Annotated in this window: 85 protein-coding genes and 3 pseudogenes (2 of these 88 cut by a window edge); 69 read left to right on the forward strand and 19 right to left on the reverse strand. The window is 47.2% G+C overall.

The genetic code is table 11. The features are described 5' to 3' along the window. The 6 genes from GJB61_RS03470 to GJB61_RS03495 form a co-directional block, all read left to right on the forward strand. Positions 1-337, forward strand: partial view of an ABC transporter substrate-binding protein gene (locus GJB61_RS03470; RefSeq protein ID WP_154117049.1) — the end only. Its footprint begins 992 nt before the window's first position; the window shows 337 of its 1329 coding nt (coding positions 993-1329); its start codon lies beyond the left edge, outside the window; it ends in the stop codon at positions 335-337. A gap of 99 nt (positions 338-436) precedes the next feature. After that, complete coding sequence (locus tag GJB61_RS03475; RefSeq protein WP_154117050.1) at positions 437-2509, forward strand: alpha-glucuronidase family glycosyl hydrolase; 2073 nt, start codon at positions 437-439, stop codon at positions 2507-2509. A 146-nt stretch (positions 2510-2655) separates the two neighbouring features. Continuing rightward, complete coding sequence (locus tag GJB61_RS03480; protein ID WP_154117051.1) at positions 2656-3618, forward strand: carbohydrate ABC transporter permease; 963 nt, start codon at positions 2656-2658, stop codon at positions 3616-3618. Continuing rightward, entirely contained in the window at positions 3615-4463 is an 849-nt protein-coding gene (locus GJB61_RS03485) for a carbohydrate ABC transporter permease (protein ID WP_154117052.1), read from the forward strand. The genes GJB61_RS03480 and GJB61_RS03485 overlap by 4 nt, the downstream gene beginning before the upstream one ends. Positions 4464-4562: 99 nt before the next feature. Next, the gene (locus tag GJB61_RS03490; RefSeq protein WP_154117053.1) at positions 4563-6299 is read left to right on the forward strand and encodes a cache domain-containing sensor histidine kinase; all 1737 of its coding nucleotides are present in this window, start codon (positions 4563-4565) and stop codon (positions 6297-6299) included. A gap of 121 nt (positions 6300-6420) precedes the next feature. Then, positions 6421-8040, forward strand: coding sequence for a response regulator transcription factor (locus tag GJB61_RS03495; protein WP_154117054.1), 1620 nt, complete (start codon positions 6421-6423; stop codon positions 8038-8040). Positions 8041-8136: 96 nt separating this feature from the next. Here the strand turns inward: GJB61_RS03495 and GJB61_RS03500 are convergent, their stop codons facing one another. Further along, entirely contained in the window at positions 8137-8994 is an 858-nt protein-coding gene (locus GJB61_RS03500) for a helix-turn-helix domain-containing protein (RefSeq protein ID WP_154117055.1), read from the reverse strand. A 148-nt stretch (positions 8995-9142) separates the two neighbouring features. Here GJB61_RS03500 and GJB61_RS03505 point away from each other — a divergent pair, with 148 nt between their 5' ends. The 6 genes from GJB61_RS03505 (at position 9143) to GJB61_RS03530 (ending at position 15607) form a co-directional block, all read left to right on the forward strand. Then, positions 9143-11119 (forward strand): hypothetical protein, encoded by a 1977-nt coding sequence (locus GJB61_RS03505; protein WP_154117056.1) that lies wholly within the window; start codon positions 9143-9145, stop codon positions 11117-11119. 207 nt (positions 11120-11326) lie between these two features. After that, positions 11327-12310: an ABC transporter permease gene (locus GJB61_RS03510; protein ID WP_154117057.1), complete on the forward strand. Its 984-nt coding sequence runs from the start codon at positions 11327-11329 to the stop codon at positions 12308-12310. 15 nt (positions 12311-12325) lie between these two features. After that, positions 12326-13207 carry a carbohydrate ABC transporter permease gene (locus GJB61_RS03515; RefSeq protein WP_154117058.1) on the forward strand — a complete coding sequence of 294 codons (882 nt, stop codon included), beginning with the start codon at positions 12326-12328 and terminating at the stop codon, positions 13205-13207. 64 nt (positions 13208-13271) lie between these two features. After that, positions 13272-14837: an extracellular solute-binding protein gene (locus GJB61_RS03520; RefSeq protein ID WP_154117059.1), complete on the forward strand. Its 1566-nt coding sequence runs from the start codon at positions 13272-13274 to the stop codon at positions 14835-14837. Positions 14838-15099: 262 nt separating this feature from the next. Next, positions 15100-15330, forward strand: coding sequence for a glycoside hydrolase N-terminal domain-containing protein (locus tag GJB61_RS32490; protein ID WP_476703950.1), 231 nt, complete (start codon positions 15100-15102; stop codon positions 15328-15330). Continuing rightward, positions 15305-15607 carry a glycosyl hydrolase family 95 catalytic domain-containing protein gene (locus GJB61_RS03530; protein ID WP_420819728.1) on the forward strand — a complete coding sequence of 101 codons (303 nt, stop codon included), beginning with the start codon at positions 15305-15307 and terminating at the stop codon, positions 15605-15607. The genes GJB61_RS32490 and GJB61_RS03530 overlap by 26 nt, the downstream gene beginning before the upstream one ends. Positions 15608-15652: 45 nt before the next feature. Here GJB61_RS03530 and GJB61_RS03535 read toward each other — a convergent pair whose 3' ends face one another. After that, positions 15653-16492 carry a helix-turn-helix domain-containing protein gene (locus tag GJB61_RS03535; protein WP_154117062.1) on the reverse strand — a complete coding sequence of 280 codons (840 nt, stop codon included), beginning with the start codon at positions 16490-16492 and terminating at the stop codon, positions 15653-15655. A 141-nt stretch (positions 16493-16633) separates the two neighbouring features. Between GJB61_RS03535 and GJB61_RS03540 the strand changes: the two genes are divergently transcribed. From GJB61_RS03540 to GJB61_RS03560, 5 genes are all read left to right on the forward strand, one after another. Continuing rightward, on the forward strand, positions 16634-19735 hold the full coding sequence (locus GJB61_RS03540; RefSeq protein WP_154117063.1) for a glycoside hydrolase family 2 TIM barrel-domain containing protein: 3102 nt from the start codon (positions 16634-16636) through the stop codon (positions 19733-19735). A gap of 233 nt (positions 19736-19968) precedes the next feature. Further along, on the forward strand, positions 19969-20229 hold the full coding sequence (locus GJB61_RS03545; RefSeq protein WP_229521427.1) for a hypothetical protein: 261 nt from the start codon (positions 19969-19971) through the stop codon (positions 20227-20229). Positions 20230-20328: 99 nt separating this feature from the next. Continuing rightward, positions 20329-22077, forward strand: coding sequence for a sensor histidine kinase (locus GJB61_RS03550; protein ID WP_338115653.1), 1749 nt, complete (start codon positions 20329-20331; stop codon positions 22075-22077). Then, positions 22074-22847, forward strand: coding sequence for a response regulator transcription factor (locus tag GJB61_RS03555; RefSeq protein WP_154117064.1), 774 nt, complete (start codon positions 22074-22076; stop codon positions 22845-22847). The genes GJB61_RS03550 and GJB61_RS03555 overlap by 4 nt, the downstream gene beginning before the upstream one ends. 70 nt (positions 22848-22917) lie before the next feature. Further along, positions 22918-23193, forward strand: a complete 276-nt coding sequence (locus GJB61_RS03560) for a hypothetical protein (RefSeq protein ID WP_154117065.1) — start codon at positions 22918-22920, stop codon at positions 23191-23193. A gap of 3 nt (positions 23194-23196) precedes the next feature. Here the strand turns inward: GJB61_RS03560 and GJB61_RS03565 are convergent, their stop codons facing one another. Next, a complete protein-coding gene (locus GJB61_RS03565) occupies positions 23197-24303 on the reverse strand; it encodes a family 8 glycosyl hydrolase (protein WP_154117066.1) in 1107 nt (368 codons plus the stop codon). A gap of 252 nt (positions 24304-24555) precedes the next feature. On the opposite strand from GJB61_RS03565, the gene GJB61_RS03570 reads away from it, so the two are divergent. Next, a complete protein-coding gene (locus tag GJB61_RS03570; protein WP_154117067.1) occupies positions 24556-26376 on the forward strand; it encodes a family 43 glycosylhydrolase in 1821 nt (606 codons plus the stop codon). 38 nt (positions 26377-26414) lie between these two features. Further along, complete coding sequence (locus GJB61_RS03575; RefSeq protein WP_154117068.1) at positions 26415-27842, forward strand: family 43 glycosylhydrolase; 1428 nt, start codon at positions 26415-26417, stop codon at positions 27840-27842. Positions 27843-27930: 88 nt separating this feature from the next. Here the strand turns inward: GJB61_RS03575 and GJB61_RS03580 are convergent, their stop codons facing one another. After that, complete coding sequence (locus tag GJB61_RS03580; RefSeq protein ID WP_154117069.1) at positions 27931-28824, reverse strand: AraC family transcriptional regulator; 894 nt, start codon at positions 28822-28824, stop codon at positions 27931-27933. 121 nt (positions 28825-28945) lie between these two features. Between GJB61_RS03580 and GJB61_RS03585 the strand changes: the two genes are divergently transcribed. The 11 genes from GJB61_RS03585 (at position 28946) to GJB61_RS03635 (ending at position 46783) form a co-directional block, all read left to right on the forward strand. Next, positions 28946-31363 (forward strand): glycoside hydrolase family 31 protein, encoded by a 2418-nt coding sequence (locus tag GJB61_RS03585; RefSeq protein WP_338115654.1) that lies wholly within the window; start codon positions 28946-28948, stop codon positions 31361-31363. A gap of 53 nt (positions 31364-31416) precedes the next feature. Next, entirely contained in the window at positions 31417-33663 is a 2247-nt protein-coding gene (locus GJB61_RS03590; protein ID WP_154117070.1) for a glycoside hydrolase family 95 protein, read from the forward strand. 313 nt (positions 33664-33976) lie between these two features. After that, on the forward strand, positions 33977-35644 hold the full coding sequence (locus GJB61_RS03595) for a type 2 periplasmic-binding domain-containing protein (RefSeq protein ID WP_154117071.1): 1668 nt from the start codon (positions 33977-33979) through the stop codon (positions 35642-35644). A 97-nt stretch (positions 35645-35741) separates the two neighbouring features. Next, complete coding sequence (locus GJB61_RS03600) at positions 35742-36728, forward strand: ABC transporter permease (protein ID WP_154117072.1); 987 nt, start codon at positions 35742-35744, stop codon at positions 36726-36728. A gap of 14 nt (positions 36729-36742) precedes the next feature. Continuing rightward, complete coding sequence (locus GJB61_RS03605) at positions 36743-37654, forward strand: carbohydrate ABC transporter permease (RefSeq protein WP_154117073.1); 912 nt, start codon at positions 36743-36745, stop codon at positions 37652-37654. Between the two features lie 28 nt (positions 37655-37682). Next, positions 37683-39311, forward strand: a complete 1629-nt coding sequence (locus GJB61_RS03610; RefSeq protein WP_195724220.1) for a response regulator transcription factor — start codon at positions 37683-37685, stop codon at positions 39309-39311. Positions 39312-39332: 21 nt separating this feature from the next. After that, positions 39333-41141: a sensor histidine kinase gene (locus GJB61_RS03615; protein WP_154117075.1), complete on the forward strand. Its 1809-nt coding sequence runs from the start codon at positions 39333-39335 to the stop codon at positions 41139-41141. Further along, the gene (locus tag GJB61_RS03620) at positions 41134-42651 is read left to right on the forward strand and encodes a response regulator transcription factor (protein WP_154117076.1); all 1518 of its coding nucleotides are present in this window, start codon (positions 41134-41136) and stop codon (positions 42649-42651) included. Before GJB61_RS03615 ends, GJB61_RS03620 begins: the two co-directional genes overlap by 8 nt. 98 nt (positions 42652-42749) lie before the next feature. Further along, complete coding sequence (locus GJB61_RS03625; protein ID WP_154117302.1) at positions 42750-43766, forward strand: endo-1,4-beta-xylanase; 1017 nt, start codon at positions 42750-42752, stop codon at positions 43764-43766. A gap of 47 nt (positions 43767-43813) precedes the next feature. After that, positions 43814-45241, forward strand: a complete 1428-nt coding sequence (locus GJB61_RS03630) for a glycoside hydrolase family 43 protein (RefSeq protein ID WP_154117077.1) — start codon at positions 43814-43816, stop codon at positions 45239-45241. Positions 45242-45268: 27 nt separating this feature from the next. Continuing rightward, positions 45269-46783, forward strand: a complete 1515-nt coding sequence (locus GJB61_RS03635; RefSeq protein ID WP_338115655.1) for a glycoside hydrolase family 43 protein — start codon at positions 45269-45271, stop codon at positions 46781-46783. Positions 46784-46943: 160 nt separating this feature from the next. Here GJB61_RS03635 and GJB61_RS03640 read toward each other — a convergent pair whose 3' ends face one another. Then, complete coding sequence (locus GJB61_RS03640; RefSeq protein ID WP_154117078.1) at positions 46944-47735, reverse strand: helix-turn-helix transcriptional regulator; 792 nt, start codon at positions 47733-47735, stop codon at positions 46944-46946. Between the two features lie 273 nt (positions 47736-48008). On the opposite strand from GJB61_RS03640, the gene GJB61_RS03645 reads away from it, so the two are divergent. The 3 genes from GJB61_RS03645 (at position 48009) to GJB61_RS03655 (ending at position 52138) form a co-directional block, all read left to right on the forward strand. After that, positions 48009-49727 (forward strand): family 43 glycosylhydrolase, encoded by a 1719-nt coding sequence (locus tag GJB61_RS03645; RefSeq protein ID WP_229521428.1) that lies wholly within the window; start codon positions 48009-48011, stop codon positions 49725-49727. Between the two features lie 72 nt (positions 49728-49799). Then, positions 49800-51332 (forward strand): carboxylesterase/lipase family protein, encoded by a 1533-nt coding sequence (locus GJB61_RS03650; RefSeq protein ID WP_154117080.1) that lies wholly within the window; start codon positions 49800-49802, stop codon positions 51330-51332. Between the two features lie 17 nt (positions 51333-51349). Then, entirely contained in the window at positions 51350-52138 is a 789-nt protein-coding gene (locus GJB61_RS03655; protein ID WP_154117081.1) for an alpha/beta hydrolase, read from the forward strand. 141 nt (positions 52139-52279) lie between these two features. Here the strand turns inward: GJB61_RS03655 and GJB61_RS03660 are convergent, their stop codons facing one another. From GJB61_RS03660 to GJB61_RS03670, 3 genes are read right to left on the reverse strand one after another with little or no spacing between them, the layout of a single operon-like run. Continuing rightward, on the reverse strand, positions 52280-54070 hold the full coding sequence (locus tag GJB61_RS03660) for a type 2 periplasmic-binding domain-containing protein (protein ID WP_154117082.1): 1791 nt from the start codon (positions 54068-54070) through the stop codon (positions 52280-52282). Positions 54071-54111: 41 nt separating this feature from the next. Further along, complete coding sequence (locus GJB61_RS03665) at positions 54112-55080, reverse strand: carbohydrate ABC transporter permease (RefSeq protein ID WP_229521429.1); 969 nt, start codon at positions 55078-55080, stop codon at positions 54112-54114. Then, a complete protein-coding gene (locus GJB61_RS03670; RefSeq protein WP_154117083.1) occupies positions 55077-55991 on the reverse strand; it encodes an ABC transporter permease subunit in 915 nt (304 codons plus the stop codon). The genes GJB61_RS03665 and GJB61_RS03670 overlap by 4 nt, the downstream gene beginning before the upstream one ends. A 588-nt stretch (positions 55992-56579) precedes the next feature. Here GJB61_RS03670 and GJB61_RS03675 point away from each other — a divergent pair. Further along, entirely contained in the window at positions 56580-57740 is a 1161-nt protein-coding gene (locus GJB61_RS03675; protein WP_154117084.1) for a glycoside hydrolase family 27 protein, read from the forward strand. A gap of 296 nt (positions 57741-58036) precedes the next feature. Here the strand turns inward: GJB61_RS03675 and GJB61_RS03680 are convergent, their stop codons facing one another. After that, the gene (locus GJB61_RS03680) at positions 58037-58891 is read right to left on the reverse strand and encodes an AraC family transcriptional regulator (RefSeq protein WP_338115656.1); all 855 of its coding nucleotides are present in this window, start codon (positions 58889-58891) and stop codon (positions 58037-58039) included. A 128-nt stretch (positions 58892-59019) separates the two neighbouring features. On the opposite strand from GJB61_RS03680, the gene GJB61_RS03685 reads away from it, so the two are divergent. Continuing rightward, on the forward strand, positions 59020-59835 hold the full coding sequence (locus GJB61_RS03685; protein WP_195724222.1) for an AraC family transcriptional regulator: 816 nt from the start codon (positions 59020-59022) through the stop codon (positions 59833-59835). Here the strand turns inward: GJB61_RS03685 and GJB61_RS03690 are convergent. From GJB61_RS03690 to GJB61_RS03710, 5 genes are all read right to left on the reverse strand, one after another. Then, positions 59832-61424, reverse strand: coding sequence for a response regulator transcription factor (locus GJB61_RS03690; protein WP_154117087.1), 1593 nt, complete (start codon positions 61422-61424; stop codon positions 59832-59834). The two genes, GJB61_RS03685 and GJB61_RS03690, sit on opposite strands and share 4 nt — an antisense overlap. Beyond that, the gene (locus tag GJB61_RS03695) at positions 61399-63159 is read right to left on the reverse strand and encodes a sensor histidine kinase (RefSeq protein WP_154117088.1); all 1761 of its coding nucleotides are present in this window, start codon (positions 63157-63159) and stop codon (positions 61399-61401) included. Before GJB61_RS03695 ends, GJB61_RS03690 begins: the two co-directional genes overlap by 26 nt. A 30-nt stretch (positions 63160-63189) precedes the next feature. Next, positions 63190-64059, reverse strand: coding sequence for a carbohydrate ABC transporter permease (locus GJB61_RS03700; protein WP_154117089.1), 870 nt, complete (start codon positions 64057-64059; stop codon positions 63190-63192). Between the two features lie 19 nt (positions 64060-64078). Then, positions 64079-64990 (reverse strand): ABC transporter permease, encoded by a 912-nt coding sequence (locus GJB61_RS03705; RefSeq protein WP_154117090.1) that lies wholly within the window; start codon positions 64988-64990, stop codon positions 64079-64081. A gap of 88 nt (positions 64991-65078) precedes the next feature. Beyond that, positions 65079-66725, reverse strand: coding sequence for an extracellular solute-binding protein (locus GJB61_RS03710; protein WP_154117091.1), 1647 nt, complete (start codon positions 66723-66725; stop codon positions 65079-65081). Between the two features lie 204 nt (positions 66726-66929). Here GJB61_RS03710 and GJB61_RS03715 point away from each other — a divergent pair, with 204 nt between their 5' ends. The 8 genes from GJB61_RS03715 to sigK (GJB61_RS03750) all read left to right on the forward strand — a co-directional run bounded on the left by GJB61_RS03715 (position 66930) and on the right by sigK (GJB61_RS03750) (position 78259). Continuing rightward, complete coding sequence (locus GJB61_RS03715) at positions 66930-68954, forward strand: beta-galactosidase (RefSeq protein ID WP_338115657.1); 2025 nt, start codon at positions 66930-66932, stop codon at positions 68952-68954. A 25-nt stretch (positions 68955-68979) separates the two neighbouring features. Continuing rightward, positions 68980-70416: an alpha-L-fucosidase gene (locus GJB61_RS03720; RefSeq protein ID WP_154117093.1), complete on the forward strand. Its 1437-nt coding sequence runs from the start codon at positions 68980-68982 to the stop codon at positions 70414-70416. A gap of 235 nt (positions 70417-70651) precedes the next feature. Then, positions 70652-72196, forward strand: a complete 1545-nt coding sequence (locus GJB61_RS03725; protein WP_154117094.1) for a response regulator transcription factor — start codon at positions 70652-70654, stop codon at positions 72194-72196. Between the two features lie 2 nt (positions 72197-72198). Then, positions 72199-73932 (forward strand): cache domain-containing sensor histidine kinase, encoded by a 1734-nt coding sequence (locus GJB61_RS03730; RefSeq protein ID WP_154117095.1) that lies wholly within the window; start codon positions 72199-72201, stop codon positions 73930-73932. Between the two features lie 144 nt (positions 73933-74076). Beyond that, positions 74077-75423, forward strand: coding sequence for an ABC transporter substrate-binding protein (locus GJB61_RS03735; protein WP_154117096.1), 1347 nt, complete (start codon positions 74077-74079; stop codon positions 75421-75423). A 75-nt stretch (positions 75424-75498) separates the two neighbouring features. Beyond that, on the forward strand, positions 75499-76428 hold the full coding sequence (locus GJB61_RS03740; protein WP_154117097.1) for a carbohydrate ABC transporter permease: 930 nt from the start codon (positions 75499-75501) through the stop codon (positions 76426-76428). Then, positions 76425-77237, forward strand: coding sequence for a carbohydrate ABC transporter permease (locus GJB61_RS03745; RefSeq protein WP_154117098.1), 813 nt, complete (start codon positions 76425-76427; stop codon positions 77235-77237). The genes GJB61_RS03740 and GJB61_RS03745 overlap by 4 nt, the downstream gene beginning before the upstream one ends. Positions 77238-77557: 320 nt before the next feature. After that, the gene (gene sigK / locus GJB61_RS03750) at positions 77558-78259 is read left to right on the forward strand and encodes an RNA polymerase sporulation sigma factor SigK (RefSeq protein ID WP_154117099.1); all 702 of its coding nucleotides are present in this window, start codon (positions 77558-77560) and stop codon (positions 78257-78259) included. A gap of 460 nt (positions 78260-78719) precedes the next feature. On the opposite strand, the gene GJB61_RS03755 is transcribed toward sigK (GJB61_RS03750), so the two are convergent. Further along, entirely contained in the window at positions 78720-80705 is a 1986-nt protein-coding gene (locus GJB61_RS03755) for a beta-galactosidase (protein ID WP_154117100.1), read from the reverse strand. A gap of 113 nt (positions 80706-80818) precedes the next feature. On the opposite strand from GJB61_RS03755, the gene GJB61_RS03760 reads away from it, so the two are divergent. Together GJB61_RS03760 and GJB61_RS03765 are read left to right on the forward strand one after the other, a co-directional pair. Next, entirely contained in the window at positions 80819-81661 is an 843-nt protein-coding gene (locus tag GJB61_RS03760; protein WP_195724223.1) for an AraC family transcriptional regulator, read from the forward strand. A gap of 143 nt (positions 81662-81804) precedes the next feature. Continuing rightward, positions 81805-82029: pseudogene (locus GJB61_RS03765) on the forward strand (RNA polymerase subunit sigma-70); the annotation flags it as partial. An 83-nt stretch (positions 82030-82112) separates the two neighbouring features. Here GJB61_RS03765 and GJB61_RS03770 read toward each other — a convergent pair. Next, positions 82113-82703: a TetR/AcrR family transcriptional regulator gene (locus GJB61_RS03770; protein WP_229521431.1), complete on the reverse strand. Its 591-nt coding sequence runs from the start codon at positions 82701-82703 to the stop codon at positions 82113-82115. A gap of 145 nt (positions 82704-82848) precedes the next feature. Between GJB61_RS03770 and GJB61_RS03775 the strand changes: the two genes are divergently transcribed. The 9 genes and pseudogenes from GJB61_RS03775 to sigK (GJB61_RS03815) all read left to right on the forward strand — a co-directional run. Next, positions 82849-83850 carry an NADP-dependent oxidoreductase gene (locus tag GJB61_RS03775; RefSeq protein WP_154117102.1) on the forward strand — a complete coding sequence of 334 codons (1002 nt, stop codon included), beginning with the start codon at positions 82849-82851 and terminating at the stop codon, positions 83848-83850. Positions 83851-83869: 19 nt separating this feature from the next. Continuing rightward, a complete protein-coding gene (locus GJB61_RS03780) occupies positions 83870-84649 on the forward strand; it encodes an SDR family oxidoreductase (RefSeq protein ID WP_154117103.1) in 780 nt (259 codons plus the stop codon). A 142-nt stretch (positions 84650-84791) separates the two neighbouring features. Next, positions 84792-85544 carry an SDR family NAD(P)-dependent oxidoreductase gene (locus GJB61_RS03785; protein WP_154117104.1) on the forward strand — a complete coding sequence of 251 codons (753 nt, stop codon included), beginning with the start codon at positions 84792-84794 and terminating at the stop codon, positions 85542-85544. A gap of 49 nt (positions 85545-85593) precedes the next feature. Continuing rightward, complete coding sequence (locus GJB61_RS03790) at positions 85594-86673, forward strand: alkene reductase (RefSeq protein ID WP_154117105.1); 1080 nt, start codon at positions 85594-85596, stop codon at positions 86671-86673. Positions 86674-86697: 24 nt separating this feature from the next. Next, positions 86698-87531, forward strand: coding sequence for an SDR family NAD(P)-dependent oxidoreductase (locus GJB61_RS03795; RefSeq protein WP_229521432.1), 834 nt, complete (start codon positions 86698-86700; stop codon positions 87529-87531). An 87-nt stretch (positions 87532-87618) separates the two neighbouring features. After that, positions 87619-88149, forward strand: a complete 531-nt coding sequence (gene sigK, locus GJB61_RS03800; RefSeq protein ID WP_338115658.1) for an RNA polymerase sporulation sigma factor SigK — start codon at positions 87619-87621, stop codon at positions 88147-88149. A gap of 222 nt (positions 88150-88371) precedes the next feature. Then, positions 88372-88551 carry a hypothetical protein gene (locus GJB61_RS03805; RefSeq protein WP_154117106.1) on the forward strand — a complete coding sequence of 60 codons (180 nt, stop codon included), beginning with the start codon at positions 88372-88374 and terminating at the stop codon, positions 88549-88551. Beyond that, entirely contained in the window at positions 88544-89149 is a 606-nt protein-coding gene (locus GJB61_RS03810) for an ATPase (protein ID WP_154117107.1), read from the forward strand. The genes GJB61_RS03805 and GJB61_RS03810 overlap by 8 nt, the downstream gene beginning before the upstream one ends. A 60-nt stretch (positions 89150-89209) precedes the next feature. Next, positions 89210-89721: pseudogene (gene sigK / locus GJB61_RS03815) on the forward strand (RNA polymerase sporulation sigma factor SigK); the annotation flags it as partial. Positions 89722-89983: 262 nt separating this feature from the next. Here the strand turns inward: sigK (GJB61_RS03815) and GJB61_RS03820 are convergent. Next, positions 89984-91456 carry a DHA2 family efflux MFS transporter permease subunit gene (locus tag GJB61_RS03820; RefSeq protein ID WP_154117108.1) on the reverse strand — a complete coding sequence of 491 codons (1473 nt, stop codon included), beginning with the start codon at positions 91454-91456 and terminating at the stop codon, positions 89984-89986. 161 nt (positions 91457-91617) lie between these two features. Here GJB61_RS03820 and GJB61_RS03825 point away from each other — a divergent pair, with 161 nt between their 5' ends. Beyond that, entirely contained in the window at positions 91618-92325 is a 708-nt protein-coding gene (locus GJB61_RS03825; RefSeq protein WP_154117109.1) for a TetR/AcrR family transcriptional regulator, read from the forward strand. A gap of 418 nt (positions 92326-92743) precedes the next feature. On the opposite strand, the gene GJB61_RS03830 is transcribed toward GJB61_RS03825, so the two are convergent. Continuing rightward, entirely contained in the window at positions 92744-93172 is a 429-nt protein-coding gene (locus GJB61_RS03830; protein ID WP_154117110.1) for a MerR family transcriptional regulator, read from the reverse strand. Between the two features lie 119 nt (positions 93173-93291). Here GJB61_RS03830 and GJB61_RS03835 point away from each other — a divergent pair, with 119 nt between their 5' ends. From GJB61_RS03835 to GJB61_RS32495, 4 genes and pseudogenes are all read left to right on the forward strand, one after another. Then, positions 93292-94341, forward strand: a complete 1050-nt coding sequence (locus GJB61_RS03835) for an NAD(P)-dependent alcohol dehydrogenase (RefSeq protein WP_154117111.1) — start codon at positions 93292-93294, stop codon at positions 94339-94341. Between the two features lie 260 nt (positions 94342-94601). Then, positions 94602-95147, forward strand: a complete 546-nt coding sequence (locus GJB61_RS03840) for a PadR family transcriptional regulator (protein ID WP_154117112.1) — start codon at positions 94602-94604, stop codon at positions 95145-95147. Then, positions 95125-95643: a hypothetical protein gene (locus GJB61_RS03845; RefSeq protein WP_154117113.1), complete on the forward strand. Its 519-nt coding sequence runs from the start codon at positions 95125-95127 to the stop codon at positions 95641-95643. The genes GJB61_RS03840 and GJB61_RS03845 overlap by 23 nt, the downstream gene beginning before the upstream one ends. Positions 95644-95752: 109 nt before the next feature. Next, positions 95753-95905: pseudogene (locus GJB61_RS32495) on the forward strand (RNA polymerase subunit sigma-70); the annotation flags it as partial. A 162-nt stretch (positions 95906-96067) separates the two neighbouring features. On the opposite strand, the gene GJB61_RS03855 reads toward GJB61_RS32495, so the two are convergent. Further along, complete coding sequence (locus GJB61_RS03855; protein ID WP_195724224.1) at positions 96068-96343, reverse strand: hypothetical protein; 276 nt, start codon at positions 96341-96343, stop codon at positions 96068-96070. Between the two features lie 250 nt (positions 96344-96593). Here GJB61_RS03855 and GJB61_RS03860 point away from each other — a divergent pair, with 250 nt between their 5' ends. From GJB61_RS03860 to GJB61_RS03905, 10 genes are all read left to right on the forward strand, one after another. Beyond that, a complete protein-coding gene (locus GJB61_RS03860) occupies positions 96594-98303 on the forward strand; it encodes a glycoside hydrolase family protein (protein WP_154117115.1) in 1710 nt (569 codons plus the stop codon). 279 nt (positions 98304-98582) lie between these two features. Continuing rightward, a complete protein-coding gene (locus GJB61_RS03865; protein WP_154117116.1) occupies positions 98583-99440 on the forward strand; it encodes a helix-turn-helix domain-containing protein in 858 nt (285 codons plus the stop codon). 118 nt (positions 99441-99558) lie between these two features. Continuing rightward, entirely contained in the window at positions 99559-100509 is a 951-nt protein-coding gene (locus GJB61_RS03870) for an ABC transporter permease (RefSeq protein WP_154117117.1), read from the forward strand. 14 nt (positions 100510-100523) lie between these two features. Next, positions 100524-101399: a carbohydrate ABC transporter permease gene (locus tag GJB61_RS03875; protein ID WP_229521433.1), complete on the forward strand. Its 876-nt coding sequence runs from the start codon at positions 100524-100526 to the stop codon at positions 101397-101399. 111 nt (positions 101400-101510) lie between these two features. After that, positions 101511-103118: an extracellular solute-binding protein gene (locus tag GJB61_RS03880; RefSeq protein ID WP_229521434.1), complete on the forward strand. Its 1608-nt coding sequence runs from the start codon at positions 101511-101513 to the stop codon at positions 103116-103118. A gap of 115 nt (positions 103119-103233) precedes the next feature. Continuing rightward, entirely contained in the window at positions 103234-104676 is a 1443-nt protein-coding gene (locus GJB61_RS03885; protein WP_154117119.1) for a response regulator transcription factor, read from the forward strand. 19 nt (positions 104677-104695) lie between these two features. Continuing rightward, positions 104696-106525: a cache domain-containing sensor histidine kinase gene (locus tag GJB61_RS03890; RefSeq protein WP_154117120.1), complete on the forward strand. Its 1830-nt coding sequence runs from the start codon at positions 104696-104698 to the stop codon at positions 106523-106525. A gap of 59 nt (positions 106526-106584) precedes the next feature. After that, on the forward strand, positions 106585-108348 hold the full coding sequence (locus tag GJB61_RS03895; protein ID WP_154117121.1) for a glycoside hydrolase family 2 protein: 1764 nt from the start codon (positions 106585-106587) through the stop codon (positions 108346-108348). A 200-nt stretch (positions 108349-108548) separates the two neighbouring features. After that, positions 108549-111674, forward strand: coding sequence for a family 43 glycosylhydrolase (locus GJB61_RS03900; protein WP_229521435.1), 3126 nt, complete (start codon positions 108549-108551; stop codon positions 111672-111674). Between the two features lie 36 nt (positions 111675-111710). After that, on the forward strand, positions 111711-115343 hold the 5' portion of the coding sequence (locus tag GJB61_RS03905; RefSeq protein WP_154117122.1) for a glycosyl hydrolase 115 family protein. 2892 nt of this gene lie beyond the right edge of the window; 3633 of the gene's 6525 nt are visible here — the first part of the coding sequence; the start codon lies at positions 111711-111713; the stop codon falls past the right edge of the window.

The following is a 115343-nucleotide window of genomic DNA, read 5'->3' on the forward strand; positions in this document are numbered from 1 at the left end:
AAACTCCAAGCATGCTGAAGAAGCTAAAAAATTCATCAATTGGTTTGTGAATGATCAAGAGGCAGGTAACATTCTGCAAACATTCCGCGGCCTGCCGGCTAACAAGGAAATTTCTGCTTCCCTGGAAGCAAGCATGAGCGATCTGGATAAGGTTGGATTAGGACTCCTTCGTGCTACTGAAAAGGATGGTCAGACTTGGTCGGCTGGAGCAGGAGGTTGGACGAATTTCGTTGATAAAGACTGGGTGCTTGTTCGGGACCAGCTCAGTTTCGGGAAAATTACGCCAGAGAAAGCCTTTGAGCAGTTGAAAGAAGTGGCGCAATCTTACGAAAAATAATTCAAGCACGATAGCCCGGAACAACCATGTTCCGGGCCTTGAATTTATTATTGGAACATAGAAAGATGAAGTGGAAATTGAGGGGTAGGAGGATTATAAATGAGTAATTCTGTTTTATATCACCCGGGAGACGGATATCTGGCCTGGCTGCAGTACCGCCGGATCACAGCGGGGGCAAATGTTGATCAATATGCGGAATATAATCAAATTATTGTGACTGAGCAGGATGATGTTGTTATTCGTTCTGCAGTGAACGAGTTGACTCAAGGCATGGAAGGAATCACAGGAAGAAAAATTTGCATTTCCGGGAAAACAGAGAGAACTCCTAGTATCGTGCTAGGAACTTTCGGGACTGGCTCAAGGATAGCTGAAGTGTTCAGTGAAGAAGTAAGCAGTGCGATTAAAGCGGAGGGCTACGCAATTCATACGGACAGCGTTACCGGCGATATTGTTATCGGAGCAGTCACCTCCGCAGGTATATTATATGGAGTATTCCATCTGCTCCGGATCATGGGTGCAGGGGGTTCTGTCCAGCAATTAAATATGGTAGAGAACCCTGTCAATCAGCTGCGTATGATCAACCAGTGGGACAATATGGACGGGAGTGTGGAGCGGGGATATGCCGGGGAATCTATTTTTTATGAAGATAACCGAGTAACAAGTAATCTTCAGCGTATTCAGGATTATGCCCGCCTGCTGGCCTCCAGCGGAATCAATGCCATCGCGATAAATAATGTAAATGTACATCAGGTGGAGAGCCGCTTATTAACGGAATTCCTGCCGGACGTGGCGAAGCTGGCAGCTATCTTCCGCGGCTATGCAATCAAGCTGTTCCTGAGCATCAATTATGCAAGTACCATAGAGATCGGCGGTCTCTTAACGGCAGATCCACTTGATTCTACTGTCCGTGAATGGTGGAGAGCCGCAGCATCGAAAATATATGCAGCAATTCCTGATTTCGGAGGATTTCTGGTAAAGGCCGATTCGGAGAACCGGCCGGGACCGTTCACCTACGGAAGAGATCACGCCGACGGCGCCAATATGCTGGCTGAAGCGCTGAAGCCGCATGGCGGTATAGTAATCTGGCGCTGTTTCGTGTATAACTGCAAGCAGGACTGGCGCGACCGTTCCATGGATCGGGCGCGGGCGGCCTATGATCATTTTCAGCCACTGGATGGCCGCTTCATGGATAATGTCATTCTGCAGGTGAAGAATGGGCCGATTGACTTTCAGGTTAGAGAGCCTGTCTCTCCGCTGCTAGGAGCTATGCCGCACACGAATCAAGTGATCGAATTTCAGATTGCCCAGGAATACACCGGACAGCAACGCCATGTGTGCTATCTGGTGCCCCAGTGGAAAGAGATTCTGAACTTTGATACGCATCTTCAAGGAGAAGGGACTACTGTCAAACGCATTATAGATGGAAATGTTCACGGCAATGCCTACAGTGGCTTTGCCGCCGTCTCCAATATTGGAAATGACGCCAATTGGACGGGGCATCTTCTGGCACAGGCAAACCTATTCGGTTATGGCCGTCTGGCCTGGAATCCGGAGCTGTCTGCTGAAGAAATTGCTGTGGAATGGATTACGCTCACCTTTGGCACCAATGAGCTGATGGTTCAGACAATACTTAACATCCTTATGAACTCCTGGGAGATTTATGAATCATATACAGCTCCGCTGGGCGTTGGGTTTATGGTCAATCCTAACCATCACTACGGCCCTAATGTGGATGGATATGAATATTCAATGTGGGGGACTTACCACTTTGCAGACTGTTACGGTATTGGTGTTGACCGCATCTCAGCAACCGGAACCGGATATACTTCCCAATATGCACGTATGAACATGGAATTGTACGAGTCGCTTGAGAGTTGTCCAGATGAGCTGCTGCTGTTCTTCCACCATGTCCCTTATACTCATGTGCTTCATTCCGGAAAAACGGTGATTCAGCATATTTATGATACACATTTTGAAGGTGCTGAACGTGCAGGTCAGGTGGTTGCCGCCTGGGAGCTTGTGAAAGAACAGGTGGATGGGCGGGCTTACCAGCAAGTAGCAGATCGTCTTGTGGAGCAGGCTGAGCATGCTAAAGAGTGGCGAGATAGAATCAATACGTATTTTCTCCGGAAGAGCGGAATTGCTGATCAATGGGGAAGAACAATCTATTAATGATCATTCTTATGTAGGAGCGGTCGATACCGCTTCTTTTTTTTATCGTTATATATTGAAAGAATTCGAGCATTCCTCTCCTTTAGCGGGGGAATAGCAGATTATATACTTAAGATATAAAATTTGACCACAAGAGGTGACCACAGATGAACCGTTCCACAACCACTGTAGCCCAATCTGCTGTGAAGACGAAAAAAAGCTCATACTTTCGCAGCAGATGGAACGCTCCGCTTGCAGGCTATTTGTTTATTTCGCCCTGGTTGATCGGGTTTCTAGCGCTTACGGCGTATCCGTTATTCTTATCCTTATACTATTCGTTTACTGACTACACTTTAATGCAGCCGATAAAGTGGGTCGGGACCCGCAATTACGAGCGTATCTTTACAGCGGATCCCAAATTCATTCAATCTGCTAAGGTAACCTTCACTTATGTTCTTGCTTCTGTGCCTCTGAAGCTTATAGCTGCTCTCTTGGTCGCTATGATCCTCAGCAAGGCGGTAAAAGGAATAAGCTTCTACCGCACGGCGATTTATTTTCCTTCACTTATCGGAGGAAGTATTGGGGTATCGCTGCTCTGGCGCAACATTTTTGGTATTGACGGAGTCTTTAACAAACTGATTGGCGTCTTTGGCTTTGAAGGGAAGGGCTGGATTACAAGCCCCGATACGGCGCTTGGTACGCTGATTCTGCTTACGGTCTGGCAATTCGGGTCCACCATGGTTATTTTTCTGGCAGGCCTGAAGCAGATTCCAAACGATTTGTATGAGGCGTCTTCTGTGGATGGGGCTAGCAAGGTAACTCAATTCTTTAGAATCACACTGCCGATGCTGTCGCCGATTCTGTATTTCAACCTGATTATGGCCGTCATCGGCGCCTTCCAAATGTTTACCTCCGCATTTGTAATTACAAATGGCGGGCCGATGAACTCCACTTATGTGTATGCAATGTATTTGTACGAACGGGCATTCAGCCGTTATGAGATGGGTTATGCTTCGGCACTGGCTTGGATTATGCTGGTCGCAATTGTTGCAGCAACTCTTCTGATCTCTTACACCTCGAAGTATTGGGTATTCTATGAAACAGACACTGGAGGGAAAAAACGTAAATGACAACAACATTAAAATGGAAGCCGGCATTCCGTCATCTGTTCATGATTCTCTTCAGCCTCATTATGGTCTATCCAGTTCTCTGGTGGATCGGTGCTTCACTTAAAGACAGTACAGAGCTTGGCTCGCCGTCAATTTTTCCGACTGCCCCTCAATGGAGCAATTTCACCAAAGGCTGGAATTCGGTTCCCGGACATACGTTTACGGATTTCTATCTCAATACCTTCGGACTTGAATTTGCCGTAATCATCGCAACGCTGCTATCCTGCACACTGGTTGCCTTCGGTTTTGCGAGATTGGACTTTCCGTTGAAGAATTTCTGGTTCTCCATCCTGATGCTGACCTTAATGATGCCTGGACAAGTACTGATAATCCCTCAGTATACACTGTTTTACCAACTGGGTTGGGTGAACACATATCTCCCGTTTATCATTCCCCATCTGCTTGCTGGGGGGGCTGGAGGCAGCTTCTTCGTCTTCCTACTCATTCAATTTATACGCGGTGTTCCAAGAGAACTTGACGAATCGGCCAAAATTGACGGGTGCTCTTGGTTCGGTATCTTTTGGAGAATCGTTATGCCGCTTGCCTTTCCGGCAATCGTTACCGTGACGATTTTCTGCTTCCTATGGAATTGGGACGATTTCCTGGGTCATCTCCTGTATATCAACTCGGTAGACAAGTATACTGTTGGCCTGGCGCTTCGGATGATTAATGACTCTCAGTCCGCTCAGGAGTGGGGGCAACTGCTTGCCATGTCACTGGTGTCAATTGTTCCGGCAACAATCGTCTTCATGTTCCTTCAGAAGTATTTCGTTGAAGGGATTGCAACGACAGGGATAAAGGGATAAGATGTAAAAAAATCCGTCCGTTAACGGTAAAGCCTCGAATGTCCTTCGCAGCTTTACCGTTTGCTGTGTCTGAATGGGAGCTGAAGGAAGGTAAAGCATTTGATCAATCCTTTTAAAAAATACAGAATTGACCGTCTGTTTTTTCACAGCTTTGCCATAGTGCTTATCGCAGTTATTGGTGTTACCGCATGGACAAGCTATAGCAATTCATCTAAGGCGCTCGTACAGACCACCTCCCATTACCAGCAGCAACTGCTGGATGAGCTGAATAATGAAATTACGACCCGTTTGGTTATGATCGAGCAGATTTCACTGTCCAGCTCCCGCGATAGCGAGCTGATTAACTTTCTCCTGAACAGACAGGATGAATTCGAGAGGTATCGTAGACGTGCAGGTGTAGAAAGCGCACTCGCGAATTTGACCTATGCTATTCCGCTGATTCAAGGGATTGACCTCTATATGGATAATCCTATCCTAAGTGAACGGCAAAGCTACATTCAGTTCCGAAACCTTGGGGATCTTAACAAGCAGGAAGGGGCCGGATGTCTGGCGAAGAGCGATTTTTGCTGGTCCAAAGAGTATGATTTTTCCAGTGCGCAAGGTGAGGTTCCGGTGCTCAGCTTCTCCAGAAAAATAATAAATGAGAATGACTATTTAGGTGTTCTTGTCGTCCATATCAAGGCCAACGAGATTCGGAAACTGCTTACCGGCAATTCCGAAGGATCTAACCGGATCATGGCGGACAGCGAAGGACAGCAAATTATGAAAATAGGCGATACGCTGGACCAGAATAACTGGTCCCAGTGGATTGATCTAAAAAGCAATAAATCGGGCTATGTTCATATCCCGGCAACCGATGGATCCCGCGACACGTTGCTAGTCTATTCCAGGATGGATAATTCCATCTGGACGCTAATCGAATTCACGTCTTGGAAACAGATCACAGCAAGCAGCCTGAAGCTGGCGGAGTGGATTGGTCTGATCGGTATCGCTGCAGTGCTTCTGGTATTGCTCTTGACCCATTTTTTAAGGAAGCAGTTTACAAAGCCGATCAAGAATCTGGTAACTGCGATGCGCGTGTATTCCGTAGGAGGCGATAATGTCGAACTTCCGGTGGATTATGAGAATGAATTCGGTTATTTATTCTCCGGCTATCGCAAGCAGAACGAACGAATTGAAGAGCTGTATCTATCGCTCGAGAGCCGTTACGAACAGCAGCGGAAAGCTGAAATTGAGGCGCTTCAGGCTAATATCAATCCGCATTTTCTTTATAATATGTTGGATCAGCTGAACTGGATGGCAATTGAGGCCGGACAGAATGAGCTTAGCCGTATTCTGGAGCTGATGGGCCGTATGTTTCGGATCGGTTTGTCCAACGGAAACAGCTTTATCAAGATAGCAGATGAATTGCTCCATATAGAGTGTTATCTCGAAATCCAGCAGCTGCGCTGGGGGGGCGGACTGGAATACAGGATTATAGCAGCGTCCGAGCTGCAGGAGTTATACGTTCCAAAGCTTACGCTACAGCCGTTCGTGGAGAATTCCATCGTTCATGGATTCAACAAGCAACGCAGCGGCTATGTATCTATTGTAATGGAGAGAACCGAGGATGCTCTGCACATTGTCATTGATGATAACGGAGCCGGACTGAAGCAGCCCGATCACAGCACTCATAAACGTCATACAGGCGGTTATGGTATACGCAATGTGAGAGAGAGGGTCGCCGGCTATTTCGGGGAGAGCTATGGCATTACGCTTATAGAACGTGAAGAGGGTGGAACACGAGTAGAAATTATACTGCCGCTGCTGACTGAACCTCCTACCAGGAAGGACTGATCCTCTAAATTCAGATTTAGATCTGAAGATATATAGGAACGGCAGTTCGGTAAGCGCTTCCTTTATATAGAGAAAATATTGTCATGTTTCAGTACTTACCGAGTTTAAGGAGGTAGGGATAATGTGGAAAATTGCAATCATTGATGATGAGCGTCAAGTCCTGAAGGGGATGAAACGGGCGATTCCCTGGGATGATCTGGGAGCTGAATGGGTGGGGGAGGCTTTGAATGGGGAGGACGGACTGGAAATGATCCGCAATACCCGTCCGGATATTGTGATCACTGATCTTTATATGCCCGTAATGAGCGGCATGGACATGATGGAGCAGCTTAGGAAGGATGGTTTTCAAGGGAAAATCATCATCTTTAGCGGTTATTCAGACTTTGAGCATGCTAGACTGGCGCTACGGTTTCAGGTGAGCGACTACGTCTCTAAGCCGATCAGTCTGCCGACGCTAAAGTCGATCTTAAACAAAGTCATCCAGGAGCTTGAAGAGGAAGAGGAGAAGAGAGTCAGACAGTGGGAGCTTGAGTTTAAAATGACGCTCTATGAGCCTTTTGTTGAAAAGGAATGGGTTCGTTCCGTAGCTGTCGGTACCCTCGACCATGCATACAAAGACAGCACACGTCTTCCGCCGTCATACCTTTACTGGCAGGAACGCAAGCATGTCACGATCGGTATCGAACTGATCCGTGATGAACGAGCCAGATGTTTATCCGTCTCCGATTGGAACTTGTTTCGGTTTGCGGTCAGCAATATTGCTTGTGAAGTAGCACATAAACTGTTCCCGGATACGGAATACACAGAGCTGCACAGTACCAGGGGCCTATTGATTATTCATCCAGGTTCAGAGCACCTCGAACAGTTAGAGGACAAGCTGGAGGAGCTGGGGATTAGGTTAAATGACAGTATCGTCGGCTATCTTAAGCTGATGACACGGATAGGGATCGGGGGAGTGAAGGATACATGGACAAAGCTCTCTGACTCAACGGAAGAAGCTTTCCGCGCAATGGATCAAAGAGCATTGCGCGTCGCTTCTGCACATGAAGTCTATATGTATCGGGAGAACATCAGCAGCGAACCGGGAAATGTCGCCCTCTTTCCGGTAAAGTTCTCGTATAAACTGGCGACAGCGATAAAGGTATCGCAGGAAGTCGAAGCCCACCAGCTTGTACTGGAATATATAATGGAAATGAAAAAGCAAGAAGGGCTTTCAGAGGGATACGTACAAATGCTTGGAAGCGAGCTGTGGGGAATTATAACCTACTCGTTGTATGAATCCGGATTGGTACTGGATGACCTGTTTACGAATGACCAGATTGCCAAGGAGATCAGCAGCCTGATTGTACCGGATCAACTGGCAAGTTGGCTTATGGACAAAATCACCAAGATTTGCAACAGCAGGCAATGGAAAGGGAGCAGCAAGCATAGACAGGTGGTCGACTTCATGACCAGTTACATTCATGAGCACTATGCGGATGAATTAACACTCGCCGACCTTTCGGATAAGGTATTCATTTCGCGAAACCATTTGTCCATTATTTTCAAGAATATTACTGGTGAGACCTTCAATAACTACCTGACCCGGGTTCGAATCGAGAAAGCACGGGAGTTGCTCATGGAGCGAAATATGCTCGTCTATGAAGTGGCGGAACGGGTTGGCTATAAGAACATCCCCTACTTCAGCACACTGTTCAAGAAAATAACCGGCATGAATCCTACAGAACTTATCAAAAACTAGACACCGAAAAATGCCCTGCGATTTCCCGGAACCAGATGATTCAGTATTATCCGAAGAGCTGGTTTTCGGGGACCAGCGGTTCTGGGCTGAATCATTCTACTCTGGAAGGCTTGCGTTTTTTTTGGCGAATCGGCCGGGCGATATTCCCACGGTCTTGGTGAAACTGCGGATAAAGTTCGCATAGTCGCTGAAACCGGATTGATAGCAGGCTTCGGTAATGCTGAGCCCCTCGCAGAGATAGGATTTGGCGAGGGAGATGCGGCGGTCTATGATATATGAACGGAGTGTTAACCCTGTATGTTTTTTGAATTGGCGGCTGATATAAGTGCTGTTCAAATGAAAAGTGCCGGCAAGCTGTTCAAGTGTGATGTCCTGCGCAAGATGCGCTTCGATATAATCCATCGTTTTGCGGACCAGATCGGGCATGATATCCGTAGGAATAAAGCTGACATTTTGAAAAACAGTATTGGTCAGGACTAATAGTTGAGCTATACAACAATTAGCGTGAATATCTGTTCCATACGCATCAGAAGCCAGTGCTTCCTCCAGAGCGCTTGTATACTGCAGAAATTGCTGCAACTGAGCTTCCTCCAAATGCACGATATTTCCTTTCCCCTTAGGGTGGTAGTCGAAGCATCCGGATAAATGGGTTGCCGGAGTAGAGAGGCGATGCAAATAAGATTTCTGGAGGTTAATGGTAATCCGCTCATATTCAGTTTCATCGAGGCTAAAGGAACGGTGCATTTCTTCCGGGTTAATTACAAGCAAGTCACCAGGCTCCAGACGGTAACAGCTGTTCTCAATATAGAAATTGACATTGCCTCGAAGAAACAAGTACAGCTCATAGGCTTCGTGCCGATGATAGAAGGTCCCCATATTATAAGTTGTAGTCCTGTGCTGGTAGAGGGAATCTTTCTGAATAGGATCATATCGAAGCTCAAAAGGGTCGTTCATCTGTAACCTCCTGATCTGTTCGTGCAATAAATATAGCGGAACTTGCAATGATTATTCTCTGGAACTACTTTAAAATGTCATTATCCTAGCATGTTGGGATAAACATTGCAAGCGTTTGATTGCATATAACAGACTGGAGGATCTTTTTATGGAGCTGATTGTAACTGCAAGAAGCAAATATCAAGAAGATATAGAATATACCGTATTGGACAGGCACGAACTAAGTTCATCTGTAGAGATAACAGGCGGAAACGGTAGCGCCAAACAGCCATTTCAGGCAGTAGTACGGATAAGAAATCTAGGGAGCTTGGCGTGGGCAGGAGTCATTCATTTGGAGCTGCCGTTTGCTAAAGTAAATCCGCGGTTCTTTCTGCCGGCATTTATGTACGGCCGGAACCGGGGTGAAGCTCCCCAGAATGTTCCGAATGAGTTCCCGAGGCTGAGAGAAGGCAATCCCTCACGTCCTTCTTCCCCTTGGTGGATGGTGCGAAGCGACCGGTTGTCGCATCCGGCGGCCCTTGTATATGACACGGGTAAAATATATGGCCTTTGCGCCAGCCCCTATTTCATAAACAAGAATGGAGTCAAGGCCCAGTGGAAACCGGAGCTGTCGGGTGAGTTCTGCCAGTATGGCGGCTTTACCTGCTCACTTGCCAAAGGAACGGTCGGGTATACGCTTGGTTATGAGAATGCTCCGTTATTATTCATTAAATCGCGTCTGGTCAAGGAACGGGCACCTCTTGATGAGAATTGCTTTGAATTAGCAGCTGCTGAGTCTGTAGAGTTCACAATAGACTTGTATGAGTATGAGGCGGAGTCTGAGCTGGGCATCAATACTGTACTGGAAGACATTTATTACCGTTATCATCAGCCTCCAAGACAGGGCAGTGATATCCGGACGGCTGCGGCCGATCTGTCGAAGGCAATCTATCAATATGCCTGGCTGCCTGAGGAACGGAGCTATTCCACATTTGTCTATGAGGACAAGGAGACGGGCGGATACCGGTATAATAAAATCATCTCGATCAGCTGGACGGACGGCTTGTCTGTAGCCACTCCGGTTCTGATGGCCGCGCTGCGGCTTGAAGATGAGCCCATGCGTGAGCAGGCGCTCTCCTGCATAGAGAATATCATAGAGAATTCCCTGAACCCGGCTTCGGGGCTTCCTTATGAGGCATATCAGGACGGGAAATGGAGTGTAGCCGGCTGGTGGTTTGACGGGATGCGCACTCCGGGTCATTCGGCTTATCTGTGCGCGCAGGCAATGTTCTATATTATGAAGGCTTATGAATTTGAGAAAAGGATCAAAAATTGCCTCCACGAGGATTGGATGGTCTTTGTGAAAAAGGTACTCCCCGTGTTGGAGAAAAGCAAAAATTCAGATGATGAATATCCGACTATTCTGTCTGAGAGAACCGGTGCAGGGCTTGAATATGATTCCTTCAGCGGAACATGGTGCATGGCCGCTATGGCCTATTACAGCTGGCTAACCGGAGATAGATCGCATCTGGACAGCCTGAAGCGCAGTGAGAAACATTACTATGAAACCTATGTGAAACGAATGGAATGCTATGGGGCTCCGCTTGATGCGGATAAGGCGGTAGATTCCGAAGGCATTCTGGCATACATCAAAGCAGTCAGATTTCTGCATGCCCTCACGGGCGATGAGCTGTATCTCGATCATATGAGGGATGCGATAAATTACGAGTTCACTTTTAAATTTGCTTACAACTCACCGGTTAAGGTACCTCCACTAAGCACGATCGGCTGGTCCAGCTGTGGGGGAAGCGTTACTTCTGTCGCGAATCCGCATATTCATCCGATGTCCAGTAATGTGGTGGACGAGCTTTACTACTATGTTCAGCAGCGTGAAGATCCATATGTGTTGCAGCGGATGCTGGATACGGTCGGCTGGGGTTGTCAGACCTACAACCGGTTTGATAAGGAATTCGGCCACGGCCTAACGGGCTGGATGTCCGAGAGATTTTGCCACTCAGAAGGTCTGGTGACGGAGACTTACAGCGACGGTTCGCCGGCTAGCACCTGGTTCTGCCTGATGCCCTGGGCCGGCGGCAGTGTGATAGAAGGATTGGTCGGTGACTACTGGGAATCGAATGTAAAATAGACGTTCGTGAATGTAAGAGGCACGCACCAGAAACGGATTCAAAAACAAAAAGCAGCGATTTTCCGTTAACCGGAGAATCGCTGTTTTTTGGATTGAACGCGTTGTCCTGTAACATGCGTATCTTCAAAAATGACAACGCTTTCTTAAGAATGTTGGCTTTCGACGCTCTGATTCGAAGGGTATACTGAAAACAAAGGAGGAGCAGATATGGAGTTGGATACACACGTAACCGGAATTAAGGGAAAAACAGAACAGCGAACGCAGTTGTGGAAGCGGTTTAAAAAACAAAAAACACTGCACCTGTTCGTTGGGCTCGGCATGATATTTTTGCTTGTCTTCGCCTATACGCCGATGTTCGGCATTCTAATGGCATTTAAGCAGTATTCCATCTCTACCGGAATTAAGGGCATTTTTACAAGCGAATGGGTGGGATTAAAGCATTTCAATGAGTTCTTTAATGACTATCAGTTTGGAACAATCGTTCGAAATACGCTGGCATTGAGTCTGCTAAAAATCCTTTTTTCTTTTCCGGCTCCCATATTGCTGGCCATTCTATTAAGCGAAGTGAAAAATTTGAAGTTTAAGCGTTTTGTCCAAACGATCAGCTATTTGCCCCATTTCATCTCGTGGGTTGTCGTCGCAGGCATCGCTTTCGCCTTCCTGTCGACGGATATCGGGATGGTCAATAAAGCGCTTCTAGGGCTAGGCATAATCGACAAGCCGCTTGACATATTGACGAACCCCAACTATTTCTGGGGACTGGCGACTGGAAGTGCCGTCTGGAAGGAGATGGGCTGGTGGACGATTATCTTCCTGGCCGCTATAGCGGGCATTAACCCGTCATTATACGAAGCCGCGCAGATCGACGGAGCGGGCCGCTTGGCTCGAATTCGCCATATTACGTTCCCTGGAATGAAAGGAACGATCGTCGTTGTACTTATTCTGACGATCGGAAGCATTCTGGGCGGAGGACTGGTGGGCTCCAACTTCGAGCAGGCGTATCTGTTCGGCAACAGCATCAACAATCCGACTTCGGAGATCGTGCAAACTTATGCGTTTAAGGTCGGATTAAGAGACGGGAGATTTTCCTATGCGGCAGCGATTGATTTGATCCAGTCCGTCATTTCCGTCATCCTGATTTTCTCCAGCAACTACATTGCCAAACGCACTTCGGGATCAAGTCTATTCTAGGAAGGAGGAGCGTGCATGCAGCTCAGCCAAAAACAAAAAGATCGTATCATGGACGCTATGATTTATGCATTACTAGCCATTCTGACGTTATCGATGCTTTATCCGTTCTATTACGTCCTGATTCTTTCCTTCAATAAAGGAACCGATTCGCTTCTTGGGGGCGTCTATCTATGGCCAAGGACCTTTTCCTTTGAAAATTACGCGCGATTTTTGGATGACCCCCACTGGTACCGTGCTTTTTTGGTCACGATTATGAGAACGCTTGCAGGAACCGTCCTAGGCGTCCTTTTTACCTGTTTGGTTGCTTATGGGCTGTCTCACCGCGATCTTCTGTTTCGCAAAGGTTATTTCACGGTCATTATATTCGCGATGTACTTTTCCGGCGGTTTGATACCGTATTACGTCGTTCTGCGCTCACTGGGGCTGCTGAACACGTTTGGTGTCTATGTCATTCCTTCCATGTTAAGTACGTTTTTTCTGCTGATAGCCATTTCGTTCTTTCAGGAAATTCCGAGTGAACTTAAGGAGTCGGCTTACATGGACGGGGCTACCGAGCTCGTTATTTTCTACCGGATCATCCTTCCCGTCTCTATGCCGCTGATCGCAACCATGTCGCTTTTCTTGGGGGTTGGTCAATGGAACTCTTGGCTGGATTCCGCTTACTTCGTGCAGTCGGAAGGTCTGCGGACGCTCGCTTTCCGGATGATGGAGGTTATCAACAAGAGCAATGCGCCGATGGACGCTGTAGCCGTTGCGAACAGCGCTTCAGCGGGCGTCACCAGCTATTCGCTTCAGGTAGCGGCTATGGTTATATCTATCGCGCCTATCGTGTGCGTCTATCCGTTCCTCCAGAGGTTTTTCATTCAAGGCATTATGCTGGGTTCCGTGAAGGGTTGATTTTGTTGGCATGATATTAAAGCGTTTGCATTAATATAAACATCACTTGTTTGGAGGGGTTATTATGAAAAGAAACAAAGGGAAGAAGGCACTGCTCTTATCGCTCATCCTAATGATGACGATAGCGATGATGTCCGCATGCGGAAATAGCAACGATGGTCAAGTCAATAACTCGGCGGGGAGCGAACCGCCCGCCAAAAGCAACGAGGTGAAGGAGCTATCCCTGTTTATCGATGCCTCCTGGTATCCGGTGAAGGAATGGACGGGAGCGGTTGCCGAGAAAATTACCGAAAAGACGGGCGTTAAGCTGAAAGTGACGGTCGCTACCGATGATAAGCAGCTTCCGCTCATGATCGCTTCGGGAGATCTCCCCGATCTGGTCTTTACTAATTCCAATATCGATCGGATGTCCGATTCGAAGCTGTCTTATCCCTGGAACGAGCTGATCAAGAAATACGCGCCTGAATTTAAGATCGATCCGATACGAATTGCGATCCACACGATGGATGACGGCAATTTCTATACGGTGCGCAACTCCTTCGCGACGCAGGAGGAAATGGCGCAGAACAAATACTCGGTCGGCAGCGACGGCAACCCGGGTATCGCGGTGCGCGAGGATATTCTGCAAGAGCTCGGCAATCCGCCAATAGATACCATTGACGACTTTATGAAGGTTTTGGGCATGGTCAAAGAAAAATATCCGGACATGATCCCTCTGATCATGGACAAAGATTGGATCGAGCAATACTTCCTGATGCAGTTCGGCGTCGAGGGCCTTCTGGACGGCTGGTATGAGCGGGACGGAAAAGTGGACTATGCGATCAGACAGCCGGAAATGCTGGATTTCTTCAAGTTTATGAACCGTCTGTACCGCGAAGGGGACATTCTGGCGGAGAACTTCGCCTATACGAACGATCAGATCGACGATCAGTATGCGACCAGCGGGAAGGCATTCGCGCATATGCATACGGTCAGCATAGCAGACTCGGACAATAGCAAGGTCAAAAACGCCGGCGGTACGTATACGTTCAAAATGCTGTCTAGCTCCATTTCGAAAGATGCGAAAGCGGTCAGCTCCGGACTGGGCTTTGCAGGTACGTTTATCACGAAGAAAAACAAGGATCCGGAGGCGTCAATCAAGTTCCTTCAATATCTGGCGAGCGACGAAGGTAAAAAGTTAACGATGTTCGGTGTCGAGGGCGAGCATTGGACCTGGAACGACGAAGGGTATCCGAATTTGAAATACGATCCGTCCGACGCCGATTTCGTCAATAGCAACGGAATCAAATGGTGGTACCTGTACAACGACGGCGTTACGGAAGGCATGTTGAGCTACGTACCGGGAGCGCAGAAGACGAAAGCGTTGATGGAAAGAAAGGCGATCACGGTTTACAAGCCGGAGCTCGGCTTGATTCAGCTGCAGCCGGATTCGGACGAGAAGACGATCAAAACGAAGATCGACGAGATGATCAAAAACGAGAAGGTTAAAATCTACTTGGCGGAGTCGGAGGAAGAAGCCGTGGCAAACTACGAGAGCATGGTGAAGAACGCCGAGAAGATCGGTCTGGATCGCTTGGTGGATTGGGCTAACCAAACCTATCAGAAGAAGAAGGATTTGTTTAAAAAATAAGACTGGGTCCGTCAGGAGCGCTGCGCGTTCCTGACGGACTTTGCACGCTATATTGCAGGTGAAGGCAAATGGGAGAACGGAAAAGGCGGGAAAATGATGAAGCTGGAGTATGATTCGCCCGGTACGGCATGGAAAGAGGCTCTTCCGATTGGCGCCGCACGATTATAACCGGCTGGACGCCGGGCAATATTTACAAGAAGTCCGGAGCCTGATTTTTCAATGATCGGATCGAGGAGGCGGAGCGGCTGTTTCTGACCGCATGATGGGCGAGCCGATCCATATGCAAGCCTACCTGCCTTTTTGCGACCTGAATCTGGCGTTCCCCGGATATCGCGAGGTTACGCGATATCGGCGTGAATTGGATCTGCGGCGGGCGGTGGCGACCGTATCCTATGAAGCCTACGGATGCGAATACACGCGCGAAATCTTCTGTTCCCGCCCGAGCGGCTGCCTGGTGATTCGGCTGACTGGACGAACACGTCGAAGACCATAAAGCCTTGTATGAACGAGTCTTGATAAGGCTGGGGGGAGCCGGGGCGGACGAGCGAACTGGCGGCAAGCGACGTCCGACGGAGCGGCGCGTACTCGACATTCGGGAGATGGAGGCCCCGTCGCTCGCCGCGTTATATTTTCAGTTCGGCCAGTATATGCTCATTGCGTCTTCCAGACCGAGCGAGCAACCTTCCAACTTGCAAGGCATATGGAATGAAGAAGAATGGCCGGAATGGGGAAGCAAATGCGAAGGAACGATATCTCGCTTCCTTTTCTGATTTTTTATTAAGCAAGATCCTCCTGCCCTTTGCTTAGTTTCTTGCTTATCTGTGGCGGTTACGGATATAACGTCCTGGAGGTATTCCTTCCGATTTCGTAAATTGCTTGGTAAAGGAATAAATATCCCCATAACCAAGACTAATGGCTACGTGTTTAATGGGGAGTCCGGAGAGGAGCATCATTTTGGCCTGTTTCATTAAATGTTCAATGTGGTACCGCTGAGGGGAAACTCCGGTTGTGGCTTTAAATAGCTTCCTGAAATTCTCATAGCCCATATTTACGGCTGCTGCGGCTTCCTTAATATCGTAATGGATATCATTGGCGCCGCTGATCAGTTGGCAAGCCTTCGAGATTTTGTGATGATTGTGCTCTCTCTGAGTATGATGTACGCTGCCGTGCAAACGGATAATAAGCTCTTGTGCTCTCATCAGCAAATAGGGGAGCCTTTCATCTACTGCGCCTTTAAGGGTGTTTAACAGGGCGGCAAAATCATTCACTATATCGCTTGTATGCCGTGTCGGTTGTATCTCTTGATCGGAATTTATAATGCCGAGCGTTTTGAGGTAATGATAGACAGGATAACCTATGCTGATATAAAACTCGATCCATTCCCCATTCGGCTCGATTTCGGTGGAGTGCATACGATCGGGCAAACGCTGTACCAGATCCCCCGCTTTCATCGGAATAGCGGTACCGTCCTTTGAGATAAATCGTCCGTTGCCTTGCAGGACCAAAAAACAGCTGTAATATCCGATCCTGAAGTCATACTGGGAACGCTCTGCCGTTCTTTTTCTCATAAAGCCGCATGACAAAATGCCCTGGTCGAAATCGTCTCCGATACAACGGTATACGACATCGTTTTCTTTTATAGCATCGAAATTCATATTGTCACTTCACCTACCTAAATGGATAAATGAATTACCAGACCTAACATTTTATATGAAGACTTGTCCTTATATTATAAGGGTATCGATTTTCTTAGCACAACCAATTAAGACAATTTATGAGGAGGTTATTCGAAACGTATGAAGCTGAACAGAGACTGGGAGAATCCGCATGTCGCTCACAAGAACCGTCATCCCATGCATGAGCCGTATGGAATATACGAAACCGTGGAACAGGCGCTAAGCGGCGACCGGAGAGCGTCCAAATACGTAAAATGCTTAAACGGCACTTGGAAATTTAAAACGTTTTCATCTCCGGATGTAGTAACTGATGAGTTTTATCATCCTGCATATGACGTGTCCAAATGGGATGATATCCCTGTTCCTTCCAACTGGGAGTTGTTCGGATACGGGAAACCTATATACACTAATATTAAGTATCCCTTTGCGCGCAAGGGGGCGGACTCTCATCATGAAATTCAACTGAAGCAAGATGAATTTGTTTTGAATCCGCCTTATGTGCCGGAGGATAACCTCACCGGATGTTATGTCCTATCGTTCGAAATTCCTGAACATTTTAACGGCAGAGAGTTGTTTATCGATTTTGCCGGTGTGGAATCCTGCTTTTATCTGTGGTTAAACGGGAAGTTCGTCGGTTATTCGCAGGACAGCAAGCTTAACGCTTCTTTTGATATTACCGATTACATCCAAACGGGGCAAAACCATTTGGCCGTTCAGGTGATGCGATTCGGAGCCGGTTCTTATCTGGAGGATCAGGACTACTGGCATCTATCGGGTATTTTCAGAGATGTTCTGATTTATGCAAAACCGCGAATGCGAATTCATGATTATAAAATCGAAACGCTTTTCCCGGGTGATTATGACAATGCCGAATTAGCCGTAACGGTTTATCCTAATAATCAAGCAAGCTGTTACGGGGAAGCTCACGTGCGTCTGTCTCTTTATGATCACGATCGAAAATTGGTTACGCAATTTGAGACGCCGAAGTTTGCGGATTTCAGATCCTACCTGCAAGACAACTATGTGGCGAAAGTCAAACAAACCATTAAGAGCCCCCAATTGTGGAGCGACGAAATTCCTTACCTCTATAACTTGGTATTGGAAATGATCGAACCTGACGGAAATGTTGTTGACATCGAGAGTGCAAATGTCGGCTTCCGGGAAATCAGCATCGATAACACCGGGATATTGAAAATTAACGGCAAACGTCTCATCATTCGCGGAACCAACCTTCATGCATTTTGTCCCGAAACGGGGCGTGTGGTGTCGACGGAGTATATGCGTGAGCAGATCAAGATCATGAAATCGCTAAATATCAATGCGGTAAGGATGAGTCACTATCCGCATGCCGTCGAATGGTATGACCTTTGTGATGAACTGGGTCTATATGTTGTGGATGAGGCCAATATTGAGACCCATGGCATCGGCGGCCAGCTCAGCGCATCTCCCGAATGGACGCATGCTTATATGGAACGTGCAGTACGGATGGTGTTGCGAGATAAGAATCATCCCTCGATCATTCTGTGGTCCTTGGGAAATGAGTCCGGTCACGGAGCGAACCATGCTGCCATGTACGGGTGGATGAAGGAATATGATAAAACAAGATATGTTCAGTATGAGTCCTTGAATCCTCCGGCCAATATTTCCGATATCATGGCGCCCATGTATCCTCAGAAGGATTGGATCGTGGAATGCATGATGAGCAGCGATGACTTGCGGCCGTTTATTATGTGTGAATATGCGTACGCGAAAAGCAACAGCAACGGGAATTTCAAGGAATTCTGGGACCTTATTCATAAATTCCCGCGGTTTCAGGGCGGCTTCATTTGGGATTTCCAGGATAAAGCGCTTGTCCGGCATGATGAATCTGGGAACAAAAAATATGTGTATGGCGGTGCCTTCCAGGAAGAGATTATTGATTCCGCGCCCGATATGTGTCTGAACGGCATTGTATTTCCGGATTTAACGCTGAAACCGGCTGCCTATGAAATTAAAAATGTACAAGCTCCCGTCCAGATCGATTATTTTAAACAGCCTTATGATGTTTCCGGTAATAAAAGTTATCGAATTTATAATCATTATACGCATCGGGACTTAAGCCACCAGGACATTGGTTGGGAACTTGTTTGCGACGGGAAGGTTGTGGAAAACGGTACATTCCCCCGATTACACACGCCGGCCGGAGCTATCGACAGTCTTCAGGCACCATACGATCCAGCCAAGGTCTATGGGGAAGCGTTCCTGAATTTTTATGCTTATCTGAACGAGGACACCTATTATGCCAATAAGGGAACCTGTATCTATGCATGCCAGGTCGAGTTGAAAGATTCCGTATATGAAATACATACCGGCGATATTCAAAGTGGGAGCCTGGTATATGAAGAAGCTGCGAATCAAATTCATATTTATAATGAAAATACGAACGTGGTCTTCTCGAAAGAAACGGCAGAGTTCATTTCTGTCAAGTACAATAATCAAGACTACTTTACGGGCGGAGCGAACAATTTCTATCGGCCGCCAACGGGGATAGACGCAGGTGTGCCTGGTGAGACGCTAAACTATGCAGATGATTGGAGAAGCCTCGGGCTGGACTCCGATCAGAAAGAGATCAAGCGTATTCGGGTATATGCAGCGCCTGCATCAGTCATCATTCAGGTTCATGTTCTTTATCATGGATGCATTGAAACACTTACGGAGTATGCGATTGGCGGTAAAGGCATTGAAATTACTAACACTGTCGTGAATAATGCTAATGTCGATACCTTACCGAGAATCGGTCTGAGTTTTACCTTCCCTGCTGCCTGGAAGAGTATCAAATGGTATGGCCGCGGGCCATGGGAGAACTATGCGGACCGTAAAACAGCTGCCTTCGTCGGTATATATGAAAGCTCTGTTGAAGAACAGCATGTTCCCTACATCGTGCCGGTTGAGTGCGGGGGCAAGGAAGATGTCCGTTATTTGTATGTGTCGGCGGATGACCGCAAGGTAAAAGTTACCTCGGCGGGTCACTTCCATTTTGACATCCATCAGTACAGCATCGGACAGTATGACAATGCCGCCTATGAGGACGAGCTTGGCACATCCGATTCTGTTTTCCTTCATATCGATTACAAACATGCAGGTCTTGGTGGAGATACTGGATGGACCAAAAATATTCACGATGAATATAAAATCGAAAAGGGCATCTATGTATACAAGATCACTTTAGAGATCGTGGATTGAATAGTAGATCCTCGAAAGCGAAGGATAGAAGTGAATTTTTGATAAAGGCACTGGCCAAAGTCAGAGGTCTTTATTGATTAACGACGATTCATTGGCATTGGCTTCTAGTACATCGGATCGGACTCCGCAATGTGCATCAGCGCCTTATTCTGACTTACGGGAAGGATATGGGCTGAAGCAATTCCTTGACTACCTGGCGTCCGAACAGGCTCAAGTCCTGATCAACTGGGGCGTTGAAGGAGCTGAAAGCGATCACCACTTACAAGCCGCAGCTCGGACTAATTCAGGCGCAACCGGATTCTACGGAAAAAACAATCAAGACCAAGATCGACGAGATGATCAAAAATGAAAAGGTCAAGATTTATCTGGCTGAATCTGAAGAAGAAGCGGTTGCAAATTATGAGAATATGGTGAAGACTGCCGAAAGTCTGGGGTTGCAGCGGCTGGTGGACTGGGCCAACGACACATATCAGAAGAAGGTTTTGTTCGAGTAAGCCAAGGGCAACCGGTAGAGAGTCATACCTCTACCGGATTTTTCTTTTTCATGGTACGTTTAGAAGAAACCATTCCGGTATTCAGGAGGATTCGTCACCGTGAGCATTGTTCGTAAAATCACTTTGGGATACGTTATCCTGATTTTTATTCCGGTAGTAGTGTTCGGTTACTACTATTATTCGCAGATTTATGGCAACCTGACCAATCAATTCGTCCAAAGCCGTCAAAAAATACTGGAGCAGGCACATGCCAATATGAAGATGGACCTGACCCGCATCGACTCCATCCAGCGTATGCTGCAGTATAACCCGTATGTCACGGATTATCTGGACGGAGTGTATGAATCGGACCTGAATAGCATTTATGCCTATAACCGTAATATTAGTCCGCTTATTACCCAATCGCTGTTTATTAATCCGGAAATTGAAAGCTTTCGGATCTATAAAACCAAACAGCGGGTGCTTCCGATTACTGAACGGTTTCTGGATATCTCAGCTTTGGATTCGCGGGGCAAGGAGGTCACGCGTACGCTGAAGCCCGGTCAAGGCATATGGAAGATGGCTGATCCGGGGGCGGCTGTGCCTTCGCTTATGTTCTATCAGAACATTTACAACTCTAACTTTACCGAGAAAATTGGACTTCTTGAATTGCGCGTTGGCAGCGGTTTAATCCGGAAATTGTACGAGGCGGCTGGGGAGAGAGACAATTGGCAAGCCTTCCTGCTTCCTAAGCAGGGGGTGCCTGTGTCTGCGGAAGGCGCTGCCGCAGGCATTGATAAGGCAACCTGGAAGCTGCTTGGTTCAAATGATACCCGGCCCTATTTCATCAACAATAAAACCATTGTGAATCAGTTGTATATTGAGGAACTGGACGTCCGGGTCGTCGTAACCGGTAAGGTCGACGATGTGTTTCGCACAATCAAGCGCAAGGAGATCATCCTGGTCTTTACCATCATTGCGCTTCTGACGGCCTTGTCATTTGTTTATTATGCACTCGCATCGACGATTACCAAACGTATTTTGCTCCTTGCAAGGCATATGCGCAATCTGGACGATGACAATATGAAGCAGTTTATCAGTAAGCACGATAAGCCGAACCACCAGGACGAAATCGGATTTCTGACCTCGACCTACAATTCGATGATCCAGCGCATGGATGAGCTAATCAACAACGTCCACCGCTCCGAGCTGCGGAATAAAGAAGCGGCTTATAAAGTGCTTCAGGCCCAGATCAAGCCGCACTTTCTCTATAACACCCTTGAGACGATCCGGATGCTGGCTGAGTCCAATAATGACAAGGAGGTAGCGGACATTTCGTTCTGGTTCGGCAAGCTGATGCGTTATAGTCTGTCCTCGGAAGGGGACCGGACTGTTCTGGCCAGCGAAATCGAAACGGTTATCTTCTATTTGAATATTCACAAGATGCGGCTTCAGGACAGACTGACCTACGAGGTCGATGTCTCCATGGATGCGGAACAGTTTGTCTGTCCAAGATTCATGCTCCAGCCTCTGGTCGAGAACAGCATCGTTCATGGAGCATCTGCCATCCTTCGGCCCGTCCATATTAAGCTCCAAGTCCGGGAAACCGGAGATGAAATCCGCATCTCCATTACAGACAACGGAACAGGCATTCAGGAGGACAAGCTGGCGGCAATACGCTCACGGTTGGCAAGAGGGGGCGGCGGCAGAGACGTCGCGGAGAACATGGGAGGCGTGGGTCTGTTCAATGTCAGCGAACGGATCAAATCGTTCTACGGCGGTTCCTCGCAACTGGTTATTGACAGCGGGCCGGACCGTGGAACATGCCTGACTATTATCATCACAACAGGAGGGACGGGCCGGATATGAGAGTATTGATTGTAGACGATGAGCCGCTGATCCTTAACGGACTGGTCAAGATTATCGGTGAAGTGGCTCCGCTCGGGACAGAGGTATTCAAGGCGAACAACGCTTTTGAGGCACTGGATCTCATGAAAGATCACATGCCGGATGTGACGGTAACGGATCTTCATATGCCGGAGAAAAATGGATTCGAGCTGATCGAAACCGCCAGGGAGAGCGGGCTGTGTGATCGCTTTATTATCCTAACAGGCTATGATGAATTCGAATATGTAAGGAAAGCGCTCCGCACAGGAGTCGTGGATTATCTGCTGAAGCCGATTGACAAGAATGAGATTGCCGCTCTGCTGGCGCATGTTGAACAAGAGCTTCCCTCCGAAGCCGATTCGGAGTATTCAAGGCATGCCAAACGCATTCTGGCTTATACCAAAACCCATTATATGAACGATCTGTCACTGGACCATCTTGCCGAGTTGATGAATCTACATCCGAACTACATCTGCAGCCTGTTCAAGAAAGTGACGGGCGACACGTTTGTCAGTTATTTGAACGCATTCCGCATCAAGGAAGCGCAGAAGCTGCTCAGGTCGCAGCGCCAGCTATCCGTGAACGCCATCGGAATGAAGGTCGGTTTCGAAAATAAGCATTATTTTGCCAAGGTGTTCAAAAAGTATACTGGCACTACGCCGGGCGCCTACCGAGATGAGGATGAAGCGGAGGGGAATGCCGATGATAACTTCGCAGCCGGCGGGCCGGACTTGTCGGAGATGCGTGAGTGAAGCGTAGTCCAAATTTTTGTCAATACATATGGACTCTATAATGAAAGCGTAACCAAAAATACGAATACATTTGAATTTGGGGTTGCATGGGAACCCGATCTCCGACCAATACTTGCCGAAAATCAACGTAACGCTGGCTTCCGGTGATCTGCCAGATGTGACCCCGGTCAACGCCACGCAGCTCAAACAAATGGTGGATTCGGACCAGATTGAGGATATGACGGAGCTTTTCTGCACAGCGGCGTCAAGTCGCTTGCGGTTGCCGGAGATAATGCAAAAAAGAAATCGCTCCTTTGGGGATGGAAAACGGGGCTTCCATTATATCCAAAGGGCGATTTCTTTTTAGTATTTATGAATAGATACGGTAGTTCCCGCTAAGAGCCAGCAAGCTGAAGAAGTATAGGCAGTTGTCGTAATAGCGGCGATCACCGGTGCGAAGCGGCGTAGTCCAAAACAGCTTGACGAAGTGTCCGGCATCCGGTCCATCGGCAGCGAGCGAGGCCATGGCCAGCGTTGCCAGAAGGCCGATCGGATGCAGGGATGGCTCCTCAAAAGGTTGACCGTCAATGGTGTAGCGCCGGTAATCGGCTACTTCAATGTTTCGGAAAAAGGCTTGAATTCGGTTGGACTGCCCCACCTGCCAAGGGTCATTGCGGAACCATTCATAATCAAGCCCGATATTGGCCGCCACCCGGTATGCATCACTGAAGAAGTGGCGGAAGTCTCCATGCGGCTGGGGTTCAGTTGGAGTTCCGTCATAGTTCGCATATTCGGGGGCAAGACCGGTAGCTGGATGACATGTTTTTTGTAAATAGGCTCTGCTTCTAGAGGCTGCTTCTTTCCAGAAAGCTCTATCCTGTTCATCCGCCTGAAGGGCAAATAATTCATAGAAATGCGGCAGATGATAGGAGGGATCGCTGAAAGGGGTTTCAGGAACAAATTTGATCAGCTTGGTCGCCGGGTCCCACATCGGATTGCCTTCTCCGTCTTCCCCTTTATGAACACAAGCGCGGAGAATAATTCTTGCCTGCTCGGAATAGTTGAACGGTTCTGCGCCGTCACCCCAGCGATTTGAGGCGAAAAATAGCGCCATTGCGAAAAACTCTTCTCCATCCGGTGCCGGACCGGGCGACAGCCGTGTTCCGTCCAGCTTGCAGTGCCAGGCAAAATAATCTTTGTAACGGCCTTCTGTATGCTGCATATATGTCTTGGCGAACTTCCACAGCCGGTCGAACTCTTCCTTCTTGTCCATCTGAACAGCCATCATCATTCCATAGGACATCCCCTCTGTCCGCACATCTGTGTTGCCGGTATCCACGATATAACCCTTATCGTCATCCATGGGATGGTAGATCCGGACATCAGGTGCTCCGTAGAACAATTCGTTCCATGTGTCGTCAAGCTTCTTCCGGATCGCCTCTTCCGGCACTCCGTTCTCTCTGAACAGGTTTCTCATAATATTCCTCCATTGGATATGGTTTTTTCAAAGCATAACATAGGCGGAGGTACAGAAATTAAAGCGTTTTCCTTGAAAATCATTGGTGATTAGGACATGTTCTCCGCCCAAAAAAATGATTCTCATAAGATCTCTCGTATAATATCAGAATAGATCAATGTTAGGTGTCTATATGTCATGGACTTCGCTCAAACCACTTCACTATACTGTAAGGGACTAACCGTGAAGTAAAAAAATAAGGGTGATGTTGTTATGAACAGAACGCAAAATCAGATGAAGCTTACAGTCTATACACGGAAACCGAACCAGGCCTACACCGAGTCTCTCAGCAACAGCATTCATTGTGCCTGCACGGATGATAATAACGAATTTCAACCGTTGAACCGGAACTATGGCATACTGTTCGCTTTGGCAACCGTCGATGGGAACAACGTGATTCATGAAAAAGGACTGAAAAACCCGTATGTGTTCCGTACGGCTGACGGTTCTTTCGGCATTGTTGCGGTAAGAGTAGATGCACTGGGAGATGATGACGAAGACAGCAGAGGGTGTATTCTTCTGTGGACATCCCCAGATTTGGTTACCTTTCATAATCATGGTCTGGTTCAACTGCACCGGGAGCTTTATGTCAAAGAGGCCGTCTGTGAGCTTGACGGAACCGGCGAAGAATATGAGATTCGCTGGCAGGACAACGAGGGGAACTTTTATTTGAGCCGGTTGTCCGATCTTATGAAGACGGACTGTATTTCACCGCCGGAACTGGCGGAAGCCTTTGCGGTAGACCGGCCCGAACAACCGCTACCCGGAACAAACCCGGGAAATGTGATTTCGGTGGACAGCCGTATCGGCCGTTTGGTGCAGGCTTCCTGGACACCGATACACAACACTGAAATCCGAGTGCCGGAGAGTGTCAGCGTCACATCCGCAGACGAATTGAAAGCGGTTAAAGTCATGGCGGTTTATTCCGATGGCTCCACCGCAGACAAGCAGGTAGCCTGGGATGGTAAAGGCATCGATTACACAGTACCCGGAACGTATACCGTACAAGGCAAGGTGGTTACGCATGAGTTACCGTTTCCCTTGGCAAGCGGCTATGCCGACCCGGTAATCCTTCCATGGAACAGCAAGTATTATTTCCTGGCCACTAATGACAATGCCAATGATATCGGGATCTATGTCCGTGAGGCGGACACGTTAAGCGGCTTATTCGCTCCTGGTTATAAGGAGGCCGTTATTCTTGATCTGGATGAGGAACAAAACTTCATCCAAACCTTCTGGGCTCCTGAATTTCATGTCATCGGCGAGGATTTATTTATTCTGTTCGCCGTTGGCGGCAGAGAATGGTGTCCGCAATGCCACCTCATGAAGCTCAATAAAGGCGGTGACATCATGAATGCGGGGGATTGGCACCTACCGATCCGTGTGAAGCAGGCAGACGGAGCCTATTTGGCAGAGGATGGCATCACCCTGGATATGACTTACTTTAAAGTAGACGGTACTTCATGTCTGGTCTGGTCCTACCGCAAGGGAATCGGAACACCGCTTGACACCGGATCCATGCTGTATATTGCGACGATAAATGAAGATAACCCCGCGGTATTGACCAGTGAACCGATGCTGCTCTCGCGGCCGCTGTTCGGCTGGGAGAATGTTCAGGGGACCATCAACAATGAAGGTCCATATCCTCTCATTACGGAGGATTCGGTGTATATCGCCTATTCCGGCGGGGCTGCTACGGGTTATACCTATTCGCTAGGACTCTTAAGCATCCCACGGGGAAGCGATTATTTGGACATGAATGCATGGACTAAGGCAAGTACGCCTGTATTGTCATATTACTCAATCGAAGGGATATATGGGGCCGGACACAATTCATTTTTCAAGGATTATGACGGTAATGTGCTGATGCTGTATCACGGGGAAGAGCAACTGGTGAAGCATGGAACGAGATGTACCGGCATGCACAGAGTCCATTTTAACCGTGAAAACGTACCGGTATTGGATGTAGCTAAAGAAAGAGATGTGCACCCAGATTATGCCGATTGCTCCATGCAAGTGATTGTGCTTCCATAAAACAGACGAAATTAATAAATGAAAAGGATGAAATTGCGATGAGAGAAAAACAAGGATTAAATCCGTATCTCCCGTCTTGGGAATATACCCCCGACGGTGAGCCATATGTTTTTGAAGGCAGAGTGTATGTGTATGGCTCCCATGACCGTTTTAACGGACACGCTTTTTGCTTAAACGACTATGTCTGCTGGTCGGCGCCGGAAAACAATTTGTCCGATTGGCGGTATGAGGGTGTCATCTACCGGACTACGGATGACCCGCTTAATCCTGAAGGCAGCATGTGCCTGTATGCTCCCGATGTCACCGTGGGACCAGACGGAAGGTACTATCTCTACTATGTACTTGACAAGGTTCCCGTTGTTTCGGTGGCTGTCTGCGACAAGCCAGGAGGCAAGTATGAGTTCTACGGCTATGTAAGATATGCCGATGGAACGCGCTTGGGGGAAAGGGAAGGCGACGAGCCGCAGTTTGACCCCGGTGTGCTGACTGAAGGAGAGAATACTTACCTGTACACCGGATTCTGCGGCTTCGGAGACTCATCCAGACACGGCGCAATGGCAACGGTGCTTGGCCCGGATATGCTCACGATTGTCGAAGAGCCTGTATTTGTTGCGCCGAGCCAGCCTTTCAGCAAGGGGAGCGGATTCGAAGGATATGAGTTCTTTGAGGCTCCTTCCATCCGCAAAAGAGGAGATACCTATTACCTTATCTATTCCTCGATCTCCATGCATGAACTGTGCTATGCGACCAGCCAGTATCCGACCAAAGAATTCACATATCAGGGAGTCATTATAAGCAATTGCGATCTTCATATCGATACGTACAAACCGGCAGAACAACCGATGTATTATGGCGGCAATAACCATGGCAGCATCGCCCAAATCAACGGGGAGTGGTACATTTTTTATCATCGGCACACCAACGGGACCGCGTTCTGCCGGCAGGGATGTATGGAGCGGATCGATTTCCGCGGAGACGGCACCATTCCCCAGGTAGAAATCACATCCTGTGGTTCGAACGGTGGGCCGCTTGAAGGCCGGGGGGAATATCCGGCATACCTGGCATGTCATTTATTTTGTAAAGATGAGGAAATGTACACCGGAGGCTTCGGCCGTATCGGTGCATGGATGGACAGCCGCTTTCCGAAGATTACGCAGGACGGCAGGGACGGCGACGAGGAGATCGGTTATATCGCGAATATGACAGATTCTGCTACGGCCGGCTTTAAATATTTTACTTGCGAGGGAATCCGAAAAGTCAAAATCAAGGTGCGCGGATATTGCCAGGGCGAGTTTGAAGTGAAAACGTCGTGGGACGGACCGGCACTTGGACGGATACCAGTAGGCTTTTCGAATGTCTGGAAGGAATACAGTATTGAAGCGGACATTCCGGACGGCGTACAAGCATTGTATTTTACGTACACCGGTAGCGGTGGCGCCAGTCTGTCCTCGTTTACTTTGGAATGACCTTGAGTGAAATCTGACTGCGTCTTGATAAATAAAGCAGCACAGGGGGATTCTCTGGTGCTGCTTTATTTATTGCCGCTATGCCAAGCTAAAGACCGGAAGAATAACGGGCCCTGTAGTCCGAAGGCGTCATATGCATATAATATTTGAACCACTTGGAAAAGTAGCTGACATGCTGGTACCCTGACTCCAGCGCGGCTTCCAGGATGTTGTACGATCCCGAACGGAGCAGATTGGCTGCTTGACTGATGCGGATATAGTTCAAATACTCCATCGGACGCATTCCGGTCTGGGTTTTGAAAAATTTGCAGAAATGGGAGCGGCTAAGCGATACCACAGAAGCAAGCTGATCCAGCTCCAGCTTGTCACGGAAATGCTCCTCCATATATGCCAGCACTTGCTTGATTTGCCGGTTGTATTCACGCCCGTGGCGGGTTCCCGGCGCAGAATTGATCTCCATCAGTCCATAATGGTATATATCCGCAATGAACAGCTGCAGAAGAGCTTTCAGGCTCATTTCATATGCGGTGGACTGGCGCTCATAGCGGCTCAGTAGCTCCCGAACACAATCGAGCAATTTGGAATAGGGTTCGTTCGCAGCAGATAATAGGCCAGGCAGTCTGGCTGTCCCTTGCAGGACCGGGTCCAAGAATAATTCCTGAACCCGGTCTGGGTGCGGTGAAGACAGCCAAGATAATTTGAATACGATGGAGTAATAGCACGTGCCGCCACAGACAGTGTCAATTCCTGAATGGAGTTCACCGGGATGAACGATCAAAGCATCACCCGCCTGAATGGTAAACTCCCGGCTTTCGATGTTGAAAGTAGCTCTGCCTTTCGCTAAATAGATAATTTCCATTTCATTATGCCAATGCACTGGAAGGATGGAATGAACGTTAGTCTGATGTTCCACGCGGTAGATATGAAGCGGAAATTCGGGCTGGCCGTGCAGCTTGAGCTCCCGGTAACGGTGTTCGTACATGACTTCCTCCTAGAAATCGTAATATTGTGTCGATAATGCACAAATATATGGTTGATACTCGGATTTAAATAATAATATCATTATACTATAGAAAAATTCTGAGGAAGGGTAGGGATAAATTGTGAAACTAGAGCAGGTACATTCCGGTGCGGATGGCGTCAGGCTGGAGACAACAGAAGGAATTATGCATATCGCTTTTTGCACGCCGGGAATTGCCAGAATTCGATATACCTTGAATTCGGAGCTGAGCGGGAAAGCGAGTCTTGTGGTAGTGAGCCGCCCGGTTGCAGAGGACATTCTATGGACTGTCGTGGACCAGCCCGGCCATCTGGAAATTTCAACAGCACTCCTTACGATTCAGGTGGACAAATTGACCTGTGCATTCAGTTATAGGGATGCGGAGGGCAAGCTGCTTACAAAGGAGCCGTCCAGAGGCGGCAAAACGCTGGAGCGGACAGAGGTATATCATACGGTCTTCGATGTTTCGGCGGATAAGGTTGAAATCGGTCAGGGGGCAGATGGCCTGCGTGCAAGAGCGGAAGCGATAAACCGCAAGCTCGACAGACAAGCCTATCATACGAAGCTGGAATTCGAATGGCAGGTGGACGAGGCCTTGTACGGACTTGGCTCACATGAAGAAGGAATGATGAATCTTCGGGGACGGCATCAATATTTGTACCAGCAAAATATGAAAGCGGTTGTCCCGGTTCTTGTATCTACACGCGGCTACGGGATTTTGGTAGACTCCTATTCGTACATGACCTTCCATGACGATGCATTCGGTTCATATCTCTGGACGGATGTGGATGAAGAAATGGATTACTATTTTATTTACGGGCCGGAGTTCGATCAGATCATAACCGGGATACGTCATCTGACTGGAGAAGCGCCGATGCTTCCAAAGTGGTCTTACGGATATGTACAATCCAAGGAACGGTACATTTCCCAGGAGGAATTGATTGCCACCGTGCAAGAGTATCGTGACCGCGCGCTTCCCCTCGATTGCATCGTCCTGGATTGGCAGTCGTGGACAGGGAATTTGTGGGGACAAAAGACATTTGATCCCGATCGTTTCCCAGACCCCTCGCAAATGATGCAAAGCTTGCATGCCTTGAATGCAAAGCTCATGGTATCCATATGGCCGATTATGGGCGCCGGTGGTGATAACCACCAGGAGATGAGCGAGCGAGGCTTCCTGCTCGGCAATCAGGCCACCTATGACACCTTCCGGGAGGAAGCGCGAGAGTTGTATTGGAATCAGGCCAATACCGGACTGTTCTCCCATGGGATTGATGCCTGGTGGTGCGACTGCACCGAGCCGTTCGAAGCTGACTGGAAAGGAGCGGTAAAGCCGGAGCCCGAGCAGCGCATGCTGATTAACACGGCTGAATCCAAGCGTTATCTTGATCCGGGTGTTATCAATGCCTATTCGCTGCAGCATTCCAAAGGCATTTATGAAGGCCAGCGTTCGACGTCTGCCGACAAACGGGTCGTGAATCTGACGCGCTCCGCTTTTGCCGGGCAGCACCGTTACGGCACGATTACATGGTCAGGAGATATAGCAGCCAATTGGGAGACGCTGAGGAAGCAGATAGCAGACGGTCTTAACTTTTGCGTAACGGGTTCCCCTTACTGGACACTGGATATCGGCGCCTTCTTCGTACGCAATCACAAGGAGCAATGGTTCTGGAACGGGGATTATGATGAAGGTGTCGCCGATTTCGGGTATCGCGAGCTGTATGTCCGCTGGTTCCAGCTAGGGGCCTTTCTGCCTATGTTCCGTTCCCACGGAACAGATACGCCAAGAGAGGTATGGCGATTCGGCGAAGAGGGCGAGATGATCTACGATACGCTGGTGAAATATCTGAAGCTCCGGTACAGGCTGATGCCATACATCTACTCTCTGGCCGGGGCCGTCGCACATCGCAGCTATACGATGCTTCGCGCGCTGGCCTTTGATTACCGGGAAGATGTGCGGGTCCATCCTATTGACGATCAGTTCATGTTCGGTCCAGCCTTCCTGGTTGCCCCCGTCACAACTGCGATGTATTACGGTCCCGGCTCCCGCGAGCTTCAGGGGTTCAACAAGCAGCGCAGTGTCTACCTGCCGGCCGGTGAATGGTACGATTACTGGAGCGATGAACGGATCGGGGGCGGCTTGATGATTGAAGCAAAGGCCGATTTGGAGACGCTTCCGCTATTTGTCCGTGCTGGTTCCATTGTTCCGGTTGGCCCGGAGATTCAATATGCGGATGAACAGCCGGAAGCAGTGATTGGCATAAAGGTATATTCCGGCATGGATGCTTCATTTACACTGTATGAAGATGAAGGGGATAGCTATAATTACGAGAACGGCTCGTACTCCATGATTGAGATGAAGTGGTGTGAAGCAGATCGTATCTTGACAATAGGGAAGCGGGTAGGGAGTTATACAGGTATGCAGGCGGTGAGGCAATTTGCTGTAGAAATCGCCGCTCATGCTGGCCGGTTCCTCGTTTCTTATCAGGGTGACCCCGTAGCTGTCAGAGTAGAAAGCTGATGGACGATCCCGGCGCGAAGCTATATTATGCTTAATGAAGGAGCGAAGCAATCATGACAAGTATGGAACACGCGCAGCGGTTATGGTACAGCCAACCGGCGGGGGAATGGAACGAGGCTTTGCCGATTGGAAATGGGCGGCTCGGTGCTATGATTTTTGGCGGTACGGCCGAGGAGAAGCTGCAGCTTAATGAGGATTCTGTATGGTACGGCGGTCCACGTGACCGCAACAACGAAGATGCACTGCCTCATTTGCCTAAGCTCCGCAGACTGATTCTCGAGGGAAAGCTGCGGGACGCTGAGGAACTGGCAGCGATGTCGATGGCGGGACTGCCTGAAGCTCAGCGGCATTATCTGCCGCTGGGTGAATTGCTGCTAGCATTTGGCGGCCACGAGCAGCATTCCGAGGACTACAGGAGAGAGCTTGATTTGGAGTGCGGCGTCTCCCGGATCAGCTATGTGATCGGTGAGGTCCGGTATACCCGCGAGATGTTTGCAAGCTTCCCGGATCAGGCCATAGTACTCCGGATTACCTCAGACCATAAGAACGGGGTTTCCCTGAAGGCGAGGTTTAATCGCCACAACTGGAGATACCTGGAGAAAACAGAGAAGTGGGAGAACAGCGGACTGGTGATGAGCGGAGATTGCGGCGGCCACGGGGGCAGCTCCTTTGCTGCTGTCTTGAAGGCAGTTACGGAAGATGGCATCTGCCGCACCGTCGGCGAGTATTTGCTTGTAGATGGGGCAAGCTCGGTTACGCTGCTGCTTGCCGCAGGAACCACGTTCCGCCATCCCGATCCGCAGCTTTATGCCAAAAGACACCTGGAAGAGCTGAGCCAGGTTCCTTATGAAGAGCTATTGGCCCGGCATATCGCAGATTATCGCAGACTGTATGGGCGGGTTACGCTGACACTGCCGGAGAACCCGCACCAGAGCGTGCTGCCGACCGACGAGCGGCTGAAGCGGGTTCAGATGGGGGAGGAGGATAACGGTCTGATAGCGACGTATTTCCAGTATGGCCGCTATTTGCTTATCTCTTCCAGCCGCCCCGGCTCCTTGCCTGCAAATCTGCAGGGCATCTGGAATGACAGCTTCACCCCGGCCTGGGACAGCAAATTCACGATCAACATCAATGCGCAAATGAACTACTGGCCTGCAGAAATCTGCAATCTGGCTGAATGCCATGAGCCGCTGTTCGATTTGATCGAGCGGATGCGGGAGCCGGGGCGGGTCACAGCCAGGGTCATGTACGACTGCGGAGGATTTACGGCGCATCACAATACGGATATCTGGGCAGATACAGCTCCGCAGGATACCTGCCTGTCGGCTTCCTTCTGGCCGCTGGGAGCTGCATGGCTGTGCCTGCATCTATGGGAGCATTACCGGTTTAGCCAGGATCGTAATTTTCTGGCGCAGGTGTATGAGACAATGAAGGAAGCTTCCAGATTCCTGCTTGATTATTTGGTGGAAGACGAAGAAGGCCAGCTGATTACCTGCCCATCCGTCTCCCCTGAGAACACCTATAAGCTGCCGGGCGGCGAATCGGGTGTGCTCTGCGCCGGGGCTTCAATGGATTTTCAGATTATTGAAGCCCTGTTTAGGGCCTGCATTCGCAGTGCGGAGATTATCGGCAGGGACGAGGCGTTCCGCGAAGAACTCGCCGCCGCGCTCGCACGCCTGCCCCAACCGCAAATCGGGAAATACGGCCAGATTCAGGAATGGATGGAGGATTATGAAGAGGTCGAGCCGGGGCATCGCCACATCTCCCATCTGTTTGCGCTCTACCCCGGCGACGCCTTCACCGTGGAGCATACGCCGGAACTGGCTGAAGCCGCCCGGACGACGCTGGAACGCAGATTGTCCAGCGGCGGGGGCCACACCGGCTGGAGCCGGGCCTGGATCATTAACTTTTGGGCTAGGTTGAAGGATGAGGGCAAGGCTTATGCGAACGTCCGCGCTTTATTGGAGCACTCTACGCTGCCCAATCTGTTCGACAACCATCCTCCATTTCAGATTGACGGGAATTTTGGAGGAACGGCGGGGATTGCCGAGATGCTGCTCCAGAGCCACGCCGAGGGAATCAAGTTGCTGCCCGCACTGCCACAAAGCTGGAGCACGGGGAGTGTCAAGGGCCTGCGGGCGAGGGGAGGGTATACCCTCGATTTTGCCTGGGCGGAGGGACTTATTACTGAAGCGGTTGTGACTTGCACGGTTTCCGGTTCTTGCCAACTGGGAGGTCCCGGTCTTGATTCCGTTTCGTTCAACGGAGAAGCCGGAAGCTCCTATACATTTACCCGTTAAAGAGTGAACTGGAAGGTGCCCAATTGTCCATTCAATAAGATTGTACTGGCAGGGGCTGGCGTATTGACGCTAGCCCTTTTTCGCCGGGTATTATTCACTTCTGTTCATTTTCTGTAATCCGGTATGGATAAGCCTTGAACGTAAGTAAGTCTATGGGATATACCAATAGAAAGCGTTTTCTTTATATCGTATTTTATGGGGGAAAGACCTATACTTTGTGAATTGTAAGCGTATTCTTGAAAGATATAATTAAATTGTCACTAGTTGATTGAACAAACGAAGTGATTAGCCAAAAAAGGGGAGGCATAATAAAATGCATAAAACGGTAAAACGTTCCGCCCGAGCGCTGGCGGTCGGTGTATTCACACTTGCACTGGCTTTGTCAGGCTGCAGCTCGAACAATTCAAACGGCAATTCAGCAAATGGGACAACGGCTAGTCCAGCAGCAAATGGAGACGACAAAGCTCCGGTAACATTCTCGGTATTTATGTCAGGTCCCGGGCAGCAGCCTACGGCCGACAACAAGATTCTCAAACTGATGAAAGAAGAAACCGGCGTCAGCTTCAATATGGAATTTCTGGTGGGTGATCTGCAACAGAAGCTGGGCGTAATGATTGCCTCTGAAGACTACCCGGACATCATGTCGGGTGATGACAAATTAATCAATGCCAAAGCTTACATTCCGCTTGAGGATCTGATTGAGCAGTATGCGCCTAACCTGAAGAAGCACTATGCCGCTGTCTGGAATCAGATCAAGGATGAGAACGACGGCCACATCTACGTTCTCCCAAGCTATGGCGTATATCAAGGTACAATCACTGAACCGACTTACCAGGGACCAGGCTTCTGGCTTCAGAAAGCCGTTCTTGAGGAAATGGGATATCCGACACCGAAGACTCTGGATGAGTATTTCGATATCATAGCCAAATATAAAGAAAAGCACCCGGATATGATCGGGTTTGAATCGCTCAACTTCGACTGGCGTGTATTCCCGCTTCAGAATGCCCCTGAGCACTTGGCGGGACATCCGAATGATGGGGCCGTTATTGTAGACAACAACATCGCGCAAATTTTTGCCGACAAGGACATCTCCAAGACTTATTACAAGAAGCTTAATGAAATAAATGCTCAAGGTCTGATGGATAAAGAAGCCTTCGTACAGAACTATGACCAGTACCTGGCCAAAGTCGCAAGCGGCAAGGTTATCGGTATGTTTGACCAGCACTGGAACTTCCAGGATGGCGAAACATCCCTGATCTCCCAAGGAAAAATTGAAAATACGTATATCGGATTCCCTCTGCTCTATGATGGCGCTGAGGAATGGTATCGTGACCGCGGAGCGGTCGGAACCAACCGCGGATTCGGGATTTCAATCAATGCCAAGGACCCAGTACGGATTATCAAATTCTGGGATCAGATGATTACAGAAGATTGGCAGAAAACCATCCAATGGGGAATCAAAGGCGAAGACTATGAAGTGAATGCAGACGGTTCATTCTACCGGACGCCGGAACAACGGGCGAACGCAGATCAGACAAGCTGGCAGGTGGCTAATAAAATCACAACCATGCATGGATATATGCCGAAAATTCAAGGTACCTACAGCGACGGGAATGCAGGAGATCCCGGAACGCAGCCGCAGGAATTCTTCGATAGTCTGAAGCCTTACGATCAGAAAATCCTGAAGGCGTACAACAAGAAATCATGGTCTGAATTCTTCAAGGAACCGAAAGAGAATAATATCTACTTCCCGGCCTATTCCATCGTTCTTAAGGACGGTTCGGCAGCCCAGCTTGCTCAGTCCAAGCTGAATGACCTTCAAGTCAAATTTTTGCCGAAGTCCATTATGGCCAGTCCAGCTGAATTCGAAGATGTCTGGACCGATTATGTTAACCAGATCCATAAGCTGGATATCAAGGCATATGAAGATCGGATAAATGAAGGTATCCAGCAGCGCATCGAACAGTGGAGCGTGAAGTAAGCGGAATTAAGGCTGTAACAGGAGCGGGAAATGAACTTCCCGCTCTTCATAAATAGGGATAGTATGGAGAGAATGATTTTACAGGAGGGAACACTACATGTCTGATGCCGTACTGGACAAACAGGTCAAAAAACAGAAGCCTAGAAAAAGCAGAGTCGATCCGGAAATCGGTGTGAGCCTTAGCTGGAAAACGCTGAAAATACAGAAGCAGCTTATTTTTATGTCTGTGCCGATTGCTATTTATCTGATTATCTTTAACTACATTCCAATTTGGGGCTGGTTGATGGCTTTTCAGAACTATCGTCCGGCGCGTTCCTTCGGCCAGCAGGAATGGGTTGGCTTGCAGCAGTTCAAATTTCTGTTTGCGGACGAGACCTTTTTGATGGTACTGCGCAATACGGTTGCCATGAGTTTTATAAACCTTATACTTGGTACTACTACAGCAATCGGCCTGGCTTTACTACTAAATGAGATCAAAGTTAAGTTTTTCAAACGTATTGTTCAGTCCATTTCGTATTTGCCTCACTTCTTATCCTGGGTTATCGCGGCAGGTATCGTCGCCACTTCGCTGTCGATTGATGACGGAATTGTCAATATAGTCTTAATGAAGCTTCACTTCATTAAAGAACCGATTATGTGGCTCAGTGAAGGGAAATATTTCTGGGGTATTGTCGGGGCTTCGAACGTGTGGAAAGAGGTAGGCTGGGGCACCATCATTTATCTGGCAGCCATTACCTCGATCGATCCTTCTCTGTATGAGGCAGCGTCCATAGACGGCGCCAAGCGTTTTCAGAAAATGCGCTATGTCACTCTTCCGGGGATTAAAGCCACATTCGTTATTTTATTGATTATGAACATTGGACATATTCTTGATGCCGGTTTTGAACTTCAATATTTGCTTGGCAACGGTCTTACTGTGGACTGGTCGCAAACCATTGATATCTTTGTATTAAAGTATGGTATCTCTATGGGGAATTATTCTCTGGCTACGGCGGCAGGGATATTCAAAACCATCGTAAGTGTTGTGCTCGTATTCATCGCAAATTATATCGCAAAACGCCTCGGCGAAGAGCGATTAATATAGAGGAGGAAGCCCAAATGAAAGCTGTGACGAAAGGTTCAAGCCGTTTTGAGCCGGTTGTATTTCATACGATCAACTCGATATTTATGCTCTTTGTGGTTGCCATCACACTCTATCCATTCCTCCACACGCTTGCTGTTTCTTTAAATGACGGCAGTGACACTCTTGCCGGCGGAATTTATTTCTGGCCCCGTGACTGGACCATGGAGAACTATAGAGCTGTCTTTATTTCAGGGACGATCTACCATGCCGCTTTTATCTCCGTGTCCCGCACGGTGCTCTCGACGGTATTCGGCGTTTTTCTGACCACCATGCTGGCATATACACTGGCACAGCAGCAATATATTTTCCGTAAAAAAATCGGCATGTTGTTCATCCTGACCATGTATTTCAATGCCGGCCTGATTCCGAACTACTTCCTTATTAAAAATTTGGGCCTGCTTCATAGCTTTATGGTCTATATCCTTCCGAGCTTGGTCGGCGCGTTCAATCTGATTATCATGCGGACGTATATCCGGTCCCTTCCAGGCAGTCTTACGGAGTCAGCGAAGATCGACGGGGCGGGAGAATTCAGAATCTTCTGGAAAATTGTCTTTCCGCTGTGTACGCCCGTGCTGGCAACCGTTGCTTTGTTCATCGCCGTAGGCGCATGGAACTCGTGGTTCGATACATTCCTGTATGCCTCCTCGGATATCAAGCTCAGCACACTGCAATATGAAATGATGAAGTTGCTTGGTTCCACCATGAGTACGAACAACGATCCTTCCTTGCTGGCTGGCAATCAGCACAATCAGGCGCAGGCATTAGTGACACCGGCTTCCATCCGTGCAGCCATCACCATTGTTACCGCAGTGCCAATATTGTTCGTATATCCTTTCTTGCAGAAGTACTTCGTGGTAGGATTAAACTTGGGAAGTGTTAAAGAATAACTGAATTTATATTATTTAAATGGATTGTATGATATTGAAAACCGTTTCGGCAGCGACCGAAGCGGTTTCTCCTGTTGGGCAAGGCTTAGCTTTCCGTAATCAAAATTTTGAAATAAAGATGGTGATGCCAATGCTTAAGGTACTGTTTGCCGACGATGAGCCGCTGATGCTAGAAGGGCTTCGAATCCTGGTGGAATGGGAGAAACTGGACTTTGAAGTGTGCGGCGAGGCAATGGATGGTGAAGATGCGCTGCAGCTTATTCATAGCACAAGGCCTGATTTGGTTATAACCGATGTACGTATGCCTGTGATCGATGGCCTTGAACTCATCAAGAAATTTGCTGAAAGCGATTTCCAACCGAAGTTTATCATTTTTAGTGGTTATGCAGACTTTGAGTATGCCAAAGAAGCCCTTAGATACGGTGTGTCCAATTATTTGACCAAACCTTTGGATGAAAGAGAGTTGACAGAGGCTCTGCTAACTGTAGCCGAACAAATACGCGCTGAGCGCAAGCATGCATCACGGCAGGAATTGGTTTCCGCCTTCATACAGGCAGAAGCCGTATCTCGTCTTCTCATGCGTGAGAATACTTCAGAGGAATTGAAAGAGGCACTTAAAGCGCTGGATATACACCCCGGCTCCCGGATATGCTGTGTATTGGTTCAGAGCGATTCGCCCGACAGCTCACATTTGCGAAGTCAAGTCTATTCCATGAATGTCAAAGAAGCGTTCCGCAATATAACCGCGTATCCTTTTATGGCCGGAAGCCATAAGCATGGCTATTTACTGGTTTCCCCGCCGGAAGGCCCAGAGCTTGACCAGGTGATGCTAGCAAGCTGGATTAATGAAATGCGGACTCAATATAACGGTCTAGTTCTTTGCTCGGCAAGCCTTGAGCATCAGGGGACTTCATTTCTGAATGCTGCCTATCATGAAGCGCTTGCCGCTGAACTATGCCGGTCGGATTTGAACACCCGTGGGATTAGTTTCTTCCAGCAGCAAGACAAGGATGGAATGGCGCTGCTTGCGGCAGGGCTCAAGAAATCGCTGCTCCAATCGGTTACGGAAGGGCAGCTTGACCCATCAAGCTCCCAACTGAGCGATATATTTAAAATTTTCTCGGCGAATAGTACTTCAAGTGCATGGATCGATGCTTTCCTGAGCAACATCAAAGTTGAATTGCTACGCGAAATCGACGCCAGAGGAGGAGAATCTGTATTATGGGCGGATAAATGGTTTCCCCCCCGGGTAACTGCTTGCTGCTTGCCGCTGTTTGAACGGCAGACGGCGGAGGATCTGAACGAAGTGGCTGAATGGTTCGCCTCAGCGGACAACAATCAAGAGGACCTGCTCGTTACGGCGGCGATTGATTATGTCCGGGTGCATTATCAGGAGAAGCTGAAGCTGCAGGACATCGCGAAGCATTTACATGTGAATTCTGCTTATCTGGGACAACGAATCAAGAAACGTTATGGCATCTCTTTTAACGAGTTTCTTCATGAATTCCGAATTGAAAAAGCCAAGAAACTGCTGCGCCAGACGAATATGTGTATTTCGGATATCTCGGGGCGTGTAGGATATTCGGATGCGGATTTGTTCGCGGCCAAGTTTAAAGTGCTGAATGGCGTCTCGCCTTCGGTGTACAAGAAGGGGTAATTCAAGGGGGAGGGGAGCAGCATGAAAGGCAAAAGGAAACCATCAGCCTTCGTCAATGATATCCCGCTCAAATACAAGTTTCTGTTTATTTATTTGCTATGTGTTCTTGTCCCGATACTCAGCATTAATGCCCTCTTTTATGTTCAGATCAGCCGTAATGTGGATACCCGTGAAAGAGAGAATCTTGAGATTTCTGTAGACCGGGTGGTCTATGATTTCATGCAAATCGTGAATGAATGTGTGGCGATAAGCAATACGGTTGCTGCGGACCGTGCTTTCAATGAAATCATGGATTATACTTATCCGGATAATGAGGCTTATTATGAAGCCTACAACGATATTCTGAGGGATAAGATGCGACAATACAGCAATCTGCATTCCTATATTTATTGGATGGGTGTGTATACTACGAATCCTTCTATCCAGAATGGCAGCAGTTACTTTGTTTTGTCCGACAGTGACAAGGAGAGTGAATGGTATCGCAAAATTACCGGGGGCGCGGACAAGGTACTGTTAACCTCGTATCAGGATACTAACCCACTCAATCCGCCTCAGCAGGAAGTGTTTGTCAGCCTTATCCGCAAATTGGATAACTCTACGGGACAGTCCTACCATAAATATCTACGAATTGATCTGAGGTTGAACAATGTGCAGGAACTGTTCCAGAAAGAACGCGACTATTTACAGTTCAAACTACTGGATGAGCAGAATCGTGTCGTGCTGGAATCGGATCATTCCTATTATTCACTCGATACAAACGCCTTGTTGAACGTAGACACGGACGACAGCCAGTCGTCCAAACAGATTGTTCGTACTTTGGGCAGTGCAGGATATACGAATGGCTGGAGGCTGATCGGAACTCCGGAAGGCAGAGTGGTCAATCATGAGATGAGCCATGCGCTGCGAATTTCATTGATTTTTGCTGTGCTGACGATAATTATTCCCACCCTGCTAATGATCGTTATTTTACAATCTTATAATCTGAGAGTAAGGCTGCTCTACAAACATATGAAGCTGGTCAAATACGAGCAGTTTGAGAACATAGATATGTATGAGGGGAAGGACGAGATCGGCGGTTTGATCCGCAGCTTCAATCTGATGACGGGGAAAATCCGCAATTTGATCAATGATGTATATAAGCTGGAAATCCAGAAAAAGGACCTTGAGCTTGAGCGGGTAAGAGCCGAATTGAACTATCTGGAAAGTCAGGTGGACCCGCATTTCCTCTTTAATACACTGAACGCCATATTGGTCATTTGCAAGAAATACAAGTATGAAGAGGTCACCGATGTGATTCGGAATCTGGCTCATATTCTGCGCAGACTGCTGAGCTGGAAGGACGATCTGATCACCGTCGAGGAAGAAATATCTTTTATTGAAATGTATCTGCAGATTGAAAAATTCCGTTTTCAGAGCCGGTTCACTTACGACATTGATATTGACCCCGCCGTGCTGAAATGCCGGATTCCGAAAATGAGCGTCCAGGTACTGGTGGAGAATTCCTGCAAGCATGGTCTGCAGTCGGTTAAAGGAGCAAGGAGGATTCACGTGTCTGCTTCTATGAACGACACAGATCTAATCATTGTTGTTACTGACAACGGAAAGGGAATCGATACGGAGAAGCTCAACTGGATCGAATCCCACCTGAAATCGGAACAAGACTCCGGTAGTAATATTGGGCTCCGAAACGTCTATAAACGACTGATGATGTATTATGACAGCAGAGCCGGGTTTACCATTAAGAGTACCGAGTATGAACAGACGGCTGTCACCATTCAAATCCCCATAGACTTGGCAGTGGACCCAAAGGTGGAGGAATCCCATGTTTAAAGTGGTTTTAGCTGACGATGAAACGATTGCATTAGAGGGATTAAGAACGTTGACCGATTGGGAGGAACTGGGTTTTGAAATCTGCGGAGCGTGTGAGAACGGGGAAGATGCGTTGACTATGATTGATGAATGTTCGCCAGACCTTGTCATTACTGATATCCGCATGCCCGGCATCGATGGATTAGAGCTAATCAAGCGCGTACGCCAGTCGGATCGAGAACAGCCCCTCTTTATCGTCCTCAGCGGGTATGGCGAGTTTGAATATGCACGGACGGCAATCCGTTACGGTGTGAAGCACTACTTGCTGAAGCCTGTCATTGAGGCGGAATGGGATAAGGCACTTGCTGACATTACGGACGAGCTGGAATTACGTGTCAAGCACAAGATGCAGCAGAACATGCTGGCGAACCAGCTTCTTCCCGTTGCAATCGCACGTATGCTTGAAGGGCAGTGGGCGGAGCCGGAAGAGGAGATTGCCGAACAAATGGATTGTCTGGACGAGGCCGTTTTGGGGTGGACATATATACATGTGGATGGCTCCAAAAACATTATCACGGAAATCTGCCGAAAGCTCGCTGAGGCAGCGGGTGCTTTGTTCATTGATATGCCCGGTGATCAGGCGGGGCTTGTCGTGGAGAACTCAGCATCAACAGCGGAGCTGGCTATGGAGGTATATACCGAGTTGTCACGTAACGGCGTGAAGGGGTCTGTGAGTATCGGGCCGAGTGTTCAGTCTCTACGGGAGCTGCCCGTATCCTATATGGTGGCTGCAGGGGCTGCCGCACGCAACTTTTTTTATTCGGAAGCAAGCGGACCCATTGACACAAACATGGATGCTCGGGTTCAGCTTAACTATAATCTTCCATCCGCAAATCTGACAGAGGAACTGATGGGTGCAGTTGAAAGATTGCAGGAGCAGAAAGCTTGGGACAAATTGAAGGAAATGTTCAGAATGTTTGAACAGAGTAGAACTGCGCCTGAGGTTGTGCAGATGACCAGTATCGATATCATGCTGAAAAGTATGGAGCTGGTGAAGGAGTTCGGAGGAAAGGCTGAGCAGTGGAGTGATTCTTTTGATTTTTTTAAAACCAAGCCAAAGTCACTTGCAGTGCTGGAAGACATCCTAAGGGATTTGTTGAACTCATGTATGGAATACATCAAACAGCATAAGGAACGCGGATCCGAGCATCCGCACATACAGGTGGAATGTTATTTGAAGGACAATTATTCCAAACCTTTAACTGTAAAAGAGATAGCGGAGCACTTTTATATCAATTCGGTATACCTGGGCCAGGCGTTTATTAAAAAGAATGGTATCAGCATCCTTGAATATATTCATAATTTGCGCATCGAGCAAGCCAAGAAACGGTTGATTGAGACGGGCGAGACCGTCAGGAAGATTGCAGAGAATGTAGGTTATGTGCATTACCATCATTTTTTAAGAGAGTTTGAAAAACGGACGGCATTGAAACCGGTCGCTTACCGTAACCAGGCTAGAGCTGAAAAATGACGGGTATCCTTATTTATTTTGGTAATGGTAAACGCATACAAAAGCGATATTATAGACTTAACTGTCCGGACTACACCCACTATAGGAGGTTATAGATGATGACACAGGCAAGCAGCGGGTTACCCGCATTGCATGAAGTATTCCGAGATGCCTTCAAAATTGGCGCTGCGCTGAGCATGGGCACCTTATCTGCTCAAGCTTCTTTCATTGCTAAGCATTTCAACAGCATTACAGCCGAAAATGTGATGAAGCCGGAGGAGGTTCAGCCGCATGAAGGAATCTATACCTTTGATGCAGCCGACCGTATCTTTGAGTTCGCGCAGGCCAATCACATCGCAGTCCGAGGCCATACCCTTCTCTGGCATAACCAGACAGGGGACTGGATGTTCCGCAATTCAGAGGGTGAGCCGTGTACCAGGGAGCAGCTGCTTGGCCGTCTGCAAACCCATATTAACACTGTGGTTGGGCGATACCGCGGGCAGGCATATGCCTGGGATGTGGTAAATGAAGCGATTGAGGATAAATCCGACCAATACTTGAGGAATACGAAATGGTTGGAAATTCTCGGAGAGGACTATCTCCGTGAGGCATTTGAAATGGCCCATCAGGCAGACCCGGACGCTTTGCTGTTCTACAACGATTATAACGAGACCGATCCTGTTAAACGCGATAAAATCTTCAAGCTGGTCCGCAGTTTGCTCGACCAAGATACACCTATTCACGGGATAGGAATGCAGGCACACTGGAATATCTATGGACCAACCATTGACGAAATCCGCAGTGCGCTTGAGCTATATGCTTCTCTTGGCCTTAGAATCCACATTACCGAGTTGGATCTTTCCATGTTTCGGTTCGAAGATAACCGAGCTGATTTGAAAGCGCCAACAGTTGAGATGCTGAAGCTTCAGGAAGAACGTTATGCGGAGATTTTTGCCGTTCTGCTGGAATACAGAAAGGTCATTGATTCTGTTACATTCTGGGGTGCAGCTGATGACTATACCTGGCTGGACGATTTCCCGGTTCGCGGGCGTAAAAACTGGCCGTTTCTCTTTGACGTACACCAGCACCCCAAAGCTTCGTTCGGGCGGCTTGTCGATCTGGCTGCCTCGAAATGATAACCCTTGATAAAGTTCGATAAATTCATAAAAGTGGAGGACAAATCATGACATTTCAATTGAATCAGGCCATAGGAAAGGTTCCGCCTAACGGTAATCCGTTGGTTGCAAATCGATACGGGGCTGATCCGTATGCCCTGGTATTCGGAGACCGTGTCTATTTGTACATGACCAATGACGCGCTGGAGTTCGACGGGAGCGGTATTGTAAAAGAGAACACTTTCAGCAGTATCAATAAGATTGCGGTAATCTCCTCCAGCGATTTAGTCAACTGGACCGATCATGGCGAAATTGTGGTAGCAGGGCCGGATGGGGCGGCTAAGTGGGCTACCCAGTCTTGGGCGCCTGCAGCAGTCCACAAGGTGATCGAAGGCAAGGATAAATTCTTTCTGTACTTCGCCAATAATGCCAGCGGTATCGGCGTTCTGAGTAGTGACAGCCCGGTGGGACCATGGATTGACCCTATTGGTGAGGCACTCATTTTGCGTTCAACTCCGGGAGTTGCGGATGTGACATGGCTTTTTGACCCGGCGGTTCTGGTTGATAATGACGGCAAGGGTTATATCTATTTCGGAGGCGGAGTACCGGAAGAAGAATATGCGGAGCCGGGTACAGCACGGGTGATGAAGCTGGGAGATGACATGACTAGTGTAGTGGGTACAGCTGAGATTGTTCCCGCCCCGTTCATGTTTGAGGATGCCGGCATACATAAGCGGGAAGGTGTCTACTACTATTCCTATTGTTCAAATTTCTATGATGGGGAACGTCCGGAAGGCAGCCCTCCTGCGGGAGAGATTGCATATATGACGAGCGATAACCCAATGGGTCCTTGGACATATCGTGAGACGATATTAAAAAATCCGGGACATTTTTTCGGAGTGTCGGGTAATAACCATCATGCGATTTTCCAATTTCATGAAGAATGGTATATCGCCTATCACGCACAAACCTTGTCCAAAGCACATGGAATTGCGAACGGCTATCGTTCGACGCATCTGGGCCGCCTTTTCCATAACGAGGATGGCTCCATTCGGGAGGTTGAAGCTGACTATAAAGGTGTGCAGCAAATCAAACCTTTATGCCCGTATCAACGTGTACAGGCGGAGACGATAGGGTGGAGCGCAGGCATAAAGACGGAATTCGAGGAGGCCGTGGAAGAACGGCTTGTAACGAATATAGACAATGGCGACTGGATTGGGTTAGCAGGGGTCGATTTCGGAAGTAAAGGTGCCGAAACATTCAGTGCCTCTGTCATAAGTCTTGAGGGTGGGGGTACGATTGAACTGCATCTGGATGACCCGGCAGGTCTATTCATTGGCGAACTGCCTGTGCCCGCCGCGAACGGGCCGGAGAATAGGGTAGAGTTAAAGACGGAGGTTAACGGAACTCAAGGAATCCACGACCTGTATCTGGTGTTTACAGGAACAACAGGGATGCCATTATTCAAGCTTGTATCATGGCAGTTCATGGAGTAGAGGAATACATTCGGGGAGGGAAATACAGTGAATACTGCTACCATAACCAATCCTATCATGTGGGCAGATGTTCCGGATGCTGACGTCATCCGGGTTGGCCCTATATTTTATATGGTCAGCACGAGTATGCATTCCATGCCGGGCTGTCCGATTATGAAATCGGTTAACTTAATGGATTGGGAAATTGTGAATTATGTATATGATACCTTTGAAGATAACGATGCCCACCAGCTGCTGGACGGACACGGTATTTACGGAAGTGGCTCTTGGGCGGCATCCCTCCGTTATAAAGACGGGGTGTTTTACGTTTGTTTTTCATCCAATGACATGGACCGGTTCTATATCTACCGCACGGGGGATATAGAACATGGAATATGGGAACGTTCGGTGATACCGGGGCTTCACCATGACCCGAGTTTGCTGCTGGATGACGATAGCCGCAATTATGTGATCTACGGTAATGGGGATATCTGTATTAAGGAGCTGACGGAAGATCTTACGGCTGTGAAGCTAGGTGGAACCGATCAGTTGCTGCTCGACGGCGATCGGAAAGACATGGTTCTGCGGATCGAAGGTTGTCATGCATACAAGCTGAACGGTTATTACTATTTGTTCTTTATTGAATGGCCGAGAACCGGAAATATGCGCAGGCGTCAAATATGCTACCGCTCGCGCGAGCTTCTGGGAACCTATGAACGGAAAATCATTCTGGATCATGATCTGGGCTACCATAATAATGGTGTAGCGCAAGGAGGCATTGTTGATACTCCAGATCATGATTGGTATGCTGTGCTGTTTCAGGATCATGATGCTGTCGGGCGGATTCCCTGCGTACTTCCTGTGAGCTGGGAGAACGATTGGCCGATCATCGGGATGAATGGCTCAGTACCTCAAGTTGTGGAGACAAAGCTTCCGGTTGCGGAACCGAAGCCTCTGGTAATCAGCGATGAGTTCGACTATGAGACTAATCGGGTGGCCCTGAACTGGCAATGGAACCATAATCCAGACCATAGGCTATGGTCTGTGACAGAGCGGCCGGGCCATCTTCGGCTCCGCACCGGTCAATTATCAGACAGCATTCTATTAGCACGGAATACGCTGACACAGCGTACGGAAGGTCCGGCCTGCAGCGCGGAGACAGTGCTGGAGGTCTCCGGCATGATGCCTGGTGACCGGGCAGGCATGGTAGCGCTGCAGAATGGGTTCGGCACTGTAAGTATAGCCGCCGGGGAGCAGGGACAGTTCAACGTTGATATGTGCATCAACGGCGGTGACGGCTGCGAGGAGACGGTGGAGAGTGTTGTGTTCACCGGTGAACGGGTTTATCTCAAAATTGATTTCAATTTTGAGGATAGCCTTGACCAAGCACAGTTCTTCTATTCAGAGGACGGGACAGCTTGGAAGCCAATCGGCCGGATGCTGCATATGAAATACACGCTGGATCATTTTATGGGGTACAGAATCGGCCTGTTCAATTACGCGACCAAGCAGTCCGGCGGTTATGCCGATTTCGATTATTTCCATTATCAAAGGCGGAATTAGAACAAGGTTTAGATATATATAGCTTGACCATGCCACAAATTTCAAGGCAAAGGGCGGCCACATAGGGTCTGCCCTTTGCCTTGAAAATAAAAAGCTTGAAGACTCTTGTTCTATGATTTTGCTCAGGATATGGCGGTTTGGGTATTGTTTATCATTTGTTTTATAGTTCTGCCTGGACTTTTTGTTCTTTGGAGGCAAGCTTGTCTCGGTAAGCCCGGGGGGAGTAGCCAGTAAGCTGCCGAAACTGTCTGCAGAAATGCTCCACATTTGCATATCCGCAAATCGTTGCGACCTCGGCAATTTTATGCGGACCGAAGCCAAGCTTTTCTTTGGCCAGCCGAATCCGGCAATGAATGACATCCTCCATGCAGGAGATACCGAAGGTCGATTTATATAGGGTTTGTAGATAACCTGCGCTGATGTGCAGATACTCTGCCATAGCTGGAACGGTCCAAGGATGGCCCGGGTTATTGTACAGAGTCTTGCGTAATTCCAGAAGATTATAATATTGCGGACTCAGCTTGTCTTGGGATGCTTCACACAGCTTATTGAAGATAATTCTAAACAGATAGTCGATGGAAAGCTCCCGGTAGTCATTCTGAAAGGTATGCTCAAAGGTCAACAGTTGAAACAGCTGATGGCAATAGCTGGGGTCCGGAAGCGAAAATGGAATGCCGACAGGGAAGACGGTTTCTGTAATATAGGAATCATCCGCATCAAAACGGACCCAGTCGTTAATGTATTTTTTGGAACAAGCACGGTAATAAATCTTGTGCTTTGGCGGATAAAGAACAACAGAGTGGGCTGGATACTCCTTCAATTCCCCGTTAACTTCAAACAACGCCGCAGTTTGTGTGAGCACCAGAAGCCAGGCATTCAAGCCATCGGGTATACTGTACACAAAATCGTCAGGATGAGTAGCGTCAAATTCGACATAGTGAATATTAGGCATCGGCAGCTTCTCCTTTCTTTGGATACATCAATTAAAAAACAGGATTTATCATTGTTAGGTATTCAATATTTCCCTATAATTTATATTGTAAATCAAGGGGATTTGGGGTATTTTTTGAATTCTATCACAGAATCTTTTGATTAGAAATTATCAATATGAAGGAAGGTCATTTGTTCCATGATACCACAACAAAACGAAGATCGGAATTATATCCTTTGCTATACTCGGTTACCCCAGGAGGATATGGTATACGCTCCGAAACTGGCACACAGCATGCATTTGGCTTATTGCAACGACGGGCTTCTTTTTCAGGAATTAAACCATAATTCGGGGGTTTTATTCGCCAAGGCGACAGAGAACGAGGATGGTACACTCCAGGCCAAGAGCTTGAAGAATCCGTATCTATTCCACACCGCCGAGGGGGATTTCGGGGTGATCGCAATCCGTACGGAGGCAGAGGGCGAAGCCGATGCAGAGAGCAAGGGAAAAGTGCTGCTGTTCTCCTCCAGTGATTTGCTACAATACAACGAAGTTGGACTGTTGGAGCTTAAGGCGGATACATTTGTAAGCGATATCTTCTGTGAATACGATTCCGAACGGGGAGGCTATCTGATCCGCTGGGTCGATCAGCTGGGGAACGGTTATCAGAATTTTATAGCCGATATCATGAGCATGAAGGAACTCTCGGCACCGGAAGCGGCGCAGCCTTTTACCCTGGATACAGTGCTTGCCGATATTGAGGGGATCTTGCCGCGCAACTCCATCCCGGTATCCAAGGAAATAGCACACAGGCTCTACTGTAAGCTTACGGCTCCGACCCATATTGCAATAGAAGTCCCGGACCGCGTGACAGCGGCCTCGGAAGAGGATTTGGAAGAGATCCGGGCCACCGCTCTGTACAGTGATGGCACCAAAGCGCTGAAAAAAGTGGATTGGAATATGGATGAAATCAATTGGGACGAGGCGGGGACCTATAGAATTTCCGGTGAAGTCCATCAGGAGCATTACCCGTTTCCGATTGCGCTCGACCGTGCGGACCCTTGCATTGCGAAATGGAAAGGCAAATATTATTTCATTGCCACCAACGATGCGGACCATAACCACACGCTGTACATGCGTGAAGCCGATACGATCCCCGGGCTGGTCGATGCCGAGGAAGCATTGATTTTGGATTCGAATACCTATGAACAGATCGGTGGGCTGCTGTGGGCGCCGGAATTTCATATCATTGAAGATGAGCTTTATATCTTTCACGCAGCAACACCGGGAGAGTTCCTGCATGAAGAGTCGCATGTCATGAAGCTACGGGCAGAAGGAAATCCGATGTGTGCGGCTGATTGGTCGATGCCTAAGCGTGTAGTGAAGAAAGACGGTACATATTTGTGCGAAGCAGGCAAGACCATTTCCCTCGATATGACCGTAATTCAATGGAACGGAGAGCATTACGCCGCATGGTCGGAGCGCCAGTTCGAGCCGGTCGATCTTGGAGCCTGGATCTATATCGCCACAATCAACCCACAGGAGCCGTGGAAGCTGACCAGTGATCCGGTGCTTCTGACAAAACCTGATTATGGGTGGGCCAATAATCATACCTTTGTAGATGAAGGACCGTTCGCCCTCTACACCGAGGACAAATTATTCTTGACCTTTGCCAGCGCTGCGGTGGATGCTACCTATGTTGTGGGTCTCTTGACTGCCGACAAGGGTGCTGATTTGCTGGATATCCGCAGTTGGACCAAGGGTAATTATCCGCTGCTGACCTCCAGAAGCGTGCCTGGGGAATATGGACCGGGCCATAATTCCTATGTGACAGATGATGACGGAGTCATCTGGAACGCCTACCACGCAAGACCGGGAATTGACGGACCGAGAAGTTCCGGCGTGCGCCGCGTGCATTTTGACATTGACGGTGTTCCGGTCTTGGATCTGACAGAGGATAACGATCTGAACCGGGAGCTAAAGAAGGTATCTATAGAAGTAACCGTGAGATAAACGCGGGTTACTTAAACCGAACAAGCAGATTCCTGTATTCTTAAGTGCTGATATTCAGAGAGGAGTAACTGTATGTTAAGAGTAGTGCAAGTGGAAAATGGGTTTGTTCAGGGGTTGCCGGCGGCAGATCCCCGTATTACCAGCTTCAAAGGAATTCCGTTCGCGGCCCCGCCTGTGGGGGAGAACCGCTGGCGTGCTCCCCAGCCTGCGCAGAACTGGGAAGGGGAATTGAAAGCGTATGATTTTGCCTCGATTTCCATGCAGGCCCCGACAGTTATAGATGTGAATAATATTTATACACGCGAATGGTCAGTGGATCCGGATCTTCCGATGGCTGAGGACTGCCTTTACCTGAATGTCTGGACACCGGCCGTCAGCGCTGATGAGAAGCTTCCTGTCTTTGTATGGTATTTCGGCGGAGGACTTCAGGTCGGCCATACGGCTGAAATGGAATTTGACGGCGAACGCATTGCCCGCCGGGGGATTGTCGTAGTGACCGTGAATTACCGCCTGAACGCGTTTGGCTTTCTGAGCCATCCCGAGATTACTGCGGAATCCCCCGATGCTTCCGCGAATTTCGGACATCTGGATCAACAGGCGGGTACGCAGTGGGTGAAACGCAATATCGCTGCTTTTGGCGGAGACCCTGACCAAATCACAATTGGGGGACAATCGGCCGGCGGCGGAAGTGTGCTGAGCCAACTGACCTCGCCGCAGAATGAAGGGCTGTTTCAGCGGGCTGTCATTATGAGCGGGATCTTTACTCCGCTGTACCCGAATAACCCGGTGCCTCCGATAGAGCGTACCCTCAGTCAGGCTGAAGAGGAGGGGGCCGCCTTCTTTGAATTTATGGGGGTATCGACTCTGGAAGAAGCCCGCAAGTTGGATGCCGTCTATATCCGCGATAAAATGCTGGAGTACGGCCGCTTCTGGGGAACGGTCATGGACCAGGTGTTCTGTCCCGGCAATCCGTATAACCGTTTTCTGAGCGGGCAGCACCATAAGGTGCCGGTAATGCTGGGAAATACCTCTTCTGAATTTTTCAGTGTTCCTGCTGCATGCAGCGTGGACGAATTCAGAGCCTTGGCTATTGAAATGTTCGGCGGGGAAGCAGAAGAGTATCTTAAGCTATGCGCGGTTGATTCAGGGAAGCTGGAAGAAATGATCCAAAGGGCTTCTGTGAGCAATATTGAATATGCGGTCCGTGTTGCCGTTAAAGCCAATAGCGATTCCGGCAGCGGTGTCCCGATGTATTATTACAACTTTGATGCCGAAATTCCCGGCTGGGATGAACCGGGAACCTTCCATTCAGTGGATCTGTGGTTCCACTTCGAGACACTGGCCAAATGCTGGCGGCCTTTTGTGGGCAAACATTATGATCTCGCCCGCCAAATGTGCAATTATCTTGCCTATTTCATTGGTACGGGTGATCCGAACGGCAGGGATTCCACCGGTGAGGATCTGCCTCTCTGGAAACCGAGTACGTCAGAAACGCCCTACGGCATGCTTTTCGCGGACAAGGCAGAGTTTGTGGAGGAGCCTCCGGGTGAGGTTATGCAATTTCTGGTTGAGCAATATTTCAAACGACAATCCATCCATATATAAGAGGGGAATGAGCGGCAATGAGCGAGAGCCATCCGGATTATACGATGCAAACGGCACCAGCCGGATATGACAAAGAGAGGGAAGGCATTGCCCGGGGAGAACTCCGTACTATAGAATATCCCTCCACAACGGTAGGCAACATCCGAAAGGCAATGGTATATACGCCGCCCGGCTATTCTGCCGACCAGGAATGCAGTGTCTTGTATCTGCTGCACGGAATTGGGGGAGATGAGACAGAATGGTACAGTCACGGCAAGCCCCAGATCATCCTGGATAATCTGTATGCCGATCAAATGCTGAAGCCCATGCTAGTGGTTCTTCCGAACGGCCGGGCGATGCTGAATGACCGGGCGGAAGGAGATATTTTTGCTCCTGACAAGGTACAGGCATTCGAAACCTTCGAAACGGATTTGCTCCAGGATCTTATCCCTTATATTGAAGCCCATTACCCGGTCCTGACGGACCGGATGCACCGTGCTTTAGCCGGATTGTCCATGGGTGGAGGGCAATCCCTGAATATAGGTCTGAATAATCTGGACCGGTTCGCCTGGATCGGGGCGTTCTCTCCGGCTCCCAATACGAAGCTGCCTGAGCAGCTGCTCCCGGAACCGCAGAAGACCGCAGAGTTGCTCAGTCTGCTCTGGTTATCGTGCGGGGATCTGGACAGTCTCAAGAATGTCAGCGACCGGACACATGCTTATTTATCGCAGCATTCCGTACCGCATATCTGGGTGGAGGAACACGGCGACCATGATTGGCCGGTCTGGAAGAACGGCTTGTATCAGTTCTCCAAGCTCATTTTTTAGCTGACCGCTTAAGGATATCCGTTGCTTGCAGCCCTCTATACGACAAAAAAGGGACGTTTCCGGCAGACCGTTATGGCTGCTGGGAACGTCCCTTATCTTGATTAGAGCAGGAGAGATACAAGCGCTTGGGGCAACAATGATTTACTTGTTGGCTATCGCATCGGCACGCATTTTAACGATTTTTTGTGCTCTTTCCGTATCTACAGCAATGACATCATTCCAGCCGAGACCCACTACATCGGACTGCAGCTTGGTCCAGAGCTTATCGAATTCTGCTTGGTCCTTGGCGAATATCATTTTCCAGGATGTGTTCTTCACATAATCTGAGGTCTGGCTGCGTTTATTCTTAATGTCCGAGGAATCCGAACCGAGACTTGTATTAATATTGGGTACGATATCGATCATATTGTTCTTCTGATAGTATTCTGTCGGCGTGGTTGCGTTATAAGTTTTCTGCCATTCCGTAGTCAGAGCTGTCTTGTTCGCCTCAATAGTTGAGTTCCAATAGGTGTTGTTGTAGAATTCCTTCGTATCCGGATCTACTACAAAATCGCTCATAATCATAGTGTTGAGCTTGCTCTGACCGTCTTGATATCCGCCGCCGCCGTATTCTTCTGGAACGGGAGTATTATCCTGGAAGGCCGTTTGTCCTACTTTAGTCAGCTTGAACTTGCCATCTGCTGTCTTTTCATAATTGAAGCCTTCGAATCCATTGGTATAGTAGCGCAGACCTTCAGGAGAGGACAGCCAATCCATGAATTCCATGATTCTCTCCGGATTTTTGGCCTTTGAACCAATTGCAAAGACTCTTCCGCTTCCGAAGTAGGCATCACTATTCTGAATAATATGGGTATCGGCGATTGGAATGGCAACATTGCCGTCGCCTTTATTGCCTCTTTCAATGGTATTGTAGAAGCCTCTTTCCCATGAATACCATAAGAGCAGAACCTGTTTGCCGGTCAGCTTTTCATTGACTTTATTCCAGTCCTGGGATGGCGAGTCAGGGTCAACCAGCCCCATCTGATTGGCGTCATAATAGAATTGGAGAATTTTCTTGTACATACTATTGTCGTCAACGAGAGGGACAATATCGCCTTTTGCATTTAACTGTATGGTCGTGGTTCCCTCTGGCTGTTCATAACCGTACCAGTTACTGAGCCAGCGTACATTCTCCATACTTCCGTTGTCCCAGTCCTTCCACAGGGTAATCGGAACGATCGGTTTACCGTCTGCTGTCTTGGGGTACTTCTCCTGCATCTGCTTCAGTGCATTCAGAAGATCAGTCAGATTGTTCAGCTTGGGAGCCCCTATCCCCTTGTAATAATCCCAAGGCATAAGCGGACTGGAGTAAGGGAGTTCTTCCGAGAACGTTGTCGGGGAAGTGTCCGCGGTAAAAGTCGGCAGTCCATAAATCTTACCATCTGGATTGATGCTTTCGAATGCATTATTGAAAGGCTTAAAGTGATTGTCCACATATTGGGACAGGTACTCCGTATTCTTGATCTTATCTGTGAGATCCATAATCATACCCGCCGGAATCAATTCCTCCAACTGACTGTTATCAATAATAAGGAGGTCTCCCAGATCTCCCGATGCTGATCTTGTCTTGTATAGCTGATCGCCGGCAACCTGCGGAGATAGAACGTTTAAGGTGATATTGAACTTATCTTTAATCAGCTTTCCATACCATCCGGTCTGCTCTCCCTGGTAATTTGCTGCGTTGTCAAACACGGTAATGGTCAGCGGTTTGCTGTGATCGATCCCTGTAGCCGGACTGGATGACTCGGTTGCAGTACCCGGATCAGGTGATCCCGTTGCTGTAGCCGCATTGTTGGAATTGCCGCTACATCCGCTCATTGCAGTTGTTACCAGAAGCAAGGTGGTCCCAAGCAGCATTGAATATTTTCTTGCCAGCTTATTGTCTTTATTCATTTACAGCCCCCCAAATGATTAATTTATCATAATTGTGCAATTTAACCTTTGACTGCACCAATGATAATCCCTTTTACAAAAAATCTTTGGAAAATCGGATAAATCAGCAAAATAGGTGCGACAACGATGATAGTAACGGTCATACGTATGGATGTGGTGGTTTGTTTGGTGGACAGACTGGACATGGCGGTTGATCCGGCATTTTGCAGATTGACCATGGTGGATAAGGAGCTGGCCTGATTGATGTAGTTATACAGAATAAACTGCAAACTGTACAATTTGCTGTCCGTAACCAGCAGCAGCGTATCCTGAAAGGAATTCCATTGGTTCACTGCCGAGAATATGGCGACTGTCGCCAATATTGGTTTGCTGATGGGCAAGATAATTTTGTAAAAGATCGTTATAATCCCAGCACCGTCAATGCTGGCAGCCTGCTGCAATTCCTTCGGTGTGGATTCCACAAATGTCTTTACTAGAATGATGAAAAATGGAGCTACGATGGACGGCAGTACATATGCCAGAAAATTGTTGGTGAGGTGCAAGGATCTCATGGTCAAATACCAGGGGATAATCCCGGCATTAAAAAACATCGTAATAATGGTAAATCGGTACCAGAATTTTTTCCCCCACATATCCTCCTGGGCAAACATGAATCCCAAAAAGGCAGAGGCCCCGACCGTCAAAAGTGTGCCTATTACTGTTCTCCCCATAGAAATGACAAATGCATTCCACAGTCCCGGTATTTTAAACACATCAACATAGTTCTGGAAATGGATCCCCCTCGGCCAAAACGCAATTTCACCTTTGGCGCTAAGATCGTTGGCGCTTATGGTATTGATAATGATGGAGTAGAACGGATATACACACATAAATGCAAAGAGAGAAAACAGGACATAGACCACAGCAGAAATCATTTTGTCAGTTGTACTGACCTGCATTTTTATTTTTTTGGATAAGCGGCTGTTATTTTCTTTGGCAATCGGCGCCAGTTTTGTCTGGTGGTCACTCATACGATGCCCTCTCCTCTTAACAGTTTGGACAGCCCGTTTACAGAAAAGAGAAGCGCAACACTAATTATGCTTTTCAGCATACTGATCGCGACGGAAACGGAATAGCTGCCGCCTCCCATGGCCAGGTTGTATACATATAAATCCAATACCTGGATGGTATCTTTGTTGAAGGCATTCTGGAAAACGAAATATTGTTCCAATCCATTGTTCAGGAAGCTGGCAATTTGGAGCATCAATAGCACAAAATAGGTCGGAATCATACTTGGCAAAACCACATGCCGGATGACCTGCATTCTTGTCGCACCGTCTACATGAGCCGCTTCATAAAGTGATTCATCAATCCCCATAATTGCTGCTATATACAATATGGCCGACCAACCCAGTGATTTCCATGTAATCCATATCCACATCGTAATCCAGACATGCTCCGAGTTCTGAAGAAAGAGTATAGGAGAGTCGATCAGCCCGATCTGTCTCAAAAAGCCATTGACGACACCTTCACTGGAGAACATGGAAAATGCCAGGGAATAGACCAGTACCCAACTGATAAAGTTTGGAAGAGTGGTTACGGTCTGGATAATTTTGCGGAAACGCACAGCTTTAATCTCTGTCAGGAAAATGGCAAAGATCATAGGAAGCCAAGAGAAAAGTATGCTCAGCCCACTAATCCCGAATGTGTTTTTGATGACCTGAAGCAGTTGATCGACCTTCACCTGGTTCTCTACCAAGGAACGAAACCATTTCAAACCAACAAATGGCGCTTGTGACAGCGGAATCGGCGGCATATAGTCAAAGAATGCGTAAACCCATCCATAGAGCGGGTAGTAGGCAAAGACAGCAAGTAAAACCATAAAGGGCGAAATATAAAGGAATTTCCGTATCGAATTGCTTCTCATGCTGGGACTACGCATAGGTTCACTCCTCTTCGTATTCTCTTTATAAATTTGCTTAATTGAAGCTTTCAGCTGGGCTGCTATCCCTTATATATTGTCCAGCTTACCATCCCCCTTCAGTGAAAATAATTCTCAACTTGCGTGATGGGTTTTACTGAACGCTGTTTCCCCTAACCTCTCATTAATGGTAGCGCTTTCATATCTATGGAACTATAATAAATTATCATTTTCTTTCAAACAATGACCAATCCTCACGACTTATTGATCTATTATTAGATAAAACAAATTTGAAATAACAATTACACTCTATTTTTTACAATATATAGAATAAATAAAAAATATTTTTGTAAATTGGTTACATTGTCCAATAAAGGACGCGCAGCCGTTTGGTTGCATTCGATTCTTTGAGATGTTCCATGAAATCAAGATTGCTCGGCAAAGAACAACGTCTGAATTTGCTTTTATTTGGAGAAAAGCAACAAATGTCCATATGAAAGCAACGCCAACCTATAGACCCTAAGCGTAGCCTATGATTAAATACATAAGAATATCGCAACTGTTCTTACACCTAATCTCTGGTTTAAACGAAAGGATGACTATTTTTTTATGGACAAAAAGGAGCTCGGTCTGACACCACCCATGGGGTGGAATTCATGGAATACCTTTACATGGGACATTAATGAGCAACTTATTCGTGAAGCCGCGGATACACTTGTTGCAGAGGGGTACAAGGATGCGGGATATGATTACATTGTTATTGATGACTGCTGGAGTCTGAAAGAAAGAGACGGGGAGGGGAAACTAGTTGTCGATCCTCTTAAATTTCCGAACGGAATGAAGGCGCTTGCAGAATATATTCATTTCAAGGGACTAAAATTCGGGATGTACTCTTGTGTAGGAACACATACCTGTGCGGGGTATCCAGGGAGCTTTGAACATGAGTTTCAGGATGCGGAATCATTGGCAGAATGGGGCGTCGATTTTTTAAAGTATGATTACTGCTTTAAGCCCAGACATATGTCGGGGGAACTGCTGTACAAACGAATGAGCCTCGCGCTTAAAAACTGCGGAAGAGACATACTGTTCTCAGCATGCAATTGGGGTGAGGACAATGTGTATCATTGGATCCGTGAATCAGGCGCGCATATGTACCGATCCACAGGGGATATTCAGGATAGCTGGGATTCGATCAAGAGTTTAGCTTTATCACAGCTTGATAAAGCCTGCTATACCGGAGCCTATTGCCATAATGATCTGGATATGCTGGTTGTCGGCATGTACGGAGGCAGCAACAGCGACTTTATCGGAAGCCAAGTCGGCGGTTGTAGTGATGTGGAGTACAAGACCCATTTTTCTTTATGGAGCATGATGGGGTCTCCGCTGATGATTGGCAGCGACGTCCGTAAAGCCAACCAGGCCACCAGGAATATTCTGATGAACCGGGATTTGATTGCCATTAATCAGGATGTGGAAGGCCGCGGTGCTTATCGCATCAAGCCGGAACCGCAGTGGTTTCATGGGGATGATGTGTTTATGCTGGTAAAAGTGTTAACGGGCGGAGACCTTGCTATAGGCTTCTTCAATCTGAGTGATGGTCAAAGGGAAATGTCGCTGCAATTCTGGGATTTCGGTCTTCCTTATGCTTCCGGAAAGTCGCTGTCGCTGTATGACTGCTGGGAGCATCAAGAAATCGGCGTATTCAGAGAAAGATACGCTCCAGTAGTTCCGGCTCATGATTGTCTGATTGTACGAGCTAAATTAGTGTAAGGAATGGCATGAACATGAATAGAACATGCAGAACATGCAAAGTCCCTTTAATGACGGATGATGTGGCAATATACCTGAAGCTTGTGACGCGCAACGCTCAAGATTTCCTGTGTATTGACTGTCTTGGTGAACAACTGAAATGCGGACGTGAACCCATTATGAAATTAATAACCTATTTCCGGGAATCGGGGAATTGTGTACTGTTTCGTTAAGTCGTATTGTAGGCCCTATTGGCAGGTAGCGAAAGAAAGCATCGGAGAGATGCTGAACTGCATGACTGCTTGTCACAGGGGCTTCTACTTGAAATGAGAGCTAGTATTTCCGGCGTTATATGCCTTTTTATATTCCGAAGGAGTATACGAAGTTTCTTTCTTGAATACTTTTGAGAAATACAACGGGTCCTGGTAGCCAACCGAGTAGGCTATCGACTTCACAGATAAGTGAGAAGTTCTCAATAATTCACAGGCACGCTGAATCCTGAATGTGGTTAGGTAGCCAGATATGGACACTCCATTCTCTTCCTTAAACAATCGAAACAAGTAGCTTCGCTCAATTTTCACGTAGTCTACTACATCCAGAACAGACAGCGAAGGCTTCCAGAAGTTACTTTCGATATATTCCCGCGCTGATAATGTGTAATCCTTGGTTAGAAAAGCTTTATCACTAGGGTAGTACTCCATATAGTATGACAATAATAGATGAAGTTTGGCATCTGAACGCTCTCTTTCGAATGGCTCCAATTCGGCGCTCTTGCTCACATGAAACAATGGCCCCAGGTCTTGCGGAGATGCCACAACTACTGGAGAATTAGGCGTGAAATTAATCATCGACAAGAGGCGTGAGGCCTCCCCTCCGTAAAATTCAATCCAAAAATACTCCCATGGATCTAGCGGATCAGGATAATAGTATACTTCCATTTGAGGAAAAATAATAAAACTCTCGCCTGTTTCCAAAAAAAAAGTTGTATGTTGTGTCTTCAAATAACCCTTTCCGCTTACAATGTAATGGAGGGCAAAAACATCGCGGACACCCGGGCCCCATTTATGCAAATTTGGAGGTTTATACCCACTACCTTTACAAATCGAACCCTCGCTGAAACCGTAACTAAATGACTTCATAGGCTGTACCCATATCCTTTGCATCAAGTTCATATATTTTTAACAGTACATCTTAATTATACTATTGAATGTGAAACTATTAGATGACTAAAAGAAGTGAAGTTAGGTATAATTTATGTACAATATAAGAAAATGAAAGTAGTGATTTGATGGAACACTATATGAAACAAATGCTTGTCACTGCCTTGGATCGTTCGCTACCCATTTTCGTCGAGACGATGGGATGGAATGAAAGGCAGGATGAGTTTAATCGGCCGCAAGGATATCACTGTTATCATTGGCTGCAGACAACCGGGGGGGAAGGTCAATTTGAAATTTCGGATAAAATAGTCACCTTGGCGCCAAATCAAGGGATTTTGCTGCAACCTAATGCTTCACATAGCTATGTAGCCCAGTCTAATCCTTGGTCGACCTGGTATATCACATTTAATGGAAACCTTGCCCCATTCATTGTTTCTTCTCTTGGTTTGGCAACCTCCACAGTGATTAGCTGGGAACCCGGTTCCCGGCTATCTACTCTGCATACAAGGAGTGAAAATTTGGCAAGGCAGAGCTTTGATTTCAACGGAATGGACGGTTCCGCTTTTGTATATCGTTTTCTTATGGACCTGAAAAGATATGGACAAGTGGATAACCAACGTTCCTTTTCCCAGCATACCGAAAGATTAATGCCATTCATTCGTTTTCTTGAAGAGAACTATTCTAACCCGGCTTTCGGATTAACCCAATTGGTAGAATACGCTGGCATCAGCTCGCAACGATTGAACTACCTATTCAGAATGACAACAGGGATGAGTCCTTACCAATACCTCATCCACTTGCGCATTCAGAAATCCAAGGAGTACCTGATAAACGATAAAAAGCTCACCGTCAAGGCAATTGCCTCTTTGGTGGGCTTTTTGGATAGTAGTCATTTCGTGTACACTTTCAGGAAAATTGAATCAAAGACTCCCCAGACTTTTCGCGATCTCAATTAATGTGGCGTATTCTCCCTAAATTCTTGTGGTGTAACCCCAAATTGTTCTTTGAAAACCTTAATGAAATAGGTCGGGTTTTTATATCCCAAACGGTTCGCTATTTCATAAATTTTATATCTGCTGTCCTTCAATAAAAATACAGCCTTTTCCATCCGCAACCGCAACAGGTAGTCTGAAATGTTCTCCCCAGTTTCTCTCTTGAATACTTTGGATACATGGGTTGGATGCATATAGACGTAATCGGCGATGGCCTGGAGGGAGACGTCTTCCGATAGGTGCTCTTGTACGAATTGATGAATTTGAGCTACTGCTGAATGACGGGATGCAGACAGTTCCGTGTTCATCTCATTTTGCAGCCTGTCTAGCATGCTCGTAGCCCAATACTCTAGCTCACCAACATTCTTGATTTCTGTTGATACATGCAAGCGGTAATCTGCCAGCAGCCCACCGTTCTTATGCACAAAGTATGAGAAAGCAGATTTAAGTGAGTAATTAATTTCAGAGAGATGTTCGTTCGAGCCACTATATTTTGCTCTCCATTCACGGAAGACTTCTTCCAGCTTCTCTTTTGCAGCCTCCCAGTTTCCCGCCTCAAGCAAATGGGGGAATAGAGGAGGTGAATATAGCGAGGAGACAACATGGGACACTGGTTTAACGTTATCTCCGCCAAGTCGGACAATGAAGTCGTTGTCGTAGCCGATTTGGGAACGAATCGTGGCAACGCAGCGTTGGTAAAGATCCTCCATAGAGGCAGGAAAGGAGCCCGAAGGTGACAGAATAACGGAAATGGTGAGATGAAGCAATTGATTGACAATTTGCCTCATATGATCCGCAATCTGTTCCAAAGGGTGATCATTCATGTTCTCTTCACCGCAATTTACAATGAACAATATATGGCCGTATAAGTCTTCGCAGCTCCAAGTCTTGAATTGGTGGGACAGCAACTCCTCTACGATATTTGTAACGGCAAAGCCGGTAAGAGACATTTCCGACGGTCCATACCGCTTATGATGATCCTCTATGCGAATAAGGATCAGCGATATGGTATCGCCGAGCCCGATCGGAATATCGTATAAGACCAATTGTTCGGTCAATTTCCCCTCTTGTAACACTCGTCCCTGAATCAAATTGTTCAATAAATTGGAACGCAGAATTGGCAAATTGCGATAAACCATAGCTTGCGATTGTACATATGCCATTAACTGCTCTCGTTCCGCAAGCAAAGTATCAGCGGCCTCTTTAACGGCAGCGAGTAGTTCTTCATCCTTTACTGGTTTGAGAAAATAATGAGAAGCCTTATGTTTCAGCCCTTGCTGCACATATTCAAATTCTGCATGGCCAGTAAGCAGAATACATTCCGTTTGCGGCCATTTGCACTTGATCGCTTTTATCAGTTCGATACCATTCATACCAGGCATGCGAACATCGGTTACGACAATGTCAGCGGCATTCTTATCCATGACGTCCAGAGCCTGTTTGCCGGAATACGCGGAGAATACGCTGGTAATGCCAGCTTGTTCCCAGGATATGCTTGCGGTCATGCTTTCAACCAAGTGCTCTTCATCATCCACGATTAACAGCTTCATCATCCACCGCCTTCTCTGTCCAATGTAACTCTACTCGCAGTCCTGAAACCGCATTTATCGAAAGTCTTACGCCGGAATCCACTCCATAACGGAGCTGGAGCCGCCGATGCACGTTCAGAAGACCGCAGGCCTCCGACCTTTCGCCATGCCGGCTTATCAATTGTTTCTGAAGGTCATGAAGCCGTTCGAATGTCATGGAACCGCCATTATCATCTATAATCAGTGAATACTCGTTGCCGGTGCAGCTACCCGTAATCGTTACAATTCCATCGTCTTCCAATGCTTCAACCCCATGGATCAGAGCATTCTCGACAATGGGCTGGAGAATTAATCTGGGCACCTCAATGTCCATCATGACGTTCTCCACATCAATCCTGTATCTAATGCGGTTCATCCGCATCTGATGAATACTCAGGTAATCGGCAGCGTTCTTTAACTCATCCGCCAGCGTAACCAATTGTTTCTCTACTCGAGTCGTATAGCGATAATAATCGGACAGGTGATAAGCCATTTGAAGAACTGCGTCTTTCCTGTTCAACTTGGTCATGCTGATCACATAGGACAGACTGTTATACAAAAAATGCGGATTGATTTGTGATTGCAGCTGCTTGAGCTCCGCTTCGTGCGTAAGAAGCTGCTGCTCCAACACATTCTCAATGAGTTGCTGAATTTGATCGGACATTTCATTGAATCTGGATATTATGAGCCGGAATTCGTTCTTCACCTGAAGTGAAATTCTTGTTTTGTATTGTCCCATCTTGATTTGCTGCACTCCTCTTACAAGAGCGCGCAAGGGTACCTGAACATTGCGGTACAATAACCAGGATACTACAATACCTACGATGAGCAACAGTCCAAGGACAAGATAGGCGAACCGATTGGTCATTCGTAAAGGAGTTAGAATCTCAGATAAAGGCACCATGTTGACCACATACCCGTCCAGTACCTGTACATCAGAATACGAAAGAAGATATGAAACTCCGTTTACATTTAAAGTAATGTCGCCCTCATCTGCCAGCTGTGTCTTTTTTAAAGCGGATACAGCTTCTCTAAGAAGAACGGGAGGAAAAGAGCTTGTTGATAAAAATGTGTCATTTGGCTTATAAAATAACGCTTCACCGACTCCTTGTGACTTAAACTTATCTAGCATACGGATCACGTTGCTCATGTCAAAGCTGATTTCGATGATGGAATTGGCTTTGGCGATGCCGCCACCCGCATCGTACGGTTCGGCGGTCAGGTGGATCACCTTTCCCTGTTTATCTGTTTTATCATCGTGTAAAATAAAATTCCAATTTTCCTTGCTCAGCCTCTGAAGACGTTCCGGATCAAACGAAGTTCCATGTATTGTGGAAATGGTTTGTCCGGAACGTGGGGAATAGACGGTTACTTCGTTGATCCATTCGGTCGAGGCACTTTGCAAATAAAGCTTGTCCTGAATAATTTTTTTTTTGCTGATTTGTTCGTAGTAGCTGGAATTCAGCAAAGACAAATCTTGAAATTCAATGACGTTCGGATCACGAATCAAGATGTAGGTGAATGTTTCCAACTGCATAATAATATTGTCCATTTGCGTGGCTAAGGTAGATAGCCTGCTAATACTCGATTGTTTGATTTGACCAGTAATCAAGTTCTCATTGACTCGGTTGGAATAAATAGACAGAATTAATACAGGCAGTAACAATAAGATAAGCGAACCGACTAGTTTGGAGAAGAGACTGCGTTCCTTATTACTCATCCGCTTTGACTCCTAAGTTTTTTGCCAATCTTATTCTTTAACTGCTCCCATCGTCAACCCTTGCACGAAAAACCTTTGCAGGAATGGATAAACCAACAGGATCGGAAGTGCTCCAATCAATATTTGAGCAGAGCGAACGGTTCTTTCTGACAGAATCTGCAACTGTCCGGGGTCTATATTCGTATTCCTCATGTCGCCGCCTTGAATGATTGTCTGTAGAAACGTCGCAAGAGGATATTTCCGGTAATCAGTCATATAAATCAATCCGTCAAACCATGAATTCCAGTGCCACACCATCGAAAACAAGGATAAGGTGGCTAGGGAAGGAAGAGATAAAGGAAGATAGATTGTGATCAACGATCTCAGATAACCAGCTCCATCTATACTAGCCGCTTCTTCAAGTTCTTTCGGAATTGCGCGAAAAAATTGCATCATGAGGATCGTGTTAAACACGTTAACGGCAGAAGGAAGTATAAGTACCCATAGCGTATTGGTTAAATGAAGCTGCGTTACCAGCATATAAGTCGGAATCAGGCCACCGTTAAACAGCATTGTAAAGACAAAAAACCAAGAATAAAATCCTCTGCCGTAAAACGAACGTGATAGAGTATACGCGGCGGTAACTGTCAATGCCATAGACAGCAAGGTTCCGGAGAGTGTTCTTTCCATGGATAAGACCAGCGACCGCAGAAATAAAGGATTCGTAAGCGTTCTTGAGTAAGCCTCAGCCGTAAATCCAACCGGCCAGAAAAAAACTTGATTGGCCGTAGCAGCCGAACTCGAACTGAAAGATACGGCAGCAACGTGAACAAGCGGAAGAATGCACAAAATGGATATTACTGTTAGAAGCAATGTATTGGTTACTGTAAACCATCGATAACCGATTGTCTTGTGATACATAGGATCAACCTGCCTTTACTTAGAAAATGCGATAATTTCCAAACCGGTGAGCAAGTCGATAGGCCGTAACAATCAGGATGAAACTAATTACTGATTTGAATAAACCGACTGCTGTTGCGAAACTGAACGAACCGTCCATGAGACCCACCCTGTAAACGAAGGTATCGATTATATCTCCTTCACGGTAAACGAGCGGATTGTACAGATTGAATATCTGGTCAAAGCCGGCGTTAAGGATGTTGCCAAGCGCCAACGTTCCAACAACCAGAATGACAGGTACTAGCGACGGCAAGGTGATATGGAAGGTTTGCTTAAGGCGGCTTGCACCGTCAATTTCGGCTGCTTCGTACAACGACATGTTAATACCGCTCATTGCTGCGAGATAGATAATCGCGGAAAAGCCGAATTCTTTCCACACATCGCTGATCACGACTGTTATCCGAAACCAGGTGCCGTCTCCGAGAAAAAAGATAGTATTGGCTCCGAATAAAGTCAATAAATGATTAACAATCCCTTTATTCCCTAATATGTCAGTTAGAATACCACCTAGAATAACCCAAGACAAAAAATGCGGAAGATAAACTAATGTCTGTACAAATCTTTTGAATAGAATTGCGCGAATTTCATTAAGAAGTAAGGCGAAAGTGATTGGGACTATGATATTGGCTGTGATTTTAAGTGAAGCAATAAGTAAGGTGTTAAAAATTACTTGTCTGCTGTCGGGATAGGTAAACATATATTTAAAATGTTCAAAGCCAACCCATGGCGAATGTAGAAAGCCTAGACGAGGCTTAAAATCCTGAAAAGCCATTAGTAGTCCCGTCATTGGCGCATAATTAAATATGAGCAAACAGATTACAGATGGCAGTATGAGCAAATGTAGAGGTAGTTGACGAAAAAACCTCGTCTTGCTCTTCTTCCATTCCATCATCCAGACAACTCCTCTTTTTATAATTTGGAAATATGAGATAGGCATTGCGTCGATGTCGCTCCGCAAGGCCTATCCGAGACCAAACCTTCTATTTTTTGAACGATTGATACCATTCGTTTACTTCTTTAGTTATATCGTCGCCACCGGAAGACTTCCATTTTTCCACCAAGCTATCAAAAGAATCTGGAGATTCCTGTCCATAAATAATTTTCAGGAAAGCTTCGTTTTCCATTTTGCGAAGCAATTCGCCTTTTTGAGCCATAGTTGCTGTTGGTGGACCCGTATACAAATCGAAGACCGACGCGTCGTCGATATACGTTTGAAGTACTGCAGCAGCTTCCGCCCATTTCTTCGGTCTTGCAGAGAAATACATTTCGTAAGGGGTTTCAGGGGTTTTTCCCTGGCCCAGCTTGGCCATGACCTCAAGCTCTTTTTTTGGCGTTTGAATATCATTTCCGTAAATCGTGTATTTCTTCACGTCAATCCATCCGCCCGGAATTTTATCCTGATCGTAAACGGGCTTACCATCAACCATTACATAATCGTATCCTTCTGCCCATCCGTTGGCGAGTTCCGAAGATGGATCGTAGAAGCCAGGTCCCATAATAGCGTCCAAATAGTTGAAGAATGCCTCCATATTTTTGAAATCATTATTGAAATAAAAACGGACTGAAGATTGCGGTTCACTGCCGAATCCCATCTTTCCGTCAATTCCTGCTGGTATTGGTACTGGTATATAATCAAACTTCATATCTTGGTTGAACGGATAAGAAGCCATCCAAGTCGGTCCGAACACCATGCCGGATTTGCCCTGAACAAAGCTTTCTGTTGCTTTGGCTTCATCCATGATCCCTGTGTCTTTATCTAGATAACCCTTTTCCATCCATTCGCTAAGTTTGGTTAGCCCCTCCTTGACGGTAGGCTGAACAGATCCGTACTGAAGATTTCCATCTGCCCCCTCTGTCCAGTAAGTTGGAATGGCTGTTTGTCCGAACAAGAAATCGCTTGATGCCATGAAAGTATCCTTTACGGCTGTAACACCTTTTTTAAGAGAAAGTGACAATCCGATTGTATCCTTTACACCATTACCGTCCGGATCACGATTGACGAATGCATCCATGACAGTTTCCATTTCATCGATAGTCTTCGGCACCTGCAGCCCCAATTTATCAAGCCAATCCTGACGTATCCACATCACACTAAAGGAACTGTTGGCATTGAAGGTAGGAAGGCCGTAATGCTTGCCATCGTAAGTAACCGTATTCCAAATTTCAGGATATTTTGCGTACAGTTCTTTGAGCCGCGGCGAAGCGTACTTATCGAATGCCTCAGAAATATCCATGACTTTGCCGGAATCAACAACCTGGTTCTCAAGAGTCGGATCACTTAAAGTGAAGACATCCGGCAGCTTTTCGTTTGAATTCAACAGAAGACGGAGCTTCGTTGTGTAGGCATCGCCTGTTCCTACTGTCCAATCTACCTTAAAGTTAATGCCAAACTTCTCCTTGGCCCACTTGGTATGAACATTATTTTCAATGGTTTCGCCATTTTTGAATTTGTTATCAGACCCCACAACCCTCCCTAATGAAATAGTAACCTCTTGTTGAGCTGCATTTCCTTTTTCCCCTTGGGCATTTTGTTCTGGATCGGTTTTCGTACTACAGCCGATAGCAGACAACATTGTTACTCCGATCGCAAGCGTTACACACGCTTGCTTCGTGAACCTCTTCCTCATTCAATGACCTCCCTTTATTTATTTCATGCTTAGTATATCCCCAGCAATGGTAACGCTTAAATATCAATAATAGGAGATTTATATAAATATATTGGTCATTACATATAACTTTCATTTTTTTATATATAGTCGTTAATATCTTATATTCTTTATTTAAATTATAACGTTTATGATGTATTACGTATTATAATATTTTTATATGAGGTGATCAATTTGTTGTTTGCAGGAACGAATTACCATCCGCACGATTGGCCCCGAGAGAGATGGAAACACGATATTGATTTGATGCGGAAAGCATCCTTTAATATTGTCCGACTGGGGCATCTGTGTTGGGATAGCTTTGAACCCTCTGAAGGTGAATATACTTTTGAGTGGTTCAATGAAGTGATGGATCTTTTTCATGAGGCAGGAATACAGGTCGTTCTCGATATCGCAACTCGCCCTGCTCCGACATGGCTGCATAAAAAATATCCCGAGATTGATCGTGCAGATACCAACGGCATTCGATTGGAAGCGCAAACGCGTTATATGGAGGACATCGGCCATCCAGCCTTCCAGGACTATGCCTACAAGTTCGCCGAGAAATTGGTATGCCAATATCGAAACCATCCTGCACTTTATGCTTTTGGATTGTGCAACGAGCTTGGTTCTGGTGCACCTTCCTTTTCCAGTCACGCTAGAGACCGATTTGAAGCTTGGCTAACGGAAAAGTATCAAACGGTAGACAACCTGAACCAAGCATGGACAACTCAGCGCTGGTCCCGTAAATTGAATAGTTTTCACGATGTCGTGCTTCCGATTTCTGGTCAAATTCAAGGCGCACCGGAACGATTGCTGGACATGTGGCGGTTCTATTCTGATGAAATCTTGGTGTATATGAAAGGTCTAAGCCGGATAGTCAAACAGTTAGCCCCAGGTGTTAGGGAATCTACGAACCATTGGTCGGAGAATCCAGGATACGGGTTCGACTATTTAAAGCAATATCAAGAAATCATTGATTTACCCGGAATCGGATTCTATCCCGGCACCAATCCAGAAGACAGAAAAGCTTTGACCGCCGCCTGCTTCTTTATGGATCATCGCATAGGGGAGCTTGACCAACCCATTTGGTGCCTTGAATTCCAGACCGGCGACTTCGGGGGCTACGGTTCACCGCGTAAAGCCATGAGAATGTATGCCTATCTCTCGCTTGTTCATAGAGCGCAAGCAGTCTGTGCGTGGACCTGGCGTACTATGCTGGGTGGTGAGGAGCAATATGTATTCGGTCTGGTTGATCATGACGGCACTCCGGGATGGAAGTATGAAGAGTTCAAACAAATCGCCGAGGAATTCAATCTTTTGAAGGAACGCGGGCTACCCAGAAGCACCAGTCCACAGATCGCCATTGCTTACTCGTACGAAAGCATGAAGGTGATGGACGGCAACCGGAGCTTTTACAAAACAGAGTATACCCAACAGGTATTGCAAGCTTACGAGGCCCTTATGCGTGCAAATATTGACTGTAATATCGTGAATTTGCGCAACATGCAAAAGGATTACAAAATCCTGATCGTGCCGGGACATGCCGTTATGGATAAAGCATCGGCGGCAGCCATTCGCTCATACGTTGAAGACGGGGGCACCGTCCTGATGACGGCATATTCTGCGAAAGTCAATGAACATAATCGCGTCTTTGATACACCGCTGCCTGGAGAGCTTAGCGATGTATTCGGCATCCGCAGCGGAGCATTCATGAGAACCAGAAGCCATACGCCTGCCGAGAATGCTGGTGGTCTTGAGAAGACGGAGCTTCATCTAGAACGTGAAAAGCCGGCTATTTCACTTGGAAAGCAGGAATATCAGCCTGATATTGACTATTATGAAATACTGGAAGCCCGCACGGCCGAGACGGTAGCGGCATTTACAAATACATTGGAGAAGTCGCCTGCTGTAACACGTAACCGTTACGGAAAGGGAGAGGCGATATATGTCGCCATTCCTGCGGAAGCGAATTTTCTAAGTTCGCTTCTGGACATGTTGTACCCGACGCTTGGCATTCAGAAGGGCCCCGCAACCCCTTCAGGCGTTGTCGCACGCAAACTGGAAGATGGCTCTTTAATCTGTGTGAACACCACCGGCACGGAGCAAACCATAAAGCTTGATAAGGAAGCATCCGGGCTGTTGTCTGGCAATCATTTCGAGAATTCGCTTACTTTAGGCGCTTATGAGGTAGAACTTCTGAGGTATTAATTAACAAACAAAGGGGAGCATACAGATGAATGAATTGATCAAAAACGCAGCACAAATCGTACCGTCAGCACGACAACTGGCATGGCAAGAGTTAGAATTCTATTCCTTTATTCATTTCGGCATCAACACATTTATGGATAAAGAATGGGGGCTTGGAGACGAAGATCCATCAATATTCAATCCCGAAGAATTTAGCGCAAAGCAATGGGTGGATGTTTGCAAATCGGCAGGCATGAAAGGCTTGATCTTGACTTGCAAGCATCATGATGGATTCTGCCTCTGGCCTAGCACTTACACTGAACATTCGGTTAAGAATAGTCCATGGCGCGGAGGAAATGGCGACCTGGTGAAGGAAGTAGCAGATGCGTGCCGTGAAGGTGGGATTTCATTCGGGGTTTATTTGTCTCCATGGGACCGTCATGATGAGCGTTACGGCTCCTCGGTATACAACGACTATTTCAAAGATCAATTGCGTGAGTTGTTGACAAATTACGGGGACATCTTTTGTGTTTGGTTCGATGGTGCGTGCGGTGAGGGTCCAAATGGAGTGAAACAGGTCTATGATTGGGAAGGGTATTACGAGGTGATTCGAGAATTACAGCCAGGCGCGGTGATATCCGTATGTGGTCCAGATGTTCGTTGGTGCGGTAATGAGGCAGGCCACACTCGGGATTCCGAATGGAGTGTCGTTCCGGCAGAGCTTCAGGATCGCGAAAAAATTCAAGAAGAGTCACAGCAAGCCGACGACGGTGAGTTTTCCAGGCAAATTCGCTCCCACGATGAGAATTTGGGCAGCAGAGAAGCTATTGCAGGTAAGGATAAACTCGTATGGTACCCGGCTGAAGTGAATACCTCGATTCGACCAGGCTGGTTCTACCACACCGCTGAGGATGACAAAGTTAGAAGTCTTGAAGAGCTCTTGGATATCTACTATAAATCGGTTGGCGGGAATTCTACGTTTCTATTGAATCTTCCCCCGGATAAGAGCGGACTCATACATGAAAATGATTCCCTGCGAATGTCCGAGCTCGGAAGAACGATCAGGTCTACTTTCAAGCATAATCTTGCTTCGGAAGCGCATGCCGACGCCACGGAAACGCTGGATGAGAACCACGCTGCCCATCGGATATTGGACGGGAATAAAGATACGTACTGGAGCCCCAAAGAAGGTACGGAGCAGGCCTCGGTTGAAATTGATCTGAATGTCGAGCAGGTATTTGATACTATCGTGCTCAAGGAGCATATACAGTCCGGTCAGCGAATAGAAAACCTTCACCTGGAATATCTGCATGAGGGTTCGTGGAAACGATTCTGTGAATGTACAGTTGTCGGGCATAAGCGCATCCTTAAATTCCCGGAAGTTACGGCAAGATATATACGCCTGACCATTGAAAAATCACGATGGTGCCCATCCCTTTCCGCTCTGGAAGTGTACCTAAGTCCGCGGAGCATTGGGGAATAGGTAACAGAATTAGCAAAAAAATTAATTATTACAAACATAAATAGGCCGCACCCGCCGGACTCCTAATGGAGCCCGGTTATTTGTATTAGTAAACAGCTATGTACTGGATGCTGCCTCTTTCATATAACAGCAGGACTCTTTACCTTAAGGGGGGGATTTCCATTGACAGCGCCTGCAAGTTCCGATATACCTGCATATATACTAGGAATACGACAGGAACGGAGGGGAATCTACAATGAATTCATTAATTTCGGTCATGCTTGTGGATGATGAACCGCTTGCACTCGATAATGTTTACCAGATGGTTCCATGGACAGAGAACGGATTTCAAGTAGTCGCAAAGGCAACCAGTGGACGAATAGCGCTGCAGATGTTCGAAGAATTACAGCCGCAGATAGTCATCACCGACATTTCTATGTCGCCTATGGATGGGCTGGAGCTGGGCCGGCTTGTGGTCAAGCTTGCCCCCAAAACCCGGCTGATCTTTCTGACTGCTTACCGGGATTTCGATTATGCCCGTCAGGCGCTGGAAATGCGTGCGGCTCATTATCTGCTTAAGCACGAAATCAGCCGCAACCGTCTGCTCGAACAGCTGAATCTGCTTAAAGAAGGCTTGGCAGCAGAAGCAGCCGAGGAAGAAGGACATGGACACGCGCTCCATATTTTGCTTAAAGATATGCTGGAGGGCAAGTATCAGGCCCTTCCGGGAAATCAGGAATCCCGGCTGCGTCGTCTCGTTGCAGAACATCAGCAGGGTCAGCCTGCACTGCTGTATTTTGAGCTGGATGCTGCAATTTTGCTGGACGGTAGCCGCAGGAACAAACGCTGGCCGGTATCCTCCGTGTGGAAGAACATCGAAGAAGAAATCCGCCTCCAGTCAAAGGATATGGAGGATATTCATATTTTGGAGATGGATGAAGGCGGCTACATCGTGCTGCTGAAGCTGTCCTCTTCAAGCAGTCTATTGCTCCAGCATTATAACTTGCGGCAGATCGCGGCCCAAGTGATAGAAGGTCTGGATACGTATTGTGAGGGTGTCCTTCCCCGGATAATTATTTCTGCAGGCGGTGGCGCAGAATTGCCGGACCGTAGATATGTGGCTATCAGACAGGCGTATGATTATTCAATATTTCTGCCGCCTGGTGCATTATTTCTGCTGGAACAGGCTCCTTCTACTGGAGGCGCTTCCGTTATTGCCAATGAAGTCAGACAGTATTTATTGTCCCCCGAGAAGAGTAAACTGGACAGGCTAAAAGTCAGCTTGGAGAAAGTTACCACCCAGGCCCGTCTGGGAGATTTGCGCGCAGTCATTGGTGAGGTCAGCGTCGAATGTCGCAAGGACGGAAGTTTCTGCACCGATCTAGAGCTTGGCCAGGACGCACGGCAGATTGTAAGCAGTCTATACCGAATTCTGGAAGACCGTTTGCAGCGGCAGCAGCCCAGGAATAATTATTCCCGCTGGGTGAATAGAGCAATGGATTATGTTGCGGGCAATTATGCCGATCCCGACCTGTCTCTGGAGACTGTCGCAGGGCATCTGCAGATCAGCAGCATTCATTTGCGCACCACCTTCAAGCGGGAGACGGGTCAGTCCCTGCTGGACTACACGACGGAATACAGGATCGCGCTGGCTAAGCAACTCCTGCAGACCGGTGAATTCAAGATATACGAGGTATCGGAGAAGGTAGGATACAAAACTAGCCAATATTTCAGCCAGGTATTCAAAAAAACCACCGGCATGCAACCCAAGGACTTCCTGCAGCAGAAGGGAGGCGAATAGCTATGCACAAAATAAAAAACAAAATTCTTGGCAGCGTCATCCTTATTGTCACTCTATCTGTCACGGCCATCAGTGCACTGGCGTATGAGCAGTTCTCTTCCATTCTGGAAACCCAAGCGCTGCGTGAAGACACTATTCATTTGGAGCAGACCACGAATCAGATGAACCACCTGATTGATGATGTGCAGAAATATGCGGCCAATATGGTCAACGATGAGCTGCTTCAGCAGTTTGCAGAACGGCTGCAATATCCCTCGACCTATGACGAGCTCAGCGCTTACCGGGATGTGGTTACCCAACTAACCAAATTCAATGTGCTGCGTGACTATCTTGAAAGCTCGGCCATTGTCCGCTCAGATGGCAAGGTTTTCTGGTCTTCGCTGTATCTCGATCCATACTTTGAGCAGTTGCTTCAGGAGGAATGGTACCAGAATGCGCTGAACAGCAACAGCAAAAGCGGGTTTACAGCCCCCCACACCATTCTGGATGGCGGCAGCAAAAAGGTCGTGAGCTTCTTTATCCGTTTCGATTCCCAGTATGGCGGTGTACTGCTGCTGAACATCGATTATGCAGCGTTCGAGAGCCTGTTTCAGTATTTGGGCCAGTCCTTTGACCAGGTGGCCTGGATCGGGGAGGACCATTCATTACTATATCAGCAGGGCATCGCGGCAGATCCTCCAGCAGCGCAAATGCTGACGATAAGCGGACCGGACATTCAGGTGATCAAGCGTGACAAAGGCTATTATCTGACTAGTGCCTTGGATAAATCACAGTGGTCCATCTTCACTTTTACCTCCAATGACCGGTTCTACGAGTGGGTTGGCTATATTGTGCGCTACTGGGCCATCTTCCTCGCATTATGCCTCATGCTCTGCTTCCTGTTGTTTCTTCCGATTATCTCCAGCATTATCCGCCCGATTCTGCAGATGACCAAAGCGATGAAACAGGTATCCATGGGCAATTATAACGTTCATCTGTCTTTCCGCAGTAACGACGAGCTCTCCGTGTTGAAGAACGGCTTTGAAATGATGCTTGGCGATATTGAGCGGCAGATGAGCGAAAAGGTAGAGCAGGAACGCTGGAAACGCAAAATGTCTGCGGAGCTGCTGTTTGCACAGATCAATCCCCATTTTATCTACAATACACTGAACACCGTTGTTTATCTGGCCCGAAAAAAGAATTATACAGCCATCGAAGAAATGATTGAATCCTTTATCAGCATTCTGCATGATGCTGTCAATATCGGCGATGCCGGTCTGTATGTCACGGTGGAGCAGGAGATGAATATTATTGATCACTTCGTACGCATTCAGAAATACAGATATGCGGACAGGTTCGAGCTGGTCTGGAATGTGGAAGAGAAGGCTTTGGGCGACTATATTCCAAAAAGCCTGATTCAACCGCTGGTGGAAAACTCCATTTTTCATGGATTTTCAGAGAAGGAGTCTGTCGGACGCATTGAAATTATAATCCGAAAGCGTAGCGGACGGCTGTTAATTTCAGTGAGGGATGACGGCTGCGGTATGAGCCAGGCCAAGGCCCTAGCTATTATGAACGGAGCTCTGCCGCCGGCACGCCTTCCTTCGGGTGCCATGAAACAGATTGGCCTGTGGAATATCCGGGAAAGAATCGAGTATTTGTACGGTCAGGAAGGCCGCCTGGTCATCCGCTCAAGCGAGCAGGGAGGCACGAAGGTATCCGTTCTCCTGCCATCACGGCAGCATTCCCCTGAGTGAAAGCACTATCATAATTTATACAAAACTATCGGATCGTCTCGTTGTCCAGCGATGCCATCAAGCTTATAGTACTACTATACAGACGGACGGAAGAGTATTACAGAAACCGCCGACTGTCACTACAGATGCAAGGGGGACATTGATTTGCGCAATCTATTTAGTAAAAAAGCATCGGTTATCGTGCTTGTTCTGACATTATGCTTCACCTTGGTGCTTGCCGGATGCGGTAACGGAAACAATAGCGGCAACGGCGCTTCCGAGGGGGCAAATAGTGCAAACAGCACAAGCGATCCTGCAAACGCTTCCGGTAAATTGACGGTATGGGGCTGGGACAAAGCCTGGTTCGAGGGTACCGCAGCGAAGTTTAACGAGAAGTTCCCGAACATCAAGCTGGAGTTCGTTGAAGTATCGGCGGGGGATTATTTGAAAAAAATTCAGACCTCCATCGCCTCCGGCACCGAGTTGCCTGATATTATCTGGGGGGAAGCGGCTTTCCGCGGCGCTCTATATGAGCTGAACGTACTGCAAAGCTTGTCGGAAGAACCGTACAATTTTGATACGTCCAATCTGCTCGATTTCGAGCTTCCGCTGCTGACGAACAGCAAGGGCGAACTTGTCGGTCTGGAACAATCCGGCTCACCTGGCGCACTGGCCTATAAACGTGACCTGGCTAAACAGTACTTTGGAACAGATGATCCCGATAAATTAACAGCAATGTTCACCGATTGGGATACCTTTATTGCTAAAGGCAAAGAAGTATACGACAAAAGTGGCGGTAAAACGTTCATGCTGGGAAGTCTGATGGATGCCTACGTCATCTTCTCCAACCAGGGTACAACCGCGATTGTTGACGGAACCAAAGTGAACACCGGTGAGGTGCTGCGGATATTTACTCAACTGCAGTCCATCCGCGACAATAACGGTGAGGGCAAACTGGCGATGTGGTCGCCAACCTGGAATGCCTCGTACTCGCAAGACAATGTCATCTTCTATCCGGCGGCGAACTGGTCGCCAGAATTCGTAATTAAGCCCAACGACAAAGCCAGCACTGGCCGCTGGGGCCTGATGGTGCCTCCGGAAGGCGGATATCCATATGGCGGTACGACAATCGGCATTTGGAAAGACAGCAAAAACAAGGATGCAGCCTGGGCGTATCTCAACTGGCTGTTAGGCACTGACGAAGGCGCTGAAGCTAACTTTGCCACCTCCGACTACATTTTGCCGCTGAAATCCTTCTTTAAGGATACCTCCAAGTTATCTTCTGGGGCGGATGAATATTTTGGCGGACAGGACCTCGGAAAGTTCTGGGTAGAGAAGGTATTCCCAAACATGAAGTCCAAAGCGGTTACCAAATACGACCAGGATATTTACAGCTCTTCTGAGCTGGTGCTGCAGGTCATGGCGCAAGACAATAGCTTTGACGCCAAGCAGGCGCTGGAGAAATGGGAAGAACAGCTGAAGAAAAATCACCCTGAACTGACTTTCGAATAAAAAAATACTATATAAAAAGCGGCGGCCCGCTCGAAAGAACAGGCTGCCGTTTTAACGGATAGGAAGTGAAAGATCATGCAGAAAGCGAAAGGAATCAGTACTAAAAATAAATGGCCGTATCTGTTCATCACCCCTTATTTCTTATCCTACGCAGTACTGAGTTTGTTCCCGATCCTCTTCACCCTTTACATCAGCCTTACGGACTGGGATTTGTACGGCAATCGAAATTTCATCGGACTCGGCAATTACACACAGTTGTTTTTCCATGACGCATTCTTCTGGAAATCCCTGCTCAATGTCATCATCTTTATGGCGGTATACCTTCCGGCTCTTGTTCTTATGGGCATGCTGATCGCTAGTCTCATCGAGAGCAAACTGATTCGCCGAAAAACCTTTTTCCGCCTCAGCGTATTCAGTGCCTATATGACGACTCCGGTCGCGGTCGGAATAATCTTCTCACTGCTGTTCGACTGGCAAGGCGGGTTCTTCAACAATCTGCTGATGGAACTGGGCATTATTCATGAAAAGATCAATTGGCTGGGCACCGCCACTTCCTCCCGCTGGGTAGTTATTCTGATGGTGTTCTGGAAGAATCTCGGCTACTTCGTGATGTTCTATACCGCAGGGATGGCCAGCATTGACACCTCGATCTACGAGGCTGCGGTGATCGACGGCGCTTCGTCCAAAAATGTGTTCCTGCGCATCACCATTCCACTGCTGAAGCCGATCAATCTGTTCTTAATTATCACCTCCATCATTAGCGGCCTGCAGCTTGTGGAAGAACCGATGCTGTTGTTCAGCGGCTGGGCTTCCGGCTCCAGTATGGTAGGTGGACCGGACGGCTCTACCTTTACGCCGATCTGGTATATGTTCGATGCTTCCTTCAACGGCAGTGCGTTCAAATATGGCAAAGGGGCGGCAATTGCTTATGGAACCTTCCTGTTCATCGCCTTGTTCTCGGTCTTTGGCATGAAATGGATCAACAGGGACGGTGACGATAAATGAGAGCGAAAAAATTCTTTACCGTTCTGCTGCTCAGCCTGATAGCCATCGCCTTCCTATTCCCTTTCTATATGATGATTGTGATGGGAACCTATTATTCCGAAGACCTGTTCAAGCAGCTTCCGATTCTGCCAAGCAACTATTTGCTGGAGAACCTGAAGACGATTATGTCGGCCAGCTTCCTCCGCAATTATTGGAACAGCTTCTATGTGGCCGTATTATTCACCCTGGTAACGGTTGGCGTTGCTTCGATTACCGGCTTCGCTTTTGCCAAATATGATTTCAAGGGAAAGACTGCCCTCTATGGCTTCATTCTACTGACGATGATGATCCCCGGACATCTGGGCCTGATCGCCTATGTCATGGAAATGAAGTGGTTCCACCTCAATAACACGCACGCTCCACTGATTCTGGCCGGACTGAACAATGCCTTTGGCGTCTTCTTCATGACCCAGTTCATCCGCTCATCGGTTCCGACAGAGGTCATCGAAAGCGCGCGGATTGACGGCTGCTCGGAGCCGGGGATTCTCATCAGGATCGTCATTCCATTCCTGATGCCGGCCATCAGCACGCTGGGGCTGATCTCCTTCCTCGGCTCCTGGAACGGTTACCTGTTGCCGCTCGTAACGATCAACAAGCCGGAGCTATACACGCTTCCGCTAGGGATTGCGAATCTGTCCACAGTCTTCCGCACGGACTATTCAGCAAGTATTCTTGGTCTTACCCTCGGCACGTTGCCGCTGATTATCCTTTTCCTGTTCGGCTCCAAAACATTGGTTAGAGGACTCACAGGCGGAGCTGTCAAAGGCTAATTTTCACGAACGCTGCAGTCATAATTGATTGCTACAGCTCAGTCTGTAGCTTTCACATAAAAACAAGAGCAGAACCCTGAAGAGGTTCTGCTCTTGTTTTTATTAAAGACAGATAGGATTGTTACGGTTATGTATATCTTCGTGTTGTATTTTACCATTGATCCTTATAATCGATGATGCAGCTATTTGAGTTATTTGTGTTTCTCTTTTCACTGTACGTGCACTTCTAGGCATTTACCCACATATAATAAAGAGACCATGAACCCGTAGTTCTCATTGCAGATCGGTTTCATTGTACAAGTGCGGGAGGTGTCGCCAAGTTGCCAGGAATCATAAGCACGATTGCGCTGCTGATCAAAGAACTGACGTTGCTGGTATCGTACGTAAGAAACAACGCATTTCCACAACCGCTTTCGGAGCAGGAGGAAAGCAAATACTTAGGCATGATGGCTGAAGGTGATGCTAAAGCACGGAATTTGCTGATTGAACATAACTTGAGACTCGTTGCTCATATCGTCAAAAAATTCGATAATACTGGTGAAGATATGGAGGACCTAATCTCCATAGGCACCATCGGGCTGATCAAGGCGATTGAGAGCTATCGTCCGAATAAAGGCACGAAGTTAGCTACATTTGCAGCCCGTTGTATAGAAAATGAAATCCTGATGCATCTTCGTTCGCTGAAAAAGACCCGCAAGGACGTATCCCTGCATGATCCGATAGGGACTGACAAGGAAGGTAATGAAATTACACTGATAGATATCCTAGGCTCCGAAGCCGACGATGTGATTAAAGAAGTTGATCTCAAGATTGAGAAGAGCAAGATCTATCGCAATCTGGATATTCTGGATGATCGGGAGAAGGAAGTCGTGGTTGGACGGTTTGGGCTGGATACCGGAGGGGAAGAGCGGACGCAGCGGGAGATTGCTAAGGAGCTTGGCATCAGCCGGAGCTATGTGTCACGGATTGAGAAGCGGGCGCTGATGAAGCTGTATCATGAGTTTTATAAGGCAAAGCGGTGAAAGTTTAAGCTGCAAAATAGTACCGAAAAACAGGGTATAGGAAGCGACTCGTCTGCGGATGAGTCGCTTTTGTTCATAAAGTTATTATCAAAGGAGCATTGATATGACATATAAAGATGTTTATGATCTCCATAATCAACTGCTACATACTTATGAAAAGCATGGAAAAAATCACAAGCCATATCAGAGACAAATAACTTATTATAAAGATATATGAGTACCTCAAGATAAGAACCCCGTATTTCGAATCATAATAAAGGGAAAAAAGGGTTCTTATCCTATAATTAATATCTGGTGCGCAAGGTGAAAAACATGGCGATTCTTATCTTGTCTTGCTTAATAGTTTGTGGCAAATGATCACCAATAGTGAAATCGTTTTCAAAATAGTGCGGTAAAGGGCTGTCCCTCAAGGTATTCAACCTTGTGAGACAGCCCCTCGCAAAGATACAAGCCGCTGATTCTATAAAGTAAGAATTTCTACTCCCAGAGATGGCAATATCATCTTCTGCTCCGATCTCTTGCTCGTCAACAAGCTGCGATAGGGAGCGTCAAGCGTAACCTCTCGTTGCTCATTCGTCAAATTGATCAGGAACAGGAAGCTTTCCTCACCCTTCGTTCGAATCGACAGCTCGACACCTTCCGGCAGCTGGAGCTTGGGTGCTAAGTCCTTTTCCTTCACTATTCCTTCGAACAGCTGATAGAAATACGATGGCTCCGGCCAAGTGCCGATATAATACACTTCACCGTCACCAAGCTTATTGACGGTAACTGCCGGCACACCCTCGTAAAAGTCGTTGTCATACCAGGCAATCGGTTCTGCTCCCCGCAGTTCCAGCAGATCGCTCCATTGCTTCGCAGCGAATGTCTGGCCCTCCGCGTTTCGAATCCGATGCTCGCTGTTGCCGATTGCATCATACTCACTAACGACAACCCCCGCCGCTTCCGCCAGCAGCCCCGGCAGAGGCAGCATCTCACATACATTCCTCATGTTCTTCACGCCTGTCCGATTGGTGAGGACGACCGTGCCGCCCCTGGCTGCGAATCGCTCCAGCCGCTGTGCTGCTGCTTCATTTAACAGAAAGAGGGAAGGGACAATGACCAGCTTGTAGCCATCGAGCGCCTCGGTCCAGTTGATAACGTCCGTACCGACACCCATTTTCAGAAATGCATTGTGCATAGAGGACAAGTTGTCTATATAGTGCATTCCCCCCTCTGCTTGCGGCTGAAGGGAAAGCGCCGTGTGTTGATCATGTGAGTGCAAAATCGCAACCTGGTTAACGATTGTCGAGCCGGCCAGCAGTTCTCCTAGTCGGTTCACCTCGCGAGTAAGCTCCGCGAACTCCCTGAACCTGCGTCCAGGAACATTGCTGTGGTCGATAAGTCCAAGCCAGAACTGTTCGGCTCCGACGGCAGCACTCCGCCAGCGGAAATGGACGACCATGTCGGCACCGCGGGCGATTGTCTGCCAGGAACGGGCCCGGATCAGTCCGGGATAAGGGGTGCGCTGGATAGGCATCCAGGCGCCCTGCGCTCCGCTCAGCTGCTCCATTACCCAGAAATTGCGACGCTTGATGCCTCGAACCAAGTCCAGCGTCAACGCTCCGTTCCTCGGGAACCGGTCGCCATAATCGCGATACAGCTCATTCGGATAATAATCGACAGAGACGAAGTCCAGCTCTTTGTAGAGATCATAATAGTCCAGGCTATTCGGGTATTGCCACATGTTATGCGTCACGAATTGGCCCGGACAGTTGCTGCGCAGAATATCAAGCTGCCATCCCAGCAGATAGCCTACGCTGTCCGAGCAGAACCGCTTGTACTCCAGAAGATAGGAAGGATTCATCGGCTTACTGGAACCGAGCGGTGTCGTTACCTCGGCCCAGCTGCTGTACTCCCCGCTCCAGACAACCGTGCCCCACTCCCGGTTCAACTCTTCCAGACTGGAATAACGCTTCTTCAGCCAAGTGACAAATGCACGATTGCACGTATCGCAATGGCATTCCTGGTAGTGCATCTCGTTATCGATTTGCCAGCCAATGACGGAGGGATGCTTCGCATAGCGCTGTGACATCGCTTCCACAAATTTGGATCCCAGCATTCTTAAGGAATAGCTGTTGTTGCAACGATGTCCACGCACACCCGGCCGGATGATTTGACGTTGCTCATCCATTGGCAGCATATCCGGATAACGGGTTGTCATCCAGTTCGGCGGGGTATTGCTAGGTGTACATAACACGATCGCCATATCGCGTGTGGCGAATACTTCTATAGCCGCATCCAACCATTCAAACCGATAATCACCCTCGGTCGGTTCCATTCTGCTCCAGGCGAACTCCGCCATTCGCACAACAGCAACACCTGTCTCTTGCATAAGCGCTGCATCCTTCTCCCATTGCTCGGGAGTCCATTGCTCTGGATAATAATCAATTCCAATCTTAATCGTCATCCTTAAGCTCCTTTGTTCATCAATATATTGCGATTATATGCTATATTAATTGGAGTGAATATCTTAAATATTTAATGCGACATAATAATATTAAGATAACAGGAGTTGATCGCATGTCTCATCCAAATCACGCTTTTCCGGTACTATCCGCCCGAGACAAGCTGCTCCCATTTTATTTGCTAGGGATTGGTCTGCATCATGAACAGGAGCATATATACCGAGACCCGGGCATTCAGGATTATCAGTGGATTCAATGCCGCAGTGGCGAGGGCAAACTCAAGCTAAGTGGAACGGAGCATATCGTCAAGCAAGGCATGGGTATGCTGCTGTTCCCCGGCCAGCAGCACGAATACTATGCTTTATCGGGGAGCTGGAAAGTCGACTGGATCATTTTCGATGGCAGCGGGTCAGCAGGCTTGTTTGAAACAGTCGGCATTGTAGACACATGCGTATTCACGCTCGCATCGCCCGAATACCTTCTACCCGGGATGAAGGAACTGCTGAAGGCTGCCCTTACGCCGCAAGGGCAAACGTTAAGCAATTACGCTTGCTCCGCCATCCTCTATACCTTATTGACGGAGATTATTCAGCGCATCTCTGTTGAGGGCAGCGATACTGTCGGGCAGCAGTATGAGCGGTTAAAGCCGGTCCTAGACTATATTGACCAGCATTATGCCGAAGAGATTACTTTGCAGACGCTCGCCGGATTGATGTGCGTCACACCGGAATACTTCTGCCATTTGTTCAAGAAGATGACAGGCATTCGTCCCATCAGCTATGTCAATCAGGTAAGGGTCAACAAGAGCAAGGAACTGCTGCTCGACAATGTGCAGCGCGGGATGCAGGATATTGCTCATCAAGTCGGCTTCGAATCTGCCAGCTATTATGGAGCAATCTTCAAGAAGCTGGAACGGCTCACACCCGGTGCCTTCCGCCGCAGTTACCAGAAATCTTAATATATGTACTGTCCAAGTGCGTTCGGGGAGAAGCAGATTGAACTCTTTTACTGGTTTGAATAGTTCTCAATGTATACTTAATCCCAAAATCGTATGCTTCGCTGACAGTTCAGAGATAAAGTTTGATTTTTTTAAGTACCTGGAGCTACCGCCCTAATAAGGGCACGAAGCTTGCGAATTTTGCTGCCCGTTGTATCGAAAATGAAATCCTCATGCACCTTAGATCTTTGAAGAAGACCCGCAAGGACGTATTCCTGCATGATCCTATTGGGACCGACAAGGAAGGTAATGAAATTACACTTATAGATATTCTTGGCTCTGAAGCCGACGATGTGATCAAAGAAGTCGAAGCTGGAATTCCCCGAAGCTACAATACAGTTTTGACATTCTTGGTTTTAGTAGATAGAGTTCTTTTGCGGTTTTCTTTGAATCCAACTAGAGGGATTTGGATTCAAAGCCCCTGTTTGATTAAACGCCAGATACGCTCAAACCTGTCCTGGTAGTCCGGGAAATTCCATGAATCTTTAAAAGAGGGGAGACTAAACACTGCAAACGCGGAGAGAATCGCCTCTGCCCTTGCGAAGCGGGGATCGTGATAATCCATGATGCCGTCAATAATTTGGTAGGAATCCCAGAGAACGTCACGTAATACGAGTGGATTGCTGTCCACGTATTGCGTATTCAAGGCAAACATCTTGGGATTCTCGTTATAGGCGCGTTTTTTGGCATTAGCAAATGCCCAGAGCCAATCGTGGAGTAATTCCTTTGGATTAGCCGAGTTAGTCATTTCTATTTGGATTTGTTCTGAAATCATCCGGTTGAACCAGCTCTTAGAGACGGCTGCCCAGAGCTCTTGCTTATTTTTAAAGTGTTTATAGAGCGCTGCGTGGGTGATACCTAATTCATCTGCAATTTGGGAGAGCGTCACTTCGGATTTTTCCGTACGCTCCATTAATGCCTCGGCTGTTTCAATAATGAGCTCTTGTGTGATTTTAGCCATCTTGTTGCCAACCCTTTCTTCTTCAATAAATTCCTTAATCATCGTTTATACACCTGCCTGTATTTTAGCATATACAATAGTGAGTAACAATTGTTTACTTTTGTAACCTAGGGTATTATGATTGTTGTGTAAGTTACAAAAACCGATAAATGTTACTTATTATTCAGTGCAAAGGAGGCCATTAATTATGAAAGCAGCACAGATCACCAAATATTCAAAAAAGTTCAAAGTAGATGTCAACGATATTCCAATCCCGGAAATAAATGATAACGAAGTCTTGGTCAAGGTGAAGGCAGCAGCGGTTAATCATTTGGAATTGCTTATCGCTACCGGAAGTGTGAAGCTGATCCAGGATTATGAGTTTCCGCTGGTACTCGGTAACGAGCTGACGGGTGTTATTGAGAAGGTCGGTAAGAACGTCCATGAATTTAAAGTTGGTGATGCCATTTATTCACGCCTGCCACTACACAAAATCGGTGCTTTTGCTGAGTACGCGGCGATTAGTGCAGATGCTATCGGGCACTTACCTGCTAATCTGGATTTTGTGACTGGTGCTGCTGCGTCATTAACAGGATTGACTGCCTATCAAGGGTTACATGAACAATTAGCTGCTAAAGCTGGCGAAAGCGTGTTTATTCCTGGAGGTTCGGGTTCATTTGGCCAAATGGCCATTCCTATCGCCAAAAGCATGGGGCTTAAGGTCATTGTTAGCGGAAATCCGCAAGCACGTGAACGGACGATAGCGGCTGGTGCTGACCAATATATTGATTACACGACAGAGAACTACTGGGAACAACTTCGTGATTTAGATTATGTGATGGATACCTTGGGACCAAGCGAATTTGATCATGAACTTGCAATTATTAAAGCAGGCGGCGTCCTTCTTTCTCTACGTACTGGTCCTAACAAACGTTTTGCCGAAGATATAGGCTTATCAGGCTGGAAGCAAAAGCTCTTCACCATTGCCGGGGCTAAGTATGATTACAAAGCGAAGAAAAAGAGAATTCAATATCATTTTATTTTTGTGCGCAGTGATGGCGAACAGTTAAAAAAAATTACGAAGATCATTGAAGATAATGGGATTGTACCAGCGGTGGACCCGACAGAATTCCACATTGAAGATATTAACGAAGCACTGAATTTTGTTGCAACAGGTCATCCCAAAGGAAAAGTCATTATCCAATTTTAAAGGGAGCAGATGATGAAGAATGAAATTAGTAAATAGAACGATCTTGGTGACAGGCGGGACATCCGGGATTGGATTTGCTTTTGCCAAACGTTTTCTTGAGATGGGAAATACCGTGATCATTACGGGGCGTTCACAACAACGCATCGACCAGGCAGTAAAGAACAATCCGGGACTCATTGGAATGGCGGCAGATGTTAGTGATCCCTCAAGCGTTCAGCAGCTTGCCAAAGAACTCGCTATACACTATCCGAAACTGGATATTGTTTTTAATAATGCTGGTATAATGCACGAATTTGACTTATTTGATGAAAATATTACCTATGAGTACCTTGCAGCAGAAATCACCACAAACTTAAACGGCACCATCTATGTCACTAAGGCTTTGTTGCCACTGTTAGCCAAGCAACAGGAGGCAATGATTGTTAATGTCAGCTCACTGCTTGCTAATATTACAGTTGCTAACGCACCGACTTATTCTGCAACGAAGGCTGGAGTCCACATGTTCAGTGATGCATTACGCGAGCAAATCCGTGCCAAAGGAAAAAATATTCATGTGATGGAACTTTGCCCACCCGTTATTTCTGAAACCAATCTCACAGACACGTATGATGAAGGGTTCCTGAATAAGATGATCTCTTTGCCATTAGCGAAGCTTGTTAATGCTGGTATTAAAGGGATGGAAAAAAACAAACTACGAGTAAACGCAGGTTTTGCCAAAGTTATGCGCTTTTCAATGAAGTTCGCCCCGGATTTCATCACGCATACCTGGGGTCAAATAATTCTTAAAGAACAAAGTTAATAATTAATTCTTTACCGATCGTTCTAGTTTTGGTATACTAATGCAAGTTAGATCTAACAGTGTATTTTTTTTGATTTAATTAGAATGATCATTCTCAAATTATCTTAATTACAATACTTATAGAAAAAGGGAGAGAATAGCGATGAAGTACACAGTGATCACAGGAGCAAGCTCAGGTATAGGATATGAGGCTGCGTTGGCGTTTGCTGCCCGTGGCAAAAACTTAATTTTGGTAGCTAGAAGAACAGACAAATTAGAAGAGCTTAAATCAACCATTAAGGATATTGATCCTAATGTAAATGTTATTGTTCGTTCAAGTGACCTGTCTGTTACAGAACAGGCTTACACACTGTATAACACCCTGAAGGAATACCAAATTGAGACCTGGATTAACAATGCCGGGCTTGGTGAAGCTTCTTTTATAGCAGAACAGAATTTAGATAAAGTTGAAACTATGTTACGTGTTAACATCGAATCCTTGACGATCCTTTCTACACTATTTGTGCGAGATTATGCTGATGTAGAAGGAACTCAGTTAATTAACGTATCATCCGCACTCGGATATGCCATCGCTGTTGGGAGTGTTGCTTATTCTGCATCTAAATATTATGTTAGTGCCTTCACCGAAGGGCTCGCAAAAGAACTAGAGCTTAAAGGTGCGAAAATAAAGGCGAAAGTTTTAGCACCTGCAATAACCGAAACGGAATTTGTGAAGAAATCCATAGATGCTGAAGAATTTGATTTCAAAGCAAACATGCCTAAGTACCACACTGCCAAACAAATGGCGGGCTTCATGGTGGATCTTTATGATAGCAACGAAGTGGTAGGTATTGTGGACCAGAACTATGTTTTCAATCTGAGAGGTCAAATCTATCCAGTAATTTCAGAATTTTAAATTTAATTAATATATCCGTGTAGCTTCATTAGAGGAGGAGAGTATCAGAATGGGAACATTATGGAGTAAAACGAAAATTGGAAACCTGGAATTACCACATCGCTTAGCGATGTCACCAATGACACGCAGCAGAGCTGAGGAAGATGGTACACCGGGAGAACTCATTTCCCTTTATTATGCTCAAAGAGCAACTATGGGATTACTTATTAGTGAAGGAGCACAACCTTCAGATGATGGTCAAGGTTACTTAAGGACACCTGGGATCTATACGGAAAAGCATGTTGAAGGGTGGAAGAAGGTTACCGATGCCGTGCATGAAGCAGGCGGGTATATTTATATTCAATTAATGCATGCCGGTCGTGTGTCGCACCCTGACAATACACCTCATCATCGGCAGCCGGTTGCACCTTCTGCAATTGCACCAGGAGTAGAAACGTTTACGGCTACAGGCATGCAGGATATCCCCGTACCACGTGAGTTGAGTAAAGAAGAGATTCAAGTAACCATTGCAGATTATCGTAAAGCTGCGGCCGCTGCTATTGCTGCAGGTGCTGATGGCGTTGAAATTCATGGAGCAAATGGTTATCTAATCAACCAATTTATCGGTGGAAATTCCAATAAACGGACGGATGAATATGGTGGATCTATAGAAAATCGTGCTCGCTTCGCGATTGAAGTAGCCAAAGCCATCATTGACGAGATCGGGGCAGAGAGAACTGGCTTCCGCATTTCGCCAGGGACCCCTCTTGGTGGGATTCAAGATGGTGAACAAGGTCCTGATCTTTATCGTTATCTGACGCAAGAATTAGCAAATTTGAATTTAGCTTACCTTCATATTATGCACCTCGGAAACGATGAATTGCTTCAAGATATTCGTTCCTTATGGACGAATCCGTTGTTAGTCAATCGGGCTGGACGGGGACTGGAGAATATTGGTGTTGATATCGAGAGTGGTCTTGCTGATCTGGCACCTATTGGGGTATGGTCATTGGCTAACCCGGATTTTGTGGAACGACTTAAAGCAGGCGCTCCATTAAATGAAGCAGATCCTGCAACATTTTATGGTGGTGGAAGCAAAGGTTATACGGATTATCCTACGTTGAAAGAATTGGAATCGCAGAAGGGCTAAGTATAGTTTGTTTCGGAAAAATCAATGTTTCACAGACATTTATATTACAAATGGACAATAATGCTTAAAAATGGCGTACAAGAAAAATTGTACGCCATTAATTTATCTGCAAATCATCGGGTTATGGAAAAAAACACCTTGAAAGCCGAACTTAATATTGTCTTGATAGAAGTGGAATATGAATTGAAAACAATGGTTATAATCGGCACAGGACCAGGTCTGGGGTTCTCACTGGCCAAGATTTTTGGAAGACAAGGATTCCGTATCGCTATGGTTTCAAGAACACAGGAGAAGTTGGACCAATATGCTGAGCAGCTAAACAAGATGGGAATTGAAGCTCAGGGTTTTGCTGCTGATATAACAAACAAAATGCAGCTTACCAGTGCTTTTCAAGAAATTAAGAATACATTTGGTACAATAGATGTCATGGAATTTAGCCCACATAGTGGAAATGTTTCAACGACATCTGTTCTGGATACGACAGATGAGAGCGCACTTCAAATTTTCAACAATGTTGTAATTGGAGCGATTAATTCAGCAAGACAAGTCATTCCAGAAATGACTGAACGAGGTGAAGGGGCGCTGCTTTTTACAAGCGATCTTTCAGCAATGATTCCAAGCTCGATGTTTGGGAATTCAGGTATAGCCATGTCAGGGTTGCGAAACTATATCCTTAATTTACACGAGCGTTTGCTTCCTCTCGGGGTATTTGTTGGTCATTTATCCATTAGTCCTTTGATCAAGAAGGGTACAGGTTTTGATCCTGATCAAGTCGCGGAAGCTTGGTACAATCTATATGAGAAAAGGTCAGAGGCAGAGGATACTTTCCCCAAGGGAATCATGCAATTTATTTCCTGATCGTTGTATAATGAATTGCTTTAATCCCAATATCGTATGCTTCGCTGACAGTTTGGAGATAAAGTTTGATTTTTTTAAGTATCTAGAGTGACATCGTATCGTGTCCACAACCTCAAAAAATTCGATAACACTGGAGAAGATATGGAGGACCTAATCTCCATAGGCACCATCGGGCTGATCAAGGCGATTGAGAGCTATCGTCCGAATAAAGGCACGAAGTTAGCTACATTTGCAGCCCGTTGTATAGAAAATGAAATCCTGATGCATCTTCGTTCGCTGAAAAAGACCCGCAAGGACGTATCCCTGCATGATCCGATAGGGACTGACAAGGAAGGTAATGAAATTACACTGATAGATATCCTAGGCTCCGAAGCCGACGATGTGATTAAAGAAGTTGATCTCAAGATTGAGAAGAGCAAGATCTATCGCAATCTGGATATTCTGGATGATCGGGAGAAGGAAGTCGTGGTTGGACGGTTTGGGCTGGATACCGGAGGGGAAGAGCGGACGCAGCGGGAGATTGCTAAGGAACTGGGGATCTCGCGGAGTTATGTGTCGCGGATTGAGAAAAGGGCGCTGATGAAGTTGTATCATGAGTTTTATAAGGTGAAAAGATAACTGGGAATTTAGGATACTAACCTGTAGGGATGAGATATCAATGTCTCAATCCTACAGGCTATTTGTCTTCCCCGAGATTTGTTGTCATAAATTTGATAGCGAGCTATAGTGAGAATAAACTGTTCAAGCTTACTGGTTTATTGCAGTCAGACTTAAGCTAATATATAATGTGCTATGCTGTGGTATACTCGAGCTATAAGAAAAAATGAGGTGTTTGTATAAATGATGAATCTTACACAGGACCTTGCTAAATTGATTCGATTAACAGGTGATCGTGCGAAATTGGATGCTAAAGCAAATGGGACATATATAGTATATAAAACAGCTGAAGGGCAAATTGTTAAAGAATATAGCACGGGTGTGATTGAAAAAATGAACGAACAGGAACTTAACCATGAATGAGACAGCTGCAACCATGTTTGTATTTGCTGGTAATAATGGAAGCGGCAAGAGCACGATCCGCAACTTGATCGTTGACAGACTTGGAGTAAGTGTGAATATTGATCCGGATGCACTCGCCCGCAAAATTAATACTGGTCATCCTGAAAAGAGCAAAGTATCTGCTGGGAAAGAAGCCATAAGGATAGTCAGAGAATGTATCCGTAATAAGTGGGACTTCACTGTGGAAACTACTCTAGCGGGTGGTAACGTTATTCGACAGATGCGAGATGCAAAGGAACAAGGTTTCGAAATCATTATGTTTTATGTGGGGCTAGGGGATGTTCGGCTTAATATTGAACGTGTTGCTATGCGAGTTAAGAACGGTGGTCATCATATTGAAACCGAGGATATTATTAGACGCAATGTAACAAGTATGAATAATCTGTTGTCTCACTTAGAACTAATAGATCAATTGTTAGTTGTTGATAATAGTAAAGCAGATGGTGAGATTATTCTTGGAGCGGATAAAAGTGGGATGAAATATTATTCAAATGAATTGCCTGAATGGGCACGAATGATCGATCTAAAATTACAGATTGAATATAACAAGCGAAAATAAACCAATTCGAATCGGGTTCGATTTTAATTGGTTTATTTTTTTTTGACATCGTATCGTGTCCACAACCTCAAAAAATTCGACAATACGGGTGAAGATATGGAGGATTTAATCTCCATAGGGACGATCGGACTGATAAAAGCGATTGAAAGCTACCGCCCCAACAAAGGTACAAAGCTGGCTACTTTTGCTGCCCGTTGCATAGAAAATGAAATCCTCATGCATCTTCGTTCCCTTAAAAAAACCCGCAAGGACGTATCTCTACATGATCCTATTGGAACGGATAAAGAAGGAAATGAAATCACCTTTATAGATATCCTAGGCTCCGAAGCCGACGATGTGATTAAAGAAGTCGACCTCAAAATTGAGAAGAGTAAGATTTACCGCAACTGGATATTTTGGATGATCGGGAGAAGGAAGTCGTGGTTGGACGGTTTGGGCTGGATACCGGCGGGGAAGAGCGGACGCAGCGGGAGATTGCGAAGGATCTGGGGATCTCGCGGAGTTATGTGTCGCGGATCGAGAAGCGGGCGCTGATGAAGCTGTATCATGAGTTTTATAAGGCGAAGCGGTGAAGTTACCAAACAAGCTATACTTTTATGATGATGAATTATGAGATAACACTTCAATTTCTACTTTTCAACTAGGAAAGATAGTCTTCTCGTAAACTAATAATATTTGCAAAAGCGCCGTCTGCCTAATGGGTCGACGGCTTTTTTTAGTTGTATTTCTCTGAAGTTACGGCAAGTCGATTTCACAAAAAAAACAGGAAGACCGCACAAACCGCAGTCCTCCTGTTCATTTCGCTTGCAGTTTGCAATAAGCTTTTCCTGACATCTACTCCATCATAATCACAGGTGTTGTGTTTGCTTCATCAGGCGTAAGGCTTGAATTCTTAGCAGAGGGACGCTTTAATGTGATTGCCAGCAATATCCCAACCACTGCAATGATGGCGAGTAATTGGTAAGTGTTGTGAAATGCATGCGTCATCGCATTTGGCACTGGTGCCTCGCCATTGCTCGTATAAAGATCGGTACGGCTGACAAGGAACGTTGTCAATCCTGCGATAGCGAAGGATGAAACCACTTGTTGGGCGGCACCTGTCAGTGAGGTGACTCTTCCAACCAACTCCTTAGGCGCAGTTTGGATCAAGTGTGTATTCAATGCGAGGAAAGACATGCCCGAACCCAACCCGAGTAGTATGCGTGGAAGAAGGAATGTCCATGAACTGTCACTTGGATCGATCATGGAGAGCATATATGCACCAATCGTTATGAGAATTAAGCCGCCGACAACCAGAGGCCGTGCGCCGATCCGGTCGAACAAACGTCCGCTGATCGGCATCATGATACCGGAAGCAATGGCCTGGGGCAATGACCAGAAGCCAGCTTCAAAAGCACTCATTCCCATAAGTCGCTGCATGAAATACGGGACAGCGAAAATCATGCCGAACAAAGCGAGTTGTAAGACCCATTGCACCAGAATCCCAAAGGTAAATTGCTTGGAACGAAAAACCCTCAGCTCTAGCAATGGCTCCTTCTTGCTCCGGAGTTCAACGATGACAAACAGAATCAAAGCGACTGCACCTATGGTAAGACCAGTGATCGTTTTCACCGTAGTCCACCCTTCTCCACCTTCGCTTAACCCGTATGAAAGGCCACTGAATGCTAACGGAGCGAGCATAAATCCTAAGGAATCTAGCGGAGCAAAAGCCTTTTTCGGTAGATTCGGCAGAAACAGTATGCCTAAGATAACCCCAACGATGCCGACCGGAATATTGATTAGAAACAGCCAACGCCAGCTGACGTAGTCGACTAAATACCCAGATACGATCGGACCAAGTGCAGGTGCAAGCAGAACTGGCACTCCCATGATGCCCATGATTCTGCCTACCGAATCGGCAGGACTGATCCTGTAGATCATCGCAAAGGCAATCGGAGTAACCATACCTCCACCCAAGCCTTGCAAAATTCGGAAGAATATCAACATTTCAGCCGAGCCCGCGAACGAACATAAGATCGAACTGCCGACGAACAAGATGATGGAAATAATAAAAATTTGTTTGGCTCCGAACCGGTCGGACATCCACCCTGCTAACGGAATCACGGAAGCCTGGGCTAGCGCATAACCAGTGATTGTCCATTGAATAAGGGTCAATGAGCTTTGAAAATCTTCGGAAATAACCGGAATGGCGACGTTAACCGCCGTGCTGTCCAGAATAACCATGAACAATCCTACGATAATTGCGATCAACGGAGCAATGAGTGAACGGACTGATGCGGGCTCACTTATTGTGGAATCTGCGGGCATATAAATCTCTCCTAACTATTCGTAATTTGGCTACAAATAAAATAACACAGTTTCTAAACGGAGTAAACGATTTATACTAAAAAAGTTCAAATGGTAAATGTGGTTTAAATTATTAGCGAATTGCTTTATAATGAAATTGGTAACACAGGAGGTGTTGGGAAATGTCGGAGGTAGATTGCGATCCGTTGTCCTCGAAACGAGAAAAGCTTCTCGTACGTTTGATCCCCTATATCCAAAAACAGGGCATCAGCCAGATGAAGATGGAAGATGCGGCTAAATGTATGGATATCAGCAAGGCAACCATGTATAAATATTTTGACTCCAAGGATGAAATTGTAGGGCGTTTGCTTGAACAATATGTGCGATTTCTTTCCAATCTGATCCTGCTGGAAGCTCCCCAAAAGCTGTCACCTGAGAGGATATCGCAGCCGTCCGAAGAAGAGTTGAAGGTTTACAACGAATCTTTCGCCAAGGTGTTTAGGCTGATGATTAAGCAGACGTTCTTCCTAACGGATATACTGCTTCAGGATTTAAATGGGTCATATCCCCAATTGTCCGTCAAACTTGCCCAAGCTTTAGACCAATTTCAGAAAAAACTCGTCGCCTACTTCGACAGCGGCATTGAGTTTGGTATATTTTATCCCATCTTCAACACTCAAATTTATCTAATACAAATGGATCTAATGATAAGAAAACTGCTGGACCCTAAGTGGCTGATGATGCAAAATATGACGTTGAAGCAAGCGCTGATGGGTTTCTATAAAGCGATGAAGCACCAGATTTTTTACGAAAAGTGGATTTGTGAAAATGATTCTGACATTGAAGCCTATTTGGACAAGCTGATCATGGAGAAGCTTTCCTACGAATAACGTGACAAGCTTAGATAAGCGAGGTCATAACGAAAAACGACAGCTGGTCGTAAGCCAGCTGCCGTTTTTTTATGATGATGAATACATTCACAATGCACCCACAGCCAGTTGAGGAACGTATAGCTCTTCCAGTGCCAAGCTATTTTGAAGATCACACATATCAGCTTTTTTTTAGCTATCCCCCGAATAGTGGTAATCCAAGTAAGGGAATCATTTTGGGCTGGATACGGGCGGGGAAGAGCGGACGCAGCGGGAGATTGCGAAGGCACTGGAGATTTTAGTATGGATAATATTGTTTTTACATACATTTTTTAATATTCATGTGTTAAAAATGAGTCCCATGGACGGAAAAGGCATGGATGAGGGGTATGGAAAAACAAGTTATATTCAGCTATTTTTTTATGAAGGGCGGGGCAGATCAATCTGCTCCGCCTTTACTATATTTTGAAAGTCCATTTCTAATGAGAGGAACATCTTCAGTACCGCTATCCAAGGCGGTCTTATAATATAAACATTTATGTTCTATGACTTCCATCGTTTTTTTTAATTCCTCCATTTGTGCTTCAACGGAAGCTTTCCGCTCCAGGAACATGTCATATCTTTGCTGCAGGGTGGAATCTCCCTCAGAGCACCACTCTATAAAATGTTTAATTTCCTTAATTGGCATTCCGGATGACTTAAGGCATTCAATTACTTTTAAAGCTTCCATATCCGATTCCTTGAAAACGCGTTTTCCGCTGGAGGTCCTTTCGATAAAAGGCATAAGACCTTCCTTGTCATAGTAACGCAGGGTATGTGGTGTCATGTCAAAGTATTCTGCAACTTCACTGATGGAGTATGTCTTCATCCTGTATCTCCCGTCTTAATTGTATTTTGTCTTGACTTAGAGTTAACTTTAAGTAATAAGATAGGTTTTGTAAAGGCTACGTTTCACATTTTCATATTAATTAGAAGAGAGGTTACACAATGATTAAAGTTAATGCACGCGCTACATTCAGTCAGGAAGGTCCGTTCAAACTAACCACCATTGAGCGCCGGAATCTTCAGCCGCATGATGTTCTTATTGAGATTAAATACGCTGGGATCTGCCATTCGGATATTCATACAGCCCGCGGGGAGTGGGGTCCGGTTAACTATCCACTCGTTCCAGGGCATGAGATCGCCGGAATTGTTAGCCAGGTCGGTTCCGAAGTCACAAAGTATTCAGTTGGTGATCGGGTAGGGGTAGGTTGTATGGTTGACTCTTGTGGAGAGTGCAGTAATTGCCATAAAGGAGAGGAACAGTATTGCCTAAATGGAAATACGGGCACCTATGGAGCTATCGACCGATATGGGAAATATACGCAAGGTGGGTACTCCACCCACATCGTTGTAACAGAAGACTTCGTAGTCCGGATTCCAGATGCTATTCCGCTTGACGCTGCTGCACCACTTTTGTGTGCCGGAATCACAACTTATTCACCGCTGCGCCATTGGGGAGCCGCTCCAGGCAAAAGGGTAGCTGTGGTGGGTCTTGGTGGCCTTGGACACATGGCTGTGAAGATTGCTCATGCCATGGGGGCTGAGGTTACTGTTTTATCACAGTCACTGAAGAAGAAGGAAGATGGTTTGCAATTAGGAGCGGACCATTATTATGCGACTAGCGATCCGGAGACATTTAAGCAGCTTGCCGGTTCGTTCGACCTAATCGTAAATACTGTAAGCGCGCAGATTAATATCGATGTCTATCTTTCACTCCTTGCGCTGGATGGTACATTAGTCAATGTCGGTGCGCCCGCTGATCCATTGTCAGTAAACGTATTCTCGCTGATTGGTCACCGCCGCTCGTTTGCCGGATCAATGATTGGTGGAATCCGTGAAACGCAGGAAATGCTTGATTTCTGCGCTGAACACAATATTGCATCTGAGATCGAGGTTATATCTGCCGACCGGATTGATGAAGCCTGGGAACGTGTACTCGCTTCCGATGTCCGTTACCGGTTTGTAATCGATATCAGTACGATGGGCAATGAATAAGGAAAGTCCTCTTTTTTGACATTGTATCGTGTCCACAACCTCAAAAAATTCGATAATACGGGCGAAATCTAAAGGGATAACATCCTTTTAGATTTTTTTTTTTTATTGTTGACAAATCGATTGTCAACCTATATATTTTATATATCGAATCAATATATATCAATTAGATATATTAATGTTCGATATATGTAAACAGAAGTGGGCTTCCTTTTGATTTCAGAAGGAACATTCACTATGCCAGGAAAGAGGGAATAGATTTTATGTTGATTTATGTAATACTCGGGTTCCTCTGCGAAAAGGATATGACAGGATATGAAATCAAGCAGAAGATGACGTTAAGCACTTCCAACTTTATTGATGCCAGCTTCGGAAGTATATATCCTATGCTGAAAAAAATGGAAAAGGGGGAGCTTATCAAGTATGAAGAGGTGGTAGAGGAAGGCAGATTCAAAAAATCATATGGTATCACGGAAAAAGGAAAGAGTGAATTTATAGGTTGGTTAAAAACACCATGTACTTTTTCCCCTTTTAATTATGAGTATTTGAATAAGCTTTTCTTCTATAAACATCTTGAGGATCTTGAGGTTGTTCAATTGATTACCAGCTTTCAAACCAATGTCGCCAGTGAATATAACAAGCTTGCCTTGATAGAAGAGAAGCACGTTCACGAAATGGGCGTATATGAGCACGCGACTTTGAAATTTGGCAAAGAATATTATCAATTGATTATGAATTGGCACGATGGACTCACAAGAAAAATTACAGATAAGAAGGAGAATGAACATGAGAATGACAAAGAAATTTAAATTGCAGATTGCAGCTGGAAATGTGAATTTGTACAAATGGGTAACGGAGATGACTCCAGCTGAATATGAATCATTTTCAAAAGGTCACAAGGCAATGGGTAGTTATTTCGAAGATGGCGAATTCTATATGGTGAATGTAGAAAATATGGGGAATGAGATGATTGTTCAGCACTATCAATTAAAAGAACACACAGAGGATCATTTGCGTTTCTACTCTGACAAGACAGAAGCCTATATATGTCGATGGATACCTGCTATTGTTGGAGTTCCATGGGAAATGAAGGTCACGCCTATTGATAACCACTCTTGCGAACTTAGTTGTACGATTGGAGCGGACTTTCCATCTCGGCTACTGGCTTTTGCAGCATGGATAAATGGTTTCGGCGGATTCTTTATGAGAAAACATTTAGCCGACGAGGGCGAGAAATTCGCTAAAGATATAGAAAATAAATTTAATAACGACAGGAAGCCAAATTCAAGGGAAGTGCTACAGTAACAGTAATTGTTTCTGAACAGGAAGATGTGATTAAGCATATAAATGCTACTAGATTTGAGGTTTTTAGGAGAACTAAGAGAATCAATATCCACTATATCGGACGGCTCTTTTGGCCCTGCATGATCCCATTGGAACAGGCTCTGAGGCTGATGATGTGATTAAAGAAGTCGATCTCAAGATCGAGAAGAGCAAGATTTACCGCAACCTGGATATTCTGGATGATTTGGATACAGGCGGTGAGGAGAGCACACGGCGTTTAATCCATATTAGTTGAAGAGTCTTTCTAATTAAAACAAAGGATTTGGTCTAGGAACTCAACCAAGTGCTTTGTTTTATTCGTTGATCCTTCTTCAAATCAATAAGGAAGTAACGCTGCTCTTTGGATAACTTGCGAATCGTGTCTGTGCTATTAAGAAGCTGGAATTTATATTGCAGATCCAGTTCCTCTTCTATTATTAAACTTCGGTGAGAAATAATTGAGGGACTCCTTCCTAGCTTTTAGTGTCATATCAAATGATTCGGTGGTTCCATCACGGAGTATTACATCATAAGTTCCTGAAACTGCAATAATATCACTGGCGAAGGAGTCGATTTTTAAATTTTTCAAATTCGCTTTTTTAGCTGGTAGCAGACTCTTTTTTAGAAGCTGTTCATACTCAAGATAACAGGCCGTTGGCTCCAAATAAGGCAAAGAAGCCATCCGGATGCCCGGGGGCAAGAAGCTCCATCAGGAATCTGAGAATTTCTCCAAAAGGGAATGGATGTGGTAACCAAGGCCAACTCCAATGCCGTTGTCTATGAGCGTCCCGGTAAATTACAAGATAATAAATCTTGCTGAATGTGTGAAGACAAAAAAGCATACAAACCTCACTAAAAGGCTGATTTCATTCCAGGGGCCCCGAGCAGTATGATCGGTATGATAAACCTACGGAAATCTTGGAGGGATGAATATGTCAAAACAGATATATGAAAAATTCGAGCCCTTAAAAAATGCGAGGCTTGTGTTGGGGTATTTGACGTCCATGGTGGATGAGAAAGCGGACAATCTTCCGTACTGGCTTGTGTTACCTCATAAAAAGCCTGCTGAAGCAGCCCACTGCCGGGTGGACGATGCGGAGCTGGTTGGCTCCTGGTATGAAGCCGTTGATGCTGTCCGGAAAATGTTGAAGACAGAAGAGGGTGCTTCGGTTCAGCAATCCTTTTACCGGCATGTCATGAAATCTTGGGGAGAGCATGGACTTCGCTTCCATGAACAGTATCCCTGGACCCATACGAATCACAGCTCCTTTCACGAAATGGGTTATATTCTTCCGGCGCTGAACAGGATGATAGAGAATCATCCCGGGGACCAGGAGGCGGAGATGAGGGCTTCCGAACTTGTACGAGGGCTGCGAACGCTTGTGATAGAGCGGAAGGTGAGAACCTTCTGGTCAGGCGATAATGAAGAGAAGGAGCCGATCTATGAATTCCCCAATGATGTCTATCTGAAAGACGACGGCTTTGATATGACCAGACACAGCGGGCGGGGAGAGCAGGCTATCCGCAATGCAATCGTGCTTCATTCTCTGGTACGGAGGTATGAGATCACGAAGGACGAGGTCTCTCTTGATTTGGCCATTGGCATCGCCAACCATCTTTTGGGACCCTCGCGTTACTTTAATTATAAAATGGAATTTTTCGGCCATATCCATTCGGCGGGCTGGGTTGCATCCGGACTTGTCCGGCTTGGCCGTACCACTGGCAAGCAGCGGTACATCCTTGCCGGCAAAGGGATCTATGACTATATCCGTTCCCTGTCCTCTTCCTTCGGGTGGGTCCCCGAGTATGCACAATGGCATCCCCTGAACGAGGAACACTGTGAAACTTGCTGCATCAAAGATATGATCGAATGCGCCAATGAGTTGATTCTTGCGGGTTACGAGGAATACTGGAAGGATATGACCCTGTTTGCGCGAAACCAACTGGTGGAAAACCAGGTGAAGGTTTCCTCCTATGTGGTTACAGACAATACAAGACCTGACGGCAACGGAATTACGTACAGAGACATTGACAAGAGAATGATTGGAGGCTTTACCGGAGGTGCAATGGTTAACTCCATATCGTTGTCCAAGTTCCGCTCCATTGCAGGCTGCTGTGTGGGAATGGCGCCTGTAGCGTTGGAGATTGTGTGGGACAGGTCCGTTGAATTTCATAATGGAACGCTCTTCATCAATATTCCCGTTGATAAGGAAACCGAGCAAGCCTCGGTGACCATGGATTATCCCGAATCAGGCTATATGTCCGTCATGCCTAAGCAGCATTGCCATGTTGCCATACGGATGTATGAATGGATGGGCAAGGATATCCGGGCCAAAATCGATGGAACAGCCTATACTCCCGCAATGGAGGGCAAGCTTGCCATCTTCAGGAATGTAGCGGCAGGGGCAAAAGTGGAACTGGAGCATTCCTTAGAGACTGTGGTTGTAACAGAAACGGCGCGTGGCGAGGAATATTCGATTTCGTGGCGAGGCTGTGATGTGGTCGACATATTCCCGCGAGGCGAGCATTTGAGGCTGTATCAGCGGGATTTGCGTGTGCCCAAAACCTACCCCTCTGCGGAAGATGTTCAATTTACCGGCGCCGCCAATTATGGCCCCACCCAGCAGGCGCAAACAAAATAATAACCCCAAAAATCACAAAACCGCAAAAGCCACAACTTGCAAAAGTAATTTTGCGTGCTATGGCTTTTTTCTGTGTAAAATGCGTTAAAGATAGACATTTTGTTCAAATATAAGAATTTATATGTTTCACACGATAACTTATCCTTCTATTTCTCGCTGAAATGGTACCGTCCTTAAAAAGGACGGCAAAGCCGTTTCCACTTGGGGGGATAGTTTTGTGCAGATTGATTGCTATAATAGAAGCAAAATTATCATAGCCGAAATGGCAGGGAGAATAAGATGGACAATCATATCAGTGAGCAAATTGTATATGAAAATCCTCTACAGCCAGTGAGGATTTTGCACCAGCACCGGAATGAAAGGGCTATAGGCAAATGGCATTACCATCATGAGCTGGAGCTTATCGCTGTCGTCAGAGGCGAATTCAGTATATATACCAAAGACAGGGTGTTCAAGCTGTCTGCCGGCGATGTTGCCATCATCGGGTCCTTCGAGCCTCACCACTCGTATAAGGATGAGGGTGTAATGGATTATATTGTTCTCCAGTTCGACATTCTCAAGTATTTGGGGCAGGATCTCATCCCATATATGAAATATGTTACGGAAGCCGGCCGGCTGTACAGCAGCCTCAATGATATATTTGCGGAGAGTCCTGAGGTGAAACGGCGGATTTTCGATTATATCCATGAAATTGCAATGGAGTATGCCCAAAGACAAAAGGGCTATGAAATCGCCATTCACAGCCTTCTTTATAAAATTATATTGGCTCTGTTGCGCAGCGACAGGAGTGCTTTGATGGATGTCAGGAAGGACGCTGAGCTGTTGAAATTGCTGCCGGTTCTGGACTACATTGAAAAGAACATCCATTACAAGGTCGATATGAAGGAAGCGGCCCAAATCATGAATCTGGATTACTTTTACTTCGGCAAGGTCTTCAAAAAAATCATGGGAAAAACATTTATCGAATATGTAAATTACAAAAAAATCGTGAATGCGGAGCTGATTTTATTAACGCGGGATGTTTCCGTATTGGAAACGGCATCTTTGGTCGGCATGCCCAACATGGCAAATTTTTATAAAATCTTCTATAAATACAACCAATGCTCCCCAAAGGAATTCAGAAAAAAATTGCTGTAGCCCGCCCACATTTTAAGTTATTACCAAATTCATTTAAGGGAGTACATTTTCTTATTTGCCCCGGAAGTTATAATGAAGGACATGAGAGCTCCTTAATACAGCCGGAGGGATGAGAGAAATGAAAGCGGTTTTAGACAGTCAACGAAACCATGTCGGAATAAAAAGAAGCAAGATTTTTCTGCTCAGTATAAAAAGAGATGCCATCCTGTACGCCCTTTTGCTGCTGCCTCTGTCGTATATTGCCATTTTTAAATATGCCCCTATCTATGGCTTGATTATGGCATTCCAGGATTACAACATTTTTGCAGGAATTAGGGGGAGCGAATGGGTAGGACTGGATGTGTTCCGGTTTATTTTCCAGCAGGACAGCTTCTATCGTGCGTTGAAGAATACGCTGGTCCTGAATGTTCTGGACTTGGTCGCGGGATTCCCGGCGCCCATTCTGCTGGCGATTTTGCTCAATGAAGTGAGACAGGCAAAATTTAAGAAAATGACCCAGACCGTGTTGTATCTGCCTCACTTTATGTCCTGGGTTATTATTGGAGGTATCGTATACCTGATGTTCTCCAATAGCGGTATGGTCAATAATTTGATCGCTAGCCTTGGTTTTGAGAAGATCGAGTTTCTGTCGCAGAAAACACCTTGGTTGATCACTTATATTTCAGTTGGCGTATGGCAGAATGTCGGATGGGGCACCATCCTTTATCTGGCGGCCATTACCGGAATCAATAAGGAATTGTATGAGGCCTCCGATATGGACGGCTGTACCAGGCTTCGTAAAATGTGGCATATTACACTGCCCGGCATTAAGCCAACCATCAATATTTTGCTGATTCTCCAAATTGGCAGAATGGTTTCCATCGGGTTCGATCGTCCCTTTGTGATGGGGAATTCACTGGTTAGCGAATACTCCGATGTTATCAGTACTTTCGTGTACAGAGTGGGTATTAGTTCGGGAGATTTCTCCCAGGCCACAGCGGTAGGATTGTTCCAATCTGTGATTGGCCTGACTCTGCTGGTATCTGCCAATTATATCGCGAAAATATTAGGTGAGGATGGGATATGGTGAGGATGGCGAACAATATGCGCAAAAAGAAAAAAATGAGTGTAGCGGATATTGCGATTATCGTATTTATTGTGGCATTGTCCTTCACATGTATTGTTCCATTCCTTTACATGATAGCGCTTTCCTTCAGCTCCAACGAAGCGATTATTTCCCAAAAAGTAGGACTGTGGCCGGTAGGCTTCACAACAGAAACGTACAAAACCATCTTGAGCGATGTGGATATGCTTTATACGCTTGGATACAGTATTGTACTTACGATTTTCTACACCTTCGTGTGTATGTTCCTGACCATTTGCGCCGCGTATCCGTTAACGAAAAAGCGGCTGTTGGGAAGAAACTTTATTTTGTCAGCATTGGTCTTCACCATGTATTTCAGCGGCGGTTTGATTCCCTCCTATATTCTGGTTAAAAACTTGGGGTTGATGAATACGGTGTGGAGTTTGGTTTTGCCGGGCGCCATGAGCGTGTTTAATTTGATTATCCTGAAGACCTTCTTCACTTCTCTTCCGGAGAGTCTGGAGGAATCGGCTTCTATTGACGGGTGCTCGGATCTGGGCATTCTCATCAAGATTGTGCTTCCCCTCTCATTGCCTGCGATTGCCACATTAAGCCTCTTCTATTCGGTGGACAGATGGAACGGATTCCAGGATGCACTGTTCTACATTACGAAAAAAAATCTGTATCCTATGCAGTTGAAGCTGTACCAGATCATTTCGGCCAATCAGCAGCTGGATAGCCAACAAGGAGGGGAAGGAAGTATCGGCTCCTACATTGTGCCTGAGTCACTGAAAGCGGCCAGCGTTATGTTTACAACCATCCCGATTTTGTTGATCTATCCCAAACTGCAGAAGTATTTCGTAGATGGTGTGATGACCGGAGCTATCAAGGGCTGAGGAAAGAACATATCAGAATGAAGGGAGGGATTCCCGGGCTGGTGGATGATGAATGTAATAATGCAAGGGATTTACAGTGTAGATGATTAGATGATTTCAATAAATACGGGCATGAAAGGGTGGTTTAAAGTGAATACGGGCATGAAGAAGGCAACAGCAATTCTGTTTAGTATAGCGCTTCTGGCCAGTGTTGCGGCAGGCTGTGGAGGTAATGACAAGAAGAGTGGAGAGACGGCGTCAACCGCTGCATCATCTTCTGGTCCTCCCGTAACCTTGACTGTGGAAGTGTTTGACAGAGGTGTTCAGGGACAGCCGGACTTGAACAACAACACGTGGACCAAATATGTCAATGAAAAATTCGGCAAGCCCAATAACGCCATTGTAGAATATGTATCTGTACCCCGCTCCCAGGAAGTAGACAAGCTGAATGTGTTGATGGCTGCCAACCAGGCTCCTGATATTTCCTTCACCTACGACGGGACGTTAGTAACCCGCTACGCCAAAAGCAATGGCCTCTATACACTGGATGAATTGCTCGAGAGCCAGGGCCAGCAATTGAAGTCTTACCTCGGTGAGAAAGTGCTTTCCTACGGGATATATGACGGGAAACAAGTCTCTATCCCGGGCAAGCGGACGCTGCTTGCCTGGAACGGTATGTTTATCCGCAAGGATTGGCTGGATAGCCTGGGAATGCCTGTTCCGACAAACCAGGATGAATTGTACGAGGCGCTGGTTGCCTTCCGCGACAAGAACCCCGGAAATGTAAACGGTGTCATCCCATGGGCAACAGCGGCTGCCGGCATGAACTACACCTTCGGTAATCTGGTACAATCCTTCTGGGGGGAGATGTCGGAGGAGGAATTCGTTACCACCACCAACTGGCTGAAGCCCGGCAACAAGGATGCGTTCAAATGGCTGAACAAGCTGTACGATGAAAAGCTGATCAGTCCCGATTTTGCGCTGGACAAAACAACCAAGCAAGCGGATGCCGATGTGAGCAACGGCAAGGTAGGCTTCTACGCTGCCAACTGGGATTATCCGCTGCTGCAGAAAATTCGTGACCCGCTGAAGCAAAACGCCCCGGATGCCAACTTTGTCCCTGTAGATACCTTCAAGAACTATGAGGGGAAATACCTGAAAGAGATATACAATGAGAACGGGCTATTCTCCTTTATCCCGAAAAGCAGCAAGAATGCAGAGCTGGCCATGAAGTATCTGAACTGGATGGCTGACCCGGAAGTGCTGTTCTTCCTGCAGTTCGGCCAAGAAGGTGTCAACCACAAGCTGGTAGACGGCATCCCTCAAGGGATTGCGCAAACCGGTGAGAATATGCAAATGAGCAATCTGAATCTGGATTATACGCTGGTTGTAAACGGCGCAGAGCTGGGCGATACCGAAAAGAATGTCAGAACATATGCAGCGGCTTTAGCAGCCGGAGATCAGGACTATGAGAAGCTGGCTATTGATTCATACAAGATCAATACGACAGACGGCTATACCGGCTTCTACTATGGCGTCCCGAACGAAGCTAATATCAAGTACGGCAAAACGCTCGGTGACATGAATAAGCAAATGATTGACAGGCTGGTCGTTGCCAAGCCGGCAGAGTTCGACGCCTTGTATGGCAAGCTGGTGAATGAATATATGGACGCCGGCGGCAAGGCCGTTCAAGATGAGAATGTGAAGAACTACAGAGAAGTCATAGCCAACAAAAAGTAAATCATTAAATTCGGATAAGCCATTGTTCTTCAATGTGGTTTATCCGAATTTCGTTTGCTATTTTCGAACCGTGTTTCTATGATTGGGAGAAATCCATATGTTTAGGAGGTTACCCATGTACAAGGTCATGATTGTAGATGATGAGTCGTGGGCGATTAGAGGAATCCGCAACGCCTTTGACTGGGATAAGTACGGTTTTGAGATCATAGGACAATATACAAGCGCTTACAAAGCGTGGGATGCCATAAGAGAAAAGCCGCCGGATTTAGTGTTTACTGATATCCGTATGCCGGGTATTTCCGGACTGGATCTGATGAAGCGGGCCAAAGCACAAGGTTTGAACATTGAGTTTGTCATCGTAAGCGGATATGGGGAATTTGAATACGCCCAGGAAGCGCTGCGCTACGGCGCGCTGGATTATTTCCTGAAGCCATTGGATGTTGATATGGCTGATCAGTTCATCGCGAAGCTAGCCATGCACTTCTCCCGGAGAAGCGCTGCACGCAATCATCTTCTTCTTGATGCGCTGACCTCAGCGGATCAGGACGAGATAGAACGCTTCCTGCCGCTTTCCGACCGCTCGGCTGTATGCTATTACCAGGTGCTCGCTATCTATTTTGAGGGTGAAAACAAGGATTTCAGAAAGCTGCTGTCTTTGGAGGGAAGGCCTGTTTATGCTGTGGAAGTAGAAGCCGGAACCCGAAAAATGTTGGTTGTTCTGATCACGGAGGATAGGGCTTGTCTGGAAGGGAATTGGGCTGAGCTGGTTCTGAATAAGACTGGCATCAGTGTTGTGGGCATTAGCAGCATCTCCAGCCAGCTTAAGCATATGAGCAAGCTGATTAAAGAAGCAGACCTGTCCGCCTCCCGCGTTTTTCTGGAGGAAGCTGCAGGCGCCGTGCACTACGAGCCGAAGCTTCATCTGGTGAAACCCTGTATCGATGGGCTCTATAGTATCATTCAGGGGAATCTATTTGACAACATGGATGTGTACATCAAAGGGCTGCAGGAATACTTTAGGGATCATCATCTGGGCATGTGTGAGGTTGTCTACTTGTGGAATCAGGCAGTCGGTATACTTGTAAACGCTTATTCTGAGGAATTGAAGGATATGGAACTGGAATTCCTGAATTATTCCGAGATCAAGGAACGTTTTGAAAACTTTGAGTCTCTGTGCAGCTTTTTATATGACGTCCTCGCCTCCATCAGGCAGGGGAACAGCCGCTCCTTGCAGGAAGGGGATATCTTGTCCTGCTTCAACCGGATGATAGCCTATATCGACCGGCACTTTGAGCAGAAATTGTATTTGAAGGATTTGTCCGCCCAATTCTTCATCAATCAGGTGTATTGCTGTCAATTTTTCAACAAAAATCTGGGCAAAACCTTCTCCGAATATGTGGCGGAACTCAGGATCAAGAAAGCCCGGGAGCTTCTGAAGCAAACAGACCTGTCCATTGAGAAAATTGCCATTAAGTCCGGGTACGTGGATTATTATTATTTCAATAAAGTATTTAAGAAGCATTGCGGGATGACGCCCACTAAATTCAGAAAAAGCTAATATGAATGGAGGGCGGGCCATGAAGACCAGTAAACTGAAATTGAAACATCAGATATGGCTTATCTTTTTTTGCTCTATCGTTATCTTCACAGTCATGGAATTTTATTTTTTTTATAGTTTCTCTAATTTAACGCAGAAGAGAGCCGCCAATTACGGCAATCAGATGATTGAGCAAACACGCCGCAAAATTGATTCTGTGTTCAATGATATCAGGGTCAGCACCAGCATTGCGGTCAATAGCAAATTGATTCAGGAATTTTCCGTAGTGGATGATGATTACAAAAGGGCGTTTGATAGTGGTCCATATGCACTGGATCTCATGGAATATATGAGGTCCTTTAATTCGTATGTGAACGGAATTGTGATTAATGATATCCAAGGAAGGCGGCTTTACAGTCTGGCGTCCGCAAGCGGTGATATTTTCTTTCTCAATCGTTATGAAGCCTTTATCCGGAAGTATAAGGAAGATCCTTCGCTTCGGGATCAGGGGATGTTCACCACGATGCTGAAGGACGACAGAACAGAAACGGAACAGTTTTTTTATATCGCTCCGATTGTGGAGGCTATCGGGGGAATCTATTTCTCCCAAATTACAGGTTACTGCACCGTGATGGTCAATATGGAAAAGATGCAGGGGCTGGTGGAAAATACAGAATTAACGCCTAACTCCACCTTATACATTCTGAATAGCCGGGATGAGGTGATTGCATCCACAAATTCCAATGCCCGGGGCACGTTATTCAGAGATGTTCTGTCTATGGATAAGGACATCTTGCTTAACGGCGTAATCGAAGCCATTGACGGGGAAGATATTCTGGTCCAGGTCAAGGGATTGGAGCAAGCAGACGGGTGGCGGGTGGTTAGTATGATTCCGGTGCATGAACTGACTGCGGACATGAACCCCATGCGAAAGGTCAGCATTGTCGTGGGGATTGGAATTATTCTAAGCATGATCATAACAGGCAGTTTTTTCATGAACAATCTGATGCGTCCGCTGATGGGACTTGTTATGGATATGAAGAAGGTGGGCAGGCGGGATATGGGCTTCCGTATTAAAGTCCGGTTTACCAATGAGGTCGGCTTGCTAGCCTGCGATATTAACCGGATGATGGATGAAATGGAGGAAATGACAAGAGACATGTTCAATACCCAGGCCAGATTATATGAATCCGAGCTGAGCCAGAAGCAGGCGGAGTTTGCTGCCCTGCAAAGCCAGATCAATCCCCATTTCCTCTATAATACGCTGAACTGTATCAGCAGCATCGGATTAGAATACGGAAGCAGGGAGATTGCGCAAATTACATTCTGCATGTCTAAAATCTTCCGGTACAGCATCAAGAAGGATGATCTTGTACAGATCAGGGAAGAGGTTGACTGCATTCAGGCTTATATGAAGATTATCTTAATCCGGTACGAGAATAAGTTCTCCATGGAGCTTGATATGGAGGACAGGCTGCTGGAAATGCAGACGCCCAAGATGATACTCCAGCCTATTGTGGAGAATTCCGTCTACCACGGGCTGGAGCGGATGGACGAAGGCGGGCGGCTCCTGATTACCGGAAGCATAGATACGCATGGAGATGTGTGCTTCTGTATTACAGATACAGGGAGAGGAATGGAGCCGGAAGAGCTGGCCGCCCTCCAGCTCAAGCTGGACACGGATTCCCCGGAGCGTGCGCCAGACGGCCAACCGGCAAAAGGCATTGGGCTAACCAATATCCATAACAGGCTCAGGCTGCTGTTCGGAGAGGGTTACGGGATCACCATAGAAAGCCGGTTCGGCCATGGGACGACAGTGACCGTGAAGATTCCGCAGCTGTTAAACGGCCGTAAACCTTTGGAAGAGTAGCCTTTGGATGAGTAGCAGGAAATTTGTTTTGTATTACATAAAAGAAGGGACTGTGAGCTATGACTTCATCTATCCTGCGGACAGAATATCCTCGTCCGCAATTCGTAAGACCAGACTGGCAGCATTTGAATGGAACATGGGAGTTTGAATTTGATGACGAACGTGTTGGCGATACCGGGCAATGGAGCAGCGGCCAGCAAGCCTTCAGCCGTCAGATTCAGGTCCCCTTCACTTACCAAAGTAAATTGAGCGGCATTGGAGAAACGGGATTCCATGATCTGGTGTGGTACAAGCGCAGCTTCGCGGTTCCGGCGGAATGGGCGGGGCAGCGGGTGATCCTGCACTTCGGCGCAGTGGATTATCAGGCAACAGTCTGGGTAAACGGCAGGCAGGCAGCCTATCATGAAGGCGGCCATACGCCATTCCAGGCGGATATCACGTTCGCTCTGCTGGTTGGAGAGAATACTGTGGTGGTACGGGCCGAGGATTTCAGCAGGGATGTGACGCTGCCGCGGGGGAAGCAATATTGGAAGGAGGATTCGGCTTCCATCTTCTATACCCGGACAACAGGAATTTGGCAGACCGTATGGCTGGAGCCTGTTGCGGAGCTTCATATCAAGAAGCTGAAATTCAAGCCGGACATTGACCGCAATGAAATCCAAATCCGCACGTTTCTTAATCAAGCTCCGGTTGGCTGCAAGGCGGAAGTCCGCATCGACATCCGCTTCAAGGACGAATATCTGGCTACTACCAGCTTCTCAATCGATCATGCGGAAGAAGCACGTACCATCGGACTCCATGATTTTAACGATCATGGATTAGGGCGCTGGTGGTCACCGGAGCGCCCTAATCTGTACGACGTAACCGTTACGCTCTTCGTGGACGGCATTCAGGTGGACCAAGCGGAAAGCTACTTCGGCATGCGCAAAATAGCGGTTGAAGCCGGCAAGCTGATGCTGAATAACCGGGTCTATTTTATGCGGCTGGTGCTGGATCAGGGGTACTTCCCGGATGGAATTCTGACGGCTCCCAGTGATGAGGCATTGAAGCAGGACATTGAATTGGCTAAACAAATGGGCTTTAACGGCGCACGCAAGCACCAGAAGATAGAGGACCCCCGTTTCTTGTATTGGGCGGACCGGCTTGGGTATCTGGTGTGGGGGGAGATGGCCAATGCCTATGCGTATTCGGAGGAATATGTGCGCAAGGTAACGGCGGAATGGCAGGAGGCGGTGGAGCGGGACTACAACCATCCGTCTCTGGTGGTGTGGGTTCCCCTTAACGAAAGCTGGGGGGTGCCCAACATCCTAATCGATAAGCGGCAGCAGCGCCATGCCATGGCGATGTATTATCTGACCCAATCCCTGGATGACAGCAGGCTGGTGATCTCCAATGACGGTTGGGAGCAGATGACCACGGATCTGGTCACCATCCATGACTATGAATGGAGACGGGAGGATTTGACGGAGCGCTACAGCACCTTGGAGCGGACGTTGGAAGGAAAGCCGCACCGCAGGGAGCTGTTTGTAGGGGGAACCGCATATGCGGGCCAACCGGTTCTGGTGACGGAGTTCGGGGGGATTGCCTATAAGAAAAGCGATTGGGAAGGCTGGGGCTATTCCGGTGCAGACAACGATGAGGATTTCCTGGCTAAGCTGGCTGACGTGATAGAGCCGCTGCTGCAATCGCCCCATGTCCAAGGCATTTGTTATACCCAGCTGACCGATGTGGAACAGGAGATCAACGGCTTGTTGACCTATGACCGGGCCTTCAAGGTTCCGTTGGAACAAATAAGACAAATCGTTGCCGGGAAGGTAATATAGGGAAATTAGTATGGGGACACATCCTTTAATTGGGGATAGTGTCCTTTTTGTTTCCTGCTATTGACAGTCAATGAAACGTCAGGGCGTCTTTTCTTAAACGATTACAAAAACAATTTAAGATAGTACATTTTTTTAATTTTCTCCGGAAGGTAGAATGAGGACGCTGACCAGAAAAATCAATACATGAGGGAGATGAAAAAATGAAAGCGGTTTTATCTGTCGAGGGAGGACTGCAAATGCTCAGGAAAAGATTCAGATATCTGCTGCTTTGTCTCGCGGTGCTGCTGATGCTACCGCAATGGAGCGGAGTAGCTGCTGCGGTAGATTCGACGCCAGATACGCCAGATTCGGCGTCTGTGCAGGGGGGGAGGAACGTGTCAGATTTCTTTAATGTCATCATGCAGTCAGGGGCCGATCCTTGGGTGTATAAGCACACGGACGGCTATTATTACAACGTATTTGTCAACGCCAGTGGCATCATGATCCGCAGAGCGAAGACCATCACCGGCATTGATGCGGGTGAGAGGAGCCTAGCCTGGACACCGGTTAAGAGTACCATGTACAGTTCTAATGTTTGGGCGCCAGAAATGCACTATCTCAAAGATACGGACGGCAAATACAAATGGTATATTTACTTCGCGGCTGACAACGGAACCAACGCAAACCACCGCATGTACGTGCTGGAGAACGCCAGTGATAATCCGATGACCGGAACCTGGGAGTTCAAAGGAAAGATTACCGATTCCAGTGACCGTTGGGCGATCGACGGCACTGTGCTGACTGTAAATGAGAACCACTATTTCATCTGGTCTGGCTGGGAGTTAACGGACGGAAGCTTCCAAAATTTATATATTGCAAAGATGAGCAATCCACGAACCATCAGTTCGCAACGGGTATTGATTTCGACGCCTGACCATGATTGGGAAACGTCCCCGGGCAGAATCAACGAAGGCCCTCAAGTCACTATAAAGGGCGACACCATCAATCTGGTCTATTCCGCAAACGGAAGCTGGACAGATAGTTACTGCCTCGGACTGATCACCGCCAAGATTGGCAACGATTTGATGAATGCCAGCTCCTGGGTAAAACAGGACCAGCCGATCTTCTCCAGCGCCAATGGCGTTTACGGTCCGGGCCATCACAGCATCGTCACGTCTCCTGATGGCACGGAGGACTGGATCATCTACCATGCCGCCCGCTGGCCGGGATCAGGATGGACCCGCAATGTCCGCACGCAGAAATTCACCTGGAATGAAGACAATACGCCGAACCTGGGCGAGCCCGTCGATCCGAACAGACCGATTGCTACGCCTTCGGGCGAGCCGGTGCGCAAGCGCTATGAAGCGGAAAACGCGTTGCTGGTGAAAGATCCGAGTGGCGAAACTTCTCCCGTTGTCCGGCGAGAAAGCACCGCTTCTGGCGGGATGAAGGTTGCCAATATCAAGAACGCCAATGATTATGCTCAGTTTACAGTAAACGTACTGGAGGCGGGATTCTATGTGTTGTCCGTGCGCAATGCCAACGGCTCACCCAATGCGGCGGATGCCTCCCATTTCTTGTCGGTCAACGGCAGTTCCGGCGCCAATATGAACATCGTCTATTCCGGCTCGAATCGTTGGGGAGCCTCCACGGCGAAAGTCTATCTTAAAGAAGGCGACAACATCATCCGCTTCTCGAAGGGTAACAACCTTGCCGAAATCGACAGTATGGATATATTCAAGCTTGATACGTCGGAAATTTTATTCGAATCTCCGGGGTACACGCTGGGGTTGGGTGAAACCCGCAGTTTGCCCCTGTATACGGTAACAGGCACTACTTATACCGCTGTTAACACAGGAGTTGTCTTCAGTTCTTCCGATACAAAGGTCGCTGTTATTGACGGAGGGATTAGGGTTAAGGCTGTGGAGGCCGGAAGTACCACAATCACCGCGGCATATAACGGGAAAACGGCCACGGCCACGGTTACCGTTGCTGCTGAGCCTAAATCTGTGCTGTCCGTTGTCATCAGCGGATTGGACACCATCCTGACCAGCGGGCAGACTAGCCGGCCACTACTGGTAACAGCACGCTATAACAACTATGAAGTTCAGAATGTGACAGATGATGCTCAGTATACCAGCAGCGATCCCGGGGTGGCCAGGATTAATTCTGATTCGGTCAGCCAATCGGTATATGCAATTAAACCGGGCAAAGCTCTTATTACAGCCGAATATAGCGGCAAGAAAGTGACACGCAATTTGACGGTAATTGCAGCATCGGACGCGATTCAGGTTGTTTCATTAGTGAAGACTCCTTCTGGAGTGACCCCTAAGCTGCCCAGCGTTGTTGATGTTATCTACAATAGCGAGTCGAAGAAGGCAGATGTCGTCAGCTGGGAGCTGGAGGGACTTGATTTCAGCTCGCTTGGCACTGTTCAGGTGCCCGTCACCCTGAAACTGGGTGGTCGTAATATTTCTTCCACCGTTGCCGTGGAAGTTGTCCCGGGCTATGGTCTTGATGAGATTGTGAATCAACTCCGCAACAAGCTAGCCAATTTCTCCTATCCTTTGGGCGATGGGGTGGGCAACTATAGTCAATCCAAGTATGATGCCTTCGTGGCCGAGGTAGACAAGGCGGAGGAGATGGCCGTAAACGCTGATCTGAACAAAGAACAGTTTGACGAGGAACTGGATAAACTTGCTCAAGCGGAGGCCGCTCTGTTAGGTTCGCTTAACAGCATACAGGATGGCGTGATCTATAACGCTTACCGGGATTTCTCCGGCGATACGGCGGGCAAATACCCTTACGGCATTACCACCGAAGATCTGACCAATGGCGCTGCCGCCACTGTGCAAGAAGAGAACGGAAATAAATTCCTGCGGCTGACCACAACCGCTACTTCGGGCAAGGCAAACCTGTTCCTGCCGTATGCGGGCGAGGTAAAGGCTGAGGCAGATCAGCGCATCGTCATCGAATATCGTGTCAGATTAAACAGCAACTTCCAGTACGCCAATGGCGCCATGGTGAGAAATGACAGCGGTACTGGCAATTATTCCATGGTCACGGCTTTTGATACGGGTAAAATTGTTGTGCAGAATGGGGCATCCAGTAAGATTAAAGTTAAAGACTTCAATTTCAATACATGGTACAAAATCAAAATGGTGGCAAATTGGGAAGCCAAAACTTATACCGTCTATATAAACGATGATCCTGCTCCGGTGGCCACTGACTTTGTCTTCCGCCATACAGGAGGCAGCAAGCTGACCGGACAGCGGTTTGGCATCGATGGCTACGCCAACGCCTCCATTGACTTCGACGATTTCAAAGTTATGGTTACTGGTATGTAAGCGTAAACAAAAACAAAAAAAACGAGGTGAACTAAAGTGATCAGATATACAAGACGTATGATTGCAATGATGATCACGATCGCACTTTTTACCGGGATGATGCCCGCTTATGCAGCCGGTAATCCAGCCTCTGAGGAAGGAGGATTTGTTTCGGAAGCGGGGGCAGTTGGCGATTTCCCTCTAGTGGCTAACGGAGTGGCAGCGGCCATCTGGGTTGACGCTGCGGAGAAAGCCCCGGTCAGACGAGTGGTGAAGGACTTGAAGGAGGACATCAAGCGAGTCACCAATCTGGACGCAACTGTGAGTAGCGAGGGCGCCCTGCCCCCAGGTCCCGTCGTGATCGTGGGCACACTGGCTGACAGCGCTCCAATCAAGGCGCTGGTCACCGAAGGGAAAATCACCGCAAATGAAGTAAGCGCTATCAAAGATAAATGGGAAGGCTATTTAATCAAGGTGGTAGACGAAAATACCCTGGTTATAGCAGGATCGGATTCTCGCGGTGCCATTTTTGGTGTATACGAGATATCGGAACGTATGGGTGTAGATCCTTGGTATTTTTTCGCTGACGCAGCAATTAAAACTAAGGATACGGTCTATGTAGCGGCCAATACTTCAGTCACTGACATGCCCGATGTGCAGTACCGCGGTGTTTTCCTCAATGATGAGGAAAAGCTCAGCCGCTGGGCAACCGAGGTGTTTAAAGACCCGGACACAATGGGTCCGCAAACCTATGCCAAAATCTTTGAGCTCATTTTGCGGCTGAAGGGCAACTACATCTGGGCGGCCATGCATGTCAATTCGATTAACAATGTAACGGGTAATATTGATCTGGTGCAGGAATACGGCATCGTGTTGGGCTCCAGTCACCCCGATATGCTCCTGCGGACGAACACCCACGAATGGGAGGAGTGGAAAAAGAACTATGCTGTCCAGAAGGGTGTTAATCCCGACACGATCCAATATGACTATACCGTAAGCAAGGAGGCTGTGCTCCAGTACTGGCGGGAAAACATTGAACGCCATAAAGACACCGATGCGCAATGGACACTGGGTATGCGGGGTATACATGATGAGGCTTTCAATGTGAAGAATCTCATGGAACCTGCCTATAATTACTTGGGTGGTGATCTGGAGGAGCGCAAAGCTGTCCTTATGAATGAGATTATCCGGGAGCAGCAGAATCTGCTTCAGGAGGTACTGGGTCAGGATAAATACGAGAATTCCTTCCAGGCGTTTATCCCGTACAAGGAAGTCCTGCCTATCTATAATCACCCCAAATTTGATCTGCCCGAGAATGTGACAGTGATCTGGTGCGACGATAATCACGGAATCATGCGGAGTGTACCTGATGCTGCAGAACGCGCACGCGAAGGTGGACATGGGTTATACTATCACGTTTCCTACTGGGCTCCCGTCGACCAAAGCTATATGTGGCTCAATTCGATCCCCCTTTCCTTGATGGGGGAGGAGCTCAGCAAGTCTTGGGATTATAATATCCGGAAGTCCTGGATACTGAATGTGGGCGATATCAAGCCGCAGGAAGCCGAGATGACCTTCTTTATCCGTTACGGATGGGACGTAGAGAAGTACAAGAACCAGGCGGAGCAATTTCTGAAAGACTGGACTTCTGAACATTTCGGCAGTCAGTACAGCGACGAAACAGCTGATATTCTCACTACTTTCTACCAGCATACCAACGTTCGCAAGCTTGAGCATATGAAGGTTGGCCTGTTCAACCAGACTTACTATGGGGATGAGAGTTCCAGGCGCATGGCGGTATATCAGGATTTGTACAACCGCACAGCGGCTATCTATAATGCGCTGCCCGAGGCGCAGAAGCTGAGCTTCTATGAACTGGTGCAGTCTAAAATAAACTGGGCGTATGATGTCAATAAAGCCTACTATTATGCGGATAGAAGCAATCTGGCCTTCGATCAGGGCAGGATGGCTTCCGCAGATGCGTTTCTCAAGCTTTCGCAGGAGGCCGACCTGGCGAAGAAAACAGAAATTGAGCGTTACAGCATGATGGCAGACGGCAAATGGAAGGGATTCATTGATCCCGAGAATGCGTCGCCTCCCGTCATTAACCAGCTTCCCCCCGGCACGCCGGCGCTGGTGCTGGGAGAACCGTCCATGGGCGTAGTCGTGCAAGGCGAGACAATGCCCATGGAGAACTCCAGGCTGGTCTTCTCCCCTTATAACCAGGATGGTGAATTTATCCTGGTTTTCAACAAAGGAGCCGACAGCATCAACTGGACTGCCACCGCCGATCAGCCTTGGGTACAACTCTCCACCGCGGCTGGAACCGTCAGTGACGAGACCCGTCTCTGGGTTACCATTGAACAGATAGAAGCCCACAAAGGCGCAACCGCTGCGATTACGATTACCGATACTTCAGCCAACACGGACAAGATTATTCAGGTGGCAATTGAGAATCCGGCAAGGGCTCTGTCCGCAATCCAGGGCTACGCGGAGGCTGACGGTTATGTTTCGATTGAAGCTGAGCATTACAGCCGCTTGAACACGAACGGCGATAAGACCTGGCAAATCATCCATGACCTGGGCCGTGCTTTTGGCGGTGATGTAGTTCGTGCTTATGCTCCTGACCTGAGCGCCGTGGAGGAGACTGCGATCACCTCGGCTGCGCCCAGCCTGGAGTATGACATCAACCTGACCTCTGCAGGTCAGTTCCCGTTGGAGATATACCGGATTCCCACGCTCAATTCCAAGGGGAATGTACACTTTGCCGTATCCGTGGACAACGAAACCCCGATTGTCGTGGAATCCGCCGCCGCCGATGAGGGGCAAGGCACCGTCTGGGTGAGCAACATCTTCCATATGATCGAGAAGCATGTGGTGAATATGCCCGCTCTGTCCGCTGGACAACACACCATCAAGCTGTGGATGGTGGATAGCTTTATTATGATTGACAAGATGGTGCTGTACACCGGTCCGGAGGGTGTCACTCCCACCGAGCTTGGCCCTGACGAGAGTTATCACCATGAATATAATACTACCTTCAGTCCTGGCACGGATCTTCTGCCCTGGATCTCAACAGTAGCTGAACCGAAAAACATCCCGGCTGGCTGGGGAGGGGGAGCTTTTGTTGAAGCAGATGGAAAGGTAGGCATTGAAGCTGAGTACGCTATGGAACATGTGCTTGAATCCGAAAGCCAGATTACAGCTGACATGAAGGCGTACACCGTTTCCAAACGGGATAAAGCTGCCCAGATGACGGGGAAGATTCCCAATGCCTGGCGCCTTACGCAATCGGACACCGGCATGGCCATGCGCCTTCCTGATCTGGGCGGACAGTGGTCAGAGAATGCCGAATTCCCTGTATATAGTCCGGAATTAACATACACAATCAATTTTAGCAACACAGGTACGTATAATGTCTGGGTCCGCTGGCGGTATGTGGACAACGCTTCCGACTCCATTCGCGGCGGTTTGGATGGCAGTCTCGGCAACTTCTCGACAAGTGTTTTTTTTAGCAATAATTCGGATGAGAAATGGCACTGGAAAAACGTGGGTAAGGTTAACGCCGCCACAACGGACGAACATTCCTTCAGCCTGTGGATGCGCGAGGACGGTCTGTATGTAGATCGCATCTACCTGACAAAGAGCGGCGAAACCCCAACCGATGCCCTCTGGAAACCCGCCCTCCGG

It is taken from the genome of Paenibacillus monticola, from assembly GCF_009664975.1.
Lineage (GTDB): Bacteria > Bacillota > Bacilli > Paenibacillales > Paenibacillaceae > Paenibacillus_AQ > Paenibacillus_AQ monticola.

Coding starts and splice junctions, on each gene's coding strand:
- GJB61_RS03475 (WP_154117050.1), top strand. CDS start 437: ATGAGTAATTCTGTTTTATATCACCCGGGAGACGGATATCTGGCCTGG.
- GJB61_RS03480 (WP_154117051.1), top strand. CDS start 2,656: ATGAACCGTTCCACAACCACTGTAGCCCAATCTGCTGTGAAGACGAAA.
- GJB61_RS03485 (WP_154117052.1), top strand. CDS start 3,615: ATGACAACAACATTAAAATGGAAGCCGGCATTCCGTCATCTGTTCATG.
- GJB61_RS03495 (WP_154117054.1), top strand. CDS start 6,421: ATGTGGAAAATTGCAATCATTGATGATGAGCGTCAAGTCCTGAAGGGG.
- GJB61_RS03500 (WP_154117055.1), bottom strand. CDS start 8,994: ATGAACGACCCTTTTGAGCTTCGATATGATCCTATTCAGAAAGATTCC.
- GJB61_RS03505 (WP_154117056.1), top strand. CDS start 9,143: ATGGAGCTGATTGTAACTGCAAGAAGCAAATATCAAGAAGATATAGAA.
- GJB61_RS03510 (WP_154117057.1), top strand. CDS start 11,327: ATGGAGTTGGATACACACGTAACCGGAATTAAGGGAAAAACAGAACAG.
- GJB61_RS03515 (WP_154117058.1), top strand. CDS start 12,326: ATGCAGCTCAGCCAAAAACAAAAAGATCGTATCATGGACGCTATGATT.
- GJB61_RS03520 (WP_154117059.1), top strand. CDS start 13,272: ATGAAAAGAAACAAAGGGAAGAAGGCACTGCTCTTATCGCTCATCCTA.
- GJB61_RS32490 (WP_476703950.1), top strand. CDS start 15,100: ATGGGCGAGCCGATCCATATGCAAGCCTACCTGCCTTTTTGCGACCTG.
- GJB61_RS03535 (WP_154117062.1), bottom strand. CDS start 16,492: ATGAATTTCGATGCTATAAAAGAAAACGATGTCGTATACCGTTGTATC.
- GJB61_RS03540 (WP_154117063.1), top strand. CDS start 16,634: ATGAAGCTGAACAGAGACTGGGAGAATCCGCATGTCGCTCACAAGAAC.
- GJB61_RS03555 (WP_154117064.1), top strand. CDS start 22,074: ATGAGAGTATTGATTGTAGACGATGAGCCGCTGATCCTTAACGGACTG.
- GJB61_RS03565 (WP_154117066.1), bottom strand. CDS start 24,303: ATGAGAAACCTGTTCAGAGAGAACGGAGTGCCGGAAGAGGCGATCCGG.
- GJB61_RS03570 (WP_154117067.1), top strand. CDS start 24,556: ATGAACAGAACGCAAAATCAGATGAAGCTTACAGTCTATACACGGAAA.
- GJB61_RS03575 (WP_154117068.1), top strand. CDS start 26,415: ATGAGAGAAAAACAAGGATTAAATCCGTATCTCCCGTCTTGGGAATAT.
- GJB61_RS03580 (WP_154117069.1), bottom strand. CDS start 28,824: ATGTACGAACACCGTTACCGGGAGCTCAAGCTGCACGGCCAGCCCGAA.
- GJB61_RS03590 (WP_154117070.1), top strand. CDS start 31,417: ATGACAAGTATGGAACACGCGCAGCGGTTATGGTACAGCCAACCGGCG.
- GJB61_RS03595 (WP_154117071.1), top strand. CDS start 33,977: ATGCATAAAACGGTAAAACGTTCCGCCCGAGCGCTGGCGGTCGGTGTA.
- GJB61_RS03600 (WP_154117072.1), top strand. CDS start 35,742: ATGTCTGATGCCGTACTGGACAAACAGGTCAAAAAACAGAAGCCTAGA.
- GJB61_RS03605 (WP_154117073.1), top strand. CDS start 36,743: ATGAAAGCTGTGACGAAAGGTTCAAGCCGTTTTGAGCCGGTTGTATTT.
- GJB61_RS03610 (WP_195724220.1), top strand. CDS start 37,683: ATGATATTGAAAACCGTTTCGGCAGCGACCGAAGCGGTTTCTCCTGTT.
- GJB61_RS03615 (WP_154117075.1), top strand. CDS start 39,333: ATGAAAGGCAAAAGGAAACCATCAGCCTTCGTCAATGATATCCCGCTC.
- GJB61_RS03620 (WP_154117076.1), top strand. CDS start 41,134: ATGTTTAAAGTGGTTTTAGCTGACGATGAAACGATTGCATTAGAGGGA.
- GJB61_RS03625 (WP_154117302.1), top strand. CDS start 42,750: ATGACACAGGCAAGCAGCGGGTTACCCGCATTGCATGAAGTATTCCGA.
- GJB61_RS03630 (WP_154117077.1), top strand. CDS start 43,814: ATGACATTTCAATTGAATCAGGCCATAGGAAAGGTTCCGCCTAACGGT.
- GJB61_RS03640 (WP_154117078.1), bottom strand. CDS start 47,735: ATGCCTAATATTCACTATGTCGAATTTGACGCTACTCATCCTGACGAT.
- GJB61_RS03645 (WP_229521428.1), top strand. CDS start 48,009: ATGCATTTGGCTTATTGCAACGACGGGCTTCTTTTTCAGGAATTAAAC.
- GJB61_RS03650 (WP_154117080.1), top strand. CDS start 49,800: ATGTTAAGAGTAGTGCAAGTGGAAAATGGGTTTGTTCAGGGGTTGCCG.
- GJB61_RS03655 (WP_154117081.1), top strand. CDS start 51,350: ATGAGCGAGAGCCATCCGGATTATACGATGCAAACGGCACCAGCCGGA.
- GJB61_RS03660 (WP_154117082.1), bottom strand. CDS start 54,070: ATGAATAAAGACAATAAGCTGGCAAGAAAATATTCAATGCTGCTTGGG.
- GJB61_RS03665 (WP_229521429.1), bottom strand. CDS start 55,080: ATGAGTGACCACCAGACAAAACTGGCGCCGATTGCCAAAGAAAATAAC.
- GJB61_RS03670 (WP_154117083.1), bottom strand. CDS start 55,991: ATGCGTAGTCCCAGCATGAGAAGCAATTCGATACGGAAATTCCTTTAT.
- GJB61_RS03675 (WP_154117084.1), top strand. CDS start 56,580: ATGGACAAAAAGGAGCTCGGTCTGACACCACCCATGGGGTGGAATTCA.
- GJB61_RS03680 (WP_338115656.1), bottom strand. CDS start 58,891: ATGAACTTGATGCAAAGGATATGGGTACAGCCTATGAAGTCATTTAGT.
- GJB61_RS03685 (WP_195724222.1), top strand. CDS start 59,020: ATGAAACAAATGCTTGTCACTGCCTTGGATCGTTCGCTACCCATTTTC.
- GJB61_RS03690 (WP_154117087.1), bottom strand. CDS start 61,424: ATGATGAAGCTGTTAATCGTGGATGATGAAGAGCACTTGGTTGAAAGC.
- GJB61_RS03695 (WP_154117088.1), bottom strand. CDS start 63,159: ATGAGTAATAAGGAACGCAGTCTCTTCTCCAAACTAGTCGGTTCGCTT.
- GJB61_RS03700 (WP_154117089.1), bottom strand. CDS start 64,059: ATGTATCACAAGACAATCGGTTATCGATGGTTTACAGTAACCAATACA.
- GJB61_RS03705 (WP_154117090.1), bottom strand. CDS start 64,990: ATGATGGAATGGAAGAAGAGCAAGACGAGGTTTTTTCGTCAACTACCT.
- GJB61_RS03710 (WP_154117091.1), bottom strand. CDS start 66,725: ATGAGGAAGAGGTTCACGAAGCAAGCGTGTGTAACGCTTGCGATCGGA.
- GJB61_RS03720 (WP_154117093.1), top strand. CDS start 68,980: ATGAATGAATTGATCAAAAACGCAGCACAAATCGTACCGTCAGCACGA.
- GJB61_RS03725 (WP_154117094.1), top strand. CDS start 70,652: ATGAATTCATTAATTTCGGTCATGCTTGTGGATGATGAACCGCTTGCA.
- GJB61_RS03730 (WP_154117095.1), top strand. CDS start 72,199: ATGCACAAAATAAAAAACAAAATTCTTGGCAGCGTCATCCTTATTGTC.
- GJB61_RS03740 (WP_154117097.1), top strand. CDS start 75,499: ATGCAGAAAGCGAAAGGAATCAGTACTAAAAATAAATGGCCGTATCTG.
- GJB61_RS03745 (WP_154117098.1), top strand. CDS start 76,425: ATGAGAGCGAAAAAATTCTTTACCGTTCTGCTGCTCAGCCTGATAGCC.
- GJB61_RS03755 (WP_154117100.1), bottom strand. CDS start 80,705: ATGACGATTAAGATTGGAATTGATTATTATCCAGAGCAATGGACTCCC.
- GJB61_RS03760 (WP_195724223.1), top strand. CDS start 80,819: ATGTCTCATCCAAATCACGCTTTTCCGGTACTATCCGCCCGAGACAAG.
- GJB61_RS03770 (WP_229521431.1), bottom strand. CDS start 82,703: ATGATTAAGGAATTTATTGAAGAAGAAAGGGTTGGCAACAAGATGGCT.
- GJB61_RS03775 (WP_154117102.1), top strand. CDS start 82,849: ATGAAAGCAGCACAGATCACCAAATATTCAAAAAAGTTCAAAGTAGAT.
- GJB61_RS03780 (WP_154117103.1), top strand. CDS start 83,870: ATGAAATTAGTAAATAGAACGATCTTGGTGACAGGCGGGACATCCGGG.
- GJB61_RS03785 (WP_154117104.1), top strand. CDS start 84,792: ATGAAGTACACAGTGATCACAGGAGCAAGCTCAGGTATAGGATATGAG.
- GJB61_RS03790 (WP_154117105.1), top strand. CDS start 85,594: ATGGGAACATTATGGAGTAAAACGAAAATTGGAAACCTGGAATTACCA.
- GJB61_RS03795 (WP_229521432.1), top strand. CDS start 86,698: ATGTTTCACAGACATTTATATTACAAATGGACAATAATGCTTAAAAAT.
- GJB61_RS03805 (WP_154117106.1), top strand. CDS start 88,372: ATGATGAATCTTACACAGGACCTTGCTAAATTGATTCGATTAACAGGT.
- GJB61_RS03810 (WP_154117107.1), top strand. CDS start 88,544: ATGAATGAGACAGCTGCAACCATGTTTGTATTTGCTGGTAATAATGGA.
- GJB61_RS03820 (WP_154117108.1), bottom strand. CDS start 91,456: ATGCCCGCAGATTCCACAATAAGTGAGCCCGCATCAGTCCGTTCACTC.
- GJB61_RS03825 (WP_154117109.1), top strand. CDS start 91,618: ATGTCGGAGGTAGATTGCGATCCGTTGTCCTCGAAACGAGAAAAGCTT.
- GJB61_RS03830 (WP_154117110.1), bottom strand. CDS start 93,172: ATGAAGACATACTCCATCAGTGAAGTTGCAGAATACTTTGACATGACA.
- GJB61_RS03835 (WP_154117111.1), top strand. CDS start 93,292: ATGATTAAAGTTAATGCACGCGCTACATTCAGTCAGGAAGGTCCGTTC.
- GJB61_RS03840 (WP_154117112.1), top strand. CDS start 94,602: ATGTTGATTTATGTAATACTCGGGTTCCTCTGCGAAAAGGATATGACA.
- GJB61_RS03845 (WP_154117113.1), top strand. CDS start 95,125: ATGAGAATGACAAAGAAATTTAAATTGCAGATTGCAGCTGGAAATGTG.
- GJB61_RS03855 (WP_195724224.1), bottom strand. CDS start 96,343: ATGGCTTCTTTGCCTTATTTGGAGCCAACGGCCTGTTATCTTGAGTAT.
- GJB61_RS03860 (WP_154117115.1), top strand. CDS start 96,594: ATGTCAAAACAGATATATGAAAAATTCGAGCCCTTAAAAAATGCGAGG.
- GJB61_RS03865 (WP_154117116.1), top strand. CDS start 98,583: ATGGACAATCATATCAGTGAGCAAATTGTATATGAAAATCCTCTACAG.
- GJB61_RS03870 (WP_154117117.1), top strand. CDS start 99,559: ATGAAAGCGGTTTTAGACAGTCAACGAAACCATGTCGGAATAAAAAGA.
- GJB61_RS03875 (WP_229521433.1), top strand. CDS start 100,524: ATGCGCAAAAAGAAAAAAATGAGTGTAGCGGATATTGCGATTATCGTA.
- GJB61_RS03880 (WP_229521434.1), top strand. CDS start 101,511: ATGAAAGGGTGGTTTAAAGTGAATACGGGCATGAAGAAGGCAACAGCA.
- GJB61_RS03885 (WP_154117119.1), top strand. CDS start 103,234: ATGTACAAGGTCATGATTGTAGATGATGAGTCGTGGGCGATTAGAGGA.
- GJB61_RS03890 (WP_154117120.1), top strand. CDS start 104,696: ATGAAGACCAGTAAACTGAAATTGAAACATCAGATATGGCTTATCTTT.
- GJB61_RS03895 (WP_154117121.1), top strand. CDS start 106,585: ATGACTTCATCTATCCTGCGGACAGAATATCCTCGTCCGCAATTCGTA.
- GJB61_RS03900 (WP_229521435.1), top strand. CDS start 108,549: ATGAAAGCGGTTTTATCTGTCGAGGGAGGACTGCAAATGCTCAGGAAA.